Origin of the sequence: Alloyangia pacifica, from assembly GCF_900116195.1 — a bacterium.
GTDB classification, from domain to species: Bacteria; Pseudomonadota; Alphaproteobacteria; order Rhodobacterales; family Rhodobacteraceae; genus Salipiger; species Salipiger pacificus.
Genome location: NZ_FOZW01000004.1, coordinates 221427 through 335390, shown reverse-complemented (window position 1 = coordinate 335390; position 113964 = coordinate 221427). Strand labels below are relative to the sequence as shown.

Annotated in this window: 102 protein-coding genes and 3 tRNA genes (2 of these 105 running past the window's edge); 49 read left to right on the top strand and 56 right to left on the bottom strand. The window is 65.9% G+C overall.

Going from position 1 to position 113964, the window contains the following annotated elements; translation table 11 throughout:
* The 4 genes from BM397_RS11080 to BM397_RS11065 all read right to left on the bottom strand — a co-directional run.
* Window positions 1–288 carry the 5' portion of a PaaI family thioesterase gene (locus tag BM397_RS11080; protein WP_245696046.1) on the bottom strand. The gene continues 129 nt to the left of window position 1, outside the view, so 288 of the gene's 417 nt are visible here — the first part of the coding sequence; the start codon lies at window positions 286–288; its stop codon lies off the left edge, out of view.
* 83 nt (window positions 289–371) lie between these two features.
* Entirely contained in the window at window positions 372–818 is a 447-nt protein-coding gene (locus tag BM397_RS11075) for a MaoC family dehydratase (RefSeq protein WP_092423880.1), read from the bottom strand.
* A gap of 132 nt (window positions 819–950) precedes the next feature.
* Complete coding sequence (locus BM397_RS11070; RefSeq protein ID WP_092423878.1) at window positions 951–2489, bottom strand: ATP-dependent DNA helicase; 1539 nt, start codon at window positions 2487–2489, stop codon at window positions 951–953.
* Window positions 2490–2768: 279 nt separating this feature from the next.
* A complete protein-coding gene (locus tag BM397_RS11065; protein ID WP_092423876.1) occupies window positions 2769–5216 on the bottom strand; it encodes an ATP-dependent helicase in 2448 nt (815 codons plus the stop codon).
* Between the two features lie 304 nt (window positions 5217–5520).
* Here BM397_RS11065 and BM397_RS11060 point away from each other — a divergent pair, with 304 nt between their 5' ends.
* A complete protein-coding gene (locus BM397_RS11060; protein ID WP_092423874.1) occupies window positions 5521–8964 on the top strand; it encodes a pyruvate carboxylase in 3444 nt (1147 codons plus the stop codon).
* A 276-nt stretch (window positions 8965–9240) separates the two neighbouring features.
* On the opposite strand, the gene BM397_RS11055 is transcribed toward BM397_RS11060, so the two are convergent.
* The 4 genes from BM397_RS11055 to BM397_RS11040 all read right to left on the bottom strand — a co-directional run bounded on the left by BM397_RS11055 (window position 9241) and on the right by BM397_RS11040 (window position 15917).
* A complete protein-coding gene (locus BM397_RS11055) occupies window positions 9241–12639 on the bottom strand; it encodes an ATP-binding protein (protein ID WP_143015361.1) in 3399 nt (1132 codons plus the stop codon).
* Between the two features lie 101 nt (window positions 12640–12740).
* Entirely contained in the window at window positions 12741–13901 is a 1161-nt protein-coding gene (locus tag BM397_RS11050) for an AAA family ATPase (RefSeq protein ID WP_092567387.1), read from the bottom strand.
* 321 nt (window positions 13902–14222) lie between these two features.
* Window positions 14223–14561 carry a hypothetical protein gene (locus tag BM397_RS11045; RefSeq protein WP_092423868.1) on the bottom strand — a complete coding sequence of 113 codons (339 nt, stop codon included), beginning with the start codon at window positions 14559–14561 and terminating at the stop codon, window positions 14223–14225.
* Between the two features lie 120 nt (window positions 14562–14681).
* On the bottom strand, window positions 14682–15917 hold the full coding sequence (locus BM397_RS11040) for a plasmid recombination protein (RefSeq protein ID WP_092423866.1): 1236 nt from the start codon (window positions 15915–15917) through the stop codon (window positions 14682–14684).
* Between the two features lie 487 nt (window positions 15918–16404).
* On the opposite strand from BM397_RS11040, the gene BM397_RS11035 reads away from it, so the two are divergent.
* The 6 genes from BM397_RS11035 (at window position 16405) to BM397_RS11015 (ending at window position 20711) form a co-directional block, all read left to right on the top strand.
* Complete coding sequence (locus BM397_RS11035) at window positions 16405–16944, top strand: hypothetical protein (RefSeq protein ID WP_092423864.1); 540 nt, start codon at window positions 16405–16407, stop codon at window positions 16942–16944.
* On the top strand, window positions 16937–17362 hold the full coding sequence (locus BM397_RS11030) for a hypothetical protein (protein WP_092423862.1): 426 nt from the start codon (window positions 16937–16939) through the stop codon (window positions 17360–17362). Before BM397_RS11035 ends, BM397_RS11030 begins: the two co-directional genes overlap by 8 nt.
* Before the next feature lie 137 nt (window positions 17363–17499).
* Entirely contained in the window at window positions 17500–17676 is a 177-nt protein-coding gene (locus BM397_RS29295) for a hypothetical protein (RefSeq protein WP_176806597.1), read from the top strand.
* Window positions 17673–19247: a recombinase family protein gene (locus BM397_RS11025; RefSeq protein ID WP_092423860.1), complete on the top strand. Its 1575-nt coding sequence runs from the start codon at window positions 17673–17675 to the stop codon at window positions 19245–19247. The genes BM397_RS29295 and BM397_RS11025 overlap by 4 nt, the downstream gene beginning before the upstream one ends.
* Window positions 19248–19610: 363 nt before the next feature.
* Entirely contained in the window at window positions 19611–20075 is a 465-nt protein-coding gene (locus BM397_RS11020) for a hypothetical protein (protein WP_092423858.1), read from the top strand.
* A gap of 3 nt (window positions 20076–20078) precedes the next feature.
* Entirely contained in the window at window positions 20079–20711 is a 633-nt protein-coding gene (locus tag BM397_RS11015) for a hypothetical protein (protein ID WP_092567386.1), read from the top strand.
* 324 nt (window positions 20712–21035) lie between these two features.
* On the opposite strand, the gene BM397_RS11010 is transcribed toward BM397_RS11015, so the two are convergent.
* Window positions 21036–21548: a DUF4405 domain-containing protein gene (locus BM397_RS11010; RefSeq protein WP_092423854.1), complete on the bottom strand. Its 513-nt coding sequence runs from the start codon at window positions 21546–21548 to the stop codon at window positions 21036–21038.
* A gap of 195 nt (window positions 21549–21743) precedes the next feature.
* On the opposite strand from BM397_RS11010, the gene BM397_RS11005 reads away from it, so the two are divergent.
* Together BM397_RS11005 and BM397_RS11000 are read left to right on the top strand one after the other, a co-directional pair.
* Window positions 21744–21818, top strand: a tRNA-Gly gene (locus BM397_RS11005).
* A gap of 86 nt (window positions 21819–21904) precedes the next feature.
* A tRNA-Gly gene (locus tag BM397_RS11000) sits at window positions 21905–21979 on the top strand.
* 133 nt (window positions 21980–22112) lie between these two features.
* Here BM397_RS11000 and BM397_RS10995 read toward each other — a convergent pair.
* On the bottom strand, window positions 22113–22349 hold the full coding sequence (locus tag BM397_RS10995; RefSeq protein WP_092423852.1) for an Lrp/AsnC ligand binding domain-containing protein: 237 nt from the start codon (window positions 22347–22349) through the stop codon (window positions 22113–22115).
* Between the two features lie 144 nt (window positions 22350–22493).
* On the opposite strand from BM397_RS10995, the gene hisB reads away from it, so the two are divergent.
* The 4 genes from hisB (at window position 22494) to BM397_RS10975 (ending at window position 24933) form a co-directional block, all read left to right on the top strand.
* A complete protein-coding gene (hisB, locus tag BM397_RS10990) occupies window positions 22494–23081 on the top strand; it encodes an imidazoleglycerol-phosphate dehydratase HisB (protein ID WP_092423850.1) in 588 nt (195 codons plus the stop codon).
* 96 nt (window positions 23082–23177) lie between these two features.
* Entirely contained in the window at window positions 23178–23813 is a 636-nt protein-coding gene (gene hisH / locus BM397_RS10985) for an imidazole glycerol phosphate synthase subunit HisH (protein WP_092423848.1), read from the top strand.
* Window positions 23814–23917: 104 nt separating this feature from the next.
* Window positions 23918–24640, top strand: coding sequence for a 1-(5-phosphoribosyl)-5-[(5-phosphoribosylamino)methylideneamino]imidazole-4-carboxamide isomerase (gene hisA / locus BM397_RS10980; RefSeq protein WP_092423846.1), 723 nt, complete (start codon window positions 23918–23920; stop codon window positions 24638–24640).
* On the top strand, window positions 24637–24933 hold the full coding sequence (locus BM397_RS10975) for a hypothetical protein (RefSeq protein ID WP_092423844.1): 297 nt from the start codon (window positions 24637–24639) through the stop codon (window positions 24931–24933). The genes hisA and BM397_RS10975 overlap by 4 nt, the downstream gene beginning before the upstream one ends.
* Here the strand turns inward: BM397_RS10975 and BM397_RS10970 are convergent.
* From BM397_RS10970 to BM397_RS10950, 5 genes are all read right to left on the bottom strand, one after another.
* A complete protein-coding gene (locus tag BM397_RS10970) occupies window positions 24912–26015 on the bottom strand; it encodes a THUMP domain-containing class I SAM-dependent RNA methyltransferase (RefSeq protein ID WP_092423842.1) in 1104 nt (367 codons plus the stop codon). The genes BM397_RS10975 and BM397_RS10970 overlap by 22 nt on opposite strands.
* Window positions 26016–26026: 11 nt before the next feature.
* Entirely contained in the window at window positions 26027–26365 is a 339-nt protein-coding gene (gene arsC, locus BM397_RS10965; protein WP_092423840.1) for an arsenate reductase (glutaredoxin), read from the bottom strand.
* A complete protein-coding gene (locus tag BM397_RS10960; RefSeq protein WP_092424075.1) occupies window positions 26362–27420 on the bottom strand; it encodes a quinone-dependent dihydroorotate dehydrogenase in 1059 nt (352 codons plus the stop codon). Before BM397_RS10960 ends, arsC begins: the two co-directional genes overlap by 4 nt.
* Window positions 27420–27761: a DUF952 domain-containing protein gene (locus tag BM397_RS10955; RefSeq protein ID WP_092423838.1), complete on the bottom strand. Its 342-nt coding sequence runs from the start codon at window positions 27759–27761 to the stop codon at window positions 27420–27422. The genes BM397_RS10960 and BM397_RS10955 overlap by 1 nt, the downstream gene beginning before the upstream one ends.
* 70 nt (window positions 27762–27831) lie before the next feature.
* Complete coding sequence (locus BM397_RS10950) at window positions 27832–28059, bottom strand: putative antibiotic biosynthesis monooxygenase (protein ID WP_092423836.1); 228 nt, start codon at window positions 28057–28059, stop codon at window positions 27832–27834.
* Window positions 28060–28171: 112 nt separating this feature from the next.
* Here BM397_RS10950 and BM397_RS10945 point away from each other — a divergent pair, with 112 nt between their 5' ends.
* Window positions 28172–28744, top strand: coding sequence for a TetR/AcrR family transcriptional regulator (locus BM397_RS10945; protein WP_092423834.1), 573 nt, complete (start codon window positions 28172–28174; stop codon window positions 28742–28744).
* 84 nt (window positions 28745–28828) lie between these two features.
* The gene (locus BM397_RS10940; protein WP_092423832.1) at window positions 28829–30388 is read left to right on the top strand and encodes a bifunctional metallophosphatase/5'-nucleotidase; all 1560 of its coding nucleotides are present in this window, start codon (window positions 28829–28831) and stop codon (window positions 30386–30388) included.
* Window positions 30389–30466: 78 nt separating this feature from the next.
* On the opposite strand, the gene BM397_RS10935 is transcribed toward BM397_RS10940, so the two are convergent.
* On the bottom strand, window positions 30467–31189 hold the full coding sequence (locus BM397_RS10935) for a DUF4396 domain-containing protein (protein ID WP_245696045.1): 723 nt from the start codon (window positions 31187–31189) through the stop codon (window positions 30467–30469).
* Between the two features lie 133 nt (window positions 31190–31322).
* Here BM397_RS10935 and hisF point away from each other — a divergent pair, with 133 nt between their 5' ends.
* Window positions 31323–32081: an imidazole glycerol phosphate synthase subunit HisF gene (hisF, locus tag BM397_RS10930; RefSeq protein ID WP_092423828.1), complete on the top strand. Its 759-nt coding sequence runs from the start codon at window positions 31323–31325 to the stop codon at window positions 32079–32081.
* Window positions 32082–32091: 10 nt separating this feature from the next.
* Window positions 32092–32406, top strand: a complete 315-nt coding sequence (locus BM397_RS10925) for a phosphoribosyl-ATP diphosphatase (protein WP_092424073.1) — start codon at window positions 32092–32094, stop codon at window positions 32404–32406.
* Window positions 32407–32581: 175 nt separating this feature from the next.
* Here the strand turns inward: BM397_RS10925 and BM397_RS10920 are convergent, their stop codons facing one another.
* The 3 genes from BM397_RS10920 to BM397_RS10910 form a co-directional block, all read right to left on the bottom strand.
* Window positions 32582–33034 carry a CoA-binding protein gene (locus tag BM397_RS10920; RefSeq protein ID WP_092423826.1) on the bottom strand — a complete coding sequence of 151 codons (453 nt, stop codon included), beginning with the start codon at window positions 33032–33034 and terminating at the stop codon, window positions 32582–32584.
* Window positions 33035–33286: 252 nt separating this feature from the next.
* Window positions 33287–35578 carry a xanthine dehydrogenase family protein molybdopterin-binding subunit gene (locus BM397_RS10915; protein ID WP_092423824.1) on the bottom strand — a complete coding sequence of 764 codons (2292 nt, stop codon included), beginning with the start codon at window positions 35576–35578 and terminating at the stop codon, window positions 33287–33289.
* An 81-nt stretch (window positions 35579–35659) separates the two neighbouring features.
* Complete coding sequence (locus BM397_RS10910) at window positions 35660–36787, bottom strand: type III PLP-dependent enzyme (protein WP_092423822.1); 1128 nt, start codon at window positions 36785–36787, stop codon at window positions 35660–35662.
* Between the two features lie 88 nt (window positions 36788–36875).
* Between BM397_RS10910 and BM397_RS10905 the strand changes: the two genes are divergently transcribed.
* The gene (locus BM397_RS10905; protein ID WP_092424071.1) at window positions 36876–37334 is read left to right on the top strand and encodes an Lrp/AsnC family transcriptional regulator; all 459 of its coding nucleotides are present in this window, start codon (window positions 36876–36878) and stop codon (window positions 37332–37334) included.
* A 48-nt stretch (window positions 37335–37382) separates the two neighbouring features.
* On the opposite strand, the gene BM397_RS10900 is transcribed toward BM397_RS10905, so the two are convergent.
* Window positions 37383–39572, bottom strand: a complete 2190-nt coding sequence (locus tag BM397_RS10900) for a primosomal protein N' (RefSeq protein ID WP_092423820.1) — start codon at window positions 39570–39572, stop codon at window positions 37383–37385.
* Between the two features lie 104 nt (window positions 39573–39676).
* Here BM397_RS10900 and fsa point away from each other — a divergent pair, with 104 nt between their 5' ends.
* The gene (fsa, locus tag BM397_RS10895) at window positions 39677–40330 is read left to right on the top strand and encodes a fructose-6-phosphate aldolase (protein WP_092423818.1); all 654 of its coding nucleotides are present in this window, start codon (window positions 39677–39679) and stop codon (window positions 40328–40330) included.
* 493 nt (window positions 40331–40823) lie between these two features.
* On the opposite strand, the gene BM397_RS10890 is transcribed toward fsa, so the two are convergent.
* Both BM397_RS10890 and parA read right to left on the bottom strand, forming a co-directional pair.
* On the bottom strand, window positions 40824–41666 hold the full coding sequence (locus BM397_RS10890; RefSeq protein WP_092423816.1) for a DUF6206 family protein: 843 nt from the start codon (window positions 41664–41666) through the stop codon (window positions 40824–40826).
* A 24-nt stretch (window positions 41667–41690) separates the two neighbouring features.
* Window positions 41691–42332: a ParA family partition ATPase gene (gene parA, locus BM397_RS10885; RefSeq protein ID WP_092423814.1), complete on the bottom strand. Its 642-nt coding sequence runs from the start codon at window positions 42330–42332 to the stop codon at window positions 41691–41693.
* Window positions 42333–42527: 195 nt separating this feature from the next.
* Here parA and BM397_RS10880 point away from each other — a divergent pair, with 195 nt between their 5' ends.
* Entirely contained in the window at window positions 42528–43211 is a 684-nt protein-coding gene (locus BM397_RS10880) for a hypothetical protein (protein WP_245696044.1), read from the top strand.
* Window positions 43212–43271: 60 nt separating this feature from the next.
* Here the strand turns inward: BM397_RS10880 and BM397_RS10875 are convergent, their stop codons facing one another.
* The 3 genes from BM397_RS10875 to BM397_RS10865 form a co-directional block, all read right to left on the bottom strand.
* The gene (locus tag BM397_RS10875; protein ID WP_092423812.1) at window positions 43272–45560 is read right to left on the bottom strand and encodes a right-handed parallel beta-helix repeat-containing protein; all 2289 of its coding nucleotides are present in this window, start codon (window positions 45558–45560) and stop codon (window positions 43272–43274) included.
* Between the two features lie 135 nt (window positions 45561–45695).
* Entirely contained in the window at window positions 45696–46109 is a 414-nt protein-coding gene (locus tag BM397_RS10870; protein WP_092423810.1) for a DUF4864 domain-containing protein, read from the bottom strand.
* Between the two features lie 67 nt (window positions 46110–46176).
* Entirely contained in the window at window positions 46177–47754 is a 1578-nt protein-coding gene (locus BM397_RS10865; RefSeq protein WP_092423808.1) for a lysine--tRNA ligase, read from the bottom strand.
* A 121-nt stretch (window positions 47755–47875) separates the two neighbouring features.
* On the opposite strand from BM397_RS10865, the gene BM397_RS10860 reads away from it, so the two are divergent.
* A complete protein-coding gene (locus BM397_RS10860) occupies window positions 47876–48301 on the top strand; it encodes a tellurite resistance TerB family protein (protein ID WP_092423805.1) in 426 nt (141 codons plus the stop codon).
* A 27-nt stretch (window positions 48302–48328) separates the two neighbouring features.
* On the opposite strand, the gene dacB is transcribed toward BM397_RS10860, so the two are convergent.
* Both dacB and BM397_RS10850 read right to left on the bottom strand, forming a co-directional pair.
* Window positions 48329–49927 carry a D-alanyl-D-alanine carboxypeptidase/D-alanyl-D-alanine endopeptidase gene (gene dacB, locus BM397_RS10855; protein WP_092423803.1) on the bottom strand — a complete coding sequence of 533 codons (1599 nt, stop codon included), beginning with the start codon at window positions 49925–49927 and terminating at the stop codon, window positions 48329–48331.
* Between the two features lie 58 nt (window positions 49928–49985).
* Window positions 49986–50621, bottom strand: coding sequence for a nicotinate-nucleotide adenylyltransferase (locus BM397_RS10850; RefSeq protein WP_092423801.1), 636 nt, complete (start codon window positions 50619–50621; stop codon window positions 49986–49988).
* 173 nt (window positions 50622–50794) lie between these two features.
* On the opposite strand from BM397_RS10850, the gene ettA reads away from it, so the two are divergent.
* Window positions 50795–52450: an energy-dependent translational throttle protein EttA gene (ettA, locus tag BM397_RS10845; RefSeq protein ID WP_092423799.1), complete on the top strand. Its 1656-nt coding sequence runs from the start codon at window positions 50795–50797 to the stop codon at window positions 52448–52450.
* A gap of 270 nt (window positions 52451–52720) precedes the next feature.
* On the opposite strand, the gene BM397_RS10840 is transcribed toward ettA, so the two are convergent.
* Complete coding sequence (locus BM397_RS10840) at window positions 52721–53197, bottom strand: DUF2938 domain-containing protein (protein ID WP_092423797.1); 477 nt, start codon at window positions 53195–53197, stop codon at window positions 52721–52723.
* Window positions 53198–53601: 404 nt separating this feature from the next.
* Here BM397_RS10840 and BM397_RS10835 point away from each other — a divergent pair, with 404 nt between their 5' ends.
* On the top strand, window positions 53602–53808 hold the full coding sequence (locus tag BM397_RS10835; protein WP_066104551.1) for a cold-shock protein: 207 nt from the start codon (window positions 53602–53604) through the stop codon (window positions 53806–53808).
* A gap of 139 nt (window positions 53809–53947) precedes the next feature.
* On the opposite strand, the gene BM397_RS29290 is transcribed toward BM397_RS10835, so the two are convergent.
* The 10 genes from BM397_RS29290 to BM397_RS10790 form a co-directional block, all read right to left on the bottom strand.
* Window positions 53948–54106 carry a hypothetical protein gene (locus BM397_RS29290; RefSeq protein ID WP_176806595.1) on the bottom strand — a complete coding sequence of 53 codons (159 nt, stop codon included), beginning with the start codon at window positions 54104–54106 and terminating at the stop codon, window positions 53948–53950.
* A 78-nt stretch (window positions 54107–54184) separates the two neighbouring features.
* On the bottom strand, window positions 54185–54388 hold the full coding sequence (locus BM397_RS10830; protein ID WP_092423795.1) for a YgaP family membrane protein: 204 nt from the start codon (window positions 54386–54388) through the stop codon (window positions 54185–54187).
* A 107-nt stretch (window positions 54389–54495) separates the two neighbouring features.
* Complete coding sequence (locus tag BM397_RS10825; protein ID WP_092423792.1) at window positions 54496–55101, bottom strand: CDP-alcohol phosphatidyltransferase family protein; 606 nt, start codon at window positions 55099–55101, stop codon at window positions 54496–54498.
* A gap of 47 nt (window positions 55102–55148) precedes the next feature.
* A complete protein-coding gene (locus tag BM397_RS10820) occupies window positions 55149–55850 on the bottom strand; it encodes a glycosyltransferase family 2 protein (RefSeq protein ID WP_092423790.1) in 702 nt (233 codons plus the stop codon).
* On the bottom strand, window positions 55847–56443 hold the full coding sequence (locus BM397_RS10815) for a DedA family protein (RefSeq protein ID WP_092423788.1): 597 nt from the start codon (window positions 56441–56443) through the stop codon (window positions 55847–55849). The genes BM397_RS10820 and BM397_RS10815 overlap by 4 nt, the downstream gene beginning before the upstream one ends.
* A 4-nt stretch (window positions 56444–56447) precedes the next feature.
* The gene (locus tag BM397_RS10810) at window positions 56448–57581 is read right to left on the bottom strand and encodes a ceramide glucosyltransferase (protein ID WP_092423786.1); all 1134 of its coding nucleotides are present in this window, start codon (window positions 57579–57581) and stop codon (window positions 56448–56450) included.
* Window positions 57581–58414 (bottom strand): UDP-2,3-diacylglucosamine diphosphatase, encoded by an 834-nt coding sequence (locus BM397_RS10805; RefSeq protein ID WP_092423784.1) that lies wholly within the window; start codon window positions 58412–58414, stop codon window positions 57581–57583. The genes BM397_RS10810 and BM397_RS10805 overlap by 1 nt, the downstream gene beginning before the upstream one ends.
* A gap of 217 nt (window positions 58415–58631) precedes the next feature.
* Window positions 58632–59432, bottom strand: a complete 801-nt coding sequence (locus BM397_RS29695) for a hypothetical protein (RefSeq protein ID WP_092423782.1) — start codon at window positions 59430–59432, stop codon at window positions 58632–58634.
* A gap of 266 nt (window positions 59433–59698) precedes the next feature.
* A tRNA-Trp gene (locus BM397_RS10795) sits at window positions 59699–59774 on the bottom strand.
* A gap of 112 nt (window positions 59775–59886) precedes the next feature.
* Window positions 59887–60078 (bottom strand): hypothetical protein, encoded by a 192-nt coding sequence (locus BM397_RS10790; RefSeq protein ID WP_092423780.1) that lies wholly within the window; start codon window positions 60076–60078, stop codon window positions 59887–59889.
* 189 nt (window positions 60079–60267) lie between these two features.
* On the opposite strand from BM397_RS10790, the gene BM397_RS10785 reads away from it, so the two are divergent.
* The gene (locus tag BM397_RS10785) at window positions 60268–60909 is read left to right on the top strand and encodes an alpha/beta hydrolase (protein WP_092423778.1); all 642 of its coding nucleotides are present in this window, start codon (window positions 60268–60270) and stop codon (window positions 60907–60909) included.
* Window positions 60910–60974: 65 nt separating this feature from the next.
* Entirely contained in the window at window positions 60975–61400 is a 426-nt protein-coding gene (locus BM397_RS10780) for a PPC domain-containing DNA-binding protein (RefSeq protein WP_092423776.1), read from the top strand.
* Window positions 61401–61428: 28 nt separating this feature from the next.
* On the opposite strand, the gene BM397_RS10775 is transcribed toward BM397_RS10780, so the two are convergent.
* Window positions 61429–62199, bottom strand: coding sequence for a sulfite exporter TauE/SafE family protein (locus tag BM397_RS10775; RefSeq protein WP_092423774.1), 771 nt, complete (start codon window positions 62197–62199; stop codon window positions 61429–61431).
* Window positions 62200–62346: 147 nt separating this feature from the next.
* Here BM397_RS10775 and BM397_RS10770 point away from each other — a divergent pair, with 147 nt between their 5' ends.
* The 4 genes from BM397_RS10770 (at window position 62347) to BM397_RS10755 (ending at window position 65855) form a co-directional block, all read left to right on the top strand.
* Window positions 62347–64035 (top strand): acyl-CoA dehydrogenase family protein, encoded by a 1689-nt coding sequence (locus tag BM397_RS10770; protein ID WP_092423772.1) that lies wholly within the window; start codon window positions 62347–62349, stop codon window positions 64033–64035.
* A 158-nt stretch (window positions 64036–64193) separates the two neighbouring features.
* Window positions 64194–64535 (top strand): carboxymuconolactone decarboxylase family protein, encoded by a 342-nt coding sequence (locus tag BM397_RS10765; protein WP_092423770.1) that lies wholly within the window; start codon window positions 64194–64196, stop codon window positions 64533–64535.
* A gap of 62 nt (window positions 64536–64597) precedes the next feature.
* Window positions 64598–64858 (top strand): EF-hand domain-containing protein, encoded by a 261-nt coding sequence (locus tag BM397_RS10760; RefSeq protein WP_092423768.1) that lies wholly within the window; start codon window positions 64598–64600, stop codon window positions 64856–64858.
* A gap of 532 nt (window positions 64859–65390) precedes the next feature.
* Complete coding sequence (locus BM397_RS10755; protein WP_092423766.1) at window positions 65391–65855, top strand: hypothetical protein; 465 nt, start codon at window positions 65391–65393, stop codon at window positions 65853–65855.
* A 185-nt stretch (window positions 65856–66040) separates the two neighbouring features.
* On the opposite strand, the gene pheT is transcribed toward BM397_RS10755, so the two are convergent.
* The 5 genes from pheT to BM397_RS10730 form a co-directional block, all read right to left on the bottom strand.
* Window positions 66041–68437, bottom strand: a complete 2397-nt coding sequence (gene pheT / locus BM397_RS10750) for a phenylalanine--tRNA ligase subunit beta (protein WP_092423764.1) — start codon at window positions 68435–68437, stop codon at window positions 66041–66043.
* Window positions 68438–68657: 220 nt separating this feature from the next.
* Window positions 68658–69263 carry a malonic semialdehyde reductase gene (locus tag BM397_RS10745; RefSeq protein WP_092423762.1) on the bottom strand — a complete coding sequence of 202 codons (606 nt, stop codon included), beginning with the start codon at window positions 69261–69263 and terminating at the stop codon, window positions 68658–68660.
* A 19-nt stretch (window positions 69264–69282) separates the two neighbouring features.
* Window positions 69283–70641 (bottom strand): amidase, encoded by a 1359-nt coding sequence (locus BM397_RS10740; protein WP_092423760.1) that lies wholly within the window; start codon window positions 70639–70641, stop codon window positions 69283–69285.
* Window positions 70638–70838 carry a hypothetical protein gene (locus BM397_RS10735; protein WP_092423758.1) on the bottom strand — a complete coding sequence of 67 codons (201 nt, stop codon included), beginning with the start codon at window positions 70836–70838 and terminating at the stop codon, window positions 70638–70640. Before BM397_RS10735 ends, BM397_RS10740 begins: the two co-directional genes overlap by 4 nt.
* Before the next feature lie 456 nt (window positions 70839–71294).
* Window positions 71295–72533 (bottom strand): MFS transporter, encoded by a 1239-nt coding sequence (locus BM397_RS10730; protein ID WP_092423756.1) that lies wholly within the window; start codon window positions 72531–72533, stop codon window positions 71295–71297.
* A gap of 111 nt (window positions 72534–72644) precedes the next feature.
* On the opposite strand from BM397_RS10730, the gene BM397_RS10725 reads away from it, so the two are divergent.
* From BM397_RS10725 to BM397_RS10705, 5 genes are all read left to right on the top strand, one after another.
* The gene (locus tag BM397_RS10725; RefSeq protein ID WP_092423754.1) at window positions 72645–73400 is read left to right on the top strand and encodes a GntR family transcriptional regulator; all 756 of its coding nucleotides are present in this window, start codon (window positions 72645–72647) and stop codon (window positions 73398–73400) included.
* Window positions 73401–73587: 187 nt separating this feature from the next.
* Window positions 73588–74667, top strand: a complete 1080-nt coding sequence (gene rutA, locus BM397_RS10720) for a pyrimidine utilization protein A (RefSeq protein ID WP_092423752.1) — start codon at window positions 73588–73590, stop codon at window positions 74665–74667.
* Window positions 74668–74773: 106 nt separating this feature from the next.
* The gene (locus BM397_RS10715; protein WP_092423750.1) at window positions 74774–76060 is read left to right on the top strand and encodes an amidase; all 1287 of its coding nucleotides are present in this window, start codon (window positions 74774–74776) and stop codon (window positions 76058–76060) included.
* Window positions 76060–76551, top strand: a complete 492-nt coding sequence (locus BM397_RS10710) for a flavin reductase family protein (protein ID WP_092423748.1) — start codon at window positions 76060–76062, stop codon at window positions 76549–76551. Before BM397_RS10715 ends, BM397_RS10710 begins: the two co-directional genes overlap by 1 nt.
* Before the next feature lies 1 nt (window position 76552).
* Window positions 76553–77203: an isochorismatase family protein gene (locus BM397_RS10705; protein ID WP_092423746.1), complete on the top strand. Its 651-nt coding sequence runs from the start codon at window positions 76553–76555 to the stop codon at window positions 77201–77203.
* Window positions 77204–77268: 65 nt separating this feature from the next.
* Here the strand turns inward: BM397_RS10705 and BM397_RS10700 are convergent, their stop codons facing one another.
* A complete protein-coding gene (locus BM397_RS10700) occupies window positions 77269–78141 on the bottom strand; it encodes an MBL fold metallo-hydrolase (protein WP_092423744.1) in 873 nt (290 codons plus the stop codon).
* A gap of 110 nt (window positions 78142–78251) precedes the next feature.
* A complete protein-coding gene (locus BM397_RS10695) occupies window positions 78252–78683 on the bottom strand; it encodes a MarR family winged helix-turn-helix transcriptional regulator (RefSeq protein ID WP_245696043.1) in 432 nt (143 codons plus the stop codon).
* Between the two features lie 102 nt (window positions 78684–78785).
* On the opposite strand from BM397_RS10695, the gene BM397_RS10690 reads away from it, so the two are divergent.
* The 12 genes from BM397_RS10690 (at window position 78786) to BM397_RS10635 (ending at window position 92871) form a co-directional block, all read left to right on the top strand.
* On the top strand, window positions 78786–80645 hold the full coding sequence (locus BM397_RS10690; RefSeq protein WP_092423743.1) for an FAD-dependent monooxygenase: 1860 nt from the start codon (window positions 78786–78788) through the stop codon (window positions 80643–80645).
* 122 nt (window positions 80646–80767) lie between these two features.
* Window positions 80768–81241: a MarR family winged helix-turn-helix transcriptional regulator gene (locus BM397_RS10685; RefSeq protein WP_092423741.1), complete on the top strand. Its 474-nt coding sequence runs from the start codon at window positions 80768–80770 to the stop codon at window positions 81239–81241.
* A 58-nt stretch (window positions 81242–81299) separates the two neighbouring features.
* Window positions 81300–82403, top strand: coding sequence for a C4-dicarboxylate TRAP transporter substrate-binding protein (locus BM397_RS10680; RefSeq protein ID WP_092423739.1), 1104 nt, complete (start codon window positions 81300–81302; stop codon window positions 82401–82403).
* A 79-nt stretch (window positions 82404–82482) separates the two neighbouring features.
* A complete protein-coding gene (locus BM397_RS10675) occupies window positions 82483–83031 on the top strand; it encodes a TRAP transporter small permease (RefSeq protein ID WP_092423737.1) in 549 nt (182 codons plus the stop codon).
* Window positions 83031–84311, top strand: coding sequence for a TRAP transporter large permease (locus tag BM397_RS10670; RefSeq protein WP_092423735.1), 1281 nt, complete (start codon window positions 83031–83033; stop codon window positions 84309–84311). The genes BM397_RS10675 and BM397_RS10670 overlap by 1 nt, the downstream gene beginning before the upstream one ends.
* Before the next feature lie 11 nt (window positions 84312–84322).
* Entirely contained in the window at window positions 84323–85087 is a 765-nt protein-coding gene (locus tag BM397_RS10665; RefSeq protein ID WP_092423733.1) for an SDR family NAD(P)-dependent oxidoreductase, read from the top strand.
* Window positions 85088–85119: 32 nt separating this feature from the next.
* Window positions 85120–85893, top strand: coding sequence for a crotonase/enoyl-CoA hydratase family protein (locus BM397_RS10660; RefSeq protein ID WP_092423731.1), 774 nt, complete (start codon window positions 85120–85122; stop codon window positions 85891–85893).
* 20 nt (window positions 85894–85913) lie between these two features.
* Complete coding sequence (locus BM397_RS10655) at window positions 85914–87788, top strand: feruloyl-CoA synthase (protein WP_092423729.1); 1875 nt, start codon at window positions 85914–85916, stop codon at window positions 87786–87788.
* Between the two features lie 10 nt (window positions 87789–87798).
* Window positions 87799–88674: an amidohydrolase family protein gene (locus BM397_RS10650; RefSeq protein ID WP_092423727.1), complete on the top strand. Its 876-nt coding sequence runs from the start codon at window positions 87799–87801 to the stop codon at window positions 88672–88674.
* Between the two features lie 57 nt (window positions 88675–88731).
* Entirely contained in the window at window positions 88732–90375 is a 1644-nt protein-coding gene (locus tag BM397_RS10645; RefSeq protein WP_092423725.1) for a tannase/feruloyl esterase family alpha/beta hydrolase, read from the top strand.
* Window positions 90376–90382: 7 nt separating this feature from the next.
* Window positions 90383–91870, top strand: coding sequence for an acyl-CoA dehydrogenase family protein (locus BM397_RS10640; protein ID WP_092423723.1), 1488 nt, complete (start codon window positions 90383–90385; stop codon window positions 91868–91870).
* Window positions 91871–91938: 68 nt separating this feature from the next.
* Entirely contained in the window at window positions 91939–92871 is a 933-nt protein-coding gene (locus tag BM397_RS10635; RefSeq protein ID WP_092423721.1) for an MYG1 family protein, read from the top strand.
* Window positions 92872–92887: 16 nt separating this feature from the next.
* Here BM397_RS10635 and BM397_RS10630 read toward each other — a convergent pair whose 3' ends face one another.
* The 10 genes from BM397_RS10630 to BM397_RS10580 form a co-directional block, all read right to left on the bottom strand.
* On the bottom strand, window positions 92888–94063 hold the full coding sequence (locus tag BM397_RS10630; protein WP_092423719.1) for a polysaccharide biosynthesis/export family protein: 1176 nt from the start codon (window positions 94061–94063) through the stop codon (window positions 92888–92890).
* A 12-nt stretch (window positions 94064–94075) separates the two neighbouring features.
* Window positions 94076–95236 carry a glycosyltransferase gene (locus BM397_RS10625; RefSeq protein ID WP_092423716.1) on the bottom strand — a complete coding sequence of 387 codons (1161 nt, stop codon included), beginning with the start codon at window positions 95234–95236 and terminating at the stop codon, window positions 94076–94078.
* A complete protein-coding gene (locus tag BM397_RS10620) occupies window positions 95233–96387 on the bottom strand; it encodes a glycosyltransferase family 4 protein (protein WP_176806593.1) in 1155 nt (384 codons plus the stop codon). The genes BM397_RS10625 and BM397_RS10620 overlap by 4 nt, the downstream gene beginning before the upstream one ends.
* A gap of 16 nt (window positions 96388–96403) precedes the next feature.
* The gene (locus BM397_RS10615; protein ID WP_092423712.1) at window positions 96404–102565 is read right to left on the bottom strand and encodes a Calx-beta domain-containing protein; all 6162 of its coding nucleotides are present in this window, start codon (window positions 102563–102565) and stop codon (window positions 96404–96406) included.
* 141 nt (window positions 102566–102706) lie between these two features.
* Window positions 102707–103909, bottom strand: a complete 1203-nt coding sequence (locus BM397_RS10610; RefSeq protein WP_092423710.1) for a sugar transferase — start codon at window positions 103907–103909, stop codon at window positions 102707–102709.
* Window positions 103910–104361: 452 nt separating this feature from the next.
* Window positions 104362–105531, bottom strand: coding sequence for a pectate lyase family protein (locus BM397_RS10605; RefSeq protein ID WP_092423708.1), 1170 nt, complete (start codon window positions 105529–105531; stop codon window positions 104362–104364).
* A gap of 116 nt (window positions 105532–105647) precedes the next feature.
* Window positions 105648–106637 (bottom strand): UDP-glucuronic acid decarboxylase family protein, encoded by a 990-nt coding sequence (locus tag BM397_RS10600; RefSeq protein ID WP_218124869.1) that lies wholly within the window; start codon window positions 106635–106637, stop codon window positions 105648–105650.
* 58 nt (window positions 106638–106695) lie between these two features.
* Window positions 106696–107688 carry a sulfotransferase family protein gene (locus BM397_RS10595; RefSeq protein ID WP_176806589.1) on the bottom strand — a complete coding sequence of 331 codons (993 nt, stop codon included), beginning with the start codon at window positions 107686–107688 and terminating at the stop codon, window positions 106696–106698.
* 660 nt (window positions 107689–108348) lie between these two features.
* Window positions 108349–109596, bottom strand: a complete 1248-nt coding sequence (locus BM397_RS29690; RefSeq protein ID WP_092423704.1) for a glycosyltransferase — start codon at window positions 109594–109596, stop codon at window positions 108349–108351.
* Between the two features lie 62 nt (window positions 109597–109658).
* Window positions 109659–110825, bottom strand: coding sequence for a GumC domain-containing protein (locus tag BM397_RS10580; RefSeq protein WP_092567384.1), 1167 nt, complete (start codon window positions 110823–110825; stop codon window positions 109659–109661).
* 323 nt (window positions 110826–111148) lie between these two features.
* On the opposite strand from BM397_RS10580, the gene BM397_RS10575 reads away from it, so the two are divergent.
* The 3 genes in view from BM397_RS10575 to BM397_RS10565 are tightly spaced (each overlapping or abutting the next) and all read left to right on the top strand, a layout consistent with a single transcriptional unit that may run on beyond the window.
* A complete protein-coding gene (locus BM397_RS10575; protein ID WP_176806587.1) occupies window positions 111149–112594 on the top strand; it encodes a lipopolysaccharide biosynthesis protein in 1446 nt (481 codons plus the stop codon).
* Entirely contained in the window at window positions 112591–112797 is a 207-nt protein-coding gene (locus BM397_RS10570) for a hypothetical protein (protein WP_092423698.1), read from the top strand. Before BM397_RS10575 ends, BM397_RS10570 begins: the two co-directional genes overlap by 4 nt.
* Window positions 112794–113964, top strand: the 5' portion of a protein-coding gene (locus BM397_RS10565; protein ID WP_092423696.1) for an O-antigen ligase family protein. It continues 326 nt past the right edge of the window; only the first 1171 of its 1497 coding nucleotides appear in the window; its start codon is at window positions 112794–112796; its stop codon lies off the right edge, out of view. The genes BM397_RS10570 and BM397_RS10565 overlap by 4 nt, the downstream gene beginning before the upstream one ends.

Here is a 113964-nt window from a genome sequence, read left to right as displayed (position 1 = left end):
CCGGGTGCCGCGCGGCCGCGACAGGTACTGCACGCTGAGCGAAAGCGTCAGCGCCATGAGCCTGTCCTCGGGGTCGCCTGTCCAGCAACCGGCGTAGCCCATCGCCGTGTCGAGCATGGAGGCGTGCACGCCGCCATGCGGGTTGTCGTGGCGGTTCTGGTGCTGCGGGCCGATCTCCAGCTCGAAGCGCGCGAAGTCCGCGCGCCAGCCGGTCATCTCCAGTCCGAGATGCGACAGGTAGCCCGAGGGGGCCTCGGTGATCTGCATGTCTTCGGTGCTGCGGTCCATGGGCGTCTCCTGCGTTGCGCGCCCGTTCTCGGCGCTCCGCGCCCCGGGGTCAAGCAGCCGCGCGCCGCGCCTCAGTCCCGCCCTCAGTCCCGCAGTTCGAGGAAGGTCACCCATTGCGCCACAAGCGCCGGATGCTCGCGCCCCTGCCCCTCGATCTCGATCTCCACGTCCCAATGCACGGTGAGCCGCTCGTCGCCCTCCTCGACGCCGCCGACGGTGAAATGTCCCCGCACCCGCGAGCCCACCGGCACCGGCGTGACGAAACGCACCCGGTCAAAGCCATAGTTGACGTTGGCGATCTGGCCGGGAAACGGCGGCACCGCGTCGGCGCACATGGCCGAGAGCAACGAGAGCGTCAGGAACCCCTGCGCCACCGGCCCGCCGAACAGGAAATCGGCAGACCGCTCCGCGTCGGAATGGAAGAACTTCAGATCGCCGGTCACCTCGCCGAAACGCGCGACGCTCTCGGCATCGAGCGTGAACCAGCGCGACACCTTCGGTTCCATCTCCAGAACCGCCTCAGCGGGCATGACGTGCCCCCCCGTCCAGTGCTCTCTCGCGCTGCATCCCGTCTCCCGACCTGTCCGAAATCCCGGGGCAGAGTGGCGGATCGCCCCCGCCGCTGGCAAGAGCAAATCCCGAAAGCCCTGCAGATGGGCGGTTCAGCCGGCCGCGTCCTCGCCCTGCATCTCCAGTTCCAGCGGCGCTGGCGCGCCGCCGAGGTCATCCACCCGCAACGGACCGGAGGGCTTCGACAGGCGGTTGCGCACCACCCAGTGCAGCCGCTCCGAGGCCCGGGTCACGGCGACATAGGCGAGGCGCTTCCAGAGCGGCTGGCCGGCCTCGACCCGCCCCATGCGCGCGGCGGCATAGAGATCGGGGCCGAAGACCTGCACATTCTCCCATTGCGAACCCTGCGCCTTGTGGATGGTCACCGCCGCGCCATGCAGGAAGGTCGCCCCCATGCGCGCGGCGAAGGGGATGAAGGGCTCTTCCTCGTCGGGCTTCTCGATCTTCACGATCGAGGCCGCCGAGACCTGCGGGTCGGGCGCGCCCATCACGTGCAGCCGGGAGAACCCGGGCTTCTTGCCCGGCCCGAGATAGACCACCTGAGCGCCCTTGATCAGCCCGCGCGCCTCCAGGTCGAGCCGCTTCTTGCGGTGCTTGAGCGGCAGCTCGATGCCGTCGCAGATCAGCGGCTCGCCGGGCAGCAGCTCGGTCTCCGGCGCGCCATGCACGGCGCGGAAGGCGTTGATAAGACGGATGCGCGTGGCGTTGCGCCAGACCAGCACAGGCGAACGCGCCATCAGGTCGACCTCGACGCGCTGGCCCCAGATCACGCGGTCATCCTTGGCCGCCATCTCCTCGACCAGCCGCTCGAAGCGATAGAAATCCACCTCCGGGTCGGCCAGCGCGTGGGCCAGATCGAGGATCGGGCTCGAGGCCTCCTGCCGGTGGATGCGCGAGAGCTCCATCTTGCGATCCTCGGGCACCGCGTCGAAGACCATCTTGCCCGACTGGTTCACCGGTGCCAGCTGCGCCGGATCGCCGAAGAGCAGCAGGTTGGGGAAGATCTCCTTGAGATCCTCGAACTGCCGGTCGTCCAGCATCGAGGCCTCGTCGACGAAACCGATGTCGAGCGGCTCCTCGCGGCGCTTCCAGCCGGTGATGAAGTCGCTGCCGCGCAGCCCCGCCGCCGCCAGTGCCGCGGGCACGGACTTGTGTCCCTGGTAGGACGCGTAGGCACGGTCCAGCGCCTCCGGCGTCAGCGTGTCGATCTCCGGCCGTTCGTCGTTGCCCATCAGCCACTCGGCGATGCGCTCGTAGACCGGATCGTAGACCGGCGTGTAGAGAATGCGGTGGATGGTGGTCGCCGGGACGCCGCGCATGCGCAGCACCGAGGCCGCCTTGTTTGTCGGCGCGAGGATCGCCAGCGTGCGCTTCTCGCGCTTGCGGCGGCTCTCGAAATCGCCCGAGACCACCTCGCACCCCGCCTCCTGCAGAGCCTTGCTGAGCTCCGCCAGCAGCAGGGTCTTGCCGGAGCCGGCCTTGCCCATAAGCGCCATGACCTTCGACAGCCCCTCGCGGGCGGGTTCGCTGGTGCCTTCATCCAGATCGACGCCGGCACCGCGCAGCATCTCGGCCACGCGGTCCCAGGCTTCGGCCTGATCCTCGGAAAAACTGATCGCGGGCGCCGTCATGCGCGCGACCCTACTAGAGCCGCGCGGCACGCACCAGACGCGCGCATGCTTTTCCCACGGGACTTCCGCTGTCTCCCATGTCCTGTTCCGGAGAAGTCACGCGGAAGGACGCCGCCGGACCGCCTCCGGCGGGCGTATTTGCAAAAGAGAAGAAGACGCGGGCGCCTCGCGCTTCCACATGGTCCAAATATCCCGGGGGTGAGGCGCGCAGCGCCGAGGGGGCAGCGCCCCCTAGCTCTCATCCGCCGACCTTGGACCTGCCAAAGGGGGAGCACCCGCTCAGAACGGCACGTCGCCCGCGGAATCCGCCGCCGCGACGAAACGCGCCACGACCTTCTTCACCCCGGCCTTCTCGAAGTCGATCTCCAGCTTGTCGCCCTCGATGCCGATGATCGCGCCGTAGCCGAACTTCTGGTGGAACACCCGCTCGCCCATGTCGAAGGCCGAGACAGCCTGCAGGTCGATCACCGTGTTGCGGCTCTCGCGCGGCTGGCTGACCGACCGGGCGCTCGACGAGCGCTCCTGTAGACGTTTCCAGCCCGGGGAGTTGTAGACGTTCGCCTCGGCGGCGCGGGTTTCCAGCCCCGATCCGCCGCCGTAGCCGCTGTTCATCCCCGCCGCGCCATAGCCGCCGCCGTAGAGACCGGGCGGCGTGAGAATATCCACATGCGCCTCGGGCAGCTCGTCGATGAAACGCGAGGGCAGCGCCGATTGCCATTGCCCGAAGACCCGGCGGTTGGCGGCGAAGGAGATGGTGCAGAGCTCCTCGGCGCGGGTGATGCCGACATAGGCCAGCCGCCGCTCTTCCTCGAGGCCCTTCAGGCCGCTCTCGTCCATCGAGCGCTGCGAGGGGAAGAGCCCGTCCTCCCAGCCCGGCAGGAAGACCGCCGGGAACTCGAGCCCCTTGGCGGCGTGCAGCGTCATGATCGACACCTTGGCGCCGGTCTCCTCGGTCTCATTGTCCATGATCAGCGCGACGTGTTCGAGGAAACCCTGAAGGTTGTCGAAGCTTTCCAGCGCCTTGACCAGTTCCTTGAGGTTCTCGAGCCGCCCCGGCGAGTCGGGGTTCTTGTCGTTCTGCCACATCTCGGTGTAGCCGCTCTCGTCGAGCATGGTCTCGGCCAGTTCCATGTGGCTGACCGCACGGCTCAGCGGCTTGTCCTCGTCGATCAGCACCAGGTCGTCGTCGTCCTGCTGCACCTCCGAGGGCAGGCCGAGCTGCTGCCGGGCCACCTCGTGCCAGCGTTCGATCTGGTCGACGAAAGTGGCGAGCTTGGCCGCGCCCTTGCCGGTGATCTCCTTGTCGCGCAGCAGCAGCCGCGCCCCCACCAGCAGCGGCACCCCATGCTCGCGCGCCTTGAGCTGGATCTTCTGCTGCGCCTTGTCGCCGAGGCCGCGCTTGGGGGTGTTGACGATGCGCTCGAAGGCCAGATCATCCTCGGGCGAGACAACCAGCCGGAAATAGGCCATGGCATCGCGGATCTCGAGCCGCTCGTAGAAGCGCGGGCCACCGATCACCCGGTACGGCAGGCCGATGGTCAGGAAGCGGTCCTCGAAGGCGCGCATCTGGTGCGAGGCGCGCACCAGGATGGCCATGTCGTCGAGCGAGAAGGCGTGCATCCCGCGCGAGCCGCGCTGCGCCGCCTCGATCTCCTCGCCGATCCAACGCGCCTCTTCCTCGCCGTCCCAATGGCCGATGAGGCGGACCTTCTCGCCGCCCTGCGCCTCGGTCCACAGTTCCTTGCCGAGCCGGTTCTCGTTGCCGCGGATCACCGAGGAGGCGGCGGCGAGGATATGTGCGGTCGAACGGTAGTTCTGTTCCAGCCGCACCACATGGGCGCCGGGGAAATCCTTTTCGAAGCGCAGGATGTTGCCCACCTCGGCGCCGCGCCAGCCGTAGATCGACTGGTCGTCGTCGCCGACGCAGCAGATGTTGGTGTGGCCCTGCGCCAGCAGCCGCAGCCAGAGGTACTGGGCGACGTTGGTATCCTGATACTCGTCCACGAGGATGAAGCGGAACCAGCGCTGGTATTGCTCGAGCACGTCGGCGTGCTGCTGAAAGATCGTCACCACGTGCAGCAGCAGGTCACCGAAGTCGCAGGCGTTCAGCTCGCGCAGGCGGGTCTGGTACTGGGCGTAAAGCTCGGTGCCGCGGTTGTTGAAGGCGGATGCCTCCGATGCGGGCACCTTGTCGGGCGTCCAGGCGCGGTTCTTCCAGTTGTCGATCAGCGACGAGAGCTGCCGGGCGGGCCAGCGTTTTTCATCGATGTTGTTGGCGGCGATCACCTGTTTCAGCAGGCGGATCTGGTCGTCCGTGTCGAGGATGGTGAAGTTCGACTTCAGCCCCACCAGCTCGGCGTGGCGGCGCAGCAGCTTGACGCAGATCGAATGGAAGGTGCCCATCCAGGGCATGCCCTCGACCGCGTGGCCGAGCAGGCGCCCCACCCGCTCCTTCATCTCGCGCGCGGCCTTGTTGGTGAAGGTCACCGAGAGGATCTCGTTCGGCCGCGCCCGGCCCGTCGTCAGCAGGTGCGCGATGCGGGACGTGAGCGCCTTGGTCTTGCCGGTGCCCGCGCCCGCGAGCATCAGGACAGGGCCGTCCAGCCGCTCCACAGCCTCGCGCTGCGCCGGGTTGAGATCGTCGAGGTAGGGCGCGGGGCGCGCCGCCATGGCCCGCTGCGACAGCGAGGCCCCCTCGAATGCATCCATGTCGTCGAAACTGCTCATGTCCCGAACTTAACGCGCCACAGAGGACGGCGAAAGATGCGTTCTTCGTTTGTTCACTAAATTGATCATCACGCCGCCGCTGCCGGTCGTCTGCGCCGTTGGCGCTGCACTGCTAACCCGGCAGGTGTCGCGAAACCGCCGAAAATGGTCGCCCTGCCGCAGGGTCAGTTCGGCCGAGTTTGCAAAACCGGCGCTAACATTAGCATAATTTGCAAAGCCCCTTGCGCTGCAGCGCGGCATGCCCTTGAGTTCGGAATGCGATGCCTCCGGGAGCGGCATTTCGCGTCCAAAGGAGGAAGATTACATGCCCGAATTCCAGAAGATCCTCATCGCCAACCGTGGCGAGATCGCGATCCGCATCATGCGGGCGGCGAACGAGATGGGAAAGAAGACCGTTGCCGTCTTTGCGGAAGAGGACAAACTGGGACTCCACCGATTCAAGGCCGACGAGGCCTATCGCATCGGTGAGGGGCTGGGGCCGGTCGCGGCCTACCTGTCGATCCCCGAGATCATCCGTATCGCCAAGGAATCGGGTGCCGACGCAATCCACCCGGGCTACGGCCTGCTGTCCGAGAACCCCGAGTTCGTCGATGCCTGCGACGCGGCGGGCATCACCTTTATCGGTCCGAAGGCCGCGACCATGCGCGCGCTCGGCGACAAGGCCAGCGCCCGCAAGGTCGCCATCGAGGCCGGCGTGCCGGTGATCCCGGCGACGGAGGTGCTGGGCGACGATTTCAAGGCCATCGCCAAGGAGGCCGAAGACATCGGCTACCCGCTGATGCTCAAGGCATCCTGGGGCGGCGGCGGGCGCGGCATGCGGCCGATCGAGGGGCCGAAGGAGCTGAAGGAGAAGGTGCTCGAGGGGCGCCGCGAGGCCGAGGCCGCCTTCGGCAACGGCGAGGGCTATCTCGAGAAGATGATCCTGCGCGCCCGCCACGTCGAGGTGCAGATCCTCGGCGACAAGATGGGCAACATCTACCACCTCTACGAGCGCGATTGCTCGGTGCAGCGCCGCAACCAGAAGGTCGTCGAGCGCGCTCCCGCGCCGTACCTCAGCGAGGCGCAGCGCGAAGAGCTCTGCGAGCTCGGCCGCAAGATCTGCGCTCATGTGAACTACGAATGCGCCGGCACCGTCGAGTTCCTGATGGATATGGACAGCGGCAAGTTCTACTTCATCGAGGTCAACCCCCGCGTGCAGGTCGAGCACACCGTCACCGAAGAGGTGACCGGCATCGACATCGTGCAGGCGCAGATCATGATCGCCGAGGGCAAGAGCCTCGCCGAGGCCACCGGCAAGGCCAGCCAGTACGACATCCGCCTCACCGGCCACGCGCTGCAGACGCGGATCACCACCGAGGATCCGACCAACAACTTTATCCCCGACTATGGCCGGATCACCGCCTACCGCTCGGCCACTGGCATGGGCATCCGGCTCGACGGCGGCACCGCCTACGCTGGCGGGGTGATCACCCGTTACTACGATTCGCTTTTGGTGAAGGTGACCGCCAAGGCCCCGACCCCGGAGAAGGCCATCGCCCGCATGGACCGCGCCCTGCGCGAGTTCCGCATCCGCGGCGTGAGCACGAACATCGACTTCGTGATCAACCTGCTGAAGCACCCGACCTTCCTGACCAACCAGTACACCACCAAGTTCATCGACACGACGCCCGAGCTCTTCGACTTCAAGAAGCGCCGGGACCGCGGCACCAAGGTGCTGACCTATATCGCCGACATCACCGTCAACGGTCACCCCGAGGTGCAGGGCCGTCCCAAGCCGCATGCCGAGCTGAAGCCCGCCCGCGCCCCCGAGCTGCGCGCCGAGACACCGCCGCCGGGCACCCGCACGCTGCTCGAGGAGAAGGGCGCGCAGGCGGTGGCCGACTGGATGGCGGCGCAGAAGCAACTGCTGATCACCGACACCACCATGCGCGACGGCCACCAGTCGCTGCTGGCGACCCGCATGCGGTCGCTCGACATGATCAAGGTGGCCCCGGCCTATGCGGCGAACCTGTCGAGCCTCTTCTCGGTGGAATGCTGGGGCGGCGCGACCTTCGACGTGGCCTACCGCTTCCTGCAGGAATGCCCCTGGCAGCGGCTGCGCGACATCCGTGCCAAGATGCCCAACATCCTGACGCAGATGCTGCTGCGTGCGTCCAACGGCGTCGGCTACACCAACTACCCCGACAACGTGGTGCAGAGCTTCGTCGCGCAGGCGGCAGAGAGCGGCGTCGACGTCTTCCGCGTCTTCGACTCGCTCAACTGGGTCGAGAACATGCGCGTCGCGATGGACGCGGTGATCGAGAGCGGCAAGATCTGCGAAGGCACGGTCTGCTACACCGGTGACATCCTCGACCCGGCGCGCGCCAAGTACGACCTCAAGTACTACGTCGCCATGGGCAAGGAGCTCAAGGCCGCTGGCGCGCATGTGCTCGGCCTGAAGGACATGGCCGGCCTGCTGAAGCCCTCCGCGGCGGGCGCGCTGGTCAAGGCGCTGAAGGAGGAGGTCGGCCTGCCGATCCACTTCCACACCCATGACACCTCGGGCGCGGCGATCGCCACCATCATGGAGGCGTCGAAGGCGGGCGTCGACGCGGTGGATGCCGCGATGGACGCGCTTTCGGGCAACACCTCGCAGCCCACGCTCGGCTCGATCGTCGAGGCGCTGCGCCACACCGACCGCGACACCGGGCTCGACGTGGACGTGATCCGCGAAGTCTCGAACTACTGGGAGGCGGTGCGCGGCCAATACGCGGCGTTTGAATCGGGCATGCAGGCCCCGGCCTCCGAGGTCTACCTGCACGAGATGCCGGGCGGGCAGTTCACCAACCTCAAGGCACAGGCGCGCTCTCTGGGGCTGGAGGAGCGCTGGCACGAGGTCGCCAAGACCTATGCCGACGTCAACATGATGTTCGGTGACATCGTCAAGGTGACCCCGTCCTCCAAGGTGGTGGGTGACATGGCGCTGATGATGGTGAGCCAGGGCCTGACCCGCGCGCAGGTCGAGGACCCCAAGAGCGACGTCAGCTTCCCCGACTCGGTGATCGACATGATGCGCGGCAATCTCGGCCAGCCGCCGGGCGGCTTCCCCGAGGGCATCGTCAAGAAGGTGCTGAAGGGCGAGAAGCCCAACACCGAGCGCCCGGGCAAGCACCTCGCCCCGGCCGATTTCGCCGCGCTGCGTGCCGAGCTTGAGGCGAAGTTCGAGGACGTCGAGTTCGACGACGAGGACTTCAACGGCTACCTCATGTACCCCAAGGTCTTCACCGACTACGTGGCGCGCCACGAGGATTACGGCCCCGTCCGGGTGCTGCCGACGCTGACCTACTTCTACGGCATGCAGCCGGGCGAGGAGATCACCGCCGAGATCGACCCGGGGAAAACGCTGGAAATCCGTCTCATCACCGTCGGCGACACGCAGGATGACGGCGAGGTGCGGGTGTTCTTCGAACTCAACGGCCAGCCGCGCGCGGTGCGCGTGCCCGACCGCAAGGCCAAGGCCTCGAGCGGCGCCAAGCCCAAGGCCGAGGCGGGCAACCCCAACCACATCGGCGCGCCGATGCCGGGCGTGGTCGCGACCATCGCGGTACAGGCGGGCTCCAAGGTCAAGGAGGGCGACCTGCTGCTGACCATCGAGGCGATGAAGATGGAGACCGGCCTGCACGCCGAGCGCGACGCCACGGTCAAGGCGGTGCACGTGCTGCCCGGCGGCCAGATCGACGCCAAGGACCTGCTGATCGAGCTGGAGTGAGGCGCGCGGCCTCTGGCAAGGTTCTCCTGACGCAGGACCGCTGACCAGAGAAAAGAGGGGGCGCTGCCCAACCGATATTTGCTTCGCCGCCTCACCTTGGCGTGGTAACCTCGTGTGTCGTTGGTTACAAATATCGAGGAATGGCGGCGCATCTCAACTGGCAGAGGCCGTAATCGGCACTCGAAAACTTGATGCCAAGTGCCTTTGCCGCCCTACTGCAACCAGCCCGCAAGGTCAGATGCGAGCTTTGGGCCAAATAGGTGGTTCGGCCTCGTTTCAGCGTCCTCTCTTTTTTCTAATCCTCTTTCTTCCGCTGGATACCGGCTCAGGATCGGTGAGCCCCCGCAGGCGGCGTATCACGGTGGCCACATCTGGGTCCATTCGGGCGAGCGGTGTCTCAGGATCTTCGGCCTCGTCTACCTTCGCTAGCGAGTAGAGGAGACGAGCGGATTCCGCCGCCTGAGGGGCAATGTCCGGTGCCATTAGGGTGGCTACGTCGCGTAGGAGGCCTGGGTCACGGCAAGCTTCGGCGAAGCCAGTGATGATGTCCGGAAGCCAAGTTGGATCTCGGGCAATGTCAGGCAGCCGTTTCACGAGAGCGGCGATGCGAGGCAATGCACTCGCCATTGCCTCGTAGCCCTCAGCTCTTCCCTTTTCGAAAGAAATTTTCGCTATGTCTTCGCCTACAGACCTGTGGAACCAAACCGTTGTCTCGAACGAAGTTAAGGCAGCTGCTTGCTCCTCGATCAGTTGATCCAGCGCTTCCCATTCACCGGCTCTAGCAACCGCTGCGAAAAGCGTTCCTACTTCCAGCTCGGCTTTGGCAAGGTTCGGCGATTTGTTCGCCTGTTGGAGACGGAGCCATTCGTCAAATAGAGATACGACGTCGGGCCGCTCGATGTGTGTCGCCGTAATGACGCATTGAAGAATGGACCAGCTCAGACTATACGCATCGTTTGCGCTGCGAGCGAGATCAGCGCTCCTCTTTGCGTCGATCCAAGCCTCCCGATGCCGTCCGAGCTTGCCAAGCGTCTGCGCCTTGAAGCGCACGCTATTTGATTCCTCACGGATTTGGCCCGTCAACGATGCACGGTTGACTGCCTGGGTTGCAGCCTCTAACGCCTCTTCGTACCGTTCGAGACGCCCTAAAGAGATCGCCCGGTAACGCAGGTTCGCTACCTCGACCTCGGTATCGCCCGCCTCGAGCGCGCGTTCGACGCCTTGTGAAGCTGCCTCTAGCGCCTCCTCGTGCCTCTCAAGATCGTCCAGTGTGAGAGACTTGAGACGCAGGCTCAATGCTTCCTCCAATGCCTCACCCAGCTCTGCCGCGCGTTCTGCAGCCCGTGATGCCGCCGCCAAAGCCTCCTCATACCGTCCGAGGTCGCCAAGCGTCAAAGCTCGAAGACGCAAGCTCACCAACTCCTCGCGTGTTTCGCCCGCTTCGATCGCGCGTTCGGCAGCCCGAGCCGATGTCTCCAGCGCCTCCTCGTGCCTTCCGAGATTGCTGAGCGCGAACGACTGGAGGCGCAGGCCTATCACCTCTCCATTTGCATTGCTCACCTCGGCCGCGCGTTCGGCGGCCCGATACGCCGCCTCCAAAGCTTCCTCGTGTCGCTTTAGATTACCGAGCGTGATCGCTCGGATATGCAAGCTTTTTACCTCCTCGAAAGCGTCGCCAGCCTTGGCCGCGCGTTCTACCGCTCTAGACGTCGCCACCAACGCTCTATCGTACTGTCCGAGGTCGTCCAGCAGGCCAGCCTGGAAACGCAGACTTGCGGCTTCCCCGCGCGCATCGCCCTCTCTGGCTGCAAGATCGGCGGACCGACATGCGACCTCCAAAGCCTCCATGAGTCGCCCGAGACTGCGGAGTGCGAACATCTTCAACCGCAAACCCTCTATCTCCCCGAGGGAGTCGCCCGCTTCAATCGCGCGAGCAACCGCCAAGGTTGCCGCTTCCAAGGCTTTGGTGTGGTGACCCAAAATGCTCGAACGCCACGCAAGTCGCCGAAGCCGTTTCGCTTCCATCGGGATCGGTAGGTTTGCCCCAAGGTCCTCGAGGGCATTCGCCATTTGGGCGGCATCAAGGTGGCTACGCGAGGCTGCCAAAGTGCACATTTGATCGATCAAGATAAATCTGGCTATTTCATCTTCTTCTTCCGCACATGTAAGCGCGGATTCAAGGATTTCCTTGGCCTTTCCGGGGTGATCGAAGCGATGTACAGCGTGCGCACGGACCATCGCGCTGATGGCCCCAGCGGCACCTCGTTGCGTTTCGTTTTGGCAAAGTAGATAGGCCTCCTCAGGATTACTACCCTCGAGAAGTGCCGCAACTTCCTCGGCGCTGATTCCGACTCGCCAAGATGCAAAGCCCAGATAGAATTTAAAGTCCTTGACGAAATTCTCCATAAATTTGTCTGTACTTCGCGGCTCTCCCTCGCGCGCAAGATCACTGAAAAGACGGGCCTCGCGAATCCGGCCGGCCTCGAGATGCGTCAAGGACTGAAGCCGCCGCTCGGCTCGGGAGTAGAAACTGCGCAGGAAGTCCAATATCGTGGTAAGTGGTGTGTCCTGAGCTGCGCGGCTGCCCTGACGCAGGCGATAGTAATGCACAAATACGCGGTCAGGAACGCGATAGAGCTTTTCGCGAGTGTTCGGGGCTGGTCTGCCACGGACAATGTCGGCTCTCTGGAGTTCACTCATGACCCGAGCGATGTCGGACTGCCCCCCGGCGCCAACCCGAGCGGCGAGTTCGGTCTGTGATACAGGTTCACCGCCTCGGATAATTGCGTCGAGAAGCCCAATAGAGAGCGGTGGGAGGTCCTCGATCCTGCGACGGTAGTAGTCGGCCAGTCGATCGGTCAACGCGGTCATGATTTCCGCTACTTCAAGAGCGTCCTCGGTTTCGAGCACATCGCCAAGGAGCTGAGCGAGCCGCGGGGTGCCGCCAATGAAATCCGCCACAGCGCGCGCTTTTGCTTCACGCTCGGGTCCCAAGGGGACAAGGCCGTCGCGCGACCTGAGCCGATTGAAATATGCGATGCATTCATCGCCAGACCATGGCTCAAGCCTGACCGTTTCAAACGCGTGGAAAAGCGGTCTGTCATAGTCCATGTCTACAGTGCCGGTAGCAGTTGCAAACAGCATCAGACGGTTGCTCTTCCGGTCAAGCCAGCGTCTTAGCCGTTGCTCGTCGAGATCCTCGTGGAAGAGCTTTCGCAGCAGGATGTCGAAGTTCTCCACAACCAGAACTGCGATCCCACCTCCGGGAAGTGCTAAATCCAGCGCCCGCTCGACTTCCGATTCGGAAGCGTCCCAGCGCTTTGCGGAATCCTTGGCAGTCGGCCAGCGAAAATGCCCTTCGTCATAAGCGGAGTCAGCGCCGCTTCGGCTATCGGACAGTTTAAGAGCGATCGTGTCGAGAAGAGAATGTGGATCGCGCTGCATGCTATGCTGCTCTTCAGGCAGCATGAGAAAGGGGATGTCAGGCCAACGCTCGGCAACCGCAATTTGGACACGCCGAGTCGTGAAGGACTTTCCGAATCCACGGTTACCATAGAGGACTAGGTGCTGGAGTGTGCCGGGGGCAACTCTCATTGAGCGCTCGACCGCATTCATGATCCGCGCTAATTCCGGCTCACGGCCGGTTGCAAGGCTCAGGATGTCATCGTCAGCCATGTCTTGCGTCATAAACGTCCGGACAATTCGGCGATGACGCTCTTTGCGGTCGCTGGGTAGCATCGGTTTAGAATAATGGGGCGTCGGTTCATTGTCGTATGTCATAACAACTTCGCGCGCCTCCACCAATTGTGCGCGAGCCGCGACCCGGGCTTCCAAAACCTATTGCCTTCGCGGTCTTCACTGAAGTGCGCGAACCCATCTTCGACTAGCATGCCCAGTGCGACGTCAAGGTCGACCCGTGTAAACGGTTCGCGAACCAGCAACTCGCCTTGTTCGGTGCTGCCCTCCGCCGTCATAATTGTCTTCAGTGCTGGCAGGATGAGACCTGTCAGTTCATTTCGCGAAAGTGAGCGATACTGGTGGAAGCGTTTGTTGAACTGCTCGTAGAAATCCGCGTGAAGGTCCGGCCTCACCCTAAGTTCGAATACATTGGCGAATTGCTCTGGTGTAACAGGATATTCAGTGCCAACCTCCTGTAAGCCCTTAACCAGGAAGCACGGATAGAGCGCGCTGCACTCGGCCATAAACGCTTCTGTATGCTTCTCCGTCCACCGCGGGCCTGCCCGATATGTGGCGCTGGCTATGAATTGTCGGGCCTCTTCGTCAGTCAACTCAGGGACCGAGAACTGCTGAAGGTCGTTCAAATGCTCAAGATTTAGGCCCTGGCGGCGCGCCAACTGGGTTACGCCGATGGAGCCCGTCAGTAGCATCTGCATACCGGCCTCTCGCCATTCGCGCATAGACCCAAGCAACCGATCAACGTCCTCCGCGCCGTCACCATTGACCATGTTCTGTATGAGATAGGAAAACTCGTCGACAATCAGAACTGGGCGTGCACCGTCTGCAAGCGCAGCCTTGATGGCGGTTGCAACATGCTGCCAGTAGGCTGAGAGCGCGGCAGCTTCGAGCTTTTCACCTTGACCGAGTGCAGCTAGGGTCTTCTGCGCGGGGCCCGACGCCACGGCTTTGAGAGCTCGACCCCAAAGGCCGCCATCCTGCCCAGTCTCAGACGACAGGCCGCTGAGGAAAGCCGCTAGAGAATGCAATCCTTGGCCATCAATAAACGCCACTTGACGGCCCTCCGCTGCAAGCACCTCTTGCAAGTGACGGCGTAGAGTCGATTTGCCAATCCGCCTCAGGCCAAACATCTTGATTCCTACGCCCCCCCTGAAGAGGCGAATCAACCGGTCCTCCATTTCGGGTCGGCTGAATTTCTGCGTGCCGCTTACCGCGCCGCCATAGTGTATATCTAAATTCATGAGGTATACGTTACTCCATATATCTGTTTGTGAACATACCAAAAAAGATGTTTATTATCAATACATAAAAGCTGGATCTCCTACAGAGAGCTTGACACATCGCGTCGCCCCACACCGGCGGCGCGGCGAACAAGTATCTTGTCGGGTGCAGGTGCGAAAGTCCGCTCTACAGTCAGATCGTGCTGGCGCGTCCGTCGCACGTTTCCTTTGCCCGGTTCACATGCGAAGAGGGTACTTCTTGCTCAAACCACCTGTCGCTATCGGCGATAGGAAGTGGGGCGCGGTACTCCGCGCCCTTTGATCTGTGCTCATCGCCTGCGATCACTCGGAGGCCTTGCCGCGTTTGGCTGCATCAGGCTTCCTCCACGCCCCGCCGGTCTCAGGCTGGTCTGGCGCCACCCGATTGGCCTCGGCCTGCTTGTGCAGATCATCAACAGCGTCGGGGCGTGCCGGGTGTGTCGCGATCCGCTTGGCGAGGGACTTCGACGCTAGGCGTTCGACGAGGAAGAAGAACTCGGCTACGAACGCCTCGTTCGCGGCGGCCCCCTCGATGAACCTACCCATCTTCTCCCGGAGCACCGCCTCGATTGCGCGTTCGCTTTCGTCCCGCTCGATATCGTCCATGACTGTCTGCAGGACTCTCTTCTGGTTCTTCTTCACAATGGTCTCCTTACCAAAGATTGAGCGCCTTGAACTCGTTGACGCGACCGCGGTCACTCCGTGGCTGAATCTGACATTGTGTCGTTTTTCGAGGCGCAAAGAAAATTTCCTGCGTGTCCTTCACTGGGTGTCTTCGCCCGGCTCGGGCCGGCCTGGCGAGGTCTTGCGCAGCCACCTTGCGAGGCTGGTGATGCGCGCGGAGAGCATGGGTCGCGCCGCGGCGATCTGGTTGCGGGCGGCGGCGGGGAGAAGCTGCGCGATACGGACGATCACCTCATCCGCTTTTACGATCTCGGCGTGTGCCTTGGCGACCCGTGCCTCGGCGTCCTGCCTCGCCTGGTCCTTGAGCCGCGCGAAGGCCCTGCCAAAGATCTGGCGTGCCAGGTTTCCGGGCGGCGTGTTCTTGTCGCGTGGCTCGGTTACCGAGATATCACCCGCCGCGACGGCCTTGACGACCCGCACGATGGCCTGAACCGCTTTCCTGTCGCGTGCCAGCTTCCGCTCCTGCGTGACCAAGGTTTTGTCGCGTTCAGCGATCTTGAGCTCCTGGGCGCGCCGCCAATCCCGCGGGCTGACATGGCGTCGCTTCTTCGGGATGGGCACGGGGTCCTCGGCGGTCCGCGCGCCCTTGCCCTGATCGCTCCGCAGCAAGGAGTTGTGCTCAAGCGCGTCTCGCGTGCGCTTTGCCCGGCGCTCGCCGCGCTGCAGGCCGAGCTCGGCGAACCACGCCCCGACGCTGTCCTGGCCTTCTTCGTAATCGCGGATGACCGCGAATTTCGAGGGTTGCAGCACGCGCCTGCCGTCCTGCGCAATCGCGCGCGGCAGGATCACCGCGTGAATGTGGTAGGCGGCTTCGTCGAGGTCGGCCCTGGCGTGCACGACGTCCTCCCCGAACTCCTTGCGCAGCCAGGCGATGGCGCGCTCCTCGAACTCCCTGGCCCTCTCTGATCCGACCTCGGGTTCAAGGCCGCCGCTATGTGTACTGTCCGCCTCATCCTCCTGCTCGAACCACTTCCGGTTCGCGGTCAGGATGATCTCGCGCATCGGCCCGTGCCGCGTGGCCCGCCAGGGGTCCTTCGGGCCCTCGGTCAGCCGGGCCAGCATCTGCGCCTTCCGCCGCCGGCGCTTCAGGCTCTCGAGTTCATCCGCAAAGTTCTCCTGCGCCATGTCCAGCACTTCGGCCTGAACCTGTCTGGCCCAGTCCTCGTCCCCGATGAGCCTGCGGTTGAGACCCGAGCGGGAGCTGTCGACGTGGCCGAGATCGCCACCCTTGCGAAGCCTGTGTCCCTCGAAGCCGCCGAGATCCTTCGGCCACAGCCCCTTCATGCGCATCACGATCCTGAATGTCTCTGCCAAGTCCCGCCCTCCGTTCCGGCGGAGGGGAAATGGGTCCCTTGGGGAAATCCGGATGAAGAAACTTGGCCCCAAAAGGTCTGCGGCGCGCTCCCGGGGTGCGGCGGGGGTTACTCACTAAACAGGGGGCGCAAAATCCTGGCGGATTTGGCTCCCCCTGCCGTTCGCCGGGGCGCCGCCCCGAACCCCGCGCTGCCGCGGGCCGCCTGCGCAGCGGGCGCTCCTGCGCGGAGCGCGGCAGGGTCGTCGTTCGCCACTCCCCCTGCACCCCCTGGCGTCTTCCGACGGACCCGGAGGCCGTTCCGCACGCCTCCGGGACCTCCCGGCTCCCGGGGGAGGTGACTGCGTGCCTCCCCCGAACCCCCTCCTGCAAGGAAGGACGTGCCCACGGGGTGATCTCCTGAAGCTGCGCGCGGCCTGTGCCGCGCAGCTTCAAGAGATCACCCGCGTTCGGGGCTCGGGCTGCGCGGTCTCAACCGAAAGATCACATATGACCCAAGACCACCGCAGTGCTGCCACCCTCGCGGAGTGGCAGCGCAACATCGCCGCGGGCGACGTCGTCGCGTTCCGCTTCCCATCAGGCGCAGGCACCCCTGCGCTCACCAAGGTCCGCCCCTCGCTCGTGCTGAGCGTCGAGAACCTTGCGGAAATGCGCAGCGTGACCCTCGCGTTCGGCTCGTCGCAGCGCCCGAAGAAGCCGCGCCGCGACCACGTCATCGCCGTGCGTGGGGAGGCTGCGCTTGGCGCCGCCTCGCTGCATGCGCCGACCTACTTCGATGCATCCCGCCGCATCACCGTTTCAATTCATCACGCGGGCTTCGACGTGAGCGATCGGGCCGAGACCGCCATCCTCGGACGGCTGACCGGCTGGTCGCTCGCGGAGATGACCCGCATTCGGCAGCGCCTTGCGGTCGAGCGAGACATGACGCGTGAGCGCCTGCGCAGTCGTTGCAAGACGCCGTCGCGGCACATCGTCGTTCAACGCACCAAGAATGGCTGCATCGCCGGGGAGGAGGTCCGTCATGTCTGAGCCGAACCTCGATTACGATCCGCTCCTGTCCGAGATCTTCCAGGCGCTGCGGTGCTGCGCACCAGCCATAGAGTGCCTGCACGCTGCGCAGGAGTTCATGCCTGAGGCGGACGCGCGTCGCATGGACGAGCTTGCCGGGCGCATCGCTTCGGAGCGCATCTTCGAGCCGCGCGACCGCGGGCTCTTCGGGACGGTGCTGGAGGCGCTCAACGAGCAGATCGAAGAGCGGACCTTCATGGCGCTCGAGGACAAGGAGTTTGGCGAGCCGGACTGGCACCGCGACTACACCCCGGAAGGGCTGCAGCTGTCGCAGCACCGGCGCTGCATCTTCGCGCTGAAGGAGCACCTCGACCGCATCGCGGCGCTGCGCCGGGCCGAAGTGCTCGCGCTGCAGTTCCGCAGCGCGGACGCCCGCTGAGGGCAGGCGCGCCCCGGCTCGGTACCGGGGCGGGCCCCTCGCGCAACAATTTTCGCAAATCCGTTTTTCGTTTGCCTCGACGGATTCATTTCCTCCTCGCCCGTGATGGGCAAGAGGCAATCGAGGACGCACAGGCGATGACGAACGCGACACACATCCGGCTCACCGCAGCCAACGACAACGACGGACACCAGACCATCCCGGTCGCCATCACCGGGCTTGTTCATCTGCTCGCCCGGGCGGAGGCGCTGACGGCGCTCCGCGCCCCGGCGAACGAGGACGCGGCCCCGGCGCAACAAGGAAATAACGCATGACCAAACGTGCAGCGATATATGCCCGCTTCAGCTCCGACCTACAGAAGGCCACCTCGATCGAGGACCAGGTCGCCATGTGCCGCAAGCACGCCGAAAGGCAGGGCTGGCAGGTCGTGGAGGTCTTCACGGACAGCCAGAAGACCGGCCGCAACACCCGCCGTCCCGGCTTCCAGAAGATGAAGGAGGCCATCTACGCTGACCGGATCGACGTCGTGCTCGTCGAGGCGCTCGACCGGCTCAACCGAAAGGTCAGCGACGCGCTCACCCAGTTCGAACTCATGGCCTTCCGGGACGTGAAGCTGCATTCGGTGACCGAGGGCGAGCAGAACTTTTTCACCACCATGCTGATCGGCTTTGCCGCCCAGCAGCAGAGCGAGGCAAATGGGGAGCACACGCGCCGGGGCATGAAGAGCGCCGTGGGCCGCAGGCGTCTGCACACCAGCACCTATGGCTATCGCAAGGTCTCCGTCGAGGAAGGGCTCAACCGCGAGATCGTACCCGAGGAGGCGGAGATCGTGCGCCGCATCTTCACGGAATACGCGGAGGGACGCTCGGCGCTGCAGATCGCAAAAGGCCTGAATGCCGATCGCATCCCGGCGCCGCGCGGCGGCAGCTGGGATGGCTCGACCATCCGGGGCAACCCGGCCCGCCAGGAAGGCATCCTGCACAACCGCGTCTACATCGGCATCGCGAGCATCTGCAAACACCGGCGCAGGTACAACCCTGAGACGGGCCAGAGGAAGATCATCAGCTCGCCCGAAGACTACACCGAGACGGAGATCCCGGAGCTGCGCATCGTCCCGCAGAACCTCTGGGAGCGCGTCCAGGCGCAGCGTGCCGGGCGCAAGCCGGTGCAAAACGCCGTCGAGACGCGGCGGACGCGCTATCTTCTGTCGGGGCTCCTGGTCTGCGGTTGCTGCGGCACGCGCTACGTCAAGCACAACAGAACCAGTTACCGGTGCCGCGAGGCGCTGAAGGGCGGCGTCTGCACCAACACCCGCACGATCTCGCGCAAGCGGATCGAGGCGCGCGTCTTCGCGAGACTGAAGCAGGTGATGCTCTCGGACGAGTTGGCCCGTCAGTTCGGCGAGGCGCTCGAAGCAGAGCGGCGCAATCTTGCCAAGGCGAACCCCGAAGCCGACGTGAAGCGCCTGTCGGCGGCGCTCAAGGAGGCGGAGACCAAGCGTGAGCGCATCTTCCAGGCCATCGAGGACGGCGCGCCCTTCGCCACCTTCAAGGCCCGGGCCAGCGAGGTCGAGGCGGAGATCGCGGACCTTGCGGCACGCATCGAAGGCGCGAAGCGCCTCATCACCTTGCAGCACGCGGATCAGCCGGACGCGCGGCTGCTCTACGAGCGGGCCGTCGCGCAAATGGAGCTGCTGCTCGGTGACGAGGATCTCGTCGAGCAGGCCCACGCGTTCCTTGGTGAGCTCATCCGGAAGATCGCCCTGAGGCCTGACGAGGCCGCTCCGCACGGCGTCTCGGCGGTGATCGAGGCACGGTTCGGTGCGCTGCTCGGGGTGGAGGAGGCCGTGACGGACGCTGCCGGCTTCACGATGGTCCCGTGTTGATCACTTCGATAGAACCCGTGGCGTCCGGTCACTTGCCGGGCTTGCCGCCCCCATCCTCGGTGTCACGAGGGGTGCGCCATGTGCTGGGAATGGGGAATGTCTGGATGATCCGGGTCATGTTGCCTCCCTCGGTCAGGGACCATTCTGCGGCCTGCGATGTGGGGGATCAATGTAGAACTTTGCCGCCTCGTGTTGCCCGACGTTGGTTAGATGAGGATGAAGGTTTCCCGGCGCGCGAAATGTTCCAAATGGCAAGTGTTCGACTACAGCCATGCGAACGTGTCACACACATCCGGTTTCGATCTCATCGCCATTGGCCGGCAGTGTGTAGACTGTTACACATGAAGCAGAGAGGTGCCCGATATGGCCAAGACAAAGAACAATATCCTTAAAGCTTCCACCGCGCTCCATGCTGGCGTCATGGAACGGAAAGGCGTACTCGTCCCTCGCTCTTTTCAAGAGGAAGACGATGTGGCCGAGGTCGAGGTCAAAAGTCGATTTGGTAAGAAAGTACTTGTTAAGAAGGGACGGATCACCCTTCAAGCACGGCCCCAAGAGGCGCGCAAGCAAGCCGTTAGCGAGCGAAGCAGCGGGCGGGCAGAACTGTACAGCACGCGCCGAAACCTTGCCGAAAAGGTTCGTGAGATCAAGCGGATAAGGCTTGCTCTGCGATCTGCCGAGGCTGAGCTCGCGGAGCGCCGTAGCGCTGACGCCAGTTGGCCAGCGGAAGCGTTTGATGAACTAGTTTGTACTCCGGCCGAACCGACGCAGCCGAACAATGCGACGGTGCGGCTTTTGGCGAGTAAGCCCCGGTGGGCCAAGGGCTGAGTGATGTCATCGGAACAGAAAGGCATTGCCGTCCCGGCGGTCGAAGAACTGCTTGCACCCGCGCTGCTCACTGCCGAACACGATTTGTCAGTTTTTCACTGTAGCAGAGCCAGTATCAATGCGTTCCTCGTTGAGCGCGCACTCAACAACCATTTGCGCCGCATTTCGACGGTTTACGTAACGAGCGACAGGGAAGGGGTGGTCTGGGGTTACTATGCGCTGTCAATGCAGAAGATCGGTAGGAAGGAGGCTTTCTCTCGTAAGGATCGTGGCGACACGCCCACCGAAATTTCGCTCATTGCTCTTGGTAAGCTCGGTGTAGACGAACGGCTTGAGGGCAATAATCTCGGTGAGGATTTGCTGCGAGATGCCTTCGAACGGGTCCTTGACCTGACAAGTAATGGAGATCCTGCCCGTCGCCTGCCATCGCCGGCGATGCTCATCCAGGCGGCCGACGAAGGGCTCATTGAATATTATCGCCGGTTCAACTTCCTCGCGCGCAATGCCGAGGCTCCCCTTATGCTCACCCGACCAATCCAAGAGTTGGAAAATGATCGCGTTGCGGCCAAAGCATTGGAAGCAGTCGACGAAATTGTGGCTCTTAAGGGCGCTCGTCCTGTAGTGAACGGTGATTGAGTCCTGCGTCGCAAGTCCCTCCCTCGGGGCGTCCTGTGATCCGGCGGGCCTAGCAAGCCGCTCGATTAAGCTGCAGTTACAAATTCAGGACGGCGACCTCACGATCACTGGTCGTAATGGTGTCGTCTAGGTGACTGCGGTCAAATAGAAAATAGTTCCTAACGGGCATCAGCTCAGAGGCAAATATCGGTTGGGCAGGGGGCGCTGCCCCCTCACCCCCGGGATATTTAAACCATGTGGAAGGGCAGAGGGTCGCGCGGCCCCCGGCCCTTTTCCTATCTTTGAATTCTTCTCTTTGAAAAATACGCCCGCCGGCGGCGGTCCTCAGCGGGCCACCGAGACCAGCGCGGCGAGAATCTCGCCCTCGCTGCGGTCCGCGGCCTTGGCGATGGCGGCAAGGCTCTCGTCTTCGGTGTCGACGGTGAACCCCGCCTGCGCCAGCCCGTCGGCCAGCTGGTCCGTGGGCACATGGGCGAGCGCGGCGACCTCGGAAAGGCTGCCACCGAGCAGGAGCTGCGCAGCGGCGAACTGCGGCGGACCGCCCCGGCCCCCGCCCTGCTGCGGCATCAGTGCCGGCACAAGGAAAGCCGCCGCCATGACCAGCGAGGCGACCATGGCCAGCGCGAAGGCCGGCTTGCGCATGTAGCTGGTCATCGGGCGCCAGTTCTTCCACAGGTGCAGCGCGAAAGGCAGGATCAGCACCATGCTGAGCCATTCGTGCATGCCGTGGAACCACCCGGAGTTCCAATGGAAGAACAGAGCGATTCCCGAGATCAGGGAAACGAGGAAAAGTCCGGTGATGAACGGCGTGGCGTAGCGATTCAGGACAGGTTTCATGGCGCGGCTGGCTCCGTGGCTGGCATTTGCGGAGCCGCGCTCCCCTCGCGGCTCCGAAGATCACACGCGCCGCTGCCGGGTTTCCGTCGCGTTTTGCAGGGCTTTTTTGCCGATCGAAAGATTTCCGGAAAAAAGGTCGATTTTCCCCTTGCGGAGGTTCGCGGGAAACTCTAAATCGCCCACACCAACAAGGAAGCGGGCGTAGCTCAGGGGTAGAGCATTACCTTGCCAAGGTAAGGGTCGGGCGTTCGAATCGCCTCGCCCGCTCCAGTTGGACCTCCGGCGCAAGTCGGACCGGTGAGAGGCCGGATGGCTGAAAAGCCGATTGGTTGAAAGACCAGCATGATGAATGGTTTGCGGGCGTAGCTCAGGGGTAGAGCATTACCTTGCCAAGGTAAGGGTCGGGCGTTCGAATCGCCTCGCCCGCTCCATTCAACACTTTCTCTCCGAAAGACGAAATGATCTGGCCGCGGGACCACGCTGCCGGAATTTTCGCGTCTGCCCGGCAGGGCCGCGCGCGTCCCCGCGGGCAACGGGCGACCCCGGGGGTCGCCCCATTTCGCCTCAAAACGCCTTGAACGTCAGCGTGGTCAGCGTGCGCTCGATCCCCGGAACCATCAGATTCTCGTTGATGAAATGACCCACGTCGGCACCCTCGGGAATGTAGAGCTTGAGCAGCAGGTCCCACTCACCGGAGGTCGAATAGAGCTCGGAGTGAATCTCCTTGAGCGCGATCTGGTCGGCCACCTCGTAGGTGGTGCCGGGCTTGCAGCGGATCTGGACGAAGACGCAGGTGGTCATGGCGGGGCCTTTCGATGATATGCGCGCAAGCTGTCACACCGCCCCCGCCGCCGCAAGCGCACCCGCCGCTTCGCTGCGCGCGGGGCTTGGCCTGCGCCCTGCCCCGCCCTATAAGCCCCTGCGAGACATCGAGGAGTATGGTCCATGCGCAAGGCCGAGGTGAGCCGCAGCACCGCCGAGACGAAGATCGAGGTCGCCCTCGATCTCGACGGCACCGGCAGCTACGACATGAAGACCGGCGTGGGGTTCTTCGACCACATGCTGGACCAGCTGGCGCGCCATTCGCTGATCGACATGGTGGTGCGCGCCGAGGGCGATTTGCACATCGACGACCACCACACCGTCGAGGACACCGGCATCGCCATCGGCCAGGCCCTGGCGAAGGCGCTCGGCGACAAGCGCGGCATCCGCCGTTATGGCTCCTGCCTGCTGCCGATGGACGATGCGCTGGTGCGCGCGGCGCTGGATCTGTCGGCGCGGCCCTTCCTGGTGTGGAAGGTGCAACTGCCCACCGAGAAGATCGGCAGCTTCGATTGCGAGCTGGTGCGCGAGTTCTTCCAGGCGCTGGCGACCCATGGCGGCATCACCCTGCACATCGAGGCAATCGACGGGGTGAACTCGCATCACATCGTCGAGGCGGCCTTCAAGGCCGTGGCCCGCGCGCTGCGCGAGGCGGTCGAGCCCGATCCGCGCAAGGGCGATGCGATCCCCTCGACCAAGGGCGCGCTCTGAAGGATCCGGAGCACGGCGAGGGGCCAGCCCCTCGCGCTCCCCGGGATATTTTGATCTAGACGAAGAGGCGGACAGACCGCCCGGGAAGGATGCGAGATGCTGACGGCGATCATCGACTACGAGAGCGGCAACCTGCATTCCGCCGAGAAGGCGTTTCAGCGCATGGCGCGCGAGCTGGACGCGGGCGAGGTCGTGGTGACCGATGCCCCCGACGTTGTGGCACGGGCCGACCGGCTGGTGCTGCCCGGCGACGGTGCCTTTCCCGCCTGCGCCAGGGCGCTGCGCCACTCGGGCTGTTTCGAGGCGATGGTCGAGGCGGTCACCGCGAAGGGCCGGCCCTTCCTCGGCATCTGCGTCGGTATGCAGCTGATGGCCCGCGTCGGGCATGAATACGAAGAGACGCCGGGGCTCGGCTGGGTCGACGGCGAGGTCGAGAAGATCCTCCCCGAAGACCCGTCTCTGAAGGTGCCGCACATGGGCTGGAACGAGCTGGTTATCGACCGCCCGCACCCGGTGCTGGACGGGGTAAAGAGCGGCGATCATGCCTATTTCGTCCACTCCTACCAGATGCGCATGCTGAACACCGATCACCGGCTGGCCCACGTCGATTACGGCAGCACGGTCACCGCGGTGGTGGGACAGGGCAACATGCTGGGCTTCCAGTTCCACCCCGAGAAGAGCGCCGACACGGGGCTGCGGATGATCGGCAACTTCCTGACCTGGACCCCCTGAGCGCCGCGCGCCGGCCTCCCGCTCACGTGGCGGCAGCGCGCGCATTGCAAAGCGCGCCCCCGCCCGGCTATAGGGAGCCGTCACAGATTTAGCGGAGCCGCGCCATGATCCTCTACCCCGCCATCGACCTCAAGGACGGCAAGGCCGTGCGCCTGCTGCGCGGCGACATGGATAAGGCCACGGTCTTCAACGACGATCCCGCCGCGCAAGCGATGGAATTCGTCGAGGCAGGCTGCGACTGGCTGCACCTCGTCGACCTCAACGGCGCCTTCGCCGGCGAGCCGGTCAACGCCGCCGCCGTCGAGGCGATCCTCGCGCGCACCAAGGTCCCGGCGCAGCTCGGCGGCGGCATCCGCGACATGGCGACCATCGAGCGCTGGCTCGACAAGGGGCTGGCGCGGGTCATCCTCGGCACCGTGGCGGTCGAAAAACCCGAGCTGGTGCGCGAGGCGGCCAAGGCGTTCCCCGGCAAGGTCGCCGTCGGCATCGACGCGCGCGACGGCCGCGTGGCGACCAAGGGCTGGGCCGAGGTGACCGACGTCGACGCGGTGGACCTTGCACGCAGCTTCGAGAACGACGGCGTGGCGGCGATCATCTACACCGACATCAACCGCGACGGTGCCATGCAGGGGCCGAACATCGAATACACCGCCGCCATGGCCCGCGCCGTGTCGATCCCGGTGATCGCCTCGGGCGGCGTGTCGAAACTGGCAGACCTCATCGCCCTGCGCGACTGCGGCGCGCAGCTCAATGGCGCGATCTCGGGCCGGGCGCTCTACGATGGCGCGATCGACCTGAAAGAGGCGCTGGCCGCGCTGAAGGGGTGAGCCGCGCGCTCACCCTGATCCTGCTCGGGGCGCTGGCGATCTGCCTGCTGCCGGTGGCCGGCGTTATTGTCTCTACCAGCATTGCCGAGCTGGCAGGCTGCCGCCTCGACGAGGCCGGCAGCTATCCCTGCGTGGTGCTCGGCCATGACCTCGGCGGGCTGCTCGCCACCCTCTTCGTGTCGGGCTGGTTCGCGCTGCTCACCTTGCCCATGGCCGGGCTCATCGTGATGGTTCTGGGAACGCTCTGGCTGGTCCGGATGATCCGGCGCCGTCAGAGCGGATCGGTGCGGTAGAGCTTCACCTTCAGGCTGCCATGGGCGACCGGCGCGCCGGTGGGCAGGAAGCGCAGGCCGGTCGCCTTGGCCAGCCCCGGCTCGGTGGTGATGATGCCGACGCGCCAGCCGGCGAACCTCTCCTTCAGCACCGCCCCCAGCGAGGCGTGCAGCGCGTGCAGCGGGCCCTTCTCGCCGATCCGCGCGCCGTAGGGCGGGTTCACCATGACGAGGCCCGGCGGGCCGTCTGGGCGCTCGAGCTCGCTCACCGGGCGGCAATCGAAACGGGCCCAGTCGGTGACCCCGGCACGCGCGGCGTTTTCGGTGGCGAAACGGATCGCCCCGGCGTCGCGGTCGGAGCCATAGTAAAGCGAGGTCGGTGCGCGCAACGGCTCTTGCCGTTTCAGGCCCTTGAGATCGGCGGGCGCAAAGACGGCCAGCCGCTCGAAGTCGAACGCTCGCGCCCGGCCGGGCAGCAGCCCGGCGGCGATCTCGGCGGCCTCGATCGGGAAGGTGCCGGAGCCGCACATCGGGTCGAGCACCGGCTCGCTGCCGTCGTAGCCACAGGCGCGCAGGAAGAGCGAGGCCAACGTCTCGCGCATCGGCGCCTTGCTGACGGCCTGCTTCAGGCCCCGCCGGTGCAGAGGCTGGCCGGAGGTGTCGACCGAAAAGGAGACGATATTGTCCTCGATGCGGGCGAGGATGCGCACGCCGTCCTCGGCGATGGGCGCGCCCAGCTCCTCGGTGATAGCCCGCTCGATGCGCTGCTTGGCGGCGCCGGCATGGTAGATCTTCGACTTGCGGCTCAGCGCCTCGACCTTCACCGGCACGTCGGGGCGCAGGATGTCGCCCCAGGGGAACTTGCGCGCCCGCTTGTCGAGCTGCGCGAGGTGCACTGCCGGGAAACCGCCGATGCGGGCCAGCACACGTGCCGCGCCGCGCAGCTCGAGGTTGGCGCGCGCCACCTCGGGCCAGCCGCCCTGGAACGACACACCGCCCTGCTCGGGCTTCAGCGGGCCGAAGCCGAGCGACTTGGCTTCGGCCACCAGCACGGGCTCCAGCCCCGGCGCACAGGCCAGGAAAATCTCGAAACTCTTGTCCATCACATGTCCCGTCAGAGCAGGTCCAGCACGCGCTCGGGCGGGCGGCCGATCACCGCGCGAGTGCCCTCGAAGGCCACCGGTCGCTCGATCAGCTTGGGCGTCTCGGCCATGGCGCGCAACAGCGTCTCGTCGTCGCTGTCGCGGCTCAGCCCCGCCGCCTTGAAATCGGCTTCCTTGGTGCGGACCATCTCGATCGCCGGCACGCCGAGCGCGGCCTGCGCCGCCTTCAGCTCATCGTAACTCGGCGCGTCCTCGAGATAGCGGCGCACCTCGGGCTCGACGCCCTTCTCCTGCAACAGCGCCAGCGCCTCGCGTGACTTGCTGCAGCGGGGGTTGTGCCAGAGGATCATGTCCAGTCCGCCCGTCCGGTGCCCACGGCCTCCTCAACCGAGGCGAAGCCGTCGCGCGCCAAAAGCGCGTCCAGCCCCTCGGCGATGTCCTGTACCAGCGAGAGCCCGCCGAAGACCAAGGCCGTGTAGACCTGCACCGCCGAAGCGCCGGCGCGGATTTTCTGGTAGGCCTGCTCGGCCGAGCCGATGCCCCCGACCCCGACCAGCGGCATCTGGCCGCCCGTCAGCTCCGACAGTTTCGCCAGAACGCGGGTGGATTTCTCGAACAGAGGCTGGCCGGACATGCCGCCCCCCTCCGACGCAAAGGGCGAAGAAAGCCCCTCGCGCGAGAGCGTGGTGTTGGTGGCGATCACCGCATCGACCTTGGAGGCCATGGCGACCTCGGCCACGTCCCGAAGCCCCTGCTCGTCGAGATCGGGGGCGATCTTGAGGAACACCGGAATGCGGTCGTCGAGGTTCGCCCGCGCATCCATCACGCCGCCCAGCAGCGCCGCCAGAGCGTCCTTGCCCTGCAGGTCGCGCAGCCGCTCGGTGTTCGGCGAGCTGACGTTCACGGTGGCGAAATCGAGGTGCTCGCCGCAGCGCGCCAGCACCTTGGCGAAATCCGCCGCGCGGTCCTCGCTGTCCTTGTTGGCGCCGAGGTTGAGCCCCAGCACCATGCCGCTCGGGCGCTGGACGAGCCGCTGCGCGACCACCTCCATGCCCTCGTTGTTGAAGCCGAAACGGTTGATCGCGGCGCGATCCTCGGTCAGGCGGAAGAGGCGCGGCTTGGGGTTGCCCGGCTGCGGGCGGGGCGTGACGGCACCGACCTCGACAAAGCCGAAGCCCGCCCGCGACAGCCCCTGCAGCGCCGAGGCGTTCTTGTCGAAGCCCGCGGCCAGCCCGATCGGGTTGGGCAAGGTCAGCCCCGCCAGATCGCAGCGCAGCCGGTCCGAGGTGATCAGCCCCGGTGCCGGGGCGAGCCCCATCTTCAGCGCCATGATTGCCAGCCCGTGCGCCTGCTCGGGATCGACCTTGTGCAGCAGCGGCAGGCCCGCCTTCTCGAGGAATCTCATCATGCCAGATCGTCCGGGAACACATGTGCACCGCCCTCGCCGAGCGGCAGCGGGCGCGACCATAGTAGCCCGGCCAGCGGCAGCGCGGAATAGAGATGCGGAAATAGCGCCCCGCCGCGCGACGGCTCCCAGGTGATCTTGTCACCGAGGGACTCGACCTCGTAGCACAGGAGTTGCAGCCCCTCCGCCCCGGCGAAATGCTTCGCCGCCGTCTCGCGCACCTGCTCGGCGGTGGAGAAATGGATGTAGCCATCGGCCACGTCGATCGGCGCACCGGCGGTCTCGCCCTGCGCCTGCAGCGCCGCCCATTCGTCGGCCCGGAGGATTTTGTAGATCAGCATGACCGGCTGATGCCGTGGAACCCCGTCCCGGTCAATCCCCGCAGTCAATCCACGTTGAGCAAAACCGCGCTCAGAGCCAGCGCCTGCAGTGCCTCTGAATGCGCGGGATGATCACCCAGACCATCGAGAAGACCATGATCGGCACCAGCAGCAGGTTGCGCTGCCACAGCGGCCACCCCGCGGTCATCGGCCCGATGAGGTAGGCCAGCAGCGTGATGAACGGGTAGACGGCGCAGAAGACGAAGATGGCGAAGCGCAGGCGGGACGGCGCCCGCGGCGTGGCTGTCGTGGCAGTCATCTGAGGATCCCTAGATAGGAACGGAACGTCTCGTTCCCATAATATCTGGCGCGGGGCCCTGTAAAGGGCTATGCGGTGGGGACCCCGCGATTTTCCCGACGGACCAGACCCGATGACCGAAAAACGCGCCTCCATCGGCGCCCGCCGCAATCCCGACACGGAAGCTGCCGTGCTCAATGCCGCCACCCAGATCCTCGCCGAGGCCGGCATTGCCGGGCTACGCATGGAGGCGGTGGCGAAACGCGCCCGCGCCGGCAAGGCGACGCTCTACCGCTGGTGGCCCACACGCGGCGCGCTGTTGCTCGCGGTCTACCGCCGGATGAAGACTGAAGACGTCTACGCTGACACGGGCAGCCTCGAAGGCGACATCGCAGGCGTCCTGCGGCTGGTCTTTGGCCACTGGCGGCGCGAGACCGGGGCGGTCTTTCGCAGCATCATCGCCGCGGCGCAGGTCGAGCCGGATGTCGCCGAGGCACTGGCCGAGTTTCGGCTCGAACGGCGCACCGCCCTGCTCGCGGTGATCGCACGGGCCGAGCGGCGCGGTGAATTGCCCGCCGGGCTGGTGCCGGAGCGTCTGGCCGAAGCGGTGATCGCGACGCTCTGGTTCAAGCTCCTGTCCCACGATCTCGACGACGATCCGGACGCGCTTGCCCGGGTTCTGACCCAGAGCTGGTCCAAGGGGTGAAATTTCGCCCAACGTGTTTTGACACCTCCCAAAACCCGTTGCAGGATCGGCAGATAAGAAAAAACCCGACAGAGAGGATTCCCGATGTCGCTTCGTCTTCTGACCGGCGCCGCCGCGCTCGCCCTGACCGCCGGCACTGCCAGCGCGGACTACTCGATCACCATCCTGCACACCAACGACTTCCACTCGCGCTTCGAGCCGATCAGCAAGTATGATTCCACCTGCGGCGAGGAAGACAATGCCGCGGGCGAGTGCTTCGGCGGCTCTCCGCGCCTGCAGACCGCCATCACCGAGGCCAAGGAGCGCGCCGGCAACTACCTGCTGGTGGATGGCGGCGACCAGTTCCAGGGCACGCTCTTCTACACCTACTACAAGGGCAAGCTCGCCGCCGAGATGATGAACCAGATGGGCTATGACGCGATGACCGTGGGCAACCACGAGTTCGACGACGGCCCCGAGGTTCTGCGCGGCTTCGTCGATTCCGTCGAGTTCCCCGTGCTCATGTCGAACGCCGACCTCACCGGCGAGGAGCTGCTGAAGGGCGAGATCAAGAAGTCGGTCATCATCGAGAAGGACGGCGAGAAGATCGGCCTCATCGGCCTCACCCCGCAGGATACCGACGAGCTCTCCAGCCCCGGCAAGAACGTCATTTTCACCAACCCGGTGGATGCGGTGCAGGCCGAGGTCGACAAGCTGACCGAAGAGGGCGTGAACAAGATCGTCGTGCTGTCGCACTCCGGGTACAACGTCGACCTGAAGGTCGCCGAGGAGACCACCGGTGTCGACGTGATCGTCGGCGGCCACTCCAACACGCTGCTCGGTGACATGGACGGCGCCGAAGGCCCTTACCCCACCATGGTCAAGGACACCGCCATCGTCTCGGCCTACGCCTACGGCAAGTTCCTCGGCGAGCTGAACGTCACCTTCGACGATGAGGGCAACGTCACCGAGGCCTCCGGCGCGCCGCTGATCATGGACGCCGCCGTGACCGAGGATGCCGCCACCAAGGACCGCATCATCGAGGCCGCCAAGCCGCTCGACGAGATCCGCAACAAGGTGATCGGCGAGTCGACCGCCGAGATCGTCGGCAGCCGCGACATGTGCCGCGCCGAGGAATGCCCGATGGGCAACCTCGTGGCCGACGCCATGCTCGACCGCGTCAAGGATCAGGGCATCGACCTCGCCATCACCAACGGCGGCGGCCTGCGCGCCTCGATCGACGCGGGTGATGTGACCATGGGCGAGGTGCTGACCGTGCTGCCCTTCCAGAATACGCTCTCGACCTTCCAGGTCACCGGCGCGGTGATCAAGGAGGCGCTTGAGAACGGCGTGAGCCAGATGGAAGAAGGTGGCGGCCGCTTCCCGCAGGTTTCCGGCATCAGCTTCACCGTCACCCCCTCGGCCGAGGTCGGCAGCCGCATCTCCGAGGTGATGGTCGGCGACGCCGCTCTGGACGAGGCCAAGACCTACGGCGTCGTGTCGAACAACTTCGTGCGCAACGGTGGCGACGGCTACTCCATGTTCACCACCGCCGAGCAGGCCTATGACTTCGGCCCCGACCTGGCCGACGTGACCGCAGAATTCGTCGCAGCAGGCACCCCCTACGAGCCCTACACCGACGGCCGGATCACCATCGCTGAGTGATCCTTCCGGCATCTCGAAAACCAAGGGCGCGCCATCCGGCGCGCCCTTTTTCTTTGACCCGTCCCGCCTGCTGGCCGCTCACATCTCTTCCTTGACGCCCGCCCGGATCAGCCACCAATTCACCGGGTAGGCGGTGACGAAGCCGCAGATCATCGCGATCTGCATGGTGAACCAGAACTCTACGCTGGCGACCTTCAGCTCGGTTCCGATCATCTCGGGAAACAGCCAGAAATGCGCCAGGGCCATCGCCCCGTACATGCCCAGCTGCCAGGCAATCAGCGAGGCGGTGTCGGCCTTCAAGGCCTGCAAGATGCCCTCGCGCACGGTGATGTCGCGCATAGGTTTGATTGCGAAATACTGGAAGGCGACACCGAAACCGAAGGCGAGCAGGAAATCCAGCACCCAGACCGCGAAGATCTTCTCTGCAAAGAGCCAGTGCCAGCCGAAGGCCACCGCGACCGCCGGGATCAGGACGGCGATCCATTCAGCGATGATGTCTCCCAGCGTGCAGCCGCTGCCGCAATGCAGCGCGCCCTTGCCGACCGAGACCGCCATGCTCGAGACGCCATGGTCATGGGAACCCTCATGCCCCTGGCCCGACCTCGACGGCTCCGGCGCGCGTCCGACCCTCACGTACGCGAGCAGCACCAGCACCCCGCCGAAGAGTGCGCAGACCGGCCAGGCCACATTCATGATCCACATGTGCTGCGGCCGCCGCGCGACGTCATAGGCGATGAGCCCTGCACAGACGGCAGCGACAAGGAGAGAGGCGAGGGCAGCCAGGTGGAGGGCAAGGGGCACGGCGGAAACAGTCCTTTGGATCAAACCGGCATTCCGAACCCAACCGGTGCGCAAGCGCATTGTTCCGCTCGGCGCAGGACACCGGCACCACAGCCCTCTTCCCCCCGGGGAATTTCCGCACTATCAGGGCAACATGCTGAAGACGCGCATCATCCCCTGCCTCGACGTGGCCGATGGCCGCGTGGTCAAGGGCGTCAACTTCGTCGACCTGCGCGATGCGGGCGACCCAGTGGACGCTGCCCGAGCCTATGACGCCGCTGGCGCCGACGAGATCTGCTTCCTCGACATCCACGCCACGCATGAAAACCGCGGCACGATGTTCGACGTGGTGACCCGCACCGCCGAGCAGTGCTTCATCCCGCTCACCGTGGGCGGGGGCGTGCGCACCGTCGCCGACGTGCGGGCGCTGCTGCTTGCCGGGGCCGACAAGGTCTCGTTCAACTCCGCCGCCGTTGCCAATCCCGACGTGGTGGCCGAGGCCGCGGACCATTTCGGCAGCCAGTGCATCGTCTGCGCCATCGACGCCAAGACCGTGGAGCCGGGCCGCTGGGAGATCTTCACCCACGGCGGTCGCCGCCCGACAGGCATCGATGCGGTCGAATTTGCCATCACCATGGCGCGCAAGGGCGCGGGGGAAATCCTGCTGACCTCGATGGACCGCGACGGCACCAAGGCGGGGTTCAACCTCCCCCTCACCCGCGCCATCGCCGACGCGGTGCCGATCCCGGTGATCGCCTCGGGCGGCGTCGGCACGCTCGACCACCTGGTCGAGGGCGTCACCGAGGGCCATGCCTCGGCGGTGCTCGCCGCCTCGATCTTCCACTTCGGCACCTACACCATCGCCGAGGCCAAGGCGCATATGGCCGCCGCCGGCGTTCCCGTGAGGCTCTGACATGTCCGACATGACGCTCGAAAAGCTCGAAGAAGTGGTTGCCGCCCGCGCCTCCGCCTCGCCCGACGAGAGCTGGACCGCCAAGCTGCTCGCCAAGGGCCCGGAGAAATGCGCCGAGAAATTCGGCGAGGAAGCCATCGAAGCGATCATCGAAGCGGTGAAGGGCGACAACGCCAAGCTCGCCTCCGAGGCCGCCGACGTGCTCTTCCACTTCCTCGTCATGCTGCGTGCCCGCGGGCTGCCGCTGTCGGAGGTCATGGCCGAGCTGCAGCGCCGCCAGGGCCAGTCGGGCATCGCCGAGAAGGCCGCGCGCCCCAAGGGCTGATCCGGGCTGATCCGGCGCAGGGGGCTCTGCCCCCTCGCCGCTGCGCGGCTCACCCCCGGCGTATTTTTCAAGAGAAGAAGGCCCCGGCGCACGGCAGCCCCCTCCGCTTCCACTTGTCAGAAATATCCCGGGGGAGTCGCGCGCAGCGCGGCGGGGGCAGAGCCCCCTCTTTGGCCTAGCCGCCGATCGCCTCGGCCAGCGGCACACCCGCGCCGAGCAAGCGTTCATATTCGATCTTGGTGCAGCGATCCTGCACCACGTCGAGGCCCTTGGCCTCGGCCTTGGCGGCGGCCTCGGCGTGCTGCACCCCGAGCTGCATCCAGATGGTGCGCAGATGCGGCAGATGCGACATGGCCGCGCCGACCACCGAAGGAACGGCATCGTGGCGGCGGAAGATGTCTACCATGTCCACCGGCACATCGATCTCGGACAGCCCCGCGCGGAACTCCTCGCCGAAGAGCGTCTGGCCCACGTGTGCCGGATTGACCGGGATGATCCGGTAGCCGCGCTGGTGCAGGAAGCGCGAGACGTAATGACTCGGCCGCACCGGGTTGGTCGAGATGCCGACCACGGCGATCACCCGGGTCCGGGTCAGGATGTCTTTGAGGAAGGTGTCGGAGTAGCTCATGGGATCAGCCTGTCACAGCGCCGCGGGAAGAGGAAGCCACCGCGCGACCTCCCGCGAGGGGACCCCACGGAAAGAAAAAGCGTCCGGGGAAAACCCGGACGCCAGTTACGGAACGAGGGACAGTGAAGGGGTCGCGGAGGTTCCAGTTCCGCGCCTCTGCATCAGAGATAGGCGAAAATGCCACAGATTGAAGACCCCTCGCGATCATGTGATGAAAAATTCTTGACCTTCCGACCCGCGCGTGCTGGCGCTTCACTCTGCGGCAATCGCCACATCATTCAGCATCTGCCACACCCGATGCGGGGTGAAGGGCATGTCGGCCTGGCGAATCCCCCGCTCCCACAGCGCGTCCTGCACGGCGTTGGACACGGCGGCCATGGACCCGACGGTGCCCGCCTCGCCGCAGCCCTTCATCCCCATCGGATTGCCGGTCGATGGCACCGGCTCGACGTCGAAGCCGATCCAGGGCGCATCCTTGGCGCGCGGCATGGCGTAGTCCATGAAGGTCGCGGTCAGCAGCTGGCCGTCCTCGTCGTAGACCGTGTGCTCGGTCAGCGCCTGGCCCAGCCCCTGCACCACACCACCATGCACCTGCCCCTCGGCCAGCATCGGGTTGATGAGATTGCCGAAATCATCGACCACAGTGTATTTCACCACCTGCGTCACGCCGGTCTCCGGGTCGATCTCGACCTCGCAGAAATGCGCGCCGTTAGGGTAGGAACGGGCCTCGATTGCGGTGCGGGCGGACCAGCTGAGCAGATCGTCGCGGCCCTTGGCACGGGCCATGGCCGCCGCCTCGAGCATGGTCGGGTGCAGGTTCGAGCCATCCGCGCGGAACTGCTCGTCGTCGAATCGCACCTCATCGGGGTCGACGCCCATCTCGCCGGCCAGAAACTCCGAGAAGCCCGCGATCATGTCGCGCACGGCGGTCAGCGTCACCGTGGCCTGCGTGGTCACCGAGCGCGAGCCCCCGGTGCCGCCGCCGCGCGGGATCAGGTCGCTGTCGCCCTGCACGAAGCCGATCTTCTCGACCGGAATGCCGGTGTGATCCGACAGGAACTTGGCAAAGACCGTTTCGTGCCCCTGCCCGTTTGACTGGGTGCCGACATAAATGGTCGCGCCGCCATCTTCCGTGAACTCCACCTTCACGTCCTCTGCCGGGTCACCGAGGATGCTCTCGATGTAGTAGCACAGCCCCAGTCCGCGCAGCTTGCCCTGCGCCTCGGTGGCCGCCTTGCGCGCCGGGTATCCCTCGATGTCGGCATCCGCCTCGGCATGGGCAAGCACGCGGGAGAAATCACCCACGTCGTAATTCTCGCCGGTGACCGTCTTGTAGGGGAATTCCTGCACGAAGTTGATCCGGCGCAGCTCGCTGGGATCAATCCCCAGCTCGCGCGCGGCGCGATCCATGATCCGCTCCAGCGTGTAGATCGCCTCGGGGCGGCCCGCGCCGCGATAGGCGTCGACCTGCGTGGTGTTGGTGTAGAACCCCTCGACCCGCATGTAGGCGGCCTTGATGTCATAGGTGCCGGTCAGCACCTTGGCATAAAGCGCGGTCTGGATCGCCTGCCCGAAGTTCGAGTTGTAGGCACCGAGGTTGCAGCGGGTGTGGTTGCGGTAGCCGAGGATGCGGTTGTCTTCGTCGAAGGCCAGCTCGGCCAGCGTCACGAGATCGCGGCCCGCGTGGTCCGAGAGCATCGCCTCGGTGCGGTCCGACATCCAGCGCACCGGCTTGCCCAGTTCCTTCGCGGCATGGGCGATGGCGAAATACTCCGGATAGCCCGGGGCCTTCATGCCGAAACCGCCGCCGACGTCGGGATTGGTGACGCGGATCTGCTCGACCGGCAGGCCGAAGGCCTGCGCCAACTCGGCCTTGAAACCCCAGACACCCTGCCCGTTGAAGGCCACATGCAGCTTCTCGCCGTCCCATTCGGCATAGGCGCCGCGCGGCTCCATGGCGTTGACGATGACGCGATTGTCGCCAACCTCGAGGCTGACCACCTTGGCTGCGCTGGCAAAGGCCTCGTCGGTCTCTGCCTCATTGCCGAGGCCGAAGTCGAAGGCGCGGTTCTCCGGCGCCTCGGGATGGATCGCCTCGCCGCCTGCTTCCAGCGCCATATGCACCGGCAGTTCCTCGAAATCGAAGACGATGGCCTCGGCGGCATCCTTCGCCTCGATCATCGAGTCGGCGACGATCAGTGCCACCGGCTCGCCGACGTGGCGCACCCGCTCCTTGGCGAGGATCGGCCGCAGCGGATCGGCAGCCTTGCTGCCGTCGCGGTTCTTGATCACCGTGCCGTCCATCGAGATATCCATGCCGGCGGCGATCAGGTCGTCCACCGTGGCAACCATGTGCACGCCCGGCATCTCGCGGGCGTCCGACACGTCGAGCTCGGTGATCGCGGCATGGGCCACCGGCGAGCGCAGGATGAAGGCATGCAGCGCGCCTTCCGGAGCGATATCATCGACGTACCGCCCGTGCCCGGTCAGGAAGCGCACGTCTTCGCTGCGTTTGAACGACTGGCTCTTGCCGAATTTTTCCATCTGGCTGGTCCTCCCGCGACTGCGTATTTGCCGCGACTGTAGAGGCCGCAGCAGCAGAGTCCAGCACCCGGGACTGTGATCTCAGTCCTGATTTTCGATTTCCACCACTCTGCGCACGCCGTAGCCGTTGAACCCGGTGACGAGCGCCCGCGAATAGGCCCCCATGCCCTCGAAGAGCAGGTAATCGCCTTCGGCCAGATCGCTTGGCAGGGGCAGCGTTTCCGGAAGCCGGTCAATGCTGTCGCAGGTCGGGCCGAAGACCACGCGGCGGGTCTTTGCGCCGCCAAGCTCAGTGCCGGTGCCGCTCACCGCGCGGACCCGGTCCATCGGCGCGATGTCGCGCCATTCGGCCAGCCCGCCATAGACGCCGTCGTTGAGAAACACCGCCTCGTCATGCACGCCCTTGACCCGCGTTGCCAGCGTCAGCGCCTCGGCGGCCAGAGCCCGGCCCGGCTCGCAGACCAGTTGCGGCGGACTGTCGAAGGCCCCCTGCGCCGCCTCGCGGATGGTGTCGAAGATCGCCTGCAGGTCGGGCTTGCCTGCATCGCGGTGCGATGGGAAGCCGCCGCCGACGTTGAGCCGATAGAGCGCGACCCCGGCAGATCGCGCCACCGCCGCCGCCTCGACGATATAGCGCGCCCAGGGAGCCGGGCTGGTGCATTGCGTGCCCGGGTGAAATGTGACCGACGGGGAGAAGCCCAGCTCTACCACGCGCCGCAACAGCTGCGTCGCCTGCTCGGGCGTGGCCCCGAACTTGGCCCCGAAGTCATAGGCCGCCCCGGCTACGGGCAGCTTCAGGCGCACGGCGATCTCGGTGCCGCGCGGCAGGCCCGCCAGCTTTTCCAGCTCAGGCATCCGGTCCACCGACCACGACAGGCAGCCCGCCTCCTGCCCGGCCGCGACCTCGGACGCCGAGCGCACCGGGTTGTGGTAGTGCAGAGCCGCCCCCGGCGCCTCGGCCCGGACCAGCGCCATCTCGGCGGGCGAGGCCACGTCGAAGGCGGTCACCCCGGCGGCATGAAGCGCGCGGATCATCTCGGGCGCGGGGTTGGCCTTGACCGCGTAGGTCACCAGACCCGGAAACGCCTCGAGGAACATGCGGCCCACCTGCATCAACCGCGCCGGGTGAAAGAAGAAGACCGGCTCGTCCGGCGCATTGGCCGCGAGCCAGGCATCGGGCGTCGGGGAAAGGGTGGGGTCGATCCGCATGGTCACTGCCTCCTGTCGGGTTTTCTTTCCAGCATGGCGCAAAAAACGCTCGGATCCGCGCGGCAGATGGCGCAGAATGTTAGGCATGATGCGACAGATCGACGACAGGTTATTACAAATCGACGAAACGGATCGGCAGCTGATCGCGCTGCTCGAGGCGGATGCCCGGCTGCCGGTCGCCGATCTTGCCCGCAAACTGGGGCTGGCGCGCACCACGGTCCAGGCCCGCATCGACCGCTTGCTCGCGCGCGGCATCATCGCAGGCTTCACCCTGCGCCGCGGTGCCGCTCTGAAGGCACCGATCCGCGCCACGGTGCTGGTCTGCATCGAACCCCGCAGCCAGCCCGAGGTGCTCGCCCGGCTGCGCCAGATGCCCGCGGTCGAGGCAGCGCATACGACCTCCGGCCGGGTCGACCTGCTGGTGCAGGTGAGCGCGCGCAGTACCGAAGAGCTGGACGCCACGCTCGACAAGATCGCCGAGGCGCGCGGGGTGAAAAGCTCTGAGAGCCTGATCCACCTGAGCACGAAGCTGAACCGGGCGGGGTAGAGGCGCTCGCCCTGCGGTTTCGCCTTGTTTACGGGCGGGTAAGCGCCTTCAGAAAAAGCTCTGCGGGTCGATGTCGATCGCCATGCGCAGCTCGCCCTTCAGGCGGAACTGCCCGGCCCAATCGGCCAGCGCCGCCTGCAACGCCACGCCCTTCGGCGCCTTGACCAGCAGACGCACCCGGTGCCGTCCGCGCACCCGGGTGATGGGCGCCGGCGCCGGCCCGTAGACCTGCGCCCCGATGCGCCGCAATGGGCCATCCTGCCGCGCCATGGCAGCGCCAAGATCAAAGACCTCCTGCACCTCGGTCGAGGACAGGATGACCCCCGCCAGACGCCCGTAGGGCGGCATCCCGGCGGCGCGGCGCTCGTCGGCCTCGGCCTTCCAGAACCCCTCTTCGTCACCCGACAGGATCGCCCGGATCACCGGGTGCTCGGGCTGGAAGGTCTGCAACAGTGCCGTGCCCGGCTTCTCGGCCCGGCCGGCCCGCCCCGCCACCTGCCGCATCAGCTGGAACGTCCGCTCGGCGGCGCGCAGGTCCGAACCCTGCAGGCCAAGGTCGGCGTCGATCACCCCGACCAGCGTCAGGTTGGGGAAGTTGTGCCCCTTGGCGACCAGCTGCGTGCCGATGACGATGTCGGCGCCGCCCATGGCGATCTTCTCGATTTCCGCCTTGAGCTGCCGCGCCGAACCGAAAAGGTCCGACGAGAGCACCGCCAGCCGGGCGTCGGGGAAGACCTCCGCCGCCTCCTCGGCCAGCCGCTCGACCCCCGGCCCGACCGCCGCCAGCTTGCCCTCGACCTCGCAGGAGGGGCATTTTTCCGGCTTCGGCGTGCTCTCGCCGCACTGGTGGCAGATCAGCCGCTGCTGGAAGCGGTGCTCGACCATGCGCGCGTCGCAATGCGGGCAGGCGATCTGGTGGCCGCAGGCGCGGCAGATGGTGACCGGAGCATAGCCGCGCCGGTTGAGAAACAGCAACGACTGCTCGCCCTGCGCGATCCGCCGCTTCACCGCCGCCTGCAGCGAGGGCGAGATCCAGCGGCTGCCCGGCAGGTCCTCGCCGCGCATGTCGAGCGCCCGCATCTCCGGCATCACCGCCGGGCCGAAGCGCGAGACCAGATCGAGACGCTGGTACTTTCCCGCATCGGCATTGGCCCAGCTCTCCAGCGAGGGCGTCGCCGAGGCCAGAATTACCCGTCCGGCGCAGATCGAGGCGCGCAGCACCGCCATGTCGCGGGCATTATAGAGCACGCCCTCTTCCTGCTTGTACGAGGTGTCGTGTTCCTCATCGACGACCGTCAGGCCTAGATCGCGGAACGGCAGGAACAGCGCCGAACGCGCCCCCACCACCAGCTGCGCGCCGCCCTCTGCCACCTGCCGCCAGACCCGCCGCCGCTCGGTGACAGTGACGCCCGAGTGCCATTCGGCGGGCCGCGCCCCGAAGCGCGCTTCGACGCGGGTGAGGAACTCCGAGGTCAGCGCGATCTCGGGCAGCAACACCAGAGCCTGCCGGCCCTTGCGCAGGCATTCCGCCACCGCTTCGAGATAGACCTCGGTCTTGCCCGAGCCGGTCACCCCCTTCAGCAGCACAGTCCCGTATTTGCCCGAGCGCACCCCGGCGCGCAGCTCCTCCGCCGCGCCCGCCTGATCGTCGGTCAGCGCCTTGCCGCCGTAGTCGGGATCGAGCCGGGCGAAGGCGGTATCGCGCGGCGCCTCTTCCTCGCGCACCGCCCCTTGCTTGGCCAACCCCTTGACCACCGAAGAGGTCACCCCTGCAGCATCGGCCAGCTCCTTGAGGGTCAGCGAGAGGCCGCCCATCTCGTCGAGCACCTCCAGAACCCGGCGGCGCGCATCGGTCATCCGGTCGGGCTCGCTGTCGCCCTTGCGGTAGATCTTGCGCATCGCCGGCCCGTCTCCGAGCCCAGGCGCGCGGGTGGCCAGCCGCAGCATGGCGGTGCGCGGGGTCAGCGTGTAATCGGCCGAGCGTTCGAGGAACTCGCGCAGTTCGGCGCGCATCGGCGGCGCGTCGAGCACGCGAAAGGCGGCGCGGACCTTGGCCGGATCGAAACCACCCTGCCCCGGGCCCCAGGCCACGCCCAGCACCTTGCGCGGCCCCAGCGGCACCTCGACATAGGCCCCCTGCGGACAGCCGCCCGCCGGTGCCTTGTAGTCCAGCAGCCGATCCAGCGGCTGCGTGGTCAGCACCGAGATCAGCGTGCCTTCGTCGTAGAAATCATCCATTCGGGGCCGGTCCCTGCGCGTGTCGTCAAGGGTTTCAGCCCTTCCCTGCATGAGGTAAGACAGGCACGAGCGAATGCCAAGCCAAGCCTGGAGGGCTTACCCAGATGAAATTCTTTGTCGACACCGCCGACGTGGACGCAATCCGCGAGCTTCACGAGCTCGGCATGGTGGATGGCGTCACCACCAACCCCTCGCTGATCGCCAAGTCCGGCCGTGACATTCTCGAGGTCACCAAGGAAATCTGCGAGATGGTGCCGGGCCCCGTCTCCGCCGAGGTGGTCGCGCTCGACGCCGAGGCGATGATCGCCGAGGGCCGCAAGCTGGCCGAGATCGCGCCGAACATCGCGGTGAAGGTGCCGCTGACCTGGGACGGCCTGAAGGCCTGCAAGGTGCTCTCGGAAGAGGGCAACATGGTCAACGTGACGCTCTGCTTCTCGGCCAACCAGGCGCTGCTCGCCGCCAAGGCCGGCGCGACCTTCATCTCGCCGTTCATCGGCCGCCTCGACGATCTGAACCTCGACGGGCTGCAGCTGATCGCCGACATCCGCCAGATCTACGACAACTATGGCTACGAGACGCAGGTGCTGGCCGCCTCGATCCGCTCGGCCAACCACATGTCCGACTGCGCCAAGATCGGTGCCGACGTCTGCACCGCGCCGCCCGCGGTGATCAAGGCGATGGCCAACCATGTGCTGACCGACAAGGGCCTCGCCGCCTTCGTCGCAGACGCCGAGAAGGCCGGCATCAAGATCGTCTGATCCGGCAACCGCCGACGCGACATTCTTCCCGAAGGCCCGTCTCGCAGGAGGCGGGCCTTTTTCCTTGTCGTGTGGGGGCGTTGGCGTGGGGGCGTTGGCGTGCGGGGGCGTTGCCATGGCGGACGCGCGTGCAAGAGGCAGTGCAGACCTCATCGCAGATGTGCGTGTCGACACACCCCGCCGGGCCACCTGTCCACCCCTTTTAACCCCTTTCCATCGCTGCACGGGATGTCATCGCCGCGCCGTGCGTATTTGGAAAGAGAAGAAGCAGGGCGGTCCACCCCGCCCCCGGCGGCTGTTGTCTTGGAGGGACTTTGGCAGGCCGGGCGCGGGGCTTCTCCTCTTGCGGTCATCGGCTCGCCAGCCTGTACCGCGGGGACAGACTGCCCCGTCCATAGTTAACCCATGGTTATCCTCGACGGAAAAAGTCGCCGCGCCCGGCCCTTCTTCTCTTTCCAAATACGCAGATCCGGCGGCAGAGCCGGGACAGCCCTCAGAGGTTGGGCTCGCCCTGCAGGCCCAGCAGCTTGCGGAAGCCCGTCCAGTAGCCTGGCAGGCGCGGCGGCTGCGACAGCCCTTCCAGCGCCTCCTCGGCAAAGCGCGGCATGGCGCGCGGCGCAAACTCGCGGCCCCAATCGAGGTAGGCACCGGCATGCTCGGGGCGCAGGCGGCAGGCCGAGCCGACGAGGCCGACCAGCGTCTCGGGGGCCGAGTACCACTCGTCCTGGATGCCGGTGACCTTGGCCTTCATCAGCGGGCCGACCCAGCGCATCAGACGCTTTTCCGAGAACTGCAGCAGCAGCACGCCCATTTCCTCACGGCTGTAGCCGATCAGCGGCGGGAAGGTGTCGTAGAAGATCGCTTGGCCATCGACCACCGCGAAGTTCCGGATCGAGGGGTGGAATCCGACCCGGCCCTCGATCTGGTCTGCGTTGTTCCAGAACTGCGCGATCACCTGCCCGGCGCTTTCCATCATCGCCAGCGTCGAGGCGAGATCCTCGCGTTGCATGCGCGGGCGCATCAGCGAGGTCTCGGGCAGCGCTTCCTGCAGGATCACCGGCACCCGACCCGTTTCGGTCTGCATCAGCAGGAATTCGGTCTTCGGCAGCGGCACCCCGGTCTGCTCCAGCGCTGCAACGTAGGCATCATGCGCCTGCGCCAGCCGCTCCAGCGCGGCACCGTCGGGCAAGCCGCGGTAGACCTTGATCACCTTGTCGGCGAAGGGGCCGTCCACGGGGCGGAAGGGGGCGCAGAAATAGCCCAGCCGCGAGATCGGCTGGCCCTGCCCCTGCTGGTGGCGGCGGATCGTGTCGGCAAGCGCGGCGTGGTCGGTCATGTCTGTCTCCTGTTGACGCCCGCTTTACCCGTTTGCCAGCGCCTCCGCCACCTCTGCCGTCAGCGCCGCGACTTCGGCGCGGGCCGGGGTCTTACGCCCTTCGGCGGCGCTCTGCCCACGGCCGAAGGCCTCGGCGTAGCCGACGCGGTTGGCCAGCTGTGCACGCGCTATGGCGACGTCCATCGCCTGCACCGCCTCGGCGATCTCGCCCGACAGCCGCGTGCCGGGTCGGGTGCGGTTGAGCACCACCAGCGCCGCGCGATTCTCCCGCCGCGCGAGGTCGAGCACCCCCTCTGTGGCCCAGAGGTCGAGATGGCTCATCGAGACCGGCACGACCACCAGGTCGGCGGCGCGCAGCGCCGGGCGCAGGTCGCTGTCGGCCTTGGGCGGGGTGTCGACGATCACCACATCGTGGCTCGCCGCCAGCTTGCGGCACTCGTAGGTCACGCCCCAAGCGGAGGAGGTGGCGAATTCCAGCGCCCCGAGCGCTTCGGGATCGCGCTCGAGCCGGGTCATGAACCAGCGCCCGAGGCTGCCCTGCGGGTCGATGTCGACCAGCGCCACGGACTTGCCCTGCGCGAGAAAGCCGATGGCCAGATTGGCCGAGAGCGTGGTCTTGCCCGACCCGCCCTTCTGCTGCGCGACGGTGATCACCGATCCGGTCATGACGCCCCCCTGTGCGGTCCGACGGGCCCGCGCGGGGCCCTTCGCAGCTGCAGCATAGCCGAACGATACACTCCGTCCAGAGGACAGATAGCCCTGGGTGAGGATAGCTGAAAGCAACCGTGGCGGATCCGCCCGGGCCAATATTCACCCGCTCTTAACCAAGTTTCGGCGAGGCTTCGGAGCAGGAGGCCCCCGATGCGGCATCTGCTTGCACGCGCACTGACCTGCATCCTTCTTTCGACCGGCCTTCTCGGGACCGGCGCCGCCCCGCTCCGCGCCGGGGCATGGCTCACGCCGGAGGGACACGGCTTTGCCAGCGCCACCACCCGGCTCACCTGGCCGCAGGACGACGCCCTGCTCGGCTGGCAGCGGCCCGAAGGGCGCTACGACACGCTTTACCTGGAGTACGGGCTGGCCCGGCGGCTGACGCTCGGCGCCGATCTCGGGCGGTCGATCTCGGGCGGCGGCAAGGCGCTGGCTTTCCTGCGGTTCCCGCTGAAGGCAGAGGGTGCGCTGCGCCTGTCCGCCGAACTGGGGCTGGGCCGGATCGAGGGGGCGCAGGCGCTGCGGCCGGGGTTGTCGCTGGGCCTCGGCCATGCGGCGGGATGGATGAACGCCGACCTTCTGGCCGAGATCCGGCAGGGCGAGGGCACGGACTACAAGCTCGACCTCACGCTCGGGCTCAACCTGCCCCGCAAGCTGCGGGCGATCCTGCAGGTGCAGAGCGGCGTGCAACAGGGCGACCCGCCCTTCGCGCGGCTCGCCCCCTCGGTGGTGGTGCCCCTGCACAAGCACCTGCAGGTCGAGATCGGCGGCAGCTGGGGGGTGACCGGCGACGCCAGCGCCGGGCTGCTGCTCGGGATATGGAGCGAGTTCTGAAACAGACCCGGGCCGGCACCCTGCGGCACCGGCCCGGTTGGTCTCCGGCTGCTGCCGGGGTCAGTAGTCCATGCGCACCGTCAGCGTGAGATCCCCCAGCATTGGCTCGGGCCAGACCACATGCACCTCGTCCTTGGTGCTGCCGCCTTCGGTCATCGCATAGGGGGTGACGAACTGGCTGACGTTGCCGGCGTTGCGCGGTCGAGAGCGCAGCACGAGGCTCGGCACCTCGCGCGCCTGCCCGCCGAACGGCAGCTTGTTCTCGGTCTCCACCACCCAGGTGCTCGCGGGACTGTTCTGCGCGTGGTTCACCTGCAGCGGGTTCTCGGTCTGCAGGTCGATGTTGTGGAAGGTGTTCGACTGTACGAAGACCCGCCGCATCGCATCAAGGTTCAGCGGCGCGAAGGAGGTGTCGACCCGGTCGACCCGCACGATGCTGCCGCCGACGCAGCGGAAGAGGTTCCCCGACAGGTTCAGCCCGTTGACCATGTGGCCGGAGCCGTAGGGCTTCACCACCAGGAAGGAAAACCACTCCGCCACATCGGAACACAGCATCACGTTGCCGGTCACCGACAGGCCCGCGAAGCCGAAGCCGCCGGTGAAATCCGGCTCGGGCTCGCGCTCGTTGGTCCATTCTATGAAGCAATTGTCGATGTAATTGCCGGTGATCGTGGCGTTGCACGCGCGCAGGCACAGCACGATCCCTGCCGAGCGGATGCCCGCGCCGCTGTCGTCCCCCTGGAAGAAATGGTTGCCGGAGATCACCGTGTGCGCCCCCGAGATCACCGCGAAATGGCGGAACTGCGAGGCGCGGTTGTCGCGGATTTTCACGTCGTTGCCATTGGTGTTGATCGCGACGCACTGGCGGTTCTGCGTTTCCAGATCAGCCTCGGCGCTGATGAACTGGTTGTGGTCGATCAGCAGGCCCTGGCAGCCCTCGCCCGGCGAGGTGATGCCGCGATGGCCGGGCCGGTTGAACACGCAGTCGCGGATCACGTTCACCGTGCCCGCGGGCGGCAGAAGGACCCCGCTGGCCAGCTCGGAGCACTGGAATTCCACATCCTCGATCTCGAACTTTTCCAGCTTGGAGAAGCCGGAGAAATCCAGCAGGTAGCGGAAGCGGGTGAAGGTGTAGCTCTGCGTGCCGACGGCATCCGAGAGCGGCTGCGACAGGGTGATCTCGGCGGCGCCGACGTTCTTGGCCTTCACATAGATCTCGCGCCCCACCCCGGCGCCGGTCACCAGGCTGCCCACCTCGATGTTGGCGATGTTCGACACGTTGGTAAGCTGCCACTGGTTCGAGGCGGAATATGTCGCCGTGCCGGTCACGCTGGCCGCATCCCAGGCGCCACCGGTCTCGGCGCGGAGCTGGCCGTTGCGCAGCACCCGGCGCTGCGAATAGGTGTCGCGGTTGTCCACGGCGGCGCAGACGTCGAGCGGCGCAGTCATCGACACCCGCCGACCGCCGAGATCGAAACTCTCGTGGTCCGCATTGTTGAGCAGAGACTGCAGCCCCTTGGCCAGCGCCAGTTCCTCGTCACCGCCGAAGGCCGCGACATAGGCCGGCAGGTGAAAGTCCTTGGTGAGCGACAGGATCGCCGAGGCGGGCATCTCCACATGCCCCTCGAAGCGCACGGGGTTTTCCAGCGTCACCGAACTCGCCAGCCGGTAGGTCCCGGCGGGTACGATGATCTGGCGTCCGTCGGCCACGGCATCGGCGGCCTCGAAGGCCGCGCTGTTATCCGTGCTGCCATCGCCGAGCGCGCCGAAATCCCGCACGTCGACGCTGGCCATCATGTCGCGCAGGAAAACCTCGGTCACATCCTCGATCCGCAGATCGTCGATCCGGACCACGCCGCCGTTCAGCCCGGTCAGGTCGAGCCCGAAATGGCCGTAGGTCGGCGCCATACCCCAGACCAGATCGACCCCGCCCCGCGCGCCGGTGCCGACGATGGCGGAAACCTCGACCACCTCGCCGTAGCTGGTCAGCGCAACCGCGGCGGCCTGCAAGGGCAGCCCGCTCACCTCGACGTCGCTGCCGGTGCCCGCCCAGCCCGCGATGCGCACCGAGGGCAGGTTGCCCGAGATCGCCTTCACCCGCGCGGTGATGCGCAGGTAGACCCCCGGCAGGATCGGGGTCTGGCCCATGTAGCGCAGTTTCTGCGTGGCCTCGGCCTTCTGAACCTCGAGGCAGCCGCCGAAGTCCGCGTCCGCCGGGACATAGGCCGCCGCGGCGTAGGAGTTGTAGGTGTCCGATCCGGGCCGCCCGTCGCCCCGCGACCAGACGGCCAGTCCCTCGGAAAATGGCGTGGGGGTCAGCACAACCCCGTCGGTCACCGCAATGTTCATGCTTGTCCCTCTGCTCTGAAACGCCTCGCGGGTTCGCGCCGACCCCACGGGAGACAGAGCTAGAGGGCAGAGGTTAATGCGCTCCGCTGGCACCGCGCGGCGGACCGTGCCGGGGCGCAACAGGAGAGGCTGGGGTCACACCGCGGCTTCGGGCATCTCGAGGATGCGCACGCCGGCAATGCACCAGCGGCCGTCGATCTGCTCCATGGTATATTCGAGCAGGTGGGGGGCTCCCGCGGCATCGCTCACGTAGACGTTCTGCACCCAGAGGCCGCCGCGCTCGGCAAGCTTGCCGAAGCGCACATCACCGGGACTCCAGACCATCGGGTAGCCGTCGCGCACCATCCGGCCGAAGTTCTCCGGCGTGCCGAAAAGGCCCTGAATCCCGGGACTTGCGAAACCGAAGGCCGCGCCCTCATCCTCGGCCAGAAAGGCGTCCATCTGGCGCTGGATGGTCTCGGCGATCTCGGCCTGCTGCGCCGCCGCAGGACCTGCGAGCGCCAAGGCAACCACCAGCGAAAATGCTCGCGCGGAAATCAGGTTTCGCATGAAAAAAACCTCCCCGGAATACCCGAGGAGGTAGCTTTTCGTCGTGATGCGTCAAGCGCCTGGCAGGTCAGCCCAGCTCGCCTGCCAGACCCTTGCGGATCAGCGCGGCGGTCTCGGCGACGCCGTAGAGCGCGATGAACCCGCCGAAGCGCGGCCCCTGGCTCTGGCCCAGCAGCACCTCGTAGAGTGCCTGGAACCACTCTCGCAGGTTCTCGAACTCATGTGCCTTGCCGACCGAGAAGACCAGGGTCTGCAGCGCCTCGTCATCGACCGCGCCGTCGTAACCCTCGAGCTGCGCCGCGAGGTCTTCCATCGCCGCCCGCTCCTGATCGGTGGGCGCGCGGAACTGCTTCGTCGGCTTCACGAAGTCGTTGAAGTAGCGCACCGCGAAACCGGCAGCAGCGTCGAGGTCCGGGTGGGTCTTCGGCGCGGCATCGGGCGCATAGCGGCGGATGAAGCCCCACATCGCCTCCTTATCCTCGGCACCGGCAGCCGAGGCGAGGTTGAGCAGCATCGAGAAGGGCACGACCATCTTCGACTCGGGCACGTCGCCGCCATGGATGTGCCACACGGGGTTGGCCAGCTGCGCCTTCACATCCTGCGTCGGATAGGCCCGCAGCTGCTGGTGGTACTCGTCCATCGCCTTGGGGATCACGTCCCACCACAGGCGCTTCGCGGTCTTCGGCTTCTGGAACATGAAGTAGGACAGCGACTCGGAGGAGGCATAGGTCAGCCACTCGTCGATCGACAGGCCGTTGCCCTTGGACTTCGAGATCTTCTCGCCGTTCTCGTCGAGGAAGAGCTCGTAGGTGAAATGCTCGGGCGCACGCACGCCGAGCGTGCGGCAGATGCCGTCGTAGATCGGCGTGTTGGTCGAGTGATCCTTGCCGTACATCTCGAAGTCGACGCCGAGCGCCGCCCAGCGGGCACCGAAGTCCGGCTTCCACTGCAGCTTCACGTTGCCGCCGGTGACCGGGATGGTCCATTCCTTGCCGTCGTCATCGTCGAAGGTGATCGTACCCTCGGCGGCATCGACATTCTTCACCGGCACGTAGAGCACGCGGCCGGTCTCGGGGTGGATCGGCAGGAAGATCGAATAGGTCGAGGCCCGCTCCTCGCGCAGAGACTTCAGCATGATCTTCATCAGATCATCGTATTTCTCGCAGCAACGCAGCAGGATCTCGTCGAACTGGCCGGACTTGTAGAAATCGGTGGCCGAATAGAACTCGTACTCGAATCCGAAGGTGTCGAGGAACCGGCGCAGCATGGCGTTGTTGTGATGGCCGAAGCTCTCGAACTCCTCGAAGGGGTCCGGCACCGAGGTCAGCGGGCGCTGCAGGTTCTCGTGCAGAAGCGCCTGGTTCGGCACGTTCTCGGGCACCTTGCGCATGCCGTCCATATCGTCCGAGAAACAGATCAGCCGGGTCGGAATATCCGAGATCACCTCGAAAGCGCGGCGGATCATCGTGGTGCGCGCAACTTCGCCGAAGGTGCCGATGTGCGGCAGACCCGACGGACCATAGCCGGTCTCGAACAGCACATATCCCTTCTCGGGCGGCGTCTTCTCGTAGCGTTTCAGCACCCGGCGCGCCTCTTCAAAGGGCCAGGCCTTCGAGCTCATTGCTGCGTCGCGCAGTTCGGACATGAGGAAACACTCCATTAGGGAAGAAACGCCCGCGATCACGGGGCAGTGCGCCAGCCTCCTATTGCAGGCGGGCCATGGGGTCAATAAATTGCCCGTAGCATGATTTTTCCGGAGTATTCCAGTGCCCGACGCCGCCCCGCACCCGATGACACCGCAAGACTGTCTTGTCGCGCTGATGATCGCCGTCTCGGCCTCGGACGAGAACATGCGCACCGCCGAACTGGTGAAGATCGAATCCGCCGTGAACATGCTGCCGATCTTCAGCGACTACGACATCGACCGCATGCGCGTGATCACCGATCTGGTGTTCGACCTCTTCGAACAGGAAGACGGGCTCGATGCGCTCTTCGGCCTGCTGCGTGACAACCTGCCCGAGCGGCTGAACGAGACGGCCTATGCGCTGGCCTGCGACGTGGCCGCCGCCGACGGCACGCTGCGCGAGGAAGAACTGCGCCTGCTCGAGGAAATCCGCTACGAGCTGGACATCGACCGGCTGCACGCCGCCGCCATCGAGCGCGGCGCACGGGCGCGTCACCTGCGCGCCTGATCTCGCCGTTTCAGGACTTGGCTGGCCTCAGGGAGCTGAGGCCTCCGCCGCCTCGAGGCTCCCCGACGAGGTCTGCATAGTCGGTATCACGCTCGACGCCGCCACGGCCTCGGGGCCCTTCCCGTCCGGGAACAGGTGACCCCAGCGCCGGATCAGGTCCTGCTGCAGCATCTTTGCCCGGGTGTTCCATTCCATCATGCCCGGCGGGCGCTCACGCTGCTCGATCGGGATCGCGTCGCGGCGCGGCACGTCGCCACAGAAGATCGCAAACACCAGACCTTCGCCGCTCGGCTGGTCGACGTAGCCCGCCAGACCGCTGACGAAATTGAGCGTACCGGTCTTGGCATGCACCTCGAGCGTCGCGTTCTTCACCGGGCGGCCGCGGTTGTCGAGCACGGTGATCGGCTTCATCAGCGGCTTCAGGTTCAGTCGCCGCTCGGCCTGCAGCACCGCCGAGGCCACGTCCGCCGCCGCCACGCGGCTGTCGCCGCCCAGCCCCGAATGATCGACCATCGCAACATGGGTCAGCCCCATGCTCTCGCGCGCCCAGGTGTTCATCTCCTCGGCGGAATGCTTGATCGACAGCGCATGACCGAGCCGCTTGCGCGTGGCGGTCAGCCCCACCAGCTCGGCGGTGAGGTTGGTCGAATACTTCAGCATGTCTTTCAGCACGACATGCAGCGGCTCGCTCTCGACCCGCCCGATGAAGTCCACCGTCTCGACGCCATGCTCGATCACCGGCTCGGGAAGCTGCAGCCCATGCGAACCGGCGAGCGCTTGGAACACCTCGCCCACGTAGAGCTCGGGCTTGCGCACCGGCAGCCAGCGCGAGCCACCCTTGCCGAGCGCGTGTTTCGCCACGCTCCACTCGTCGCGGCCATTCAGGTCCTCGTAAGTGTAGATCGGCCCGTTGCGGTCGGCGACCTCCATATGCGCCATGCGCACGCCCTGCCGTCCGGCCATGGAGGGGGCGTCCATGCTGACCTCGTAGCCCTCCCCCTTGCGCTCCCATTCGAAGCTGACGCGGTTGTAGTTGAGGTTGATCCCCGCGACCGCCGGATTGTAGGCCACATGCACCGGCTGCTCGGTGTCGATGACCGGCGCATAGGGCAGCACGCCCCCATCGACGATGAAGCGCCCTGTGATCGACTTGATCCCCACCTCCTCGAGGCTGCGCGCCAGGGTCGCGAGCCCATCGGTGTCCAGCGTCGGATCGCCGCCGCCGACCAGCACCAGATCGCCGCGCAGTTCACCGCCGACGATCGCGCCGGTGGTCCAGAGCTCGGTCGAGAAACGGTAGTCCGGTCCCAGCACGTCGAGCCCGTAGGAGGCCGTCAGCGACTTGGCGACGCTTGCCGGTGGCAGCCCGAGCGTGCCGCGGTGGCTCTCCAGCAGCTGGCCAGTTGTGGCGCTCAGCACGGCGTAGCCCACGATGCCGTCACCGAGCCGCGCCTTGGCGATCAGCTCCTCGGGCGAGTCGGGTGCGGGCCCGGCCCGCTTGTCGCCGCGTGCGAACGGCCTGAGAGAGCGCGTCGGCGCCTCGGCAAAGGCCGGCGCGGCAGCGGAGGCGATCCCCGATGCAGCAAGCGAGAGCAGGAAGTGACGACGAGAGAGTCCGCGGTTCATTCCGACGATCTAACCGATGCGGAGGAGGCGCAGCAAGCACGCAGAGCGCCGCCCCGCTTCACATTTCCGCCGGTTCTCCGGCGGCGCTTCGCCGCCCCTGTGCCCGCAGGACGGTAGAGCTGAGATCCGACATGGGGAGATTGACGAAACACCAGCTCGGCGGCGCGCTGAAGGGCAGCAGCGGCGCGGCACTGCTTGGCAGCCGCGCATGACGGAACACAGAGGCTGCGACCGATCCCTGCGCGGCAAGTCGGCTACCGGGGCGCGCCAGCACGCCGACGGGCACGCGGCGCATGATGTCCTGCCAATCCTCCCACCGGTGCAGCTGCGCCAGGTTGTCGGCGCCCATCAGCCAGACGAAGCGCACGCCGGGATGGATCTTCTGCAGCTGCGCCAGGGTGCGGGCGGTATGCCGCGTTCCAGCCAGCGCCTCGAAGCCGCTGATGCGCACGCGCGGGTGCTGCATCAGCGTATGGGCGGCGGCGATGCGCGCCTCCAGCGGCGCGGGACCCTGCGGTTTCAGCGGGTTGCCGGGGCTGACCAGCCAGATGACCCGGTCGAGCCGGAACCGTTTCAGCGCCTCGAGCGTGATGCGGACATGCCCTGCGTGCGGCGGGTCGAAGGAACCGCCGAGCAATCCGATCCTCTGCCCGGGTGTCAGATGAAACCCGGTCTGATGCGCAGTCGAGAGCATTGCGCGCCTTCCTTCAGGAATGAATGCCCAAAGACACCGGATTTCGTTTTGGGTTCAACCGGATTTTTCCGGCTTCGGGCCGTCACCCCCTGCGGATCCCGCAAAACAAGGCATTTGCTTTCCCCCCGCGCGGTGCCATACACGCCCGCAAAGCTTTTTCACCGGAGGAACCGATGGCCAGCTATCAGTACGTCTACCACATGGACGGCGTCTCCAAGACCTATCCCGGCGGCAAGAAATGCTTCGAGAACATCCGTCTCAGCTTTCTGCCCGGGGTGAAAATCGGTGTCGTCGGCGTCAACGGCGCCGGTAAATCGACCCTGCTCCGCATCATGGCGGGCATCGACAAGGACTTCTCGGGCGAGGCCTGGGCCGCCGAGGGCGCCAAGGTCGGCTACCTTCCGCAGGAGCCGGAGCTCGACCCCGCCCTCGACGTGCGCGGCAACGTCATGCTCGGCGTCGCGGCCAAGAAGGCCAAGCTCGACCGGTTCAACGAACTGGCAATGAACTACAGCGACGAGACCGCCGACGAGATGGCGCAGCTGCAGGACGAGATCGATTCGCAGAACCTGTGGGATCTCGACAGCCAGATCGACGTCGCCATGGAAGCGCTGCGCTGCCCGCCGGACGAGGCGGATGTGACCACCCTCTCGGGCGGTGAAAAGCGCCGCGTGGCGCTCTGCAAGCTGCTGCTCGAAGCGCCCGAGATGCTGCTGCTCGACGAACCGACCAACCACCTCGACGCCGAGACCATCGCCTGGCTGCAAAACCACCTCATCGAGTACAAGGGCACGATCCTCTGCGTCACGCACGACCGTTACTTCCTCGATGACATCACCGGCTGGATCCTCGAGCTCGACCGCGGCCGCGGCATCCCCTACGAGGGCAACTACTCGAGCTGGCTGGAACAGAAGGCCAAGCGCCTCGCGCACGAGGCCCGCGAGGACAAGGCCAAGCAGAAGACCCTCGAGCGCGAACTCGAGTGGATGCGCCAGGGCGCCAAGGCCCGTCAGGCCAAGTCGAAGGCACGTATCGCGGCCTACGAGGAAATGGCCGGCCAGTCCGAGCGCGAGAAGGTCGGCAAGGCCCAGATCATCATCCCCAACGGCCCGCGCCTTGGCAGCAAGGTGATCGAGGTCGAGGGCCTGAAGAAGGCCATGGGCGACAAGCTCCTGATCGAGGATCTCGACTTCTCGCTGCCGCCGGGCGGCATCGTCGGCGTCATCGGCCCGAACGGCGCCGGCAAGTCGACGCTGTTCAAGATGCTCACCGGACAGGAACAGCCGGACGAGGGCTCGGTCACCTATGGTGACACGGTCAAGCTCTCCTACGTCGATCAGTCGCGCGACGATCTGGCCAGCGACGCCACGGTCTGGGAAGCGATCTCCGGCGGAGCCGAGATCATCCAGCTGGGTGACGCACAGATCAACTCGCGCGCCTATTGCGGTGCCTTCAACTTCAAGGGCGGCGACCAGCAGAAGAAGGTTGGCCTGCTCTCGGGCGGCGAACGCAACCGCGTGCACATGGCCCGCCTGCTGAAGGAGGGCGGCAACGTCCTGCTGCTCGACGAACCGACCAACGACCTTGACGTGGAAACCCTCCGCGCCCTCGAGGACGCACTTGTCGACTTCGCCGGCTGCGCCGTGGTGATCTCGCACGACCGCTTCTTCCTCGACCGGATTTGCACCCACATCCTCGCCTTCGAGGGTGAGGCCCATGTGGAATGGTTCGAAGGCAACTTCGAGGACTACGAGGAAGACAAGAAGCGCCGCCTCGGCGCCGATGCGCTCGAGCCGACCCGCGTGAAATTCAAGAAATTCGCGCGCTGAGCCGGTTTTCGCTCAGCCCCGATCACAGCCAGGATGACCCCGCGCACACTTCCGTGCGCGGGGTCTTTCGTTTTCCGCGGCGGAGGATTAGGTGCCCCGTCGCGGGAGATGCGGCGAAGCGCCCGGCCTTCCGTGCAACACACGCATAGACCTCAAGAGTTCGAAATGAGCACGCAGTCAGCACAGAAATCCCGCCAGTCGGCGTCCAAGCAACCGGAACCCGCGCCAGAACCCGCGTTCCGCTTCACCGACTGGGCGATGATCTGACGCTCAGGTGGCGACCAGCGCCACCGCCCACATGCCAAGGCCGAACACCGTGTGGGCCAGCAGACCCAACGCCCGCCCCTTCCAGGGGGTGGGCGTTTTCGACAGGGCCCAGCCCAGCCCCATGCCGGGCTGCAGCAGGAACCAGCCCGCCGCGATGGTGACCAGCGCGAAGAGCCAGAGCGGCAGGAAACGCGGCTCCTCCAGCCATCCCGGCCCCGCCAGCAGCACGAAGATCACCCCGTAGGCGACACCCACCGCGTAGTGAAAGCTCCAACCGATGGCGCTCTCGTTCGCAACCGGAGGCGTGGCGGCGATGTCGTCGTGAAAGACCTTGCCCTGCAGAACGCGGACCACCCAACGCCCGGGATTGCGCCAGGCCGGCTTCGGATAGCCGAGCACCAGGTGCAGAAGCAGCGCCCAGAGATCCATGGCAACGGTCCCGCCCAGACCCATGGCAATTCCGACAAGTACCTGCTGCATCACCTAACTCCCTGCTCGCCTGACAGGGTTGCCCTAACAGCTATGTGACCACAAGGCCGCTTCGATTCATGGCATCGGGAGTTGCGACAGCGCGGGCCGAGCTATACACGCTCCAGAAAGACTGGTTTGCTTCGTGCCACCCCCAAATGGCGGAAACGCTTCGGACTTCGTTCGGCAAGCCCTTGATGCAAATAGCGACTATCTTGCCGAACCGGTGGCGGAGACCCGCCCCCGCCCCTCGAATCGCCTTGAATTTCGGGCTCGATCATGGCAGCGTCGTGCCCGCTTAGGCTTCTATTCGACGACCCAGTTCCTACCCGGCACGCAGTCTATCGATACAGACGTTTCTACGCCGGGCTGCCGCAGTTCCGTGGGCAGCACACAGACAGGAAGGGGTTTATCCCATGGCAACTGGTACCGTGAAGTGGTTCAACACCACCAAGGGTTATGGCTTCATCGCTCCCGATGGCGGCTCCAAGGACGTCTTCGTCCACATTTCTGCAGTCGAGCGTTCGGGCCTGACCGGCCTCGCCGACAACCAGAAAGTGACCTACGAGCTGCAAGCTGGCCGTGACGGCCGCGAAAGCGCCGTGAACATCCAGCTCGCCTGAGCACCGGATTTCGCGGGGGACCTCCCCCGCAACGCGAAGGGGCGGCCCAATTGGGACCGCCCCTTTTGCTTTGCTGGCGTCTCGTTGACACGCCGATGTCTTATTCCGCAGTGTCTCGCTTTGCCTGTGCCGCGCCAGATCAGAGGCCGCGCTGCACCTCGCGCAATGCACTCTGCGCCAGCCGAAGCTTCTGACTGTGGCTGCGCTTCACCGGGCGATGACGGATCGGTCGGTTGCGGCGTGTCTGGCTTGCGGCATAGCTCGACGCCGCGCGGCGAATGATGTTTGCAAGGGACATGGGGTCCTCCGGGTCAGATCAGGCGCCCCGTGCGGGGCTTGCCCTGAAAACCCCTCGCCCCCCGATCGGGTTCCCCCTTCAGGAGAAGGCGTGGCCGGCCTTGACCCCGAGCTTGCGGAAAAGAATTGCCGCCGGGCAGAAGCCGGTGATCGCCGATTGCATCAGGTTGAGCCCGATGAAGACGGTAAACCAGACCCAATAGGGCGAGACCCAGACGGTCAGCGCCACGCTCAGCAGCACCATCGCCCCGGCAAACAGCATTACGGCACGGTCCAGTGTCATGTCCTGCACTCCTTCAGACCTCCGGATGCCCCCGCGGCATCTCACTGATACCAACCTAGGCCTGAAGGCCTTCAAATTCAATATTCAGAATGTTAAAGACGGGCAGCTCAGCGGAACAAACGCCAGCCTGCCAGAAGCCGCGTCGCGGTGGTCACCCCGCAGGCCGCCGCAAAGACCCAGGCCAGCGGCACGAAGGCCGAGGGAAAGAGGCAGATGGCAACGAAGAGCGCGATGGTCTCCGCTCCCTCGGTCAGCCCGCCGAGGTAGTAGATGCCCTTGCTGGGGTAGTCTGCCGCCGCCATCCCGCGTCTCTCGGCGATCAGCGAAAAGGCCAAGAAGGACGATCCGGTGCCGATGAAGCTGGCGATGAGCGCGGCGGCGGCCAGCGCATTGGACCCCGGGTCGGCGAGCGCAAAGCCGAGCGGGAAGAGCGCGTAGAACAGGAAATCGAGCGCGATGTCGAGAAAGGCCCCGCGGTCGGTCGGCCCCGCCCTACGGGCGATCTCGCCGTCGAGCCCGTCAGCCAGCCGGTTCGCCGCCAGCCCGGCCAGCGCCAGCCCGAAAGCACCGCAGGCCGCGGCCCCCGCCCCCGCGAGACCGCAGATAAAGCCCGCCAGCGTGACCCAATCGGCCTTGATGCCCCGACTATGCAGCGCGCGGGCGACGGGATGCAGCAAGCGGCGCTGCAGCGGAAGGAGGTAAGCGTCGATCATGGCGGCAAGTCTTGGACCGGCTTCGCCCGGCGTTCAAGCGGCTGTGCTCAGGAGACCCGCCGCGCCCGCAGCGTCAGCACCTGCCGCAGCGTTTCGCTCGGGGGGACTGTGCGGAAGATGTCGCCCATCATGGCGAGGTCCGCGCGCAGCCCCGCGATCCAGCCGCCGCGCTTGTCGTGCTTCCACGGGCTCTCGACCTCGGGCCAGCGCACCACGGCGACGCGCAGTCCCGCCTCGATCCAGAGGCTGTTCATGAAGACCTCGAGCCCGAAGCGCGGCAGCGCCTGCAGCGCGTCCATCTGCGCCGCCAGCACGGAGCGGGGCATGACCCGCTCACCCGAGATGTAGTCAATGCCGATCACCCGCCAGAGCAGGGGCGCGTTGCGGCGCAGGCTCATGGCGGCATCCGCGGTGCCCTCCAGCACCGGCCCGGCCAGCGCCGTCAGATGCTCCGCGTCCAACCCAATCAGATCGCTGTCGAGCAGCAGCACATGCGCGCCCCGCGCCTCGGCAATGCCGCGCGCCACGGCCCGGGTCTTGCCGCCGTTCCGCGGCTGCCGCAGCACGCGCAGCTTTGCGTGCCCCCGCCCCTCGGTCTCGGCCACCTCGGCGGTGCCGTCGGACGAGCCGTCATCGACCACCACCACCTCGCCGATCAGCGGGTGATCCAGCACCGCCGCCAGCACAGCCCCGATGCGTGGAGCCTCGTTATAGGCGGGAATGATGCAGCTGAGGGTGCAGGCAGTCATGGCTCGCCTCCCATCTTGAGGCCGGTCTTCATGCCGCGCCGCAACAGCCAGCCCGCGCCGAAGAGCACCAGCCCACCCAGCAGAACCAGAGAGGCGCGGGCGATCCAGTTGTCGATCTGGCTGTAGGCCGAGCCCAGCGTATAGCCGAGCGCGACGAAGAAGAGGCTCTTGGGGATGGTGGCCAACGTGTTGACCCAGAAGAAACGCCAGGCCGACATCTTTGCCAGTCCCGCGGCCACAAGGATCGGTGCCCCGGCGCTATGGGTGATCTTGCCGATTACCAGCGTGCGCCCGCCCTTGTGGTGGAAATGCCCCGCGAGCGCGGCCAGCCGCGCCCGGTTCAGTCCCATCTTCATCAGCCACCGCTGCGGCAGCCGGTTCAGCCCCCAGCGCCCGATGGCGTAGTAGAGCATGTCGCCGACGATATCGGCGGCGATCACCACGAGCGTGACGCTCCAGATATCCAGCAGGCCCCGGCTCGCGAGCCAGGCGGCGATCACCGTGACGATCGGCCCTTCGAGCATGGCGATGGGGGCAAGGATCGCCAGGCCTTCCTTGGCGATCAGGGCGGTTACGGTTTCAAGTCCGATCAAGGTTCTACTCCGCGGGCCCCGCAGCCGTCTTTGCACTGCTGTCCGGGCCCATGTCCGTTCCGCGCCAGGAGATGCCGCGCCCTGCCCATGTGGCCACCCAGATCGCCGGGAGCAAGAGGTCGCGCACCAGCATGGCGGCGAGGTCGCGCGCCCCGGCGGGCCATCCCGCCACGCGGCACAGCGCCCATTCCGCACCATACCACACCAGACCCAGCACCGGGAGCATCCACACGCCCGCCACGCCAATCGAAACCAGGCCAATCAGCCCGACCAGCGGCAGCAGCGGCCCTTGGGCGATCTCGCCCACGAAGAGCCCCGGAAAGCCGTCGCGCCTCACCCGCGACCAGCGCAGCTGCCGGTCCCAGACCGCGCGCGCCCGCCGCCTGCCAATGGGCTGCGCGAAGAGCCGTCGCGCCAGCCGCACCTTCAGTCCCTGCTCGCGTACCATCTTGGTCGAGGCGACATCCTCGGCAAGGTTGCGCCCCAGCGCCTCCAGCCCGCCGCCGGCCTCGAGCACCGCGCGTTTCCAGAACAGCGTCTTGCCTTGCGCGAAGCCAAGCCCGAGGCTGTCCGCCGCCAGCTGCCAACGCCCCTGCGAGCTGTTGAGGAAGGCGCATTCGACCGCGCCCCAGAAGTTCTCCGGACGGCTGCCCGCCGGCGGCGCGGAGACGAGGCCCGTGTCATCACGCCAGGTGGCCACGAGCCGAGTCAGGTAGTCGCGGTCGAGCAGCAGGTTGCTGTCGGTCATCACCAGGCCATCGCTCTGCGCGGCGGCGACGCCCTTGAACAGGTTGTTGAGCTTGGGATTTCCGGTCAGCCGTTGCTCACCGATGAGAAGCTGCGCGTGCACTTGCGGATGCTCGGCGATCAGGCGGCGCACCAGTGGTACTGCGGCATCCGCCTCGCGGGCAGCGCAGAAAATCACCTCGTAGGCAGGGTACGCCTGGCGGAAGGACGAGCGCAGCGTCTCCTCGTCGAAGGCGTCGAGGCCGCAGACCGGTCGGATCAGTGACAGGAACGGCGTGTCGCGCGGTTCGGGCTGCGGCCCGGGTGTCAGGTAGCGCCAGCCTGCGAGCGCGGCGCTCGCCAGGTGGATGGCCAGCGGAACAACGACAAGCAGGGCAAAGACGAGCAGCATCACATCGCGCCTTCGGCCAGTGCGCCGTCCTCGGCGGGGCGTTGCTGGACCACCGGACGCGGCACGGCAACCGGCACCGGCGCGCGCTCGTAGCTGAGCAGACGCATCTTGCCGTCGAAATCCTCGGCCAGCGCAGTCAGGCTATCGACCCAGTCGCCGCAATTGGCATAGACGAGTCCGTTGTGCTGGCGCAGCCCCGGCTTGTGCGAATGGCCGCAGATCACCCCCATGGCGCCTGCCGCCCCCGCCAATTTGGTCAGCTTCCGCTCGAAACCGTCGCCCATGGCCAAGAGGTTGTTGGCCGCCGAAAGCACCCGGTCGACGAAACTCTGTTCCCATTCGGTCAGCCCCGCGCGGCGACGCAGGTAGCCGTCAAGCTGGCGCAGCAGCGCGTCGGCGCGGCTGCCCAGCCGGGTCATGAAATGCCAGCGAAGGATGCGCGGGTCGCATTGGTCGCCGTGCAGCACGAGGTAACGCCGCCCGTCCGCGGCCTTGTGGACCACCGCCTCGCGCAGCTCCCAGCCTTCGATCGCCGCGCCGGGCGCGCGCATGCTGGCGTCGTGGTTGCCCGGCAGGTAGACCACTCGCGTTCCCGCCTTCGCCCGGCTCCGCAGCTCTGCCATGATCGCGTCATGCGCCGCCGCCCAGTGCAACCGGCCTCCATGCCAGAGATCAAAAATATCGCCTACGAGGTAGATTGTCTCGGCCTCGACACCGCGCAGGAAGTCGAGAATGGGACCGGCCCGGCAAGCGCGCGCGCCCAGGTGCAGATCGGAGATGAACAGGCTGCGGTATGGCGTGCGGGCGTTCCGGGCATCGGAAAAGGTCGGCATCCGGGCAGGTTCCTTCACTGTTCGCCCGCCTTATGGCGAACCGATGTATCGTCAGTGTGACGATTCCGGCGCAGAAACGCGCAGATATCGCCGTTGGTTCCCCTGTCACCCCCAAAATCCTGTTGTCCGCGCCGTGACTTGCCAACAGCGCCGCCCTCCGCTCACCGTCCGAGCCCGGCCGCCTGGGCGGGACTTGGCGCTTGGTCGGCGTTCCCCCTCACTTGGGGAAGAGCAGCGTCACGCCAAAGCGTGCCCCCCAACCCTCGGGTCCGTTCGGCGCGGAGTCGGCGTAATAGCGCACCCCGCCCTGCCAGCTCACCGGCGTGCCACCTATATGGCCGAGCTTCGAGGCCAGCAGGCCGATCGGCGCCGAGTCGGTGTCATTCACCCAGTCATGCGTCCACTCCGCCTGCAACGTCGCGGTCCAGCCGTTGTCGTAGGCATAGGCGAGGAACGGCTGGGTGAAGGTCGAGTCGATCTCCACCGGCCCGTCCCAATCCCAGAGGTGGTTGGCCAGCACACCCAGCGTCCATGGACCGTTCTGCTTCAGCACGACACCGGTGACCCCGGCAGCAAAAGTGTCGAGACCCAGGTCATCCTCGGAGGCCGTGGGAAAGAGGAAGGCCGGACCAACGCCCCAGATCAGCCCACCCGGCGAAGGGTTGGGCGAGAAGAAGAAGCTCTGGGTGGTGTCGCCGAGCCCCCAGGCATCCTCTCCCGGCGAGGGCAGGTTGTACTGCGACACGACCGGCACGATGGTCCGCGAGATCAGGTTCCATCCGCCGCCGAGGTCGAACGGAATCACCGGCTGGATGTTCATCGTCCAGCGCTCGCCCTTGCCCTTCGGACCCATGTTGTCGTCAAAGTTGAACTGGAAGGGCACCGAGATCAGCGAGGCGACAGGGTTGGAAAGCTGCTTCTGCAGCTCCGCCGCGTCGCCGGGTGCCTGGGCAAACGCCGGAGAGCAGAGGAACGTCGCGGCGATACCTGCCACCGAAGCACGTGGGGAATAAGTCATGGGATCGCTCCGATTGAATGTCATGGAAAAAATGGGGGTCGGATCACACTTACGAAAACTCTAGGCGATCTTACCCAAAGTACGAAACAACTTTTCCGCGCATCGGCTTACCCCAGCGGAAACCGGACAATCGAGGCACAGCGTAGCGCCGCGCTGCAGGGTGCTGAGGGACATGCGCCCCCGGCCGGACGCAGGGCGCGAAAGGCCACGCTATGCGCCGATGTCGTCGAGAATTTAGGGAGTGGATGCACCTTCCGAAAGGTGCTTGGCAGGGGCAGCAGGGTTCGAACCCGCGACCTACGGTTTTGGAGACCGTCGCTCTACCAGCTGAGCTATACCCCTGTGTAAGGCGCTCTCTAGAAGGTTCTGAGGGCGTGGTCAACAGGGGAACCGCGGGAATTTCGGCTTCCCTCGCGATGCCCGGAAATCCTCTGCCGGACGCGGCGCGACTGCATCACTTTCCGTCTTTCGGCGGCTCGTAGGTCAGCAGTAGCTTGTAGCCGCAGATCGCCCCGAGACCGAGGAAGACCACCGCCCAGCCCGGCGCGCCGATCTGCGTCTCCATGAGGCCCCAGCCAAAGCAGACCAGCGTGATCGCCACCCGCAGCCAAAGCGGACGGAAGAAGGGGTGGGAAAAATCGAACACGCAGGCCTCCTACCTCGAATTTCAACTCTCCTAGCAGCTCGCCGCCCCTCCGGTCACCCCCGGAAGCGTCCCTGCTCCGGCTCTGCATCTGCGAACAGCGCCCCCGCGCCGGTGCAGGAGGACGACCGCGCCGGGCCTGCCTATCTCTGCCTCCAGACACCACGCAGCCCCTCATCCGAGAGACCCGCCATGCCGCCTCGCAACCTACAGAACGACCCGACGCCCCTCTTTCACCACGTTCTGCACCAGCCGGAACAGCCCGATGGATCCGCCCTGCTACTGCTGCACGGAACCGGCGGCAATGAAACCGACCTGATCCCGCTCGGCCAGGCGCTTGCTCCGCGCAGCAGCCTGCTGGGCGTCCGGGGCCGTGCCACCGACGAGGGCGTCATTCGCTGGTTCCGCCGGCTCGAGATGGCACGCTTCGACCAGCAGAGCATCCGTAGCGAGGCGGACGCCTTCGCAGACTTCCTGCCCGAGCTGCTGCGTGTAAAGGGCATCGACCCGGCGCGCCTCACGGTGCTTGGATATTCCAACGGCGCTAACTTTGCCGCCGCGCTGATGGCCCTACACCCCGGCCTGTTGGGCCGCGCGGTACTGTTGCGTCCGATGCTTGTGCTCGACGAGGCGCCGCGGGTCGATCTCTCTGGCACCCGCGTGCTGACGGTGTCCGGGCAGGCCGACCCCTACGGACGCTACGCCCCCGCGCTCACCGACTGGCTCAGGCGCAGCGGCGCGACGCTCGATGTCCGCGCGCTCCCGACGGGTCACGGACTTAGCCAGGCCGACCTGAATGTGACAGCGGAATGGCTCGGACTGCACCGAGCCTGACGGAGAAATGCACGCATAGCGAGAATTCTTTAGAAAGTTCGCCCGCAATATGGCACGCTGCGCATATGGAGCCCGCATTGAAATCAACATGGCCCGGCGCCGCCACACGCTATCTCGCCCTGCGGCTCGCGCCAGGAGAAGACCTGCGCGCCGCACTGCAAGAGGCCTTTTCAAACGAGCGCGAGCATGCGGGCTTTGTTGTCGCCTGCGTCGGTAGCCTGACGAAAGTCAGCCTCCGGCCAGCGGGACGCGACGCACCTCTCTCGCTCGAGGTCACGCTGGAAATCGTGTCGCTTTCGGGGACCTTCTCCGAACACGGTCCGCACCTGCATATTGCAGTTTCCGACTCGCGGGGCTCGATGCTGGGCGGGCATCTTCTCGAAGGCTCCATCGTGCGCACAACCGCCGAAGTGATCCTCGGCCTCGCACCGGTCCACTTCAGGCGAAAGGTGGACCCGCGCACCGGCTATCCGGAGCTCGTCTTCGAGTAAGCGCCGCCGGGCGGTGGACAGGCTCCGGTCAGCCGAAGAAGGCTCGCCGCAAGAGGTTCAGCGCCGCCACCAGCAGGACGATCAGGGTGAGCTTGCGGAACATCGCTTGGTCGATGCGGTCGTGGATTCGCCGGCCCAGCCACATGCCGCCCATCGCCGGGACCAGTAGCGCCGCCGAGAAGGGTGCGGTCTGTGCGTTGAACACGCCCGACACCGTATGCGCTGCGACGAGCGAGATCGCTCCCAGCCCGTAGGCGACGCCCTGCACCCGGATCTGGTCGCGCTTCTCCGTGCCGATCGCGGTGAGGTAGGCCACGAAGGGCGGGCCCCAGACCCCGGACATCCCGCCGATGAACCCTGCGATCGCGCCCACCGTCGCCTCGATCCGCGGGGTCGCCCCGTTCGGCAGGTTCGGCCGCCAGCCCGCCAGCTGCATCAGACAGAAGACGAAAACCGGCCCGCCAATCATCGCCAACAGCACCTGCACGGGCAGCACCCGCACCAGTTGCGCCGAGAGCACCAGCATGATGAAGGCGACGACCAGCAGGACCTTGAAGCGCTTCACCGTATCCCAGGCGGCCCGCGGTCCCTCGCCGAACGCCTGCAGCGCATTGGTCGCCACCGTCGGCAGGATCAGTCCGGCAAGCGCCAGCTCGGGCGAAACCACGGAGCCCAGTCCCGAGATCATGATCATCGGCATGGCGAAACCGACCATGCCCTTGACCAGACCGGCCAGTGCTGCAACGGCGAAGGCGAGCGCCAAAGTGGCGGGCGATACGAGCGTGAAGAGTGCGTCCATAAAGCGCTCATATCATGGGGTGATCCACCCGGCAGCCGCAATCTTTAGGGTAATATTGCAAACTACACAGCTGCCATTTGGGTATTTTTGTTGCGCTGCGACTGCAAAATCGCTATCTCCCTCTCTGGCAGCAGGAGGAGATGATTCATGGCTCATGACGGACAGGGCGGGATGGTGGAAAACGGCATCGTGCTGGGGGATCTCCTGGCGCTGACCGGCGCGGCGCTTGCGCCGGTGGAGCAGGTCTTCGAAGCGGCCCGCGCCTCGGTTCGCGCCATGGTCGAGGAAGATGGCCGCGTCTCGGGCAGGCTGATCGAGGAGCACCAGTTCGCCGCCCATGGCCTCGCATGGCTCGCCACCTACGCTGAGTCGCTGCGCCAGATGCACGGCTGGGCCGAGCGACTGACGGCGGAGGGCACCTTTGGCGAGGTCGAACAGCTGCTGCTGCAGATCGCCTTTGGCGAGTACCTCAGTCAGATCACCGGCGGCATCCAGATGAACCAGGGCGAGATGGTGCGCCTGACCGACCTCGGCCTGCCGGCCTCGGCCGTTGCCCCGCTGCAAGAAGGCGCCGCCGGCACGCTCGCCACCCGCGGCAACAGCCAGTCCGCCCGCAGCCGCCTCGTCGCCCTGATGGAAGAGCGCGCCGCCGAGATCACCGTTGGCCGCACCGGCCTCGACGACGAGCTCGAGATGATCCGCGAGCAATTCCGCCGCTACGCTGTCGAGAAGGTCGAGCCCTTCGCCCACGAGTGGCACCTGAAGGACGATTACATCCCGATGGAGGTGATCGAGGAATTGGCGGAGATGGGTGTCTTCGGCCTGACCATTCCGGAGGAATTCGGCGGCTTCGGCCTGTCTAAAGCCTCGATGTGCGTGGTCTCCGAGGAGCTGTCGCGCGGCTACATCGGTGTCGGCTCCCTCGGCACCCGCTCGGAGATCGCCGCCGAGCTGATCATCGCGGGCGGCACCGAAGAGCAGAAAGCCAAGTGGCTGCCGCAGATCGCCAGCGGCGAGAAGCTCCCGACGGCGGTCTTCACCGAGCCCAATACCGGATCGGATCTCGGCAGCCTGCGCACCCGCGCGGTGAAGGACGAGAATGGCGACTACGTGATCACCGGCAACAAGACCTGGATCACCCATGCCGCCCGCGCCCATGTGATGACCCTGCTCGCCCGCACCGATCCCGGCAGCGACACCTACAAGGGCCTGTCGATGTTCCTCGCCGAGAAGACCCCCGGCGATGACGAGACCCCCTTCCCCACCCCCGGCATGACCGGCGGCGAGATCGAGGTGCTGGGCTATCGCGGCATGAAGGAGTTCGAGCTCGGATTCGACGGCTTCAAGGTGAAGGGCGAAAACCTGCTTGGCGGCGAAGAGGGCAAGGGCTTCAAACAGCTGATGGAAACCTTCGAGAGCGCCCGCATCCAGACCGCCGCCCGCGCCATCGGCGTGGCGCAATCGGCGCTCGACGTCGGCATGCGCTACGCGCAGGAGCGCAAGCAGTTCGGCAAGCCGCTGATCGCCTTCCCGCGCGTTTCGGGCAAGCTGGCGATGATGGCGGTGGAGATTATGATTGCCCGCCAGCTCACCTATTTCTCGGCCCGCGAGAAGGACGAGGGCATCCGCTGCGACCTCGAGGCGGGGATGGCCAAGCTGCTCGGCGCGCGCGTCGCCTGGGCCAATGCCGACAACGCGCTGCAGATCCACGGCGGCAACGGCTTCGCGCTGGAGTACACGATCAGCCGGATCCTGTGTGACGCACGTATCCTCAACATCTTCGAGGGTGCAGCCGAGATTCAAGCGCAGGTGATTGCGCGACGTCTGCTCGGCTGAGCATCCGGCGTCGAAGGCACACGAAGGCCCCGCCCTGCGGGGACTTCTGCATTCTGCAGAGCGCGCAATCCCGCTACCCTCCTCTTGTCTGATCTGGATCAAGGCTGCGACCCCGCCCGCGTGGTCATCAGGGCGCAGCTACATTCAAGGAGAACGATATGTCGTTCAAGGAACAACTCTCGGACAAGCGCAAGGAACTGCGCGAGCTTCGCAAGGCGATCCCCGAAACCTTCGCCGGCTTCGTCGAGATGGAAAAGGCCGCCTCGGCAGAGGCCGCGCTGGACCATAAGGAAAAGGAATACGTGGCCCTCGGCATCGGCATCGCAATCCGCTGCGACGCCTGCATCCTGAGCCACGTCAGCGCATTGGTCCGCCTTGGCGCCACCCGCGAGGAGATCGCCGATGTCTGCGGCATGGCGGTGCAGATGGGCGGCGGACCGGGCCTGATGTATGCTGCCAAGGCGCTCGCCGCCTACGACGAATTTACCGCCGAGAGCTAATCCCGCGACGGAGGCGCGCGCGGGCTGCGTATCAGAGGGACACAGGCAAGAAAGGACGCCTCATGAAGCCCCTCATCGCAGCAGCAACCGCCCTCCTGCTCTCCGCCACCGCGCTCGCGGCCCAGCCGCAGGGCACCGCTGGAAATGGTCCCGGCCGCGGCCCCGGCGACATGATCAAGCAGATGGATGCCAATGGTGACGGCAAGGTCACCCGCGCAGAGTTCGACGCCAACTCCCGCGCCATGTTCACCCGCATGGACCGCAACGGCGACGGCGTTCTGAGCGGAAACGAGCTGACCCCGCCGAAGCGCCCGGGGAACTGAGCATGCCGCTGCGTGCCGGGGCGGCCACCTTGCGGACCGGCTCACGCTGGCGGGACATGATGCGCGTGCTGCGCATTGAGGTCCGGCGGTTCTGGCGAGGCTGAGGCGCGACCCGGCATCCGCAAAGAAAAAGGCCCCGGCGGAGCGCTCCTGGCTCATTCCGGCTTTTGGGACACAAATGCAACGGCTACCGAGGAAATCCTCGGTAGCCTTCTGATTTTATACAAGGAAAATTCGGCGCCGGTTAGACGCATCGCGGGACATTTGTCCCGGCGCAACACATTCCAGTGATGCTGACCCCTGCCATGCGCCTTGGCGCAGACCCGGAGAAGCCAGGCGGCCGACCGCGAAAAGCGCCAGACCCCAGGCGAGTTCTCTACAGACCATGGCTTTACCAAGGCACCCCGCTTTGGAGGAAGTTTGAGGGCAGGTAGGAACATCGTGGCTCCCGCTACCGAAAGGCGATTCCAGGAAGACCTTTGGTTCAGCGGTATCACCTTTCATCCTGTCAGGAAGGATCTATCTTCATCTCATGTATAGACTGAAACCAGGCATCAAGCAGAATCCACAGCGGAGATGGGAGCTTCCCGACCGGATATTCTTCGGGCATGGTGCCTGCCACATCCTCGCAGGCACCTACTTGGAGATTGCGCCCCTCAAGGGATTTCATGCCGAAAGGATCATTCCAGGAGACGGCTTTGCAGGAAACCACATTTTCGTAACCGATGGAGAAATTGCATTCGATTTCCACGGCTACTCACTTCGAAACAAGCTACTCCTTCATCACACATCAGGATGGGCACGAGTGTCTGACCCGGGTTGGTATTGCAGGATTGAAGACGTCGATTTCAACCTACTCGATACGCGAGCCTTGAACGCTCGAAAAATGCTTGGCCCGGATCAGTATTTCGGAGACCCGCGCATACGCGCTCGTTCTTTCTTGGAAAGAATCGATCACATCGACTCTGTCAAAAAGTTGGCTCGAAACGTCGATTGAGAAATCTTCGGGCTCGGACGGTCCTTGTGGGGATGTTCATACGCGCTTCGCGAGGACGGACGTCCGAGACCGAGCTTCTAAATGTTGAAGGCTGGGAAACAACTTGTTTCCCAGCCTTCATGTCCCAGATCCCGGAATGAGCCAGAGCGCTCCGCCGGGGCCTTTTTCATTCTCAGGAAGGGGGATCAGCCGCGCAGCGTGCCGCCGGTGGCCTTCTCGACCTTGGCGACGATCTTCGCCGCTACGGCCTCGATGTCCTTTTCCTTCAGCGTCGCGTCGCTCGGCTGCAGGCGCACGGTGATGGCGAGCGACTTCTTGCCCTCGCCGAGGCTGCCCCCGATGAACTCGTCGAAAACGCGGACTTCCTCGATCAGCGCCTTGTCGGCACCGGCCGCGGCGTTGACCAGGTCCAGCGCCGCCACATCGGCGTTCACCACGAAGGCGAAGTCACGCTCGACGGCCTGCAGGTCGTTCAGCTTCAGCGCCGGGCGCGCGCCGCCCGCGTTGCGCGGCAGCGGGATTTCCTGCGGATAGAGGGTGAAGGCCACGACCGGGCCCTTTACGTCCATCGCCTGCAGCACCTTGGGGTGCAGCTCGCCGAAGACGCCGAGCACCTTCTTCGGGCCAAGGCAGAGCTTGCCGTGACGGCCCGGGTGCCACCATTCCTCGGCGCCGCGCAGGATCTGCATCTTGGCGGGTGCGCCCATGGCCGCAAGGATCGCCTCGGCATCGGCCTTGGCGTCGAAGACATCGACCGGGCGCGAGGCACCATGCACATCCTTGGGGCCGGTGCGGCCGACGAGGATGCCCGAAACCTGCGTTGCCTGCTCGCCCGGCTCACCGCCGGCGAAGGCCGGACCGCATTCAAACAGAGCCATATCGGCAAAGCCGCGCGCCTGGTTGCGCGCTGCCGCCTGCAGCAGGCCCGGAAGCAGCGAGGGGCGCATGTGGCTCATCTCGGAGCTGATCGGGTTGGCCAGCATGGTCGCATCCGTGCCGCCACCGAAGATCTCGGCCGAGGCCTGATCGATGAAGCTGTAGGTCACGCACTCGTTGTAGCCGAGCTCCGCCGTGGTGCGGCGGGCGACCTGCTCGCGCTTCTGCATCGGCGAGAGGATCGGCTTCGGCACGCCCGGCTGGGCGCGGCGCATCGGCTGGCCCTGCAGCTTGGTGAGAGAGGCGACACGGGCCACCTCTTCCACCAGATCCGCCTCGCCCATCACGTCGGGGCGCCAGCTCGGCACATTGGCCATGTCACCGTCGAAGGTGAAGCCGAGCGCGGTCAGCGTGGTGCGCTGCTGATCTGCGGGGATTTCCATGCCAACGAGGCTGATCACCCGGTCGGTGTCGAGCTTGTAGGCACGGCTGACGTCTGGGGTGGCACCCGCGACGATGACTTCCGAGGCCTCGCCGCCGGCGATCTCGAGGATCATCTTGGTGGCTGCCTCGATGCCCGGCGCTGCCGAGGCCGGGTCGATGCCGCGCTCGAACCGGTAGCGGGCGTCGGAATTGATCTTCAGCGCGCGGCCCGTGTAGGCGGTGCGGACGGTCTGGAAATAGGCCGCCTCGAGGAAGACGTCGACGGTCTCGTCCGAGACCCCGGTGGGCTCGCCGCCCATCACGCCGCCGAGGCTTTCGACGGTGTCACCGGCCGAAATCACCACCATGCCCGGCTCGAGCGTGTAGCTGCGCTCGTCCAGCGCCTCGATGGTCTCGCCACCCTTGGCGCGGTGCACGCGCAGGTCGCCCGACACCTTGCCCGCGTCGAAGACGTGCAGCGGGCGGTTGCGGTCGAAGGTGAAGTAGTTGGTCACGTCGACGAGGAAGCTGATCGGGCGCAGGCCGATGGCCTTGAGCCGGTCCTGCAGCCATTGCGGCGAGGGGCCGTTCTTCACGCCGCGGATGACGCGGCCGTAGAACACCGGGCAGTCATCCAGCGTGTCTTCGTCGATGGTGACGTTGATCGGCGAGGCGAAACCGCCGGGCACGGTGACTTCGGGCAGCGGCTTCAGCGTACCGAGGCCGCGCGCCGCGAGGTCGCGGGCGATGCCATGCACACCAAGCGCGTCGGGGCGGTTCGGGGTGATGGCGATCTCGATCACCGGATCGACCTTGGCCGGATCGTTCGCCGCCAGCCAGTCGACGAAGGTCTCGCCGACTTCGCCGGAAGGCAGCTCGATGATGCCGTCATGTTCCTCGGACAGCTCCATCTCGCGCTCGGAGCACATCATGCCGAAGCTTTCGATGCCGCGGATCTTGCCGACCTGGATGGTGGTGTCGATGCCGGGCACATAGGTGCCGGGCTTGGCCACGACGACGGTGATCCCCTCGCGCGCGTTGGGCGCGCCGCAGATGATCTGGCTCTCGCCTTCATCGGTCATCACCGTGCAGACGCGCAGCTTGTCCGCGTCGGGGTGTTTCTCGGCCTTGAGCACCTTGCCGATGGTAAAGGCCGACAGGCGGTCGGCGGGGTTCTCGACCCCTTCGACTTCCAGCCCCAGATCGGTCAGTGCCTCGGTGATTTCCTCCACCGTGGCGGAGGTGTCGAGGTGGTCTTTCAACCAGGAAAGCGTGAATTTCATCTCTCGGCCCGGCTTGGTTTCGCTTGGGTCCGGTCCTTAGCGGAATGAGGCGGGAGGGGAAAGGGGGTTGGCCTGCGGGAGCGACGTCCCAGGGCCAGGGAAAGCAGGGGCGCTGCCCCTCTTGGCCTGCGGCCAATTCACCCCGACGTATTTGGAAAGAGAAGAAGCATTGAAAGGCCCGGCGGCAGCCTGCTCGCCGGGCCGGTCGGAAGAGTGTGGCTCAGAGCACCTTGCAGGCGTCGTCCATCTTGAGGCGCGGCAGGCGGTCGAAGACCTTGGACGGCTCGCCGTAGCCGAGGTTGATCATGAAGTTGACCTTCCAGGTGGAGCCGGCAAGGAAAGTTTCCTCGACCAGCTTGGCATCGAAGCCCGACATCGGGCCGCAGTCGAGCCCGAGCGCGCGGGCCGCGGTGATCAGGTAGCCGCCCTGCAGCGACGAGTTGCGGAAGGCGGTCTCGGTAATCATCGCCTCGGAGCCGGTGAACCAGGGTTTGGCGTCCACATGCGGGAAGAGCTCGCCGAGCTTCTCGTAGAACTCCATGTCCTGGCAGACGATGACGGTGACCGGGGCGGTCATGGTCTTCTCGCGGTTGCCGCTGGAGAGCGCCGGAGAGAGCTTTTCCTTGGCCTCCTTGCTGCGGATGAAGACGAAGCGCGCCGGCGAGCAATTGGCCGAGGTCGGGCCCATCTTCACCAGGTCGTAGAGTTGTTCGAGGACGTCCTCTGGGATGTCCTTGTCCTGCCAGGCGTTCTGGCTGCGCGCCTCGAGGAACAGCGTGTCGAGCGCGCTCGCGTCGAGCGCGCCGGTGGGGAGGAGGTCTTTCATCTGTCGTGCCTTTCAGTCTTCAAGCAGGTTCCGCCAAGGCGGCATCCACCGGCTGGCGCGAGGTTTCAAGGGTTTGCGCGAGATCGGCGATCAGGTCCTCCGAGCCGCGCGGCCCCATGATCTGGAGGCTGAGCGGGCCGTCCGAGGTCCAGGCAACCGGCAGCGAGAGCACCGGCAGGCCGAGGATCGAACCGGGACGGGTGAAGCCGGTCATGCCGGAGATCATCCGGGCGATCTCGGCGCCCTCGGCATGGACCAACGCCTCGGCTTGCGGCGCGACGTCGGCGAGGCCGGGCAGGATTACCAGATCGGCGGCGCCGAAGATCTCCTCTGCGGTGCGAGCCATGGCGATCTCGCGGATCTGCCGGGCGCGCAGATAGGCCTGGGCCGAGATGCCCGCCGCCTGCGCAAGGCGGGCACGCACCTGCGTGCCGTAGGTCTCGGGACAGTCGCGCAGCCGGTCGGCATGAACCGTTGCGGCTTCGGCAATGGCGATGACATTGGCGGGCTCGGTGAGATCGGCGTAGAAGCCCATGTCGAGCGAGACGAGGTCGTGCCCCTGCCCCGCCAGCGCGCCGCGGGTCTCGGCCAGCGCCGCGCGCATGCGGTCCGAGATACCCTCGACAAAGCCGCCGCGGTCGAAGGCGATACGCAGCCTGCGGGGGGTCTCACCATGCGCCCGGGTCTTGCCGCCGGAGATCACCGAGAGCACGCGCCGCGCGCAATCCACCGATGCGGCGAGCGGGCCGATGGTGTCCTGCGTCCAGCTCAGCGGCATGGCGCGATCAAGCGGCACGAGACCAAGGCTTGGTTTGAAGCCGACAACGCCGTTGCAGGCTGCAGGCACGCGGATCGAGCCGCCGGTGTCCGAGCCAAGCGCCGCGGGCACCAGCCCCATGCCGACCGCCACACCCGAACCGCTCGACGAGCCACCGGGCACGCCGCCCGGCACCGCGGGGTTCTCGGGCATGCCGTAGTGGTGGTTCTGCCCGGTCGGCCCCATGGCGAACTCCGACATCTGCAGGCGGCCGAAATCCACCGCGCCCGCCGCGTCGAGCCGTTCCAACACCAGCGCGGTGCCGCTCGCGGTCTTGCGCGCCGAGGGGTGACCGCCGAAGCCGACGGTCGAGCCCTTGCGGTCGAACATGTCCTTATGCGCCATCGGCACGCCGGCGAGCGGCCCCAGGGGCTTGCGCTCGCGCCGGGCGCGGTCCGAAAGGTCGGCCTGCTCGAAGGCGCGCTCCCATTCCAACCGCTGGAACGGCGAGAGCGTGCCGCGCGCGGTGATGCGGGATTGCAGGTCCGAGAGCAGCGCGGTGGCGGTGGTTTCGCCCGCCTCGAGGCGAGACAACAGGCCGGAGATGGTCACGAGGCTCATGCGCCACCCTCTGCGAAGGGGTTGGTGCCGGCCAGCGCGCCGCAGCGGCCCGAGGGGCGCAGCGGGCCGTCGCCCGGCAGCTCGAGCAGAGGGCTGGCGAAAATGCCGGCCTCGACACGTGCGCGCTGGTCCCGAGCGATGGCCAGTTCGCTTTCCGACGGGGCGCGGCCAAGAAGGGCTGTCAGCTCCTGTTCCATGTATGGGGTCCTTTCCCAGCCGGGAGGAGGCGGCTGTGCTTGGAGGTCTTCGGGATACCTGCTGATCCGGTGCCGCGATGAGGGCCAGAGCACCGGGCTCGAAATGCCGGCGCCGGACGCGATCTGCCCAGCCGCTGACCGTTTTCGCCGGTTGCGTGATGAGAAATTGATCGCGCTTGGGAGCGCGGCTTGGCCGGCGACAGACCCATCCCCGCGGGGACGCTGGAGGTGCGCAGCCGGTACGGGAGGGCTGGCCTTGCGTATGTCATCATTTGCGCGGCTTCCGAGATCAATGGCGGTCTAACCGCTCCGGGTGGGCGGAGCTATGCCAACATTGTCCGGACTTTTGCGAAACTCTGTCAACGAGTCACCGACACATTCGTCGCCGTACGCTGCTGCGATACTGGCAAATGCCCGCGATCTCATCACAGGAGAGCCAGGCCGCCGGATACGGACTTATGCGCGCGCGACATCGCGGCGCTGCGCGCGCATCTGCCCCCAGGACAGCGCCGCCCCGAGGAAGCCCACCGAAGAGAACAGCGTGAAGCCCAGTCCGTAGTCGCCGACAAGCCCGTAGATGAAGGCAAAGCAGCTCGGCCCGATGATCACGCCGATGAAGGTGTAGACCAGCAGCGCGCCGGTATTGGCGCCAACCTTGCCCTTCGGCGCGGTGCGCGCGGCGGCGGCGAGGAACACGCCGTTCCAGCCCGAGGCGACGCCGCCGAGCCCGACCAGGAGCGCCACCTGAAGCGGCGCCGGGAAGCCGCCGATCCAGTTCAGCGAGAAGAGGATGCAGCCGGCAATCAGGCCGATGATGCAGAGCGTCCGAAAGCCGCCGAGCCGGTCCGCCGCCACGCCCCAGGCGACGCGGCCAATGGCCCCGAGCATCTGCGAGGCCGCCGCCACGCTGCCCGCCGCCACCAGCGTCCAGCCGTGCGCGACCAGCATGACCACGATGAAGGCCGTGGCGATCAGTTGCAGCGCCGAGTAGAGGCACCCGAGAATGGCCAGAGTGCGCAGGCGCGGGTTCGACAGGATCGCCGCCTGCTCGCGGATCATGCGCCGCCAGATCCCCTCGGAGGCCGCGCCGCGCTGGACCGGCTCCGGTCGGTCGACCAGCAGCGACCAGAACAACAGTAGCGCCGCTGGCACCGCCGCGGCGACCAGCGCGCCCTGCCAGCCCACCCCGATCGCCACCGCCAGCGAGGGCAGCAGCACGTTGGCCACAACCGCGCCGAGCGGAACGCCGCTCTGCTTGATCGAGAAAACGAGGCTCTGGCGCGCACGCGGGGCGCTGCGGTGCAGGATGTCCGAGGAGGCGGGATTGTTCAGCCCGTAGCCGATGCCAAAGAGCAGCGAGGCGACAACCATCAGGACCGGCAGCCCGCTCGCCAGCAACAGCAGTCCAAGCACGAAGATCGCCAGCTCCAGCCGGATCACCCGTTCGGCGCGCAGGGTTTCCACCACGGCCCCCGCGAAGCCCGAAGCGAACATGCCTGCAAAGTAGATGAGGCTGATCTGGTAGCCGATCCAATGCGCTCCGATACCGAGGCTGGCCGCGGCCTCGGGGGCGAGCGCGGTCAGCGCGAGAATGCTGCAGGTGGCCGCCACCTGCACCAGCGTCATGATCGCCAGCGGCTTGATCCAAAGGCTCGGCGCGGCGGGGGCGCCCTGGGTCGACAAGCTGTCGCTCATTCGCGTAAAGTCCGGACTTGAGTGGAAGCCAGTAAGGGCATGCTGAAGACGACACCTAGATAAGTCCGGACTTATTGGCAAGAATTTGATCCACGACGAGGGAACAGAGCGGTGACGACAGATCAGGAATTGGACCAGGAGACGGGCACTTCGACCCCGCTCTACCTGCAGGTGGCGCACCGGCTGGAACGGCAGATCGTCTCGGGCGAGCGTGCCGTCGGCAGCCTGCTGCCACCCGAGGCGGAGCTTGCAGTGCAGCTCGGGGTCAGCCGCCACACCGTGCGCCAGGCCATCGCCCAGCTGCGCAAGCGCGGCATGCTCGCGGCGCGCAAAGGGGTGGGCACCCGGGTCGAGGCCGCCAAGCCCGACTGGCGCGACCGCTTCCGCAACGACTCGCGCGATGACCTGTTTGAATTTGCCAGCCAGAGCGAATTCTTCATCCACCAGAAGGAGCGCCGCGAGGTCCGCGGCAAGACCGCGGCGGAGATCGGATGTCGGCCCGGAAAGCGGCTGATCTACATGGCCGGACCGCGGCATTTCATCGGGGAGCCGGCCCCCTTCTGCTGGAACGAGGTATACCTGGACCCGATCGCGCAAGAAGTGGTGGCCGAGATGACCGAGCTGCGCTCGTCGTTGTTCCAGTTGATCGAGCAGCGCACCGGCGAGCGGATCGAGGAGATCCAGCAGGAGATCCGCGCCGTGCAGATTTGCCCCGAGGTTTGCCACGAACTGAACCGCCCCGAGGGCACCATTGGCCTGCGCATCACACGGCGCTATCTCGCCTCGGGCGGACGGCTCTTGGAATACGCGATCCAGACCTCGCCGGACGACGCCTTCGCCTACCGGACGAATCTGTCGGCCGAGTAGGGTCCGCTCCAGGCTTGCGGTCTGCCCAAGCGCAGCACAGCCTCCAGCACATCTGCACAGAAATTGAACAAGAGACCGGGCCTTTTGCATAGGTCCGGACTTTCTCACGTTACTCCTCTGGACCAGTCCGTACCTGACTGGATTAGTTCGGACATACAAAAACAACATGTCCAGCAGGAGAATTCACATGGATATGGGTGTCTTCATCCCGATCGCGAACAACGGATGGCTGATCTCGGAGGGTTCGCCGCAATACATGGCGAGCTTCGATCTCAACAAGCAGGTGGTTCAGAAGGCCGAGGGCTACGGGCTGGAGTTCGCCCTCTCGATGGTCAAATTCCGCGGCTTCGGCGGCAAGACCGAGTTCTGGGACCACGCGCTGGAAAGCTTCACGCTGATGGCCGGCCTCGCCGCCGTGACCTCGGAGATCAAGCTCTTCGCCTCCACCGCCATCCTGACCCTGCCGCCCGCCATCGTCGCGCGCATGGCCTCGACGATCAGCTCGATCGCACCGGGGCGTTTCGGCATCAACATCGTGACCGGTTGGGCCGAGGGAGAATACAGCCAGATGGGCATGTGGCCGGGCAACGAGTGGTTCGGCTACCGTTATGATTATGCGACCGAATACGTGCAGGTGATGAAGGAGCTCTGGGGCGAGGGCAGCTCGGACTTCAAGGGCGAGCATTTCTCCATGACCGACTGCAAGCTCTCGCCGCCGCCGCAGGGCGATGTCGAGATCGTTGCCGCCGGCATGAGCCCGCGCGGCATGAAGTTCGCCGCCGAATACGCCGACTACAACTTCATCATGGGCGCCGGGATCAACACGCCCACCGCCTTTGCCGACAACGCCAAAATCCTCGTGGAGGCCGGCAAGGAGTCGGGTCGCGACGTGGGGGCCTACGTGCTGTTCATGGTGATCGCCGACGAGACCGACGAGGCCGCCATGGCCAAGTGGCAGAAGTATCACGACATGGCCGACATGGGCGCGTTGAAGTGGCTGATCGACCAGTCCAACGTCGACGAAGGCCGCGACGGCACCTCGACCGCCAAGCACATGTCGGTGCCCGAGGGCGCGGTGAACTTCAACATGGGCACGCTGGTCGGCTCCTACGCCACCGTCGCCAAGATGCTCGACGAGGCCGCGGCCGTCGAAGGCGTGAAGGGCATCATGATGACCTTCGACGACTTCCTCGTCGGCATGGATGCCTTCGGCCAGAAGATCCAGCCGCTGATGAACTCGCGCAGTCACAAGCTCAAGGCCGCCTGATCAACGGCCCCGAAATGAGCTTGGCCCGGCGCGGCCGCCCTTTTGCTCCCTATCGGGGCGGCCGCGCCTTCAGGAAAAATAAAATAGACGCACTCCCCTCACCCAGATGACTGACCTCAGCCGGCTCGATGCCACCACCGCCCGCGCGCTGATGCGCGACGGGCGGCTCACCCCGCGCGAGCTGACCCGCGCCTGCCTGGCCCGTATCGCCGAGCGCGACGGTGAAATCCGCGCCTGGCTGAGCCTCAACCCGCGAGCCGAGGCCGAAGCCTCGGCCATCGCCGCCTCGGATCCACGTCCGCTGGCCGGCATCCCGGTCGGCATCAAGGACGTGATCGACACGGTGGACCTGCCGACCACCCACAATTCGCCGCTCTACAGCACCCGTCGCCCCGCCGACGACGCCCCCTGCGTCGAGATCCTGCGCGCCGCCGGCGCGATCATCCTCGGCAAGACCGACACCACGGAATTCGCCGCCGCCGGACGCAACGCGATGACCGGCTGCCCTGCCGATCCGTCCCGCACCTCCGGCGGCTCTTCGGCGGGTTCGGCGGCGGCAGTGGCGGATTTCCACGTGCCGCTGGCGCTTGGCACCCAGACCGGCGGCTCGACGATCCGCCCCGCCTCATTTTGCGGCACCCCCGCGATCAAACCGAGCTGGGGGCTGATCTCGACCGAGGGCGTGAAGCTCTATGCCAACAGCCTCGACACCGTGGGACTCTACGCGCGCTCCTTCGACGACCTGGCGCTGCTCGGAGGTCTCTACGGCCTTCCGGGTGCGGGCGAGCCCCCTGCCCGCCCGACGCTGGCGCTCTGCCTGACGCCCTACGCAGACGAGCTGGCTCCCGAGGCGAGGGCCTTGATGCAGAGCCTGCCCGAACGGCTCGCCCCGGTCGCCGACACCGAGTGGCTGCAGCTGCCCGCCGGGATGGAGGACCTCGACGCGCTGCACCGCTGCGTGCAGATGAGCGAAGGCGCTGCCGCGATGCGCAACCTGCCGCTGCGCGGCGCGCTGGTGCACCAGGCCTTCCTCGACCGCGCCAACCGCAGCGAGGGCCATACTGCGCGGCAGATGTTCGAGGCCTACGACCGGCTCGCCGATCACCGCCGCACCTTCGAGACCCTGACGGCCCCCTATGACGCGGTGATCGCCCCCGCGGCGCCCGGTTTCGCGCCGATTGGCCGCAGTGCAGGCAACCCGAAGTTCAATGCGCTCTGGACGGCGATGCAACTGCCCTGCATTCATGTTCCTGCAGTCTCGGAACCACTGCCGCTCGGCGTGCAGCTCGTGGCGGCGCGGGCGCAGGACAGCCGGCTGATCCGGCTTGCCGCCCAGATTGCCCCGGCGCTGGCGTTCTCCCCGCCCGCCGTGACCGAAGGAAAGGACGACTGATGGACCCCAATGATTTCAAATCCGGCATGCGCCGCCTCGCTGCCGGCGTCTCGCTGATCACCTGCGAATGCGACGGCGTGCGGCACGGGCTGATCGCCACAGCGGTAACCTCGCTCAGCGCCGAGCCGCCGAGCCTGCTGATCTGCGTCAACGCCTCGGCCTCGATCCACGAGCACCTGAGCGAGGCGAAATCCTTCTGCGTCAACGTGCTGTCGCGCGACCAGCAGGACGTGGCGCTGCGCTTTGCGACACCGAAGGACCGCGAGACGCGCTTCGAGATGGGCGAGTGGTCCGAGCTGGAAACCGGTGCCCCTGCCCTGCGCGGCGCGCAGGTCAGCTTCGATTGCCGCCCGGCGCAGAAGAGCAGCTTCGGCACCCACACCATCTTCATCGGCGAGGTGGTCGCAGTCACCGACTGGGACAGCCCCTCGGACCCGCTGCTCTACCACGACGGAAAGTTCGAGAGCCTCACGAAGACGGAAAGCGCATGACATGACGGATGCCGCAGAGAATTACGCCGGGGTCTATGACCGGTCGGTCGGCTTCGGGGCACGCCCGGCGCTGCTGCTGATCGATTTCGCCCATGCCTACTACGACGAGAGCTGCCCGCTCTTCGCCGGAGAGGGGGCGGTCACCGCGCTTGCGGCAGCGCTGAAGCTGCGCGCGGCGGCGCGGGCGGCAGGTATTCCGGTGATCCTCACACGGGTGGGGCTGCACCCTAGCGGCATCGACGCCGGGCGATTCTATGAAAAGGCCGCGCCTCTCGAGGCCTTCCTGCCCGGTCGCGCCACCGCCGAATTTGCCGGCGGGCTGGTGCCCGAGGCGGACGAGTTGGTGATCTCCAAGCAATACCCCTCGGCCTTCTTCGGCACTTCGCTGGCCTCGACCCTCACGGCCATGGGATGCGACAGCGTGATCCTGACCGGGCTCACCACCTCGGGCTGCGTGCGGGCATCCTGCGTCGATGCCATGAGCCACGGCTTCCGCACGCTGGTGGTGCGCGAGGCCTGCGGCGACCGCCACGCGGGGCCGCACGAGGCGAATCTCTTCGACATGAACGCGAAATACGCCGACGTGATCGACATGGACGCCTGCCTTGCGGAATTCGCGAAGCTGGGCGGCGGGGTTTCCGTCAGCGCCTGAGCGCCCCAGCGGGCCCTCAACGTCTCGGGGGCCGGGTCCTGTGCCCCGCCCCCTTTCTTGCGCGCCTACCGCGGCTCGAAGTGGTTCAGCGGAATTTTGAGGTAGCTGCGGCCGTTCTCTTCCGCCTCGGGCAGCCGCCCGCCACGGATATTCACCTGCAGCGCCGCCAACATCAGCTTCGGCAGCGGCAGCGTGCCGTCCCGCTTATCGCGGACCGCACGGTATTCGGCCTCGGATGGGCTGTCCTTGAGATGGATGTTGCGCGCCTTGTGCTCGGCGACCGTGGCGCAGCATTGCGCCTCACGGCCATCGGGGGCGTAGTCATGGCCGACGTAAAGACGTGTCTCGTCGGGTAGCGCGAGGATCTTCATCAGGCTCGCATAGAGGTCCGCCGAACTGCCACCCGGGAAGTCCGCCCGCGAGGTGCCGCTGTCGGGCATCATGAAGGTGTCGTGCACGAAGGCCGCGTCGCCGGCGACATAGGTGATCGAGGCCAGCGTGTGCCCGGGGCTGAAAATCACCCGCACCGGGATACCGCCCACCGTGAACTCGTCGCCGTCCGCGAAGAGCACATCCCATTGCGCGCCGTCGGTCGGCAGGTCGGGCAGGTTGTAGATGCCTTGCCAGAGCTTCTGCACCTTCTTCACGTGCTCGCCGATGGCGGTGGTGCCGCCGATCTTCGACTTGATGTAAGGCGCCGCCGAGAAGTGGTCGGCGTGCGGGTGGGTGTCGAGGATGTGGGTGATCTCGATCCCGGCGTCCTGCACGTATGCGATGATCGCGTCGGCGTTCTTCGTGCCTGTCGCCGCGGCCAGCGGGTCGAAGTCCAATACCGGATCGACGATCGCACCCTTCATGGTCTGCGGATCGTGGAAGACGTATTGCCAGCTTCCGGTGGGCTCGTCCCAGAAAGTCTTCACGACGGGGCTCGGGGTCATCTCTGTCTCCTTGCGCTCAGCGAGACCGGACCAGGTGGCCCAATCACATTCATCATGCCGAATGTATGTTGCCGCACCGTGAAGTCACCCCCGGATAGGAAAATTTTCCGTCAAGCCTCCACTGCCTTGCGCACCAGGTCCAGAAACTGCGCCTGCTCGGCCTCGGTGAGCTTGCCGAGGATTTCCGCCTGCAACGCCGCGACCATGGGGGCCACCTGCGCGAGAGCAGCCTCGCCCTCGCCTGTCAGGCGCAGGGTGCGGGCGCGCCGGTCCTGCTCGCTCACCTGCCGCGCCACCAGCCCCTTCCTCTCGAGCCGCTTCACCACGTCGCCGATCGTCGCCCGGTCATAGGCGATGAGCGAGGCAAGCCGGGCCTGGTCGATCCCCGGTTCGCGCGCCAGCACGTCGAGCGCGGCGTATTGCACCGAGGTCAGCTCCACCGGCGCAGATTTCATCCGCTCGGCGAAGACAGCGGTCGAGCGCTGGTTCAACCTGCGGATCAGGTGACCGGGCATCTGGCCCAGATCGTCCCGTGACGTCATGGGGTTAGGCTCCAAAATATGATACGTATACTTACCATATTGACTCCAAGCGACACCAGAGGAATATAATACGTATACTTACTAAGTTGGGAGGACCAGGCCATGCAGTTTCACCTGAACGGATTTCGCAGCGGGGATCCCGCCGTTGCCGACGCGCATCCCGGCGCAGGCGAGAAGACCCAAGACGTCGACGTGCTGATCGTCGGCTGCGGTCCGGCGGGGCTGACGCTGGCAGCCCAGCTCTCGGCCTTCCCCGAGATCTCGGTGCGGATCACCGAGCGCAAGCCCGGCCCGCTGGAGGTCGGCCAGGCCGACGGCATCGCCTGCCGCTCGGTCGAGATGTTCGAGGCCTTCGGCTTTGCCGAGAAGGTCACGAAAGAGGGCTACTGGGTCAACGAAGTCGCCTTCTGGCGCCCCGGAGCCGAGGGCACCCTGCATCGCGCCGACCGTATTCAGGATGTCGAGGACGACCTGTCGGAAATGCCGCACGTGATCCTCAACCAGGCGCGGGTGCATGACTTCTACCTCGAGATCATGCGCAATTCGCCGCGCCGACTGACGCCGGACTACAACCGCGAGCTGGTGGAGCTGACCGGGAGCGGCGATCCCGACCACCCGATGCAGGCAACGTTCAAATGCCTCGACGGGACAGGCACCGAGACCATCCGCGCCCGCTATGTCGTCGGCTGCGATGGTGCCCGCAGCACGGTGCGCGCCTCCATGGGCCACGCGCTGAAGGGCGAATCGGCGCGCCAGCTCTGGGGCGTGATGGACGTGCTGCCGGTCACCGATTTTCCCGACATCCGTCTCAAGGCGGCGATCCAGTCCGAGGGCCAGGGCAGCGTTCTGATCATCCCCCGCGAGGGCGGCTACATGGTACGCATGTACATCGAGCTCGACGAGCTGCGCGGCGATGAACGGGCCGCCGACCGCGATGTGAGCGCCGAGCTGCTGATCGCCAAGGCGCAGGCGATCCTCGCCCCCTATGCGCTCGACGTGAAAGAGGTCGCCTGGTGGTCGGCCTACGAGATCGGCCAGCGGGTCTGCGACGCCTTTGACGACGTGCCCGAAGCCGAGCGCGGCGCCCGCAGCCCGCGCATCTTCATTGCCGGGGATGCCTGCCACACCCATAGCCCCAAGGCCGGACAGGGGATGAACGTCAGCATGGCCGACACCTTCAACCTCGGCTGGAAGCTTGCCGCCGTGCTGCGCGGACGTGCGGCCCCCTCCCTGCTGGACACCTATTCCGAAGAGCGCCGCGCCAAGGCCAAGGAGCTGATCGACTTCGACCGCGACATGGCCCGCCTGTTCAGCGCCAAACCGAAGGACGACGCCGAGGCCGCGCAATTCCAGCGCTATTTCAAGCAGCACGGTCGCTACACCGCCGGGGTTGAAACGCGCTACGATCCCTCGCTGATCACCGGCGACAGCGACCATCAGGCGCTCGCCGCCGGGCAGCTGGTGGGCAAGCGCTTCCACTCGGCCCCGGTGGTGCGGCTGGCGGACGCGAAACCCATGCAGCTCGGCCATGCCTTCAAGGCCGACGGACGCTGGCGGGTGCTGGCCTTCGCACCGGCAGGCGACAAGGGACTGCCGGGCGGCGCGGTCGCGCGGCTCTGCGCCGCGCTGGAGCCGGCGATCGCGGGTTTCACACCCAGCGGCGACGACCCGGACAGCGTCATCGACCTGCGCGCGGTCTTCCAGACTCCCCATCGCGAGATTCGGCTCGGGGACCTGCCGCCCGCGCTCTTGCCGAAGAAGGGATGTCACGGGCTGACCGACTACGAAAAGGTCTTCTGCCCGGCGACGAACGGCCCCGATATTTTCGACCTTCGCGGCATCGACCGGGCGCGCGGCGCGCTCCTCCTCCTGCGCCCGGATCAGTATCTGGCGCAGGTTCTGCCCCTCGAAGCCCACGAAGAAATATCCCATTTCCTCAAAGGCTTCCTGCTCCCTGCGTAACCCCATGGAAGCCCTCGGGCCGCCGTCCCCGCGGCGGCCCGAAAAACCCAAAGTCCCGCTTCGAATTAATAGTTATTGACTATAACTATTATCCTCCATACCGTTTTGGACAGGAGGAACCCATGCCGCAGACAGACGACCATTCCGACGACCGTGGCAGGCCGACTGTGGAGGACACGGTGCTTGGCGATCTGATCGGATACCGGCTGAAACGCGCCTACATGCAGATCCAGCCCGAGGCGCAGCGCGTGCTGGCCGAGGACGACCTGCGGGTGGTCAGCTTCTCGTGCCTGTCGATCATCGCCGACAACACCGGGATCGTGCAGTCGGAGCTTGCGGATGCCCTACAGATGGAACGCTCCAACCTCGTCGTGATCATCGACGAGCTGGAGCAGCGCGGCCTCATTACCCGCAAGAAAGTTCCCACCGACCGCCGGCGCTACGCGCTGACGGCGACGCTTCGCGGACGGCGCCTGCGCGACCGGGCCGCCGAGAAGGTGAGAACGGCCGAGGACCAGATCATCGGCCGGCTCGACGACAAGGACCGCGCGCATCTGATGGCCGTTCTGCAACGGCTCGAGGACAAAGCGCGCTGAACGAATGCCGCGGGCGGCAGAGGAGGCCGGCCGCGATCAGTTTCCAGGGAGGATAACCATGAAAACGCGTTTTGCGGCGACTCTGCTCGCCTGCTCGATTTCCGCGCTGGCTGTCGGCGCCTCTGCCGACACCATCCGCGCCACCAGCGGCTTCGGCCCCAATCACGCCGTCGCCAAGGACGTCTATCCGACGATGTTCAAGAAGCTCGAAGAGCTGACCGACGGGCGCTGGACGGGTCAGGACACGCCCTCGGGGCTGGTCGCGCCCAACGAGATGTCCACCGGCCTGCGCGACGGCGTGACCGAGTTCGGCGCACTGCTGATGCCCTATTTCGTCGCCGAGTACCCCGACAGCGTGCTGGTTTCGGAACTGTCGATGCTTGGCTCTAGCGCCGCAGTGATCAGCTCGGCGGTGACCGAGTACATCGCCACCTGCGAGCCCTGCCAGGCGGAATTCACCCGCAACGGCCAGATCTACCTCGGTTCCGACACTACGCCGCTCTATGACCTGCTGTCGACCAAGCCGGTGAAGACGCTCGACGACATGGCCGGTCTCAAGGTGCGCTCGGGCTCGCCCTTCTACGCCGCCTTCATCGAAAGCGTCGGCGGCGCACCGGTGCAGATGCCCTCGTCCGAGCTGTTCGAGAGCCTCAGCCAGGGCGTGATCGACGCCACCTTCTCCTCGCCGCACGAGATCATCGCCAACCGTCTCGGCGACGTGGTGGGCTATGTGACCGAGATCGAGCAGGGCGTGTTCAATGGCGCGGCGATCACCACCGCGAGCACGATGCTCTGGGACCGCATGGATGCCGATGACCGCATGGCGCTGGCCACGGCGGCGCAATACGGCATCGCCGCGGGCATGGCCGGCTTCGACCGGCAGATCGAAGAAGTGCGCGCTGGCGACATGGTCGAATTCATCGAGCCCGACCAGAGCCTGATCGACGCCCGCGACACCTTCAACGCCGACCGCCTCGCCAACGCCGCCTCGATCCTCGAGGACCGCGGCGTGAGCGACGCGCAGACCAAGATCGACCGCTACAAGGCGCTGATCGACAAGTGGGAAGGGCTGGTCACCCCCGGCATGTCCCCCGAAGACCTGGGCGCGCTGCGTACCGAGGAAATCTGGTCGAAGATCGACCTGACCTCCTACGGCAGCTGAGCCCGACCGGCGCGCGCCGTCGCTCCCAGTGGCGCGCGCCCCCTACCGAACTTTCCCCCCTCAGTCCCCGGAGGATCGGATGCTGACCCCGATTGAGACCGCCGTGGCGCGGATCAGTATGGTATTGGGCGGCCTCGTGCTGCTGGCGATGATGATGCAGGTCGTGGTGGACGTCTTCATGCGCGCCTTCCTCGGCGCCGGTTTTCCCGCCACCGCCGATCTCGTCGGCAAATACTACATGGTCGCCGTCAGCGTGCTGCCGCTTGCACTGACCGAGCTGAAACGCCGTCACATCGAGGCGACGGTCTTCACCCAGACGCTGACCGGCACGCCGCTGAAACTGGTGCAGCTGCTCGGCTTCGGCATCTTCGCCGCGGTGCTGGCGGTGCTGACCTACGGCTCCAGCCTCGAGGCGATGCGCCAGATGTCGCGCGGTGCCTACATCGAGGCCGGCACGCTGCGCTTCGTCACCTGGCCGAGCTACTGGATCCTGCCGATTTCCTTCGCCCTCGCCCTGCTGATCATGGCGATCCGCATTTACGAAGTGCTGACCGGCCGCTTCGGCGAGCATGACCACGACCCCGTCGGCGCCCTCGAAGACATTTCCAATTCCGGGGAGGACATCTGATGGATCCCGTCACCATCGGCATTCTGGCCCTCGCTGCCCTGCTGGTCCTGATCGGCCTGCGCGTGCCCATCGCCGCCAGCCTGATCCTCGTCTCTTTCGTCGGCATCTGGGCTGTCGCAGGCATCCGCCCGGCGCTCTCGATGCTCTCGACCATCCCCTACACCACCTCGGCCAGCTGGACGCTCAGCTCGATCCCCATGTTCCTGCTGATGGGCTACATCGCCTATCACTCCGGCCTCACCCGCGGCCTCTTCGAGGCGGCGCGGGTCTGGTGGGGCTGGCTGCCCGGCGGACTGGCGATCGCCTCGCTGGCCGGTGCCTCGGGCTTTGCCGCGGTCTCGGGCTCCTCGGTCGCCTGCTCTGCCGCCATCGGCCGCATCGCGGTGCCCGAGATGGCGCGTCAGAAATACGATCTGCGCATCGCCACCGGCGCGGTCGCCGCGGGTGGCACCATCGGCGCGCTGATCCCGCCCTCGATCATCCTGATCCTCTTCGGCATCCAGGCCGAGATATCGATCAACGACCTGTTCCTCGGCGGGCTTTTCGTCGGCCTTGCCTCGCTGGCCTTCTACATCTGCGCGGTGCTGCTGGTCTGGCTGCGCAGCCCCGAGAGCCTGCCGCGCGCCGAGCCCTACACCATGGGGGATCGCTGGAAGAAGACCGCCGAGATCTGGCCTGTGCTGCTGCTCATCGGCGCAGTCTTCGGCGGGCTCTTCACCGGCTTCTTCACCGCCACAGAGGCGGGGGCCTTCGGCAGCTTCGTCGCGCTGCTGCTCGGCATTGCACGTCGCTCGCTGAGCTGGGCCGACTTCAAGGAAAGCCTGATCGACACGCTGCTCTCCTCGGGCGCGCTCTTCATCATCGCCATCGGCGCGAACCTCTTCACCCGGCTCGTGGCCATGTCCGGCCTGTCGATGCAGATGGGAATGTTCGTCGAAGGTCTCGGCCTTGGCACCTTCGCGCTGCTGCTGGTGATCGTGGTGATCTACCTGATCCTCGGCATGTTCCTCGAACCGATCGGCGCGCTGCTGCTGACCCTGCCTTTGTTCCTGCCGATCCTCGCCCAGCACGGCGTCGACAAGCTGTGGTTCGGCCTGCTGGTCGCCAAGCTGCTGGAGATCGGAATGATCACACCGCCGGTGGGGCTCAACGTCTTTGTCATACATTCGGTCGCCCGCGACTACGTGCGGCTGGAGCAGGTCTTCGCGGGGATCGTGCCCTTCATCCTCGCCGACCTCGTGCTGGTCGGCGGCATGCTCGCGATCCGCGGCTTCTTCTGAGGATTTCACCCATGGACATCAAAGGAACCATCGCCCTCGTCACCGGCGCCGGAAGCGGCCTCGGAGAGGCCACCGCCCGGCGGCTGGCCGAAGAGGGCGCGAAGGTTGCGGTGCTGGACCTCTCGGTCGAAACCGCCCAGCGCGTCGCGGAAGAGATCGGCGGACTGGCTGTGGCAGTCGACGTCTCGGACGCCACCGCTGTGGAAGCCGCCTTCGCCACGGTCGTCGAAAAGCTCGGCACCCCCCGCATCGCGGTCAATTGCGCCGGGATCGGCACCGCCACCCGCATCCTGCCCCGCGACGGCTCGCTGCCCATCGAGGCCTTTGAGCGCACGCTGAGGATCAACACCCTAGGCAGCTACATCGTGCTCAGCCACGCCGCCCGCGCCATGTCGGCGCTGGAGCCGGTCGATGCGGACGGCGCGCGGGGGATCATCCTCAACACCGCATCGGTCGCCTATCAGGACGGGCAGATCGGACAGGCCGCCTATGCGGCCTCCAAGGGCGGGATCGCCTCGCTCACCCTGCCCGCTGCGCGCGAGCTTGCGCGCTTCGGCATCCGCGTGATGACCATTGCGCCGGGGCTTTTCGAGACCGCCATGAGCGCCGGACTGCCGCCCGAGGCGCGCACCGCGCTGGAGGCTGGCCTGCCCTTCCCCTCGCGTATGGGCAAACCCGATGAGTTCGCGCTGCTGGTGCAGCAGATCATCCAGAATCCCCTGCTGAACGGCGAGGTCATTCGCCTCGACAGCGCCGTCCGGCTCGCCCCGAAATGACCGCCCGCCCCAAGTTCCCGAAGGAGATAGCCATGTCTGACCACGCCAAGTACCTGACCACCGAGGTGGACGGCCAGATCGCCACCATCACCATGATCCGCACCGACAAGCGCAACGCCATGAGCGACGGGCTGATCGCGGCGCTGGAGAACGCCTATGTGACCCTGCCCAAGGAGGTTCGCGTGGTGATCCTGACCGGTGCGGGCGGGCACTTCTGCTCCGGCCTCGATCTCTCGGAGCACGTCTCGCGCAGCGCCGAGGACGGCGTCTACCATTCGCGCAACTGGCACCGGGTGATGGAGATGATCCAGTTCGGCGGCAAGGTGACGATCTCGGCCATGGAGGGCGCGGTGATCGGCGGCGGGCTGGAACTGGCGGCCTCGACCCATGTGCGCATCGCCGAGCCTTCGGTGATCTTCCAGCTGCCCGAGGGGCGGCGCGGCATCTTCGTCGGCGGCGGCGCCTCGGTGCGCGTGGGGCGCATCCTCGGGGCGGATCGCATGGTCGAGATGATGCTGACCGGGCGCAAATACGGTGCCGAAGACGGGCTGCGGCTGGGACTGACCCATTACAGCGTCGAGGCAGGCGAGGCCCTTCCGCTGGCTCGCAAGCTGGCCGAGCAGATCGCCGGGAATGCGCCGATGTCGAACTACTTCATGGTGCAGGCCCTGAGCCGGATCAACGACATGTCGCGCAGCGATGGTCTCTTCACCGAGAGCCTTTGCGCCGCGCTGGTGCAAACCACCCCGGACGCCGAAGAGGGGCTGAACGCCTTCCTCGAGAAACGCGCACCCGTGTTCCGCTGAACCGACCGGAGGGAGGAGGAATGGACATGACCATCATCGAACGCGCGCCGACTGGGATCGAGGCCCGCGCCGACTGGGCGCGCCGCCACACGCTGACCCGCTACGTGCCGCACAAGGTCGTGCGCGAGGACCGCGAGGACGGCACCATCCTGCTGCGCTCGGGCTACGATCTGCCCGAGGCGGTGCCGAACACCGGCGCATGGCTGCACCGCTGGGCCGAGGAGGCCCCCTACCGCGTCGCTGTCTCGGAGCGCCCCACCGAGGGCCCGGGCTGGCGCAACGTGACCTATCAGGAGCTGCTGCAGCAAGTCCGCGCCATCGCCTCGGCGCTGCTGGTGCGCGGGCTGCGGCAGGGTGACACGATCGCCATGCTCTCGGGCAATGGGCTCGACCACCTGCTGGTCTCGCTGGCCGCGCAATACATCGGCGTGCCGGTGGTGCCTCTGGCCGAGCAATACTCTCTGATCCCCGAGGCACATGGCCGGCTGATCTACGTGCTCGACAAGGTGACCCCCAAGCTCGCCTTCGTCGACGACGCCACGCGCTATGCCTCTGCCCTCGCCCTGCCGCAGCTCGCGGATGTCGAGGTGGTCGCCGCGCGCGGCGAGGCAGGCCGCCCTGTCACCTCGATGGCCGACCTTCTGGCCACCGAGGAAAGCCCCGAGCTCGACGCGGTGCACGCCACCGTCGGCCCGGACACGCTGGCGAAGATCCTGTTCACCTCCGGGTCCAGTTCCGACCCCAAGGGCGTGCTCACCACCCACCGAATGATGTGCGTAAACCAGGTGCAGATGCAGGTCGCCCTGCCCTTCCTGATGGACCACGCGCCGCGCATCACCGACTGGCTGCCGTGGAACCATGTCTTCGGCGGCTCGCACAACGTGAACATGATGCTCGCGCATGGTGGCACGCTGACCATCGACAGCGGCAAGCCCACCGGCAAGGGCTTCGAGACCACGCTCAAGAACCGCACCGACCGGCCCGGCACGCTGGCCTTCAACGTGCCGGTGGGCTGGAACATGCTGGTCGGCGCGATCAAGGACGACCCGGCGCTGCAGCAGCATCTGTTCAAGGACCAGCAGCTGCTGTTCTACGCCGGGGCCTCGCTGCCGCAGGACGTCTGGGAGGCGCTAGAGCAGTTCTGCATTCACGCCCGCGGCGGGCTGCCGATGATGATCTCGAGCTGGGGGCTGACCGAGACCGCCCCCGCCTGCCTGATGGTGCACGAGCCGATCGGCCGCTCGGGGGTAATCGGCGTGCCCTTGCCCGGCGTCGAGGTAAAGCTGATCCCGGACGAGGACATGCGCTGCGAGGTCCGGGTAAAGGGCCCCAACGTGATGCAGGGCTATTTCAACGACCCGGCAAAGACCGCCGAAGCCTTCGACGACGAGGGCTTTTTCATCACCGGCGACGCCGTGCGCTTTGTCGACCCCGGGGATGCCAACCGCGGGCTGATCTTCGACGGGCGCGTGTCGGAGGACTTCAAACTCGACACCGGCACATGGGTGCAGGCGGGCAACCTGCGCATGGCCGCGCTGAAGGAGCTGGCCGGGATTGCGCAGGACGTGGTGATCTGCGGGCATGATCGCGGCGAGGTGGGGCTCTTCATCTTCCCCGTCCCCGGTGCCGCCAAACCCGGCGAGGAGACGCAGGGCGCGATCACCGACGCCGAGCTGATGACCAAGATCGAGCTGCGCCTGCGCGAGATGAACGCACATGTCACCGGCTCCGCGAAGCGCATAACCCGCGCGCTGGTGCTGGCCGAGCCGCCCTCGCTGGAGCACCACGAGATCACCGACAAGGGCTCGCTCAACATCAAGAAGATCCTGACCCGCCGCGCCGACCTGCTGGAGCGGCTCTACGACAATGAAGACCCGGCGCTGATCCGCGTCTGAGGAGGCATCCATGATCGACTTCGCCAAGATCCGCGCGATCGACTTCCACACCCACGCCGAGGAAGCCTGCGGCTGCCACACCGACGATGGCTACGACGAGCTGCAATCGACCATGGCCAAGTACTTCGGCGCGCCATGGGCGCATCCGCCGACCATCGACGAGACCGCCGCTCATTATCGCGAGATGAACATCGCGGCGGTGATCTTCCCCGTCGATAGCGAGCGCGAGACCGGCTACCGACGCTACGACAACTACGAGGTCGCCGACGCCTGCGCCAAGAATGACGATATCCTCATCCCCTTCGCCTCGATCGACCCGGCGAAGGGCAAGCTGGGCGCGCGCGAGGCCCGCGATCTGGTGGAGAACCACGGCATCAAGGGCTTCAAGTTCCACCCCACGATGCAGGGCTTCTATCCCAACGACCGCATGGCCTATCCGCTCTACGAGGCGATCGCCGAGGCCGGGGTTCCGGCGCTCTTTCACACCGGGCAGACCGGCGTCGGCTCGGGCATGCGCGGCGGCAACGGCATGCGGCTGAAATACTCGAACCCGATGTATATGGATGATCTGGCGGTGGATTTTCCGGACATGCCGATCATCCTCGCGCATCCCTCCTTCCCCTGGCAGGAAGAGGCGCTCTCGGTCGCGCAGCACAAGCCCAATGTCTACATCGACCTCTCGGGCTGGTCGCCGAAGTACTTCCCCAAGATCCTCGTGCAATACGCCAACTCGATCCTGAAGAAGAAGATGCTCTTCGGATCCGACTGGCCGATGATCGCGCCCGAGAAGTGGTTGAACGCTTTCGACAAGGCCGAGTTCAAGGACGAGGTGCGCCCGCTGATCCTCAAGGAAAACGCGATGCGCCTGCTTGGCATCGACGCCTGAAGACCCGCCTGCGCGCGGAGGAGGCGCGCGGGCCTCATGCCCATGGGAGGACCCTCTATGAAATCGCTTCTGGCCAGCACGGCCCTTGTCTGCATCGCCGCCCCCGCCCTCGCACTTGACTGCGAGGGGCTGACCCCCGAGGCGCTGGGGCTTTCGGAAGTCACCTTCACCGAGGTCGCCGCCGTCCCCGCGGGCGAGGACAGCCGCGCCCCGCAGTGCCGCATCCGTGCCCGCACCGCCGAGCGGGTCGGCGCAGATGGCAAGGACTACGCGCTGAGCTTCGAGCTGGCGCTGCCGGACGACTGGAACGGCGATTTCGTTCACCAGTTCAACGGCGGAAACGACGGCGAGGTGAAACCCGCCACCGGCGCGCTGAAAGCCGGCACCGGCGACAGCTCGCCGCTGGCACAGGGCTACGCCGTGGTCTCCAGTGATGCCGGCCACGACGGTACGGCCAACCCGGACATGGGGCTGGCCGGCGGCGCGGCCTTCGGCTTCGATTTCGAAGCGCGGCAAATGTACGGCTACAAGGCCGTCGAGATCCTCCAGCCGCTCGCGCGCAAGATGGTCGAGGCCTATTACGAGAAGCCGGTCGAGCACGCCTATGGCATCGGCTGTTCGAACGGCGGGCGGCACGCGATGGTCGCCGCCGCGCGCATGCCCGGAGCCTTCGACGGGCTGCTGGTCGCCGCACCCGGCTTCAACCTGCCCCGCGCCGCGGTCCAGCACGCGCTGGACGTGCAGGCGCTGACCCCGATCACCGGTGACTTGCGCACCTCCTTCTCGAAGGAAGATCTCGCGCTGGTCGCGCAGGGCATCCGCGCCAGCTGCGATGCGCTCGACGGGCTCGAGGATGGTCTGGTGATGGACACCGCCGCCTGTCAGTCCGCCTTTGACCTGACCGCACTGCAGTGCGCCGAGGGGCAGAACTCCGACTGCCTGTCTGGAGCTCAGGTTTCCGCATTGCAAACCATCCACGCCGGGCCCAAGGGCGCCGAGGGTCAGCAGCTCTACTCCGACTGGAGCTGGGACACCGGCATCGAGGGCGGCAACTGGCGCTTCTGGAAGGTCGAAAGCACCGTGCCGCCGTGGGAGAAGATGCCAATCATCGGAGTGATGGGCGCGGCCTCGCTGGCGCAGGTCTTCAGCGTGCCGCCCACCGAAGTCGAAGGTGCCCCACAGGCGCTGGCCGATTTCCTGATGCAGTTCGACATCGCCGCGCAGGCGGGTGCGATCGACGCCACCTCCGAGACCTTCCCCGAGTCCGCGATGGACGTGATGTCGCCCCCGGGCGCGGACGACCCGGAACTGGCGGCCTTCCGAGACGCCGGTGGCAAGATCATCGTCACCCACGGCGTCGCCGACCCGGTGTTCTCGGTCAATGATACCGCCCGCTGGTATGCCGCCCTGGATGCCAACAATGGCGACAATGCCGAGGCCTTTGCCCGCTTCTACCCTGTGCCCGGGATGAACCATTGCTCGGGCGGACCCGGCACGGATGCCTTCGACCTGCTGACGCCGCTGGTGGCGTGGGTCGAGGAGGACATCGCGCCCGGCGCCGTGACCGCCTCCGCGCGGGCCGACAACGCAGAACTGCCCGAAGCGCTGCAAGGCGCCAGCCGCCCGCTCTGCCCGGCGCCGACGGTGGCGCGTTACCAAGGCGGCAACCCGAAATCCGCCAACAGTTTCAGCTGCGAATGAGGCATCCATGACCCCCTTCCAAGCCCCCACCGAAGAGATCCTCCGCAGCCTGCGCCTCTTTGCCGGGGACGCCCCCGGCTGGGATGCCGAGCTGTCGCAGGAAATCACCCAGCACTTCGCCGCCTTCGCCGAGGGCGTGCTCGCGCCGCTCAACGAGCCCGGCGACCGGCAGGGCTGCCGGCTCGAGAACGGCCGGGTGCGGATGCCCGAGGGCTTCGGCGCGGCCTATGCAGAGCTGGCGGAGGGCGGCTGGCAGGGGCTCACCGCACCTGAAGACTTCGGTGGTCAGGCGCTGGATCACCTGACGGCAGCTGCGGTTTCCGAGATCTTCTCGGGGGCCAACCACGCGCTGCAGATGGTGACGGGACTGGTTCCCGGCGCGATCTCGACCCTGCTCGCGCATGGCACGCAAGAGCAGCAGGCCGCCTGCATCCCGCGCCTCACCTCGGGCGAGTGGCTCTCGACCATGTGTCTGACAGAGGCTGGTGCCGGCTCGGATCTCTCGCGCATCCGCTGCAAGGCGACGCGGGACGGGGATGCGTGGAAGATCGAAGGACAGAAGATCTTCATCTCCGGCGGCGATCAGGACATGTCGCAGGGCATCCTGCATCTGGTGCTCGCGCGCAGCGGCACGCCTGAGGACGGGGTAAAGGGACTGTCGCTGTTTCTCTGCACGTCCGAGGTCGAAGGGGTCCGCAACCCCATCACCGTCACCCGCATCGAGGAAAAGCTCGGCCTGCACGCCTCGCCCACCTGCCAGATGGAATTCGACGGTGCGACGGCCGAGCTGATCGGCACCGAGGGGCGCGGGCTGGCGGCGATGTTCACCATGATGAATCACGCAAGGCTCGACGTGGCGCTGCAGGGTGTCGCCCATGCCAGCCGCGCCCATGCGATTGCCGCCGCCTATGCCGCCGAGCGCAAACAGGGCCGCACCCCCGAGGGCACACCTGCGCTTCTAACCGACCACCCCGACGTGACCCGGATGCTGGACGAGCAGCGGGATCTCGCGCGTACCGCCCGCGCAATGTGCCACGTTGCCTTGTGCGAGCTGGAAAAGGGCGAGGCCCCTGCCCTAATCGAGTTCCTCACCCCGCTGTGCAAGATCTATGCCACGGATGCCGGGATCCGCTCGGCCGACCTCGGCATCCAGATCCTCGGCGGCTACGGCTACCTCGAGGAATACGGCGTCGCGCAGGTCTGGCGCGACGCGCGGATCACCTCGATCTACGAAGGCGCCAATGGCATCCACGCGCTGACACTTGCAACGCGCGGGCTGAAGCTGGAGGACGGCGCGGCCATCGGGCAGTTTGCGGCGCTGGTCACCCGGCTCGGCGGCGGTGATGCCGAACTGGAGCTGCGCTGCGAGGCCTGGCAGGGCCACGCGCGCACTCTGGCCGAGACCCCGGATGTGCGGGCCGAGGCGCATGGCTTCGCGCAGGAGACCGCGGCGCTGCTGGCGCAGGCGGTGCGGCTGAGGCTGGCGGCGGGCTGAATCGCTCGCGCCTTGGCAGCGGGGCGCTCCCGCGATATGGGGGCGCCGAGCAATCCAGAGGCCCGAAGATGCAGATCACCCACCTTGTCACCCATTCCGGCGGCTTCCACGCCGACGAGCTGCTGTCCTCGGTGATCCTTACCCGCCTGTTCCCGGAGGCAGAGATCCTGCGTACCCGCGACGCGGGTTGGAACACCCCGGGCGAGGGCAAGATCATCTATGACGTGGGCCGCGACTACGACCACGCGCAGGGCATCTACGACCACCACCAGAAGGACGCGCCGCTGCGCGAAGACGGCCAGCCCTACAGCTCCTTCGGGCTGATCTGGAAGCACTACGGCCTCGACTACCTGCGCGCGGCGGAGGTGCCGGAAGCCGACCTAGTGGGCATCCACGCCAGCTTCGACCGGGGCTTCGTGCTGCCGGTGGACCTGATGGACAATGGCGCGCTCAGCCCCTCCGAGGCCGGGCCGATGCTGTCGGACCTGACGCTGCCGATGCTGCTGGAAAGCCTCAAGCCGGTCTATGACGACAAGGCGCCCGAGGCCGAGGACATGGCCTTTGCCGACGCGCTGCACATCGCCCGCGCCTTTGTCGAGGCCTCGATCCGTCGCAAGGCCGCCAAGCGCCGCGCCGAGGCGCAGGTCACGGCTGCCATCGAAGCCGCCGGGGAGAGCCGCATTCTGGAGCTACCGCAGGGCATGCCCTTCCGCTCGGCGGTGGTGGCTGCGGGTGCCGATCACCTGCTCTTCGTGGTGCACCCGCGTGGCGACGACTGGGCGCTCACCGGCATCCGCAAGAACGCCGACGGCTTCGAGCAGCGTGCCGACCTGCCCGCCGCCTGGGCCGGGCTGACCGATGCCGCGCTGGAAGAGGCCAGCGTTGTCGCGGGTGCGAAGTTCTGCCACAATGGCCGGTTCATCGCCGTCGCCGGCAGCCGCGAGGCGATCCTCGCCATGGCGGAACTGGCCGTGCGCGAGGCCGAGGCGGGCGCGGCCTGAACCGCGCCATCGCCGCTTACTGCATTACCGCCTCGAAGCGGACCTGAAGCACGTCCTCCGGCCCGAGCAGCGCGGTCGGCGGCACCCGCTCGGGGGTGTCCGAGCCGTTGCGGTACAGCTCGTAGATCGTCTCGACCGCCTCGCCCATGTCGGCCGCCGCCGCCGGGCTCGCGAGCCGCAGGAAATCGAGCGCCATCTCGAGGTCGGTCTGCTCCTGCGCGACCCGCTGATCCGCCTCGAGCTTGTCCTGCAGCAGGTTCAGCCGGTACTCGGTCTGCGCTTCCTGAATGTCGCTCTCGGCGTTGGCCCGCGTCTGCTTGGCCCGCGACACGAAGGCCGCAACCTCCAGCAGGTCGGCGTTGTATTCGGACAGGTCGATCTTCAGACCAAGCGTCTGCTCCTTGCGGGCCAGACCGCGGGACTCCAGCTCCTGCATGCTTTCGAGCTGTTCCTGCGTCGCATCGAGCCGCTCGTTGATCAGTTCGCGGCGCTGATCGAGCATCCCGGCCTCCTCGTCGGCGAGCATGCTTCGCATGCTGGCACCTTCCAAGAGGTCCTGCATCAGCGAGCGGCGCAGGCCGACCAGTTGGTCTTGCTGAAGGTCCAGTGGCGCGTCCGCGGCCTTGGCCTCCGGAGCAACACCGTCGAGCCGCGCCAGTTCGCGGGCCAGCGCGTCACGCTCGGAGATGGCAAAGGTCAGCCGGCTTTGCGCTTCGGCAAGCGTGTTGCGGGCCGTGCGGATGTCGCGATCGCTGCTCATCTCCTCCTGGATGCGCTCGAAGCCCCCGGCCATGGCCACCGCCTTCATCACCGTCATCCCGGGCCGGAATTCATAGGCGCCCGGCGTGTCCACCGCACCCAGCACGAAGACGTCCCGATACTCGAGCATGTCGACAAGCACCGACTCGCGGCTTGAGAAGCGGTCCCGCGCCTCGCTCTCGATCCGTTCCTCGATCTCGCGCATGGTCAGGCCGAGCACATTGACCGGCCCAAGCAGGTGCAGGGCGATATTGCCGTCCGCACGGACCTGGAAGGTGCCCGACATCTCGGGCTTGCCATAGACCGAGATGGTGAGCCTGTCGCCCACGTCGACGTTGTAATCGGGCGTGTCGGCGCGGACCGCGCCGCCGCTCAGGCTCAGGGCCAGGACCAGTGCGGTGCTGACGGAAAACTTGCGAAGGAAAACAACCATTCTCGCTACTCCTCAATTGGGGCTGTCCAGCCGGGGCTCGCCCGGCCGGTGCCGCGCGCCGGGGCGCGGTCCTTGCTTGGTGTCGTAAAGGGCAAAGATGCGCTGGCGCATGACCTCAGCGCTGAAGCGGGCGGCGACGGTGCCGCGCGCGGCCTCGCCGAGACGGGCCGCCGCGCCGGGGTCCGCCAGCAGCTGCGCCACCGCCTGCGCCAGTGCCTCCGGGTCGCCCGGCGGCACGAGCCGACCGCTGATCCCATCCTCAAGAACGTCCGGTATGCCGCCCACGGCGGTCGAGGCGATGGCGCATTGCATGGCCATTCCCTCGAGCAGCACCATCGGCAGCCCCTCCCAGGCAGAGGAGATCGCCAGCACGTCGATCGCCGCCAAGAGCCCGCGCATCCTGGAGATCGCGCCGGTCAGGATCAGGCGTTCCGGCCCCAGCCCGAGGGCACGGGCCTGCGCTTCGATCTGCGGCGCGAGATCACCCTCGCCGACCACCAGGAACACCGCCCCGGGTACGCGTTGCGCCAGCGTCGCGGCGCAGCGCAGGAAGGTCTCGTGATCCTTCTGCGGGGTCAGGCTACCGACCACCGCCACCACCTTGGCACCGGGGTGCACGCCGTAGGCCGCAAGGTCGAGCGGCTCGGTCCGGTCCCGGTCGAAATGATCGAGATCGATGCCGTTGACGATGGTCTCCATGGCGCTGCGCCGGAAGCCCCCGGTGCGCGCAACGTGGTCGGTGACCCGTTCCGAAACCCCGATGCAGGCGTCGGCCCCGGCAGTGGCGGCACGATAAATCAGACTCATCGCCTTCTTCTCGCGCCAGGGGTCGGTGTTGTGCAGCGTGATGATGCGCGGCACCCCGGACAAGCGCGCCGCCATCTGGCCGACGAGGTCACTCTTGACCAGGTGGCTGTGCAGGATGTCGGGGCGCCAGTCGCGGATGAGCCTCAGGCAGCGGGTCAGCGCCCGTGGGTCGCGGAGACCCTTGGTGCTGAGGCGGGTCATGCCGACCCCGCGCTCGGCCACGCGGGCCTCGAGCGGGCCCGGAGTGAAATAGGCCACATGCGCCTCGCCGCCCCGGGCCCGCACGGCGTCAAGCAGGCCGAGCAGCAGCATCTCGGCACCGCCGATCTTCAGGCTGTCGATGACATAGAGAATGCGCTTGCTCACCAGGCCACCTCCAGCTCTGCCTGCGGAAAGGCCGGCTCTCCGGGGAAATGCGAAGCGATCCGCCGCGCCACTGCGTCCCAGGTGAACTGCACCGCGCGGTGCTTCGCCGCCGCACCGAGCCGAAGCGCGTTCTCCGGGGTCTCCAGTGTCTGAACCAGCGCCTCGGAGAGCGCCGTGGCATCGCCGGCGGGCACCACGTGGCCCGTCTCGTTCTCGACCACGATGGAGCCGATGTCGCCCACATCGGTGGAGACCACCGGCAGGCCGAATTGCATGGCCTCGACGAAGACCACGCCGAAGGGTTCGAGCCGCGACGGCATGCAGAAGCATGAGGCCGCGTGGAAATGGTCCGCCACCTGTTCCAGCGGCAGGCGGCCTAGCACCTCGACGCCCTCGACCTGCACGTCGGGGCTGCAACCGATGATGGTCAGGGTCGCGTCCGGCAGGCGCTCATTCAGGAGCTTGAAGGCCTCGACCAGTTCCGGGCCACCCTTGCGCTCCCAGTCGACGCCGACAAAGAGGATGCGGCGGCGGGCAAAGCGCTCGGTGCTCAGTTCGACCGGGTGGCTGGGCATCACCGAGGCCCCTGCGCCGATCGCCGAGGCCCTGTCCGGCGCAAGGCCGTATTGCTCGATCAGCATCCGGCGGATCTTGGGGCCGAAGGTGAAGACATGATCGGCCTGAGTGTAGATCTCGCTCTCGCAGCCGAACCAGCCGTCGCTTGGCGCCCCGAACTGGCCCTGCAGGCTCGACATGCCCGCCCGTGCCACGTGATCGGTGTAGACGAAATTCGGAATCCCGGGCAGCGCCGCATTGAACAGAGACTGGGTCTGGAGGGTGAAATCATAGTCCGCGGGGTCGAAACGGTCGCGGACCATGCCGCTGACCGCCTCGTAGTAGGTCTGTGACCGCGCAAGCCGGTAGCGCAGCATGTCCTTGGAACTCCAACTGGAAAGGCCGTACTCGCGCTGCACCCCGACCAGGCAACGCAGCTGGCTCAGCATGTCCTCCTTGAACTCCTTGCCGACGTCGATGACATCCAGTTCCATCTCGGGGCGGACCCTGCGAAGGGCCGCCTCGATCTGCGCATTGATGTGAGAGAAGCTCCCGCGGATCACCAACAATCCCCGCAACCGCGCGGGCCCAACCATTGAAAAGTCCTTCATTTCACCCAATGATCCCATCCAAATACATGTATTCTAGAAAATCTATTCGCAGCGGTTCGCCGCCGTCCGAAACCCCGGTGAAGGTCAGCTCGTCGCCAGTTTGAAGCTCCACACCCTGCGTGCTGTGTTCGGCGAAGGACGTCTTGTTCACCGTTGCGTCGCCGGCGTCGAGGTCCCAGACAAAGCTGTCGACCTCCAGACCATTTACCAAAATATCGAGCTGCGACTGACCGTCGGACTCGTCAAAATGACCGAGGTTGAGGTTATAGATCCCTGCGATATCCGGAAAGACGAAGGTTGCGCTCTGCACGCCAGAATTTCCCGCCTGAAGGAATTGACCACCGGATGCGTGGGAATTGTTGTTGACGATGAAACCCAAGTCGATCTGGAAACTCTCCGCCTCGACGCGCACCAGTTCGCCCGGGCTCGTCGGGGTGCCGCCGCCGCCAGAGCCGCCGGAGCCGCCCGAGAGTGGCATGAAGTCGAGGTAGTCGACCCGCAGCGGCTCACCGCCGCCCGATACGCCCGACAGTTGCAGCGTGTCACCGACCGCCAGCTCGACGCCCGAGATCGTGTGCTCGGCGAAGGAGCTGCGGTTGGCCGTGGCATCGCCCGCGTCGAGGTTCCAGACGAAGGTGTCGATCACCGTGCCGTTGAGCACCACGTTCAGCGTCGACTGCCCGTCAGATTCGTCGAAGTAGCCCAGCGTGATGTCGAAGGTCCCCGCATCCGTCACGCTGTAGCTGGCGATCTGCGTGCCAGAGTTGGTGGCCTGAATGAACATGTCGCCCGAGGCGTTCCCGTTGCTCACAGCCGCAAAGCCCTGCACCAGACTGAGATTCTCGGCCTCGACACGGAAGGGGTCACCCGTGGGGGTGCCGCTCCCCGACCCGCCACCGGTCGAGCCGCCACCCGAGCCGCCCCCGCCGGAGCCGCCCTCGACGGGGGTGAAGTCGGCATAGTCGACCCGCAGCGGCTCGCCGCCACCCGACACGCCCGATAGCTGGAGCGTATCGCCGGCCGCGAGTACAACCCCCGCGATCGTGTGCTCTGCGAAGGAGCTGCGGTTGACCGTCGCATCCCCTGCGTCGAGGTTCCAGACGAAGGTGTCGATCACTGTGCCATTGACCAACACGTTCAGCGTCGACTGCCCGTCCGACTCGTCGAAGTAGCCAAGCGTGATGTCGAAGGTGCCCGCCTCCGTCACGGTGTAGCTGGCGATCTGCGTGCCCGAGTTGGTGGCCTGGATGAACATGCCGCCCGAGGCGTGGCCGTTGCTGACCGCCGCGAAGCCCTGCACCAACGTCATCGCCTCTGCCTCGACGCGGAACGGATCGCCCACGGGGGTGCCGCCCCCGCCGCCACCACCGCCGCCACTTGAGCTGTCGGCGTCATAGGTCAGGTAGATCGGATCGGAGGTCGGCCCGAGCGGCAGGTTGCCGTTCGACGGGTCGATCACCGCCGCCACGATCCCCAGCGGCAACTGGTCCTCACCGGTGAAGTTGTAGGCCGCCACGCCGGAGAGATCGAACAGTGAAGAGATGTCCTGCACGCCGCCTGTCAGGGTGACGTCTATGGTCTGCAGCTCCACCGCGTTGTTGGCCGGGAAGTCCGAGGCCGCCAGAGCCGCAAGCTGCGCGTCGAGCTGCGGCGCATACGCCTGTTCGGAGGTGCCTCCGGTGGTAAAGGCATTGGTGGTCGGCTGGATCATCGCCTTCATCAGCACCACGCGCATCACAGCCCCCGCGGGGCCGCTGACCACCATGGTGAAATCATCGGCGCTGTAGGTGCCGACACCGCCCTCGCCCAGCCCATTGACGACGAGACTGGCTTCGGTCCCCGGAGAGGCCTGCGAGGACAGCCCGCGCGCGCCTGCCTGCGTGCCGGTGCCATGCAGGTAGCCGGTGCTGGTGGTGCCATCCGCATAGGTGACGGTGAAACGCGAGCCGATCAGCTCCGCGCCAGAAACCCCGCCCACGTCCCAGTCCGGGTCAGAGCCTGCGTCGAGCGTCGACTTCTTGGCGCCCGCGACCGAGTTCGGATCCATGTCCACCGAGAAGGTCATCGTCTCGCCCGACTGGAAACCGCCGCTGGTGGCCTGATCGAAGGTCAGAACGATGCCCTCATAGCCGGCCGTACCCCCGGCCCCGACGTAGGTGCCGTTGTTCGGATCGCTGGCATCGTTGTTCGGCGCATCGACGCCGGTGCCGCCGGCGTTGTTGATCGTCAGCACCTTGGCGATCGTGTCCCCGGCGAGACCGAAGGGGTCGAAGACAGCATCTTTCAGCACTGCGCCCGAGACATCGATCTCGACCTTGGTGACGACCTTGTTGCCGACGTTGCTGAGCACGAAGGAGCCGCTGTCATAGTTCGACTTCTGAACGTCGTCCACATTTGGCGTGATCGCCAGGGTGACCGCTCCGCCACCGGTGGGACCGCCCGAGCTGCTGTCGTTGTCGAGAATGGTCACGGAGGCGCTTCCGTCGCCGATGCTGGCATTCGCACCGGTCACGCCGGTGATGACAACCTCGAAGCTCTCGGCGCCCTCGGCCAGCGCGTCGTCGAGAATATTGACCTGAACGCTCGCATCCGCCGAGCCGCCGGCGATCTGGCGCGTGCCGCTGTAGACCCCGGTCGCGGCATTGAGCGTCGCGTTGGCTACGGTGTAGTCGCTGCCCGCGGTGGCACTCACCGGGCGCACCTCGAACTGCACCAGAACGCTGCTTTCGGTCGGCACGTAGTTGCTGGCAGAGATGGCCACGGTCACCGAGCCCTCGCCCTCTCCGACGAAGGCATCGGCAACGGAGATCGACGGCCCCTCGGCAACGCTGTCGATGGCGACAATCTCGATGCCGTTGATCAGCGGGTTTTCGAGAACCGCCGCGAAGTCGATGTCGGCGATGCCGTCATCGATCTGGCCCGTCCATTGCATCATGCCGCCGACGCTGGCCCCGAAGGTGCCGGCGAGGTCGAAGTCGTCGAGAAAGAGCTCGCCCTCGATGGTCACGTCAAAGAGCCGTTCACCGGGTTGATCGGTACCGGCATAGCCGTTGCCCATGTAGAGCCGGATCGCGTAGTATCCGGGGTCCACAGCGAACTCGAACTGCATGCCGTCACCGGTGGGACGCGCCCAGCGTTCCTGGGTGAAGACGCCGACCGGCGTGGTCGAGGGTACGGAGCCGTCCAGCGCGGTGATGTTGAAGGTCGACACGGTCGTGGTCCCCGCCACGATCGGCGCGGTGCTGCTGCTCCAGTCCATGCCCCCGTCAGTGGCGGCAACGTCGGCATTGCCGGCCACCCAGCGGTGCACGACCTCGCCATCCGAGGTGTTGGTGATCTCGATCCAGTCCCAGGAGGCGGCAAAGCTGTCGTCGCCCACCTCGGTGGAGGCCACCATGCCCACCACCGCCCCGGTGATCGCACCGAAATTGTTGTATTCGCCCTTCACCGCCTCGACCACGGCGTCCGGAAGCGGCAGCGTCGCGGTCGGCACCCAGGCCGTGTAGACGCCGTTGTTCAGATAGCGCGCCCGCGCGGTGGCGGTCTCGGCCCCGGCGGTCATATCGAGATCGATGGCCACCTCGAAGTTGGGATCGCCAACCCCGAGGATCGCCGGGTCCTCGATGCCCGGCACCTCGACGAAGCTGGTGACGTAGCTGTTGTTCGTCTCGACCAGAAGCTGCACGCCGTACTTGATGGTGCCGCCGTCGTTCACCACCGCGATGGTGGCCTCGGCGAAATTGTCCTGATCGCCCGGCCCCACCATCAGGCCGACCTTCTCGCCGCCATCCCAGGTCTTGGCCGGGGCGTCATTGTTCAGCGAGTAGGTGAAGATATTGACCATCTCGCTGGTGATCGACAGCTGCTGCGCGCCGGCGGCCGAGAAGCCGATGCCGAGCACGTTCTGCTGCGAGTTGGACGTGCCCTCGGCGGTACCGGCATAGGCCTCGTCGATGCTGACGAAGCTCGACGCGCCGCCGAGGTTGAACACCCCGCCGTAATAGAGCCCCTGCGTCGGGTCGCCGCCGTTGTCGACCTGCGGCAGCAGGTTGTTGCGCCACACCGCATTGACCCCGATGCCACCGGCGATGCTGTCGCCGCTCGGCACCGCGCCGGGCGGGGTCGAAGCCGGGTTGTTCAGCTCGAAGTCCCAGCGCGAGGTCGAATTGGGCCCCACCACGGCACCGGTCCCGTCCGTCGGATCACCGACATGACTGTCGAGCGTGTTGTTCACCCCGTCGAGATCGAGGTCGTCGCTGGCGTCGAGCGGCTCACCGCCGGGGATGAAGATCGCGATATTGTCCTTGCCGTAGACCCCGCTGACGATGAGGCCGGCAAAGTCGTCCAGACCGTCCCCATCATTGTCGATGAAGGTGCCCAGCCCGTTGTCGCCGAGCGCCGTGACCGCCAGCGGCTGCGAGCCGAAATTGCCAAGCTGGTAGACCACAGAGGCGGAATCCATCCGCCCGTCTCCGTCGGTATCCTCGACACGGGTGAAATAGAGCGTCCCGTCGAAGCTGGCCGCGATAATGGTGTTCTGCAGCGCCCCGCCAAAGAAGGTTGCCCTATATTCCTCGAGACCGTTGGTGGACTCCGGCAGCGTGATTAGCGAGCCGTCTTCGGTCTGGTCGAGCAACTGCGCCTCGGGCGAATAGGCGGTGCCGTCCATCACCGAGGTGCCGTCGAAATGCGCCAGAACGTCGGCGATCGAACTGCCCGGATGCTCCCAGTCATAGCCCGAGACCACGTCGAAGAAATCCGCCGGGAGCCCGGTGCCCGAGGTCGTGTCGACCCAGCTGCCCGAAGAGTTCTGGGTGTAGATGATCAGCAGTTCGGACAGGAAGTCGCGCGCCTCGGCCTCGTTTGCGAAGAGCTCCGCGCCATAGGCCATGATCGGCGAGCCGGAGGTCGCGCCCGCGTAGCTTCCGTCGCTGTTGAAGGCGAGCGAGAGCGCCTCTGCGGCGGCGCGGATCGGGTTCGCATGGCCGCCGTAGGGGCCGTATTCATCGGTGATCTCGCCAAGGTAGTGCAGCTGGTCGCCGAAGCCCTTGCTGCCGTCCTCGCTGAACTCATTGGTGGCAAGTTCCGTGGTCCAGTCGTCAACCACGGCGCCGTCGGAGTAGGACACCGGTTGCCCGCCCCAGCCGCCGTTCGGGCCGTTGTCCCACGTGTAGACCTGGCCGTCCTCGGTCACCAGCACGTCATAGGGGTTGCGAAAGCCCGGTGAATGGATGCTCAGCGGATTGTCCACCAGCTTGAGCTGGCCACCCTCGCTGACCAGCACGTAGTCGGTGATCTTGGCCATGTTCAGGCCGTTGTTACCGCCCGCCCAGTCCGGCTGCAGGACGCCGCCGATGCTGCCGTTGTTGTCGAGCGTGAAGTTCGGATCGAGATTCAAGTTCTGTATGCCCAAGGACCCGAGGTTGACGTTCGGCCGCGAAGGATCGTCGAGCGTCGGCATGTCGAGCACGAAGAGATTGCCGTTGGCGTCGGTGCGGATGTCGTAGGACTCGAGGTCGGTCAGGTTGATCTTGATGACCGACGCCGAGTAGGCAAAGTCCACCGTGCCCGCGAAGTTGTTGCCGGGCGCCCCCTTGTTGGTGTTGCCGCCGATCGCAACCCAGAGGTAGGTGTCCCCGGTCGCGGGATCGACCGAGAGGTCCAACCCGTTGACAGAGTGGTTCTCTTCGGACCGCGGCAGACCGCGCACGATGGCGACGTTCGACAGAACGGCCCCGGTGTCCGGGTCGAGGACGATTCGGTGGATCTGGCTGGAATTGGTGTCGAGCCCGCTGTCCTCGCCAACCGCGATACGCCAGTCCGACGAGGTGACGTAGAGCACATCATTCCCGTCTTCGTCAGTGGTCGCGACGAGACCTGTCATCTGGCGTTTCGCCGTGGTGTTCAGACTGCCATCGTCGTCGAAGTTCTGCGTGTCGTTCTTGATGACGTTGATCGCCACCGTCGAGGTCACAACGAAGTCGGGACTGGTGTCTGCGTCGGCGCCATCAGGCTGCCGTTCGATCTCGTAGCGATAGATCGTGCCGTCTTGCTGGGCGACGAAAAGTACCGGGTTTCCCGTCTCGCTGAAATCCAGCGCCGTCGGATTGGTGCTCAGTTCCGCAGCAAGGTCTGTAACACCGAATGTAATATCTTCGGGCATTTTTGCATCCTCTGAGGAGAGGGGTAAAATCAACTATAAAATCAATTATTTAAGGCGTTTTCTAAGACTTGATGTCTTTCGCGCTTTTCTGCGTCGCGCTTCGACGTCACCAACAGCGAGCGGGTCACGACCCGCCCGCTCTCACGCTGCGCGGGACCGGGAGAAAATCCGGCGCAACCTAGCGGAGAGAAATTCGGAGCGGTGCGGCACGACCACTGCCTGGAACAGGTAGCGGCTGAGGATATGCTCGCTGAACTCGCTCTTGGGCGTATAGGCGACCTGCACGCGGCCGTTCGGCGCGGTGGCCTGGACCGTGCTCAGTTCCACCGCCGCGCTGCGGGTCTGGCCATCCGGCAAGACCATGGTGAGCCGGCCGCTCAAAGGCACGTTCAGCGCATTGCCCTGATCCAGGATCAACTGATCCTCGTCGACCCAGAACACCGCCCGCTCCTGTCCATCGTCGGAGACGAAGCGCATGTCGTAGAGGCGCGCGCGGGCAGCCTCGACGCGCTCGGAGCGGCCTCCGAAGAGGTTCGAGCCGACCCGGGCAAAGGTGCGTGCGAGCACACAGACACCGACGATGAACACCAGAGAAACCTCGCCAAGGTAGGAGACCTCCGTCCGGCACAGCTTGTTGTTGAGCCGCGAGCGGATCGCCTTGGAGGTACCGTGGCTCATGAAGGCCTGCGCCGGGCCGATCATCCCGGGTTTCACCCGGAAGCGCCGCTCGTAGTCGGGGATCGTGGCCGCGTATTGTGCCGCGATCTCCGGGCGGACGGGACGCGGACCACACATGTTCATGTCGCCCTTGATCACGTTCAGCAACTGCGGAATCTCGTCCAGTCGGGTCTCGCGCAGGAACAGCCCCATCGGGGTTTCGATGCCTGAGCCCTTGGGCAGGACCTTGTCCTTGGTGAGCTGCGCCGCCTTGGCGCCATCGAGGGTGCGGAACTTCAGCACGTCGAACAGCGCACCGTTCTCCCCGATGCGCGGCCCGCGGTAGAAAATCGGGGTTCCCTGGGTGAGGGCCAGGAGTGCGGTGATCAGCAGGAACAGGGGGAGGACCATGACGAACAACGCCATGGCGATGGTGAAGTTGTATGCGCGATAAATGCGGCGAGACCGGGGCTGGAACCCGACGGAGAACCGCGGCCAGATGGCGCGGCGCGCGGGAGCGGGCCAAGCCACGGCCTGCCCCCCGTAGTTCGCGTTGGACACGCCTTGCGAGGGAAGGTCAGTGCGATAACTGGCAGTGTTGAAGCTCTTGAACCGGGAGGCGGGGTCTTCTTCTATTACTTTGTAATTGTTAGATTTTTCTAGTTCACTGCTTGTCGAAAAATTCATCGGAAATATCCTCGGAAAACTCAAGGAACCAAGGGAAACCCCCAGGTCAAAAGGCAAAATACAAAACGAGCCGCATGAACGCGCGGCGATCCAGAAAACGTCAGTATTGCTCAGACTTTAGGCCAAAAACCGCCTCAAAGTGCCCCGGATCAATATAGGAGCTAACGTTTTTCAAATTTAATCAATGCACATCGTTCTTAAGAAAATAGTAACTTTAAGGGCCATTGGTGCAAAGCTGTTTTTTGGAGAAATCGAGGCAAACCCGGCAGAACTGCGTCGCGGCGGCATTTTTCACGCCATAGTTGCACAGAGCCTGTGCGCGTTGCGGCAACAGCTACCCAATCCACGAGCTTCCACATCGCCCCGACGGACATACCATCGCCATACATTCACCTTACTTGACCTACTGCAACCGCCGAATTTGGCGGAGAAAAGCCGGTTTCCCGCTGGGTTCAGGGCTGACGGCCGTTGATCACCTGCGCTTGCGAATCGATGATTGCACCACCGCGCGATCGGACCTCTTCGAGCACCCGAAGGTCGGTGGAATCGAGTTGTGGCAGCCGCGCCCCGGCATGGGACAGAACCCACTCCTCGACTTCCCCAGAGCTCATGACGGGCGGGTCGCTGCCCTCGAAGACGGGCTCGTCCGACAACGTCACCTCCGCATCCTCGCGGACCGCACCTATGGTGTCGGACAGGAAATAGTTCGGCCCGGGTCTCCCGGCGTCCTGCAGGTGCAATGGCGGCCGGTCGGCGCTGTTCGGCCCCGGCACGTAGACATTGCCGATGATGTGGATAGACGACCCCGTTCCCTGAAACCCGCTTGGCCCCCAGTTGTAGACGAGATTGTTGATGAACTCGATCTGCGTGCTGCTGTCCTTGACGTTCGGATTGCGATGCGGATTGTGTGCCAGCAGATTGCCGATCACGCTGATCCGCTTCGCCGAACCACCGCCGATCAGCAGCCCCATGCCGTGTCGTCCCTTGGGATGGATGGACTGATCCAGCGCCTCCGAGATGATGTTGCGCGAGATCGTGACGTCGGCGACGTTGCCCCAGATCGCCAGCACCTCGTCCACCGACCAGCTGAGCGAATTGCCCTCGACGATCACGTTCCGGATCGGCCTGTCACCGTCTCCGATGGACAGCCCGTCGCGGTTTTCCGGGGCATCGCCGGGCCCGTCGCCGGGTCGCAGGCGCATGCCGCGCACGATCACGTTGCTGCCCACCACATGTAACCGGCCACCGGTGAGCGTGATCCCCCCAGGCGCCGTAGTGCCGTCGATGGTGACATCCGGCCCGATCTGAATCTGCTCGGACAGCGCGATGATGCCGCCGACGTCGAACGCGACGATGCGCGGGCCACGTTCCTTCTCGACCGCCGCGCGCAGGCTTCCGGGTCCGTCATCCGCAAGGGTGGTGACAAGAACCGTGCGACCGCCCTCGCCGCCCCGGGTGTGCGCCCCGAAACCGACAGGTACCTGGAGACCAGGAGCCTCGGCGCTCTGGGCGCTCTGGGCGCGGGCGAGCCCGACCGGCCCGCCCCCTCCTGCGGCCAAAGCAGCCAACGACATCGCCACCAGAAAGTCCCGACGCCGCACGCGCGCGAAAGAAGGCACCATGCGCTCCCTCCCTTTTCAAAAGATCTTCGCCCGGATGCGACCGCAGACGACTTTCTCGGGACCACAGGACGCGCGAACATCATGCGCGCACTGGGACGGTCAGAACCTCGAGTCGATCAAGACGTCGACTGCATCTGACGGGACTTCTTGCCCAGCAGGTCCTCGAAGTAGGCGATCGTCCGGGCGATGCCCTGCGAGAGTTCGACCGACGGCTCCCAGTCCAGATGCGCACGCGCGAGAGCGATGTCGGGACGGCGCTGCACCGGATCATCGCTCGGCAACTCGCGCGATACCAGCTGCGACCTCGATCCGGTCTGCGCCACGATCATCTCGGCCAGTTGCTTGACGGTGCACTCCTGCGGGTTTCCAAGGTTCACCGGACCGGTGAAGTTCTCTTCGGTGCCCATCATGCGGATCATGCCGTCGATCAGTTCGTCCACATAGCAGAAGGAGCGGGTCTGACTGCCGTCACCGTAGATGGTGATGTCCTCATCATAGAGCGCCTGCCGGATGAAGTTCGAGACCACGCGCCCGTCCTGCGGATGCATCCGCGGACCGTAGGTATTGAAGATGCGCACCACCTTGATCGGCAGCCCGTGCTGGCGGTTGTAGTCGAAGAACAGTGTCTCGGCGCAGCGCTTGCCCTCGTCATAGCACGAACGCACGCCGATCGGGTTGACGTTGCCCCAGTAGCCCTCGGCCTGCGGGCTGACCAGTGCGTCGCCATAGACTTCCGAGGTCGAGGCCTGAAGGATCGGGCATTTCAGGCGCCGCGCCAGTCCCAGCATGTTGATCGCGCCATGCACCGAGGTCTTGGTCGTTTGCACCGGATCATGCTGGTAGTGGATCGGAGAGGCCGGACAGGCGAGGTTGTAGATCTCGTCCACCTCGACGTAGAGCGGAATGGTCACGTCATGGCGCAGGAACTCGAAGCGCGGGTTTCCGAGCAGGTGCTCGATATTGCGCTTGGTGCCGGTGAAGAGGTTGTCGACGCACAAAACCTCTGCCCCGCTTTCCAGCAGCCGATCGCAGAGGTGCGAGCCGAGAAACCCGGCGCCACCGGTCACGAGGATGCGCTTGCGGCTGTTGTAGTTGCGCTTCAACATGGTGTTTCCTTTTCAAAATAAAAATCAATTCAGTCAAAAATACATGGTGCCGCGCGGATCACCCCCCGGCGGCGGATCTGGGGCGCACCGGGTCCGGGACCGGCCAGCCCAGGGATGCAAGATCGCGCCCCACAAGCTCCTGCAGGAGCAGCATGTCCTCGGCGTAGGTCTCGGCGATTTCCACGGCGAGGTCGTCCAGCACGGGCACCTTGGCGAGCTTGGCGTTGTTGAGCTCGTTCATCTTGCGCACCAATCCCAGCGACTGGACACCGAGGATTCTCTTGATCGGCCGCGACACCATTTCCCGCGCGGGACCGGCACGCGAGACCACGAAACGCACGAGCTTGGAGCGCGCGCGCTTGGCCTCGTTGATCGAGGGGAATTCCACCCGCCCGTCATCGCTCAGCCCGAGGAAGTCCAGGGCCTGCCGGTAGGTCTCGGCGGTGTCGGAGCGCATGTCTTCCTGGAACAGCACCAGCACGCGCTCGCGTGGGACACGGGCGTAGAGACGCGACAGCATCTCTCCGAAGGCAGCGGTGCGATGGTAGAGCAACGTCGAGGGCGCGCGGCAATGCCGCGGCAGGCTCCTCCCCTCGGCACGGGCCTCTGACAGATCCCAGGCCTTGCGGAAATCCTCTTCGTTTTCGTCGAGCGCATGGATCAGCTGCCGGTGCAGCGAGGCAAGCATCCGGACCGGGTTGCGCAGCATGACGATGAACTTCGCATCCGGGCGCGCCTTGAGGATTTCTGTGATCGCGGTGTCGGAATAGAAGTACCAGACCGACCCCTCCATCATTACCTTGGCCTGCGGCCGCGTGGGAAAGTTGGCGCGGTAGGCTTCCAGGTCCTCGCAGCGGCACAGGCCCTTCAAATCATGGGAATAGAAGTGAGGTTCCTTGGGATTGCTGAAGCTCACCCCGGGATGTTGGGCGAGGTAGTGGCCAAGCGCGGTCGTGCCGCATTTCGGCGCCCCGATCAGGTAGGCCGCGGGCGGAAAGAGGTCTGTCCCGGAAACGGCTTCGGGATCGGACGGGAGAGAATGCGTCGACACGGGCAGCGTCTCCTACTGCATCGCCGATCGCCTTGGGTCACGACGCCACGCGCGCCGGAGAAAATTCGGGAGGAAGGCTCGGATCGGTGCAGTCACGGTACCTCACGTCGAGGCAGGCAGTGCGCGCGGACCGGACGATCAGAGAATGATCGCGAGAATGAAACCGGCAAGCGCGCCCAAAGATGCAATCCCAATCCAGGCAACCGCCCCAAGGCTGAAACCAACGAAGAATGAAATAAGCCAAACGTAAAAAATTGCGGTTAGCGCACAAGAAACTATGAGTATCGCCTGCCGGACATATTGACGGTCCCGCCGGGGCGGTTCTTCAGCCCGTCTGCCCATGGGCGACGTTTGAGAGCGGTCGGTGGAACCCTGACCGCGCCAGACGCGGAGCCTCCTTTCTAGAGCGTTGAGCGGCATCTTCCATTCCTGACCAGTCGGATGAAATCCGTGAGCGTTCCAGCCGGGTTAGCAATGATGACCGACACTTGGTCCCCCTGAACATCTGGGACAATTTCCAAAAATACAGGCCCTGTCTTCCAGACACGGCGGACCCGCTACGCGATACTATGGCTTGACGATACGCAACGCCCGGAAGATGCGTCAAGGAATTATGGCCCGCGTGCCGCGGCGCACACCCAAGCGTGACCGTTCTGCCCGTCACCGCGACGCCTTCCGGCTCTGCAGCTTCGGGGCGGGCACATCCGCGCGCGGGCGATGCCAATCCCTGCGATGTCCGGTTTCAGCGTAGATCGCCAGCAGCCGTTCAACCCAGGTCGCGACGCCGTAGCGCCCAAGCGCGCGCTCCCGAACGGCATCGGAAGTCCGCGCAGCGCGATCCGGGGAGTCGATGAACTCGATCACACCCCGCGCCAGCGCCTCGGGATCGCTCGGCCGTACGAGGATCGCGCCCGTTCCATCGAGCACCAAGGCGTTCTCGCCGACGTCGGTGACCACCGGGGGCAAGCCGTTCGCCATGGCCTCGAGCAGCGATACCGGCGCGCCCTCCCAATGCGAGGAGCTGACGAAGATGTCGCTGGCGGCAAGCACCTCGGGGATGTCGCTGCGCATGCCCAGAAGGCGCAGCACATTGCCGCCCAGCCCCAGCCGCTCGGCCTGCGCGAGCAACGCCTCGTGCCGCGGCGTGTCGCGCGCGTCGCCCACCAGCAGCAGCACGGCTCGCGGCGCATGTTCGCGGATCATTGCAAAGGCATCCAGCAGCACCTCATGCGCCTTCTGGCCGATGATCGCTCCGACGCAGACCAGCGCGATCTGATCGTCCGCGAGACCGAGCTCGCTGCGCAGCCGGGCCCGCGCGTCCGGTGCTGCAACGACAGTCTCGGAGACAGCGTTGGGCACCACCCGGCAGCCGGACCGTCCGATCTCGCCGGCGGCAGCCGTGGCGACCGCTTCGCCGACGGCGATCTTGTTGACCCCCGGCAGGCGCATGGCGACCCCCTGCAGCAGCCTCCGTCCGGGACGGATGCGCCGCACGGACGGCCTCACGTTGTGGAGAGTGGTCATGAAGGGGATGCCCAGCAGCCGCGAGGCGTAGGCCCCCAGCGTGCTGGAGGAGGCGAGATGCGCGTGCAGGTATTCGATCCGCCTGTCCCGAAGCGCCGCCACCAGCCGCCGGAAGCGCCCAAAGTCGGCCAGGTTGCGACCCGGCAGCAGCACCACATCGGTGCCCGACGCCCTCAGGCGTTCGAGGAAAGGCGTGGCGAGATCGCTCAGGACGAAGACGGTCAGCGCCATGTCGGATCGCCCGCGCACCGCCTCGGCGAAGGTGAGCACGAGCCGTTCGGCACCGCCGGTGAGCAGCGTGTCGATGAGGTAACCCAGACGAAGCGGGGCCGGGGCTTCCAGAGCCAGTGTGTGCCCGTGGAGATCAATATTGGCAGCCTTCATGGGACAGTCCGTCGCAAGAAAATGAGTCCGCGCGCGGCCATGCAAGGTCGCGCGCGTCGAGTTCAGCGCACGACGTGCGCCGGACGGTCGTCACCACGCGGCGACTGCTTCATCACCGTCACACCAGGCGCCTGCAGATCTTCGTCGCGGGGGCTGCGCGGACGCGACCCCAGAAGCACAGCCATCATGTAGGCGGCAAATGCGGCAATGCAGGCCACGACGATGGCAATTGCGAGCTGCGCCTTTTCCGACATGCTGACCGGGTTGATCGGGGGCGTGCCCTCTTCGATCACCCGCACGTTGTCGAAGCCCGAGACCTCGACCGCCCGCGCATCCCGCAGCCGCAGGTCAAGCTCCGCGATACGGCTCGTCTGCGCTTCCTGCCGCGCTTGCAGCAGCCGTGCGCGGGGCATGATGTCAGAGAGCTGCGCGATATGCGCCTGGGTCTCGCGGTATTCCTCCTCGAGATAGCTGATACGGCTTTGCGCCTCTTCGATCTCGGTTTCCGCCGCCAGCGCCTCGGCCTCGAAGCCAAGACGATTTTCGAACGACGTCTTGCGTTGCTGTAGGGAAATCATGTTCAGCCGCGCATCGCGCAGCTCGGTGTTGAGCTCGACCTCGTCGCGGACGGAGTTCTCGTATTCGATCTGCAGCCCGGTCGCATCCGGAGCACCCAGCAGCTCGACCAGGGCGGAGTCGATCTCCTCGGCCTCCTGCTGCGCCTTTTCAAGCCGTGCGGTGATGGTCGTCAACTCGCGCTCGGTATACATGACCCGCCGGTGATCGAGAAACGCGCTGACGAGCGCGTTGACCAGCTCTGCCGCGATAATCGGGTTGGTATGGAAGACCGAGACCTTGACCACGTAGGATCCAGTGATCAGCTCGATCATCGTGTTTTCGTCGAGACGGATCGTCGCGCCGACAAGTCCGGCCTCGGTGTCCGGCATGTCCGGGAACACCCGGTTCAGCCCGACCGTCTCGATCGCCTCGCGCACCAGCTTCGGGTTGTCGAGCAGCAACATCTCGGCGTTCACGAACCCCTGGAAGTCACCGGCGTTCGGGGCGCGGATATCGGTGAGGCTGGGGTCGGGCACGTAGACGTATTCGCGCCCGAGCGCGAAGGACACGAGAGACCGCGCCTCGAACGTTGGCTGCGACTGCTTGATTGCAAAGACCAGGGGCGTGAGAACAGCGCCGAACACGACGATAGCAAGAATGATGCGTTTCACGGTAAAACCAATCCATGGACACCCTGAGGCGTCAGCAAAAAAGAGTTTGATAAAGAGCGATAATATTAACTTTCGAGAAAGGACTGTAGCACCCACGCTGCCCTGCGGCAACAATTCGACACGTCTCCGAGGCTGCTCACGCGCAAGTGAGGATCATCGGCCTACGAACGCGGCATTCTTAGCCGGCGGGCCTCCCGACGCGGTTTAATCCTTTGCCGCGGGCGACGATGACCGTAGACTGGGCTCGATTCTCGCACCCGGCCGTCTCATTTTATCTGGCTGGAATTTTCTTTTTTCTCCTCATGTTTTCGAGGATTTGCTGCATGGCATTCTCTCCCGGCAAGGCCACGTCCAAGAACCTCTTCTGGGCATACCTCTCCTTCACCTCCACCAAACTTCTGAACTTCGTCGCGGTCATCATCATCGCACGCCATGTCGATCCCGAGGAATTCGGCCTGATGGCCATCTGCCTGGCGATCATGGGCTACTTCGAGATCATCTCGAAATTCGGTCTCGGCGCCGCGCTGATCTCGGTTAAGCATCGCCAGCAAGAGACCGCAAATGCCGTCTTCGTTTGTGCGATCTTCACCTCGAGCGTGATGGCCCTGCTGCTGTGGCTGGGCTCGGGCGCGATCGCGCGGCTCTTTGAGTCTGCGGAATTGCAACCACTGCTCGGTACGGTCTGCCTGGTGCTGGTGATCCGCGCGCTGGGATCGGTGCACTACAGCCTGCTGTTCCGCGAACTGAACTTGCGCAAGAAGATGATCCCCGACATGGCCCAGGGGATCACCAAGGGTGTGATTTCAATCATCCTGGCGATCATGGGCTTCGGGGTCTGGGCGCTGGTGGTCGGCTACATCGCCGGGGCCCTCGTAGCAACGCTCCTGCTCTATTGGATGCGCCCCTGGAAGCCCAGCGCCCTGCCCGACTGGCCGACGGTGCGCTACGTGATGGGCTTCGGCTCTTACCTTATCGGTGCCGAGACCATCAACGCCTCGCCGCGACTTCTCGACAACCTCATGGTGGGCAAGTTCCTCGGCCCCGCGGCCCTGGGGATTTACGCCATCGCCTATCGAATCCCCGAGCTGGCGATCAAGAGCTTCATCTCGGTCGCCGGGACCGTGCTGCATCCCGTGATGTCGAAGATGCAGACCCACCCCGAGGAACTGGCGAAGTACTACTACCAGTCGCTGCGTTACTGCGCGCTTCTGATGTTCGGAATCGGCGCAGCGATTGCCGTGCTCGCCGAACCGACGGTGCACGTGCTTTACACCGAGAAATGGTACGACATGGTCGCGCCGATGCAGTTTATTGCCGCTGCACTGGCCGTCAGCACATTGAACATGGTGCCCGGTCAGCTTCTCAAGGCGGTCAGCCGCACAGACCTGATGTTCCGCGCCGCGCTGGTCAACCTGCCCATCTTCGTGCTGTTGCTGGCCGTTGCGATTCCCTTCGGCATCACCGCCGTCGCCGCCGCGCAACTCGTAATGGCCTTCGTGCGGTTCGTGCCCATCTACCTTGCCACCAAGCGGGTGATGAGCATCACGCTGCCAAGGTTGCTGGAAGCGCTGCGCCCGGCGCTGATCTGTACCGGCAGCGCCTCTGTCGCGGCCTTCCTTGCCCTGCAGATGCACACCGGGTCCGAACTGCTCAGGTTGATGGCGGGGGCAGCCGCCTTTGCCGCGGTCTACCTCATCGCGCTGCGCGTGGTGCTGCCGGGCGTCTTTGTGGCCGGACACAGGTTCATCCTGAAGCGGAGGCGCGCATGACCCCGGCGCAAAAACACGGCGAGCCGGTGCAGGGCGTCGGCCGTTTCGCCAGCACCCGGCCAGACCGCGCCCGGCGCGACCAGGCGGGCTGGGTGCCCCTGCAAAATGCCTCGCGCAATCTTCTCGGAAATGCCCGCAGGCTGCGCGGGTGCTTCACCTCCGATCAGCCCCGACGCCCGAACGAAACGCCGAGGCAGGAATGAGCGACGCCACACACACGCCCAACAGACGCATCGACTGGCGCGGCGCGCTGGTGATCCTGATCAGCGGACTCTGTGCGCTCGGGTTGGCCTACGTCCTTGCGGGACGCACCACGCTGATGCTGGCCCTGCCCGTGGCACTGCTGATCTTCACCGTCGGCATCCGCTTCCCGATGATCGCGCTCGCTGGCCTGATCGCTCTGATCATTTCCAACGCGTCGGACAACCTCATCGAGGCTTACGACATTCCCTCCCTGGCCAAGATCACCGCGCCGGGGCTCTTCGTCCTGCTTCTCGCGCGCTACGCGATCTACCGCGATCTGCCCTATGTGCCGCGTGTGACCATCTGCTGCCTGGCGATCATCTTTGCCGTGAAGCTGGTCAGCGCGACCTATGCCCTCCGCTGGTCCGTGAGCGTTCACGATTCGATCGAATTCTTCAAAGACGCCGTCGTGGCGATCCTGGCGCTCGCCTTCATGAACAACAGGCGCGGTTTCGATACCGTGGCGCTTGCGGCAACCTTGCCGATCTTCCTCATATGCAGCCTGGGCCTCTACCAGCTTGCCATCGCCCCCTCGCCGACCGGTTTCAGCGGCTTCGCCCGACTTACCGAAGGCTCAGGCCGGCTCTCGGGCATGCTGATCGACCCCAACTTCTTTGCGGCCATTGTGGTCTTCACGATACCGCTCGGCCTGTTTTACCTACTCAATGCGCGCGGTCCGGTGGCGATGGTCACCTGGACGATAATTTCCGGGGTGCTCATCGCCGGGCTTCTTGCAACACAGTCCCGTGGGGCGCTCATCGGGCTGGCGCTGGGACTGATCGTCCTGAGCACCAGCTTCACCCGCAAGCAGTTCCTCGCAGCAGGGATGATCGGCGTGCTCGTTGTCATGCTGGCCGGCGCGGTTGCCAGCGACGAGTTGATCGAACGCTTCACCAGCATCCTGAGCACCGCCACCGAGGGCGAAGCGCAGGACACCAGCACTGAGGGCCGGCTCGCCAGCTGGACCGTCGCCTACAACCTGTTCAACGAGCACCCGTGGTTCGGGGTCGGCCAGGGCAACTTCAAGGCGTACTACCAGAACGGCGCGCTGGATGACGGGCTGATCTTCCGCGGCGAAGGGCGCTCGACCCACAGCCTCTACCTGGAGTTGCTCACCGAACTGGGGC

Bases quoted from the DNA above. Each gene is read 5' to 3' on its own strand.
- BM397_RS11020 (WP_092423858.1), top strand. From the start codon at position 19,611: ATGGCCAAGACAAAGAACAATATCCTTAAAGCTTCCACCGCGCTCCAT.
- BM397_RS10880 (WP_245696044.1), top strand. From the start codon at position 42,528: ATGCGGCATCTGCTTGCACGCGCACTGACCTGCATCCTTCTTTCGACC.
- BM397_RS10780 (WP_092423776.1), top strand. From the start codon at position 60,975: ATGGAGCCCGCATTGAAATCAACATGGCCCGGCGCCGCCACACGCTAT.
- BM397_RS10875 (WP_092423812.1), bottom strand. From the start codon at position 45,560: ATGAACATTGCGGTGACCGACGGGGTTGTGCTGACCCCCACGCCATTT.
- BM397_RS10945 (WP_092423834.1), top strand. From the start codon at position 28,172: ATGACCGAAAAACGCGCCTCCATCGGCGCCCGCCGCAATCCCGACACG.
- BM397_RS29295 (WP_176806597.1), top strand. From the start codon at position 17,500: ATGACGAACGCGACACACATCCGGCTCACCGCAGCCAACGACAACGAC.
- BM397_RS29695 (WP_092423782.1), bottom strand. From the start codon at position 59,432: ATGACTTATTCCCCACGTGCTTCGGTGGCAGGTATCGCCGCGACGTTC.
- fsa (WP_092423818.1), top strand. From the start codon at position 39,677: ATGAAATTCTTTGTCGACACCGCCGACGTGGACGCAATCCGCGAGCTT.
- BM397_RS10620 (WP_176806593.1), bottom strand. From the start codon at position 96,387: ATGGTTGGGCCCGCGCGGTTGCGGGGATTGTTGGTGATCCGCGGGAGC.
- BM397_RS10775 (WP_092423774.1), bottom strand. From the start codon at position 62,199: ATGGACGCACTCTTCACGCTCGTATCGCCCGCCACTTTGGCGCTCGCC.
- BM397_RS10890 (WP_092423816.1), bottom strand. From the start codon at position 41,666: ATGACCGACCACGCCGCGCTTGCCGACACGATCCGCCGCCACCAGCAG.
- BM397_RS10685 (WP_092423741.1), top strand. From the start codon at position 80,768: ATGCCGCAGACAGACGACCATTCCGACGACCGTGGCAGGCCGACTGTG.
- BM397_RS11050 (WP_092567387.1), bottom strand. From the start codon at position 13,901: ATGAATTTAGATATACACTATGGCGGCGCGGTAAGCGGCACGCAGAAA.
- BM397_RS10615 (WP_092423712.1), bottom strand. From the start codon at position 102,565: ATGCCCGAAGATATTACATTCGGTGTTACAGACCTTGCTGCGGAACTG.
- BM397_RS10660 (WP_092423731.1), top strand. From the start codon at position 85,120: ATGTCTGACCACGCCAAGTACCTGACCACCGAGGTGGACGGCCAGATC.
- BM397_RS10905 (WP_092424071.1), top strand. From the start codon at position 36,876: ATGCGACAGATCGACGACAGGTTATTACAAATCGACGAAACGGATCGG.
- BM397_RS10655 (WP_092423729.1), top strand. From the start codon at position 85,914: ATGGACATGACCATCATCGAACGCGCGCCGACTGGGATCGAGGCCCGC.
- BM397_RS10695 (WP_245696043.1), bottom strand. From the start codon at position 78,683: ATGACGTCACGGGACGATCTGGGCCAGATGCCCGGTCACCTGATCCGC.
- BM397_RS10770 (WP_092423772.1), top strand. From the start codon at position 62,347: ATGGCTCATGACGGACAGGGCGGGATGGTGGAAAACGGCATCGTGCTG.
- hisF (WP_092423828.1), top strand. From the start codon at position 31,323: ATGCTGAAGACGCGCATCATCCCCTGCCTCGACGTGGCCGATGGCCGC.
- BM397_RS29690 (WP_092423704.1), bottom strand. From the start codon at position 109,596: ATGAAGGCTGCCAATATTGATCTCCACGGGCACACACTGGCTCTGGAA.
- BM397_RS11075 (WP_092423880.1), bottom strand. From the start codon at position 818: ATGCCCGCTGAGGCGGTTCTGGAGATGGAACCGAAGGTGTCGCGCTGG.
- hisH (WP_092423848.1), top strand. From the start codon at position 23,178: ATGCTGACGGCGATCATCGACTACGAGAGCGGCAACCTGCATTCCGCC.
- BM397_RS11060 (WP_092423874.1), top strand. From the start codon at position 5,521: ATGCCCGAATTCCAGAAGATCCTCATCGCCAACCGTGGCGAGATCGCG.
- BM397_RS10715 (WP_092423750.1), top strand. From the start codon at position 74,774: ATGACTGACCTCAGCCGGCTCGATGCCACCACCGCCCGCGCGCTGATG.
- BM397_RS11055 (WP_143015361.1), bottom strand. From the start codon at position 12,639: ATGGCTGACGATGACATCCTGAGCCTTGCAACCGGCCGTGAGCCGGAA.
- BM397_RS10675 (WP_092423737.1), top strand. From the start codon at position 82,483: ATGCTGACCCCGATTGAGACCGCCGTGGCGCGGATCAGTATGGTATTG.
- BM397_RS10760 (WP_092423768.1), top strand. From the start codon at position 64,598: ATGAAGCCCCTCATCGCAGCAGCAACCGCCCTCCTGCTCTCCGCCACC.
- BM397_RS10600 (WP_218124869.1), bottom strand. From the start codon at position 106,637: ATGTTGAAGCGCAACTACAACAGCCGCAAGCGCATCCTCGTGACCGGT.
- BM397_RS29290 (WP_176806595.1), bottom strand. From the start codon at position 54,106: ATGTCCCTTGCAAACATCATTCGCCGCGCGGCGTCGAGCTATGCCGCA.
- BM397_RS10690 (WP_092423743.1), top strand. From the start codon at position 78,786: ATGCAGTTTCACCTGAACGGATTTCGCAGCGGGGATCCCGCCGTTGCC.
- BM397_RS10940 (WP_092423832.1), top strand. From the start codon at position 28,829: ATGTCGCTTCGTCTTCTGACCGGCGCCGCCGCGCTCGCCCTGACCGCC.
- BM397_RS10805 (WP_092423784.1), bottom strand. From the start codon at position 58,414: ATGCCGACCTTTTCCGATGCCCGGAACGCCCGCACGCCATACCGCAGC.
- BM397_RS10960 (WP_092424075.1), bottom strand. From the start codon at position 27,420: ATGAGATTCCTCGAGAAGGCGGGCCTGCCGCTGCTGCACAAGGTCGAT.
- hisB (WP_092423850.1), top strand. From the start codon at position 22,494: ATGCGCAAGGCCGAGGTGAGCCGCAGCACCGCCGAGACGAAGATCGAG.
- BM397_RS10950 (WP_092423836.1), bottom strand. From the start codon at position 28,059: ATGACTGCCACGACAGCCACGCCGCGGGCGCCGTCCCGCCTGCGCTTC.
- BM397_RS10665 (WP_092423733.1), top strand. From the start codon at position 84,323: ATGGACATCAAAGGAACCATCGCCCTCGTCACCGGCGCCGGAAGCGGC.
- BM397_RS10830 (WP_092423795.1), bottom strand. From the start codon at position 54,388: ATGACACTGGACCGTGCCGTAATGCTGTTTGCCGGGGCGATGGTGCTG.
- BM397_RS10640 (WP_092423723.1), top strand. From the start codon at position 90,383: ATGACCCCCTTCCAAGCCCCCACCGAAGAGATCCTCCGCAGCCTGCGC.
- BM397_RS11070 (WP_092423878.1), bottom strand. From the start codon at position 2,489: ATGACGGCGCCCGCGATCAGTTTTTCCGAGGATCAGGCCGAAGCCTGG.
- BM397_RS10755 (WP_092423766.1), top strand. From the start codon at position 65,391: ATGTATAGACTGAAACCAGGCATCAAGCAGAATCCACAGCGGAGATGG.
- BM397_RS10570 (WP_092423698.1), top strand. From the start codon at position 112,591: ATGACCCCGGCGCAAAAACACGGCGAGCCGGTGCAGGGCGTCGGCCGT.
- BM397_RS10920 (WP_092423826.1), bottom strand. From the start codon at position 33,034: ATGAGCTACTCCGACACCTTCCTCAAAGACATCCTGACCCGGACCCGG.
- BM397_RS10970 (WP_092423842.1), bottom strand. From the start codon at position 26,015: ATGGACAAGAGTTTCGAGATTTTCCTGGCCTGTGCGCCGGGGCTGGAG.
- BM397_RS10820 (WP_092423790.1), bottom strand. From the start codon at position 55,850: ATGACTGCCTGCACCCTCAGCTGCATCATTCCCGCCTATAACGAGGCT.
- ettA (WP_092423799.1), top strand. From the start codon at position 50,795: ATGGCCAGCTATCAGTACGTCTACCACATGGACGGCGTCTCCAAGACC.
- BM397_RS10700 (WP_092423744.1), bottom strand. From the start codon at position 78,141: ATGACCCCGAGCCCCGTCGTGAAGACTTTCTGGGACGAGCCCACCGGA.
- BM397_RS10730 (WP_092423756.1), bottom strand. From the start codon at position 72,533: ATGAGCGACAGCTTGTCGACCCAGGGCGCCCCCGCCGCGCCGAGCCTT.
- BM397_RS10745 (WP_092423762.1), bottom strand. From the start codon at position 69,263: ATGAAAGACCTCCTCCCCACCGGCGCGCTCGACGCGAGCGCGCTCGAC.
- BM397_RS10740 (WP_092423760.1), bottom strand. From the start codon at position 70,641: ATGAGCCTCGTGACCATCTCCGGCCTGTTGTCTCGCCTCGAGGCGGGC.
- BM397_RS10575 (WP_176806587.1), top strand. From the start codon at position 111,149: ATGGCATTCTCTCCCGGCAAGGCCACGTCCAAGAACCTCTTCTGGGCA.
- BM397_RS10835 (WP_066104551.1), top strand. From the start codon at position 53,602: ATGGCAACTGGTACCGTGAAGTGGTTCAACACCACCAAGGGTTATGGC.
- BM397_RS10705 (WP_092423746.1), top strand. From the start codon at position 76,553: ATGACGGATGCCGCAGAGAATTACGCCGGGGTCTATGACCGGTCGGTC.
- BM397_RS10785 (WP_092423778.1), top strand. From the start codon at position 60,268: ATGCCGCCTCGCAACCTACAGAACGACCCGACGCCCCTCTTTCACCAC.
- BM397_RS11065 (WP_092423876.1), bottom strand. From the start codon at position 5,216: ATGAGCAGTTTCGACGACATGGATGCATTCGAGGGGGCCTCGCTGTCG.
- BM397_RS11010 (WP_092423854.1), bottom strand. From the start codon at position 21,548: ATGAAACCTGTCCTGAATCGCTACGCCACGCCGTTCATCACCGGACTT.
- arsC (WP_092423840.1), bottom strand. From the start codon at position 26,365: ATGATCCTCTGGCACAACCCCCGCTGCAGCAAGTCACGCGAGGCGCTG.
- BM397_RS10680 (WP_092423739.1), top strand. From the start codon at position 81,300: ATGAAAACGCGTTTTGCGGCGACTCTGCTCGCCTGCTCGATTTCCGCG.
- BM397_RS10870 (WP_092423810.1), bottom strand. From the start codon at position 46,109: ATGCGAAACCTGATTTCCGCGCGAGCATTTTCGCTGGTGGTTGCCTTG.
- BM397_RS10735 (WP_092423758.1), bottom strand. From the start codon at position 70,838: ATGGAACAGGAGCTGACAGCCCTTCTTGGCCGCGCCCCGTCGGAAAGC.
- BM397_RS11030 (WP_092423862.1), top strand. From the start codon at position 16,937: ATGTCTGAGCCGAACCTCGATTACGATCCGCTCCTGTCCGAGATCTTC.
- pheT (WP_092423764.1), bottom strand. From the start codon at position 68,437: ATGAAATTCACGCTTTCCTGGTTGAAAGACCACCTCGACACCTCCGCC.
- BM397_RS10900 (WP_092423820.1), bottom strand. From the start codon at position 39,572: ATGGATGATTTCTACGACGAAGGCACGCTGATCTCGGTGCTGACCACG.
- BM397_RS10995 (WP_092423852.1), bottom strand. From the start codon at position 22,349: ATGACCACCTGCGTCTTCGTCCAGATCCGCTGCAAGCCCGGCACCACC.
- BM397_RS10710 (WP_092423748.1), top strand. From the start codon at position 76,060: ATGGACCCCAATGATTTCAAATCCGGCATGCGCCGCCTCGCTGCCGGC.
- BM397_RS10810 (WP_092423786.1), bottom strand. From the start codon at position 57,581: ATGCTGCTCGTCTTTGCCCTGCTTGTCGTTGTTCCGCTGGCCATCCAC.
- BM397_RS10925 (WP_092424073.1), top strand. From the start codon at position 32,092: ATGACGCTCGAAAAGCTCGAAGAAGTGGTTGCCGCCCGCGCCTCCGCC.
- BM397_RS10915 (WP_092423824.1), bottom strand. From the start codon at position 35,578: ATGGAAAAATTCGGCAAGAGCCAGTCGTTCAAACGCAGCGAAGACGTG.
- BM397_RS10765 (WP_092423770.1), top strand. From the start codon at position 64,194: ATGTCGTTCAAGGAACAACTCTCGGACAAGCGCAAGGAACTGCGCGAG.
- BM397_RS10910 (WP_092423822.1), bottom strand. From the start codon at position 36,787: ATGCGGATCGACCCCACCCTTTCCCCGACGCCCGATGCCTGGCTCGCG.
- BM397_RS10635 (WP_092423721.1), top strand. From the start codon at position 91,939: ATGCAGATCACCCACCTTGTCACCCATTCCGGCGGCTTCCACGCCGAC.
- BM397_RS10955 (WP_092423838.1), bottom strand. From the start codon at position 27,761: ATGCTGATCTACAAAATCCTCCGGGCCGACGAATGGGCGGCGCTGCAG.
- BM397_RS10630 (WP_092423719.1), bottom strand. From the start codon at position 94,063: ATGGTTGTTTTCCTTCGCAAGTTTTCCGTCAGCACCGCACTGGTCCTG.
- BM397_RS10865 (WP_092423808.1), bottom strand. From the start codon at position 47,754: ATGTCCGAACTGCGCGACGCAGCAATGAGCTCGAAGGCCTGGCCCTTT.
- BM397_RS10670 (WP_092423735.1), top strand. From the start codon at position 83,031: ATGGATCCCGTCACCATCGGCATTCTGGCCCTCGCTGCCCTGCTGGTC.
- rutA (WP_092423752.1), top strand. From the start codon at position 73,588: ATGGATATGGGTGTCTTCATCCCGATCGCGAACAACGGATGGCTGATC.
- BM397_RS10825 (WP_092423792.1), bottom strand. From the start codon at position 55,101: ATGATCGACGCTTACCTCCTTCCGCTGCAGCGCCGCTTGCTGCATCCC.
- BM397_RS10650 (WP_092423727.1), top strand. From the start codon at position 87,799: ATGATCGACTTCGCCAAGATCCGCGCGATCGACTTCCACACCCACGCC.
- parA (WP_092423814.1), bottom strand. From the start codon at position 42,332: ATGACCGGATCGGTGATCACCGTCGCGCAGCAGAAGGGCGGGTCGGGC.
- BM397_RS10840 (WP_092423797.1), bottom strand. From the start codon at position 53,197: ATGCAGCAGGTACTTGTCGGAATTGCCATGGGTCTGGGCGGGACCGTT.
- BM397_RS10610 (WP_092423710.1), bottom strand. From the start codon at position 103,909: ATGAATTTTTCGACAAGCAGTGAACTAGAAAAATCTAACAATTACAAA.
- dacB (WP_092423803.1), bottom strand. From the start codon at position 49,927: ATGAACCGCGGACTCTCTCGTCGTCACTTCCTGCTCTCGCTTGCTGCA.
- BM397_RS11015 (WP_092567386.1), top strand. From the start codon at position 20,079: ATGTCATCGGAACAGAAAGGCATTGCCGTCCCGGCGGTCGAAGAACTG.
- hisA (WP_092423846.1), top strand. From the start codon at position 23,918: ATGATCCTCTACCCCGCCATCGACCTCAAGGACGGCAAGGCCGTGCGC.
- BM397_RS10850 (WP_092423801.1), bottom strand. From the start codon at position 50,621: ATGCTCTCGACTGCGCATCAGACCGGGTTTCATCTGACACCCGGGCAG.
- BM397_RS11025 (WP_092423860.1), top strand. From the start codon at position 17,673: ATGACCAAACGTGCAGCGATATATGCCCGCTTCAGCTCCGACCTACAG.
- BM397_RS10605 (WP_092423708.1), bottom strand. From the start codon at position 105,531: ATGGTGCCTTCTTTCGCGCGCGTGCGGCGTCGGGACTTTCTGGTGGCG.
- BM397_RS11035 (WP_092423864.1), top strand. From the start codon at position 16,405: ATGACCCAAGACCACCGCAGTGCTGCCACCCTCGCGGAGTGGCAGCGC.
- BM397_RS10645 (WP_092423725.1), top strand. From the start codon at position 88,732: ATGAAATCGCTTCTGGCCAGCACGGCCCTTGTCTGCATCGCCGCCCCC.